At 58.4% G+C, this 115,343-nt stretch carries 102 protein-coding genes (1 of these 102 running past the window's edge); 50 read left to right on the top strand and 52 right to left on the bottom strand.

All coding sequences use genetic code 11. The features are described 5' to 3' along the window. The 3 genes from CL546_RS13275 to CL546_RS13285 all read right to left on the bottom strand — a co-directional run. Positions 1–895, bottom strand: an 895-nt coding sequence (locus tag CL546_RS13275; protein ID WP_290495769.1) for a metal-dependent hydrolase, incomplete at its 3' end; no start/stop codon positions are given. Positions 896–962: 67 nt separating this feature from the next. Beyond that, positions 963–1,535 carry a DUF2780 domain-containing protein gene (locus CL546_RS13280; protein ID WP_290495770.1) on the bottom strand — a complete coding sequence of 191 codons (573 nt, stop codon included), beginning with the start codon at positions 1,533–1,535 and terminating at the stop codon, positions 963–965. A 112-nt stretch (positions 1,536–1,647) separates the two neighbouring features. After that, positions 1,648–2,079: a MarR family winged helix-turn-helix transcriptional regulator gene (locus CL546_RS13285; protein ID WP_290495771.1), complete on the bottom strand. Its 432-nt coding sequence runs from the start codon at positions 2,077–2,079 to the stop codon at positions 1,648–1,650. A gap of 92 nt (positions 2,080–2,171) precedes the next feature. Here CL546_RS13285 and CL546_RS13290 point away from each other — a divergent pair, with 92 nt between their 5' ends. Continuing rightward, positions 2,172–2,447: a DUF2218 domain-containing protein gene (locus CL546_RS13290; RefSeq protein ID WP_290495772.1), complete on the top strand. Its 276-nt coding sequence runs from the start codon at positions 2,172–2,174 to the stop codon at positions 2,445–2,447. Positions 2,448–2,471: 24 nt separating this feature from the next. Here CL546_RS13290 and CL546_RS13295 read toward each other — a convergent pair whose 3' ends face one another. The 4 genes from CL546_RS13295 to CL546_RS13310 form a co-directional block, all read right to left on the bottom strand. Next, a complete protein-coding gene (locus CL546_RS13295; RefSeq protein ID WP_290495774.1) occupies positions 2,472–3,092 on the bottom strand; it encodes a trimeric intracellular cation channel family protein in 621 nt (206 codons plus the stop codon). Positions 3,093–3,136: 44 nt separating this feature from the next. Then, positions 3,137–3,976 (bottom strand): CvfB family protein, encoded by an 840-nt coding sequence (locus CL546_RS13300; RefSeq protein ID WP_290495776.1) that lies wholly within the window; start codon positions 3,974–3,976, stop codon positions 3,137–3,139. A gap of 157 nt (positions 3,977–4,133) precedes the next feature. After that, positions 4,134–4,673 (bottom strand): DUF2058 domain-containing protein, encoded by a 540-nt coding sequence (locus CL546_RS13305; protein ID WP_290495778.1) that lies wholly within the window; start codon positions 4,671–4,673, stop codon positions 4,134–4,136. Positions 4,674–4,736: 63 nt separating this feature from the next. Continuing rightward, complete coding sequence (locus tag CL546_RS13310; RefSeq protein WP_290495779.1) at positions 4,737–5,261, bottom strand: DUF4262 domain-containing protein; 525 nt, start codon at positions 5,259–5,261, stop codon at positions 4,737–4,739. Positions 5,262–5,409: 148 nt separating this feature from the next. On the opposite strand from CL546_RS13310, the gene CL546_RS13315 reads away from it, so the two are divergent. Further along, complete coding sequence (locus CL546_RS13315) at positions 5,410–6,150, top strand: TIGR04219 family outer membrane beta-barrel protein (RefSeq protein WP_290495781.1); 741 nt, start codon at positions 5,410–5,412, stop codon at positions 6,148–6,150. Positions 6,151–6,322: 172 nt separating this feature from the next. On the opposite strand, the gene CL546_RS13320 is transcribed toward CL546_RS13315, so the two are convergent. From CL546_RS13320 to thiC, 8 genes are all read right to left on the bottom strand, one after another. Then, positions 6,323–7,213: an acyltransferase gene (locus CL546_RS13320; RefSeq protein ID WP_290495782.1), complete on the bottom strand. Its 891-nt coding sequence runs from the start codon at positions 7,211–7,213 to the stop codon at positions 6,323–6,325. A gap of 168 nt (positions 7,214–7,381) precedes the next feature. After that, positions 7,382–9,619: a DNA topoisomerase IV subunit A gene (gene parC / locus CL546_RS13325; protein ID WP_290495783.1), complete on the bottom strand. Its 2,238-nt coding sequence runs from the start codon at positions 9,617–9,619 to the stop codon at positions 7,382–7,384. 168 nt (positions 9,620–9,787) lie between these two features. Then, positions 9,788–11,674 (bottom strand): DNA topoisomerase IV subunit B, encoded by a 1,887-nt coding sequence (gene parE, locus CL546_RS13330; RefSeq protein WP_290495784.1) that lies wholly within the window; start codon positions 11,672–11,674, stop codon positions 9,788–9,790. 81 nt (positions 11,675–11,755) lie between these two features. After that, positions 11,756–12,346 (bottom strand): YqiA/YcfP family alpha/beta fold hydrolase, encoded by a 591-nt coding sequence (locus CL546_RS13335; RefSeq protein ID WP_290495785.1) that lies wholly within the window; start codon positions 12,344–12,346, stop codon positions 11,756–11,758. Between the two features lie 98 nt (positions 12,347–12,444). Then, on the bottom strand, positions 12,445–13,251 hold the full coding sequence (cpdA, locus tag CL546_RS13340; RefSeq protein ID WP_039926751.1) for a 3',5'-cyclic-AMP phosphodiesterase: 807 nt from the start codon (positions 13,249–13,251) through the stop codon (positions 12,445–12,447). A gap of 229 nt (positions 13,252–13,480) precedes the next feature. Continuing rightward, positions 13,481–13,939 (bottom strand): DUF1249 domain-containing protein, encoded by a 459-nt coding sequence (locus CL546_RS13345; RefSeq protein ID WP_007148940.1) that lies wholly within the window; start codon positions 13,937–13,939, stop codon positions 13,481–13,483. Next, the gene (locus CL546_RS13350; RefSeq protein WP_290495786.1) at positions 13,936–14,571 is read right to left on the bottom strand and encodes an NUDIX domain-containing protein; all 636 of its coding nucleotides are present in this window, start codon (positions 14,569–14,571) and stop codon (positions 13,936–13,938) included. The genes CL546_RS13345 and CL546_RS13350 overlap by 4 nt, the downstream gene beginning before the upstream one ends. Next, positions 14,564–16,438 carry a phosphomethylpyrimidine synthase ThiC gene (thiC, locus tag CL546_RS13355; protein ID WP_290495788.1) on the bottom strand — a complete coding sequence of 625 codons (1,875 nt, stop codon included), beginning with the start codon at positions 16,436–16,438 and terminating at the stop codon, positions 14,564–14,566. The genes CL546_RS13350 and thiC overlap by 8 nt, the downstream gene beginning before the upstream one ends. Before the next feature lie 164 nt (positions 16,439–16,602). Here thiC and CL546_RS13360 point away from each other — a divergent pair, with 164 nt between their 5' ends. Next, on the top strand, positions 16,603–18,021 hold the full coding sequence (locus tag CL546_RS13360) for a TolC family outer membrane protein (protein ID WP_290495791.1): 1,419 nt from the start codon (positions 16,603–16,605) through the stop codon (positions 18,019–18,021). A 121-nt stretch (positions 18,022–18,142) separates the two neighbouring features. On the opposite strand, the gene waaA is transcribed toward CL546_RS13360, so the two are convergent. Then, positions 18,143–19,423, bottom strand: coding sequence for a lipid IV(A) 3-deoxy-D-manno-octulosonic acid transferase (gene waaA / locus CL546_RS13365; RefSeq protein ID WP_290495793.1), 1,281 nt, complete (start codon positions 19,421–19,423; stop codon positions 18,143–18,145). Between the two features lie 148 nt (positions 19,424–19,571). Between waaA and CL546_RS13370 the strand changes: the two genes are divergently transcribed. From CL546_RS13370 to CL546_RS13380, 3 genes are all read left to right on the top strand, one after another. After that, on the top strand, positions 19,572–20,780 hold the full coding sequence (locus CL546_RS13370) for an FAD-dependent oxidoreductase (protein ID WP_290495796.1): 1,209 nt from the start codon (positions 19,572–19,574) through the stop codon (positions 20,778–20,780). A gap of 163 nt (positions 20,781–20,943) precedes the next feature. Then, on the top strand, positions 20,944–21,738 hold the full coding sequence (locus CL546_RS13375; RefSeq protein WP_290495798.1) for an aldo/keto reductase: 795 nt from the start codon (positions 20,944–20,946) through the stop codon (positions 21,736–21,738). A gap of 17 nt (positions 21,739–21,755) precedes the next feature. Then, positions 21,756–22,088 carry a hypothetical protein gene (locus CL546_RS13380; protein WP_290495800.1) on the top strand — a complete coding sequence of 111 codons (333 nt, stop codon included), beginning with the start codon at positions 21,756–21,758 and terminating at the stop codon, positions 22,086–22,088. 129 nt (positions 22,089–22,217) lie between these two features. On the opposite strand, the gene CL546_RS13385 is transcribed toward CL546_RS13380, so the two are convergent. After that, the gene (locus tag CL546_RS13385; RefSeq protein WP_290495802.1) at positions 22,218–23,069 is read right to left on the bottom strand and encodes a patatin-like phospholipase family protein; all 852 of its coding nucleotides are present in this window, start codon (positions 23,067–23,069) and stop codon (positions 22,218–22,220) included. Between the two features lie 330 nt (positions 23,070–23,399). On the opposite strand from CL546_RS13385, the gene atzF reads away from it, so the two are divergent. From atzF to CL546_RS13430, 9 genes are all read left to right on the top strand, one after another. Further along, positions 23,400–25,199, top strand: coding sequence for an allophanate hydrolase (gene atzF / locus CL546_RS13390; RefSeq protein ID WP_290495804.1), 1,800 nt, complete (start codon positions 23,400–23,402; stop codon positions 25,197–25,199). Continuing rightward, complete coding sequence (gene uca, locus CL546_RS13395; RefSeq protein ID WP_290495806.1) at positions 25,199–28,822, top strand: urea carboxylase; 3,624 nt, start codon at positions 25,199–25,201, stop codon at positions 28,820–28,822. The genes atzF and uca overlap by 1 nt, the downstream gene beginning before the upstream one ends. 10 nt (positions 28,823–28,832) lie before the next feature. Further along, positions 28,833–29,564 (top strand): GntR family transcriptional regulator, encoded by a 732-nt coding sequence (locus tag CL546_RS13400; RefSeq protein WP_290495808.1) that lies wholly within the window; start codon positions 28,833–28,835, stop codon positions 29,562–29,564. Between the two features lie 118 nt (positions 29,565–29,682). Beyond that, a complete protein-coding gene (gene urtA / locus CL546_RS13405) occupies positions 29,683–30,981 on the top strand; it encodes an urea ABC transporter substrate-binding protein (RefSeq protein ID WP_290495810.1) in 1,299 nt (432 codons plus the stop codon). Positions 30,982–31,162: 181 nt separating this feature from the next. Beyond that, the gene (gene urtB, locus CL546_RS13410; RefSeq protein WP_290495812.1) at positions 31,163–32,839 is read left to right on the top strand and encodes an urea ABC transporter permease subunit UrtB; all 1,677 of its coding nucleotides are present in this window, start codon (positions 31,163–31,165) and stop codon (positions 32,837–32,839) included. Between the two features lies 1 nt (position 32,840). Next, a complete protein-coding gene (urtC, locus tag CL546_RS13415) occupies positions 32,841–34,001 on the top strand; it encodes an urea ABC transporter permease subunit UrtC (protein ID WP_290495814.1) in 1,161 nt (386 codons plus the stop codon). Continuing rightward, entirely contained in the window at positions 33,998–34,843 is an 846-nt protein-coding gene (gene urtD / locus CL546_RS13420; protein ID WP_290495817.1) for an urea ABC transporter ATP-binding protein UrtD, read from the top strand. Before urtC ends, urtD begins: the two co-directional genes overlap by 4 nt. Positions 34,844–35,041: 198 nt before the next feature. After that, positions 35,042–35,737, top strand: a complete 696-nt coding sequence (gene urtE, locus CL546_RS13425) for an urea ABC transporter ATP-binding subunit UrtE (RefSeq protein WP_290495819.1) — start codon at positions 35,042–35,044, stop codon at positions 35,735–35,737. Positions 35,738–35,893: 156 nt separating this feature from the next. Then, a complete protein-coding gene (locus CL546_RS13430) occupies positions 35,894–36,769 on the top strand; it encodes an AEC family transporter (RefSeq protein WP_290495820.1) in 876 nt (291 codons plus the stop codon). A gap of 1 nt (position 36,770) precedes the next feature. Here CL546_RS13430 and CL546_RS13435 read toward each other — a convergent pair whose 3' ends face one another. Next, the gene (locus CL546_RS13435; RefSeq protein WP_290495822.1) at positions 36,771–37,178 is read right to left on the bottom strand and encodes a hypothetical protein; all 408 of its coding nucleotides are present in this window, start codon (positions 37,176–37,178) and stop codon (positions 36,771–36,773) included. A gap of 68 nt (positions 37,179–37,246) precedes the next feature. Here CL546_RS13435 and CL546_RS13440 point away from each other — a divergent pair, with 68 nt between their 5' ends. Together CL546_RS13440 and CL546_RS13445 are read left to right on the top strand one after the other, a co-directional pair. Beyond that, positions 37,247–37,378 (top strand): hypothetical protein, encoded by a 132-nt coding sequence (locus CL546_RS13440; protein ID WP_290495823.1) that lies wholly within the window; start codon positions 37,247–37,249, stop codon positions 37,376–37,378. Positions 37,379–37,503: 125 nt separating this feature from the next. Further along, on the top strand, positions 37,504–38,391 hold the full coding sequence (locus CL546_RS13445) for a hypothetical protein (protein ID WP_290495824.1): 888 nt from the start codon (positions 37,504–37,506) through the stop codon (positions 38,389–38,391). A gap of 331 nt (positions 38,392–38,722) precedes the next feature. On the opposite strand, the gene pdxH is transcribed toward CL546_RS13445, so the two are convergent. Continuing rightward, entirely contained in the window at positions 38,723–39,352 is a 630-nt protein-coding gene (gene pdxH / locus CL546_RS13450) for a pyridoxamine 5'-phosphate oxidase (protein ID WP_290495826.1), read from the bottom strand. A gap of 92 nt (positions 39,353–39,444) precedes the next feature. Between pdxH and CL546_RS13455 the strand changes: the two genes are divergently transcribed. Beyond that, the gene (locus CL546_RS13455; RefSeq protein WP_290495828.1) at positions 39,445–40,008 is read left to right on the top strand and encodes a gamma-glutamylcyclotransferase; all 564 of its coding nucleotides are present in this window, start codon (positions 39,445–39,447) and stop codon (positions 40,006–40,008) included. Here CL546_RS13455 and CL546_RS13460 read toward each other — a convergent pair. Further along, entirely contained in the window at positions 40,005–40,424 is a 420-nt protein-coding gene (locus CL546_RS13460) for a VOC family protein (RefSeq protein WP_290495830.1), read from the bottom strand. The two genes, CL546_RS13455 and CL546_RS13460, sit on opposite strands and share 4 nt — an antisense overlap. Before the next feature lie 92 nt (positions 40,425–40,516). Between CL546_RS13460 and CL546_RS13465 the strand changes: the two genes are divergently transcribed. Beyond that, on the top strand, positions 40,517–41,089 hold the full coding sequence (locus tag CL546_RS13465; RefSeq protein ID WP_290495832.1) for a TetR/AcrR family transcriptional regulator: 573 nt from the start codon (positions 40,517–40,519) through the stop codon (positions 41,087–41,089). Positions 41,090–41,110: 21 nt separating this feature from the next. Then, positions 41,111–41,551 carry a YchJ family protein gene (locus CL546_RS13470; RefSeq protein ID WP_290495833.1) on the top strand — a complete coding sequence of 147 codons (441 nt, stop codon included), beginning with the start codon at positions 41,111–41,113 and terminating at the stop codon, positions 41,549–41,551. A gap of 74 nt (positions 41,552–41,625) precedes the next feature. On the opposite strand, the gene CL546_RS13475 is transcribed toward CL546_RS13470, so the two are convergent. Next, positions 41,626–43,119, bottom strand: coding sequence for a flavin-containing monooxygenase (locus tag CL546_RS13475; protein WP_290495835.1), 1,494 nt, complete (start codon positions 43,117–43,119; stop codon positions 41,626–41,628). Between the two features lie 267 nt (positions 43,120–43,386). Between CL546_RS13475 and CL546_RS13480 the strand changes: the two genes are divergently transcribed. The 3 genes from CL546_RS13480 to CL546_RS13495 all read left to right on the top strand — a co-directional run bounded on the left by CL546_RS13480 (position 43,387) and on the right by CL546_RS13495 (position 48,612). Continuing rightward, complete coding sequence (locus CL546_RS13480) at positions 43,387–44,808, top strand: fatty acid desaturase (protein WP_366604348.1); 1,422 nt, start codon at positions 43,387–43,389, stop codon at positions 44,806–44,808. Between the two features lie 332 nt (positions 44,809–45,140). Beyond that, positions 45,141–46,370 (top strand): saccharopine dehydrogenase family protein, encoded by a 1,230-nt coding sequence (locus CL546_RS13490; protein ID WP_290495837.1) that lies wholly within the window; start codon positions 45,141–45,143, stop codon positions 46,368–46,370. 115 nt (positions 46,371–46,485) lie between these two features. Next, positions 46,486–48,612: an IgaA/UmoB family intracellular growth attenuator gene (locus CL546_RS13495; RefSeq protein ID WP_290495839.1), complete on the top strand. Its 2,127-nt coding sequence runs from the start codon at positions 46,486–46,488 to the stop codon at positions 48,610–48,612. Between the two features lie 5 nt (positions 48,613–48,617). Here CL546_RS13495 and CL546_RS13500 read toward each other — a convergent pair whose 3' ends face one another. From CL546_RS13500 to CL546_RS13525, 6 genes are all read right to left on the bottom strand, one after another. Beyond that, a complete protein-coding gene (locus CL546_RS13500) occupies positions 48,618–48,974 on the bottom strand; it encodes a DUF4189 domain-containing protein (RefSeq protein ID WP_290495841.1) in 357 nt (118 codons plus the stop codon). Between the two features lie 185 nt (positions 48,975–49,159). Further along, positions 49,160–49,507, bottom strand: a complete 348-nt coding sequence (locus tag CL546_RS13505; RefSeq protein WP_290495843.1) for a hypothetical protein — start codon at positions 49,505–49,507, stop codon at positions 49,160–49,162. Positions 49,508–49,619: 112 nt separating this feature from the next. Then, positions 49,620–50,531: a bestrophin family protein gene (locus tag CL546_RS13510; protein WP_290495845.1), complete on the bottom strand. Its 912-nt coding sequence runs from the start codon at positions 50,529–50,531 to the stop codon at positions 49,620–49,622. Between the two features lie 119 nt (positions 50,532–50,650). Beyond that, on the bottom strand, positions 50,651–52,078 hold the full coding sequence (locus tag CL546_RS13515; RefSeq protein ID WP_290495847.1) for an efflux transporter outer membrane subunit: 1,428 nt from the start codon (positions 52,076–52,078) through the stop codon (positions 50,651–50,653). After that, positions 52,071–55,265 carry an efflux RND transporter permease subunit gene (locus tag CL546_RS13520; protein ID WP_290495849.1) on the bottom strand — a complete coding sequence of 1,065 codons (3,195 nt, stop codon included), beginning with the start codon at positions 55,263–55,265 and terminating at the stop codon, positions 52,071–52,073. The genes CL546_RS13515 and CL546_RS13520 overlap by 8 nt, the downstream gene beginning before the upstream one ends. A gap of 144 nt (positions 55,266–55,409) precedes the next feature. Next, on the bottom strand, positions 55,410–56,591 hold the full coding sequence (locus CL546_RS13525; RefSeq protein WP_290495851.1) for an efflux RND transporter periplasmic adaptor subunit: 1,182 nt from the start codon (positions 56,589–56,591) through the stop codon (positions 55,410–55,412). A gap of 699 nt (positions 56,592–57,290) precedes the next feature. On the opposite strand from CL546_RS13525, the gene CL546_RS13530 reads away from it, so the two are divergent. Then, positions 57,291–58,247 (top strand): AraC family transcriptional regulator, encoded by a 957-nt coding sequence (locus CL546_RS13530; protein ID WP_463671044.1) that lies wholly within the window; start codon positions 57,291–57,293, stop codon positions 58,245–58,247. 110 nt (positions 58,248–58,357) lie between these two features. On the opposite strand, the gene CL546_RS13535 is transcribed toward CL546_RS13530, so the two are convergent. The 3 genes from CL546_RS13535 to CL546_RS13545 form a co-directional block, all read right to left on the bottom strand. Then, positions 58,358–59,119 (bottom strand): ABC transporter permease, encoded by a 762-nt coding sequence (locus CL546_RS13535; RefSeq protein ID WP_007149452.1) that lies wholly within the window; start codon positions 59,117–59,119, stop codon positions 58,358–58,360. Further along, positions 59,119–60,108 carry an ABC transporter ATP-binding protein gene (locus tag CL546_RS13540; protein ID WP_290495854.1) on the bottom strand — a complete coding sequence of 330 codons (990 nt, stop codon included), beginning with the start codon at positions 60,106–60,108 and terminating at the stop codon, positions 59,119–59,121. The genes CL546_RS13535 and CL546_RS13540 overlap by 1 nt, the downstream gene beginning before the upstream one ends. Positions 60,109–60,241: 133 nt before the next feature. After that, positions 60,242–60,832 carry an NADPH-dependent FMN reductase gene (locus tag CL546_RS13545; protein WP_290495856.1) on the bottom strand — a complete coding sequence of 197 codons (591 nt, stop codon included), beginning with the start codon at positions 60,830–60,832 and terminating at the stop codon, positions 60,242–60,244. A gap of 90 nt (positions 60,833–60,922) precedes the next feature. Between CL546_RS13545 and soxR the strand changes: the two genes are divergently transcribed. Together soxR and CL546_RS13555 are read left to right on the top strand one after the other, a co-directional pair. Continuing rightward, positions 60,923–61,393 carry a redox-sensitive transcriptional activator SoxR gene (gene soxR / locus CL546_RS13550; protein ID WP_290495858.1) on the top strand — a complete coding sequence of 157 codons (471 nt, stop codon included), beginning with the start codon at positions 60,923–60,925 and terminating at the stop codon, positions 61,391–61,393. A gap of 196 nt (positions 61,394–61,589) precedes the next feature. Further along, positions 61,590–62,606 carry an isocitrate dehydrogenase gene (locus CL546_RS13555; RefSeq protein WP_290495860.1) on the top strand — a complete coding sequence of 339 codons (1,017 nt, stop codon included), beginning with the start codon at positions 61,590–61,592 and terminating at the stop codon, positions 62,604–62,606. 230 nt (positions 62,607–62,836) lie between these two features. Here CL546_RS13555 and CL546_RS13560 read toward each other — a convergent pair whose 3' ends face one another. The 6 genes from CL546_RS13560 to CL546_RS13585 all read right to left on the bottom strand — a co-directional run bounded on the left by CL546_RS13560 (position 62,837) and on the right by CL546_RS13585 (position 69,344). Continuing rightward, positions 62,837–63,235, bottom strand: coding sequence for a hypothetical protein (locus CL546_RS13560; RefSeq protein WP_290495862.1), 399 nt, complete (start codon positions 63,233–63,235; stop codon positions 62,837–62,839). Between the two features lie 256 nt (positions 63,236–63,491). Next, positions 63,492–65,099: a hypothetical protein gene (locus CL546_RS13565; RefSeq protein ID WP_290495864.1), complete on the bottom strand. Its 1,608-nt coding sequence runs from the start codon at positions 65,097–65,099 to the stop codon at positions 63,492–63,494. A gap of 257 nt (positions 65,100–65,356) precedes the next feature. Continuing rightward, the gene (locus tag CL546_RS13570) at positions 65,357–66,505 is read right to left on the bottom strand and encodes a lipocalin-like domain-containing protein (RefSeq protein WP_290495866.1); all 1,149 of its coding nucleotides are present in this window, start codon (positions 66,503–66,505) and stop codon (positions 65,357–65,359) included. Positions 66,506–66,795: 290 nt separating this feature from the next. Beyond that, positions 66,796–67,878 carry a ferrochelatase gene (gene hemH / locus CL546_RS13575; protein ID WP_290495868.1) on the bottom strand — a complete coding sequence of 361 codons (1,083 nt, stop codon included), beginning with the start codon at positions 67,876–67,878 and terminating at the stop codon, positions 66,796–66,798. A 176-nt stretch (positions 67,879–68,054) separates the two neighbouring features. Beyond that, entirely contained in the window at positions 68,055–68,456 is a 402-nt protein-coding gene (locus CL546_RS13580) for an acyl-CoA thioesterase (RefSeq protein WP_290495870.1), read from the bottom strand. A 102-nt stretch (positions 68,457–68,558) separates the two neighbouring features. After that, complete coding sequence (locus CL546_RS13585) at positions 68,559–69,344, bottom strand: hypothetical protein (RefSeq protein ID WP_290495872.1); 786 nt, start codon at positions 69,342–69,344, stop codon at positions 68,559–68,561. A gap of 199 nt (positions 69,345–69,543) precedes the next feature. Between CL546_RS13585 and CL546_RS13590 the strand changes: the two genes are divergently transcribed. Then, entirely contained in the window at positions 69,544–71,133 is a 1,590-nt protein-coding gene (locus CL546_RS13590) for an ABC-F family ATPase (RefSeq protein ID WP_290495874.1), read from the top strand. Between the two features lie 215 nt (positions 71,134–71,348). Then, the gene (locus CL546_RS13595; RefSeq protein ID WP_290495876.1) at positions 71,349–71,660 is read left to right on the top strand and encodes a DUF1244 domain-containing protein; all 312 of its coding nucleotides are present in this window, start codon (positions 71,349–71,351) and stop codon (positions 71,658–71,660) included. Between the two features lie 183 nt (positions 71,661–71,843). On the opposite strand, the gene CL546_RS13600 is transcribed toward CL546_RS13595, so the two are convergent. The 3 genes from CL546_RS13600 to CL546_RS13610 form a co-directional block, all read right to left on the bottom strand. Further along, a complete protein-coding gene (locus tag CL546_RS13600) occupies positions 71,844–73,748 on the bottom strand; it encodes a choice-of-anchor I family protein (protein ID WP_290495878.1) in 1,905 nt (634 codons plus the stop codon). A gap of 267 nt (positions 73,749–74,015) precedes the next feature. After that, complete coding sequence (locus tag CL546_RS13605; protein WP_290495880.1) at positions 74,016–75,569, bottom strand: flavin-containing monooxygenase; 1,554 nt, start codon at positions 75,567–75,569, stop codon at positions 74,016–74,018. A gap of 75 nt (positions 75,570–75,644) precedes the next feature. Further along, on the bottom strand, positions 75,645–76,571 hold the full coding sequence (locus CL546_RS13610) for a ferritin-like domain-containing protein (RefSeq protein WP_290495881.1): 927 nt from the start codon (positions 76,569–76,571) through the stop codon (positions 75,645–75,647). A 180-nt stretch (positions 76,572–76,751) separates the two neighbouring features. Between CL546_RS13610 and CL546_RS13615 the strand changes: the two genes are divergently transcribed. The 3 genes from CL546_RS13615 to CL546_RS13625 all read left to right on the top strand — a co-directional run bounded on the left by CL546_RS13615 (position 76,752) and on the right by CL546_RS13625 (position 79,008). Further along, on the top strand, positions 76,752–77,372 hold the full coding sequence (locus tag CL546_RS13615; RefSeq protein ID WP_290495883.1) for a TetR/AcrR family transcriptional regulator: 621 nt from the start codon (positions 76,752–76,754) through the stop codon (positions 77,370–77,372). 54 nt (positions 77,373–77,426) lie between these two features. Continuing rightward, on the top strand, positions 77,427–77,915 hold the full coding sequence (locus CL546_RS13620; RefSeq protein ID WP_290495885.1) for a DUF4282 domain-containing protein: 489 nt from the start codon (positions 77,427–77,429) through the stop codon (positions 77,913–77,915). Positions 77,916–78,042: 127 nt separating this feature from the next. Then, entirely contained in the window at positions 78,043–79,008 is a 966-nt protein-coding gene (locus CL546_RS13625) for an NAD(P)H-dependent flavin oxidoreductase (protein WP_290495887.1), read from the top strand. A gap of 145 nt (positions 79,009–79,153) precedes the next feature. On the opposite strand, the gene CL546_RS13630 is transcribed toward CL546_RS13625, so the two are convergent. Further along, the gene (locus CL546_RS13630) at positions 79,154–80,653 is read right to left on the bottom strand and encodes a flavin-containing monooxygenase (RefSeq protein WP_290495889.1); all 1,500 of its coding nucleotides are present in this window, start codon (positions 80,651–80,653) and stop codon (positions 79,154–79,156) included. A gap of 210 nt (positions 80,654–80,863) precedes the next feature. Continuing rightward, on the bottom strand, positions 80,864–81,196 hold the full coding sequence (locus CL546_RS13635; protein ID WP_290495891.1) for a hypothetical protein: 333 nt from the start codon (positions 81,194–81,196) through the stop codon (positions 80,864–80,866). Positions 81,197–81,439: 243 nt separating this feature from the next. Here CL546_RS13635 and CL546_RS13640 point away from each other — a divergent pair, with 243 nt between their 5' ends. After that, a complete protein-coding gene (locus tag CL546_RS13640) occupies positions 81,440–81,682 on the top strand; it encodes a hypothetical protein (protein ID WP_290495893.1) in 243 nt (80 codons plus the stop codon). Between the two features lie 29 nt (positions 81,683–81,711). Here the strand turns inward: CL546_RS13640 and CL546_RS13645 are convergent, their stop codons facing one another. From CL546_RS13645 to nudE, 3 genes are all read right to left on the bottom strand, one after another. Then, on the bottom strand, positions 81,712–82,593 hold the full coding sequence (locus CL546_RS13645; RefSeq protein WP_290495895.1) for an alpha/beta hydrolase: 882 nt from the start codon (positions 82,591–82,593) through the stop codon (positions 81,712–81,714). A gap of 207 nt (positions 82,594–82,800) precedes the next feature. Then, positions 82,801–83,616: a 3'(2'),5'-bisphosphate nucleotidase CysQ gene (cysQ, locus tag CL546_RS13650; protein ID WP_290495898.1), complete on the bottom strand. Its 816-nt coding sequence runs from the start codon at positions 83,614–83,616 to the stop codon at positions 82,801–82,803. Between the two features lie 60 nt (positions 83,617–83,676). Further along, positions 83,677–84,225 carry an ADP compounds hydrolase NudE gene (nudE, locus tag CL546_RS13655; RefSeq protein WP_290495901.1) on the bottom strand — a complete coding sequence of 183 codons (549 nt, stop codon included), beginning with the start codon at positions 84,223–84,225 and terminating at the stop codon, positions 83,677–83,679. Positions 84,226–84,275: 50 nt separating this feature from the next. On the opposite strand from nudE, the gene yrfG reads away from it, so the two are divergent. The 7 genes from yrfG (at position 84,276) to CL546_RS13690 (ending at position 91,139) form a co-directional block, all read left to right on the top strand. Beyond that, positions 84,276–84,929: a GMP/IMP nucleotidase gene (gene yrfG, locus CL546_RS13660; RefSeq protein WP_290495903.1), complete on the top strand. Its 654-nt coding sequence runs from the start codon at positions 84,276–84,278 to the stop codon at positions 84,927–84,929. A gap of 21 nt (positions 84,930–84,950) precedes the next feature. After that, on the top strand, positions 84,951–85,337 hold the full coding sequence (locus tag CL546_RS13665; RefSeq protein WP_290495905.1) for an RNA-binding S4 domain-containing protein: 387 nt from the start codon (positions 84,951–84,953) through the stop codon (positions 85,335–85,337). Between the two features lie 45 nt (positions 85,338–85,382). Next, the gene (gene hslO / locus CL546_RS13670; protein WP_290495907.1) at positions 85,383–86,237 is read left to right on the top strand and encodes an Hsp33 family molecular chaperone HslO; all 855 of its coding nucleotides are present in this window, start codon (positions 85,383–85,385) and stop codon (positions 86,235–86,237) included. A gap of 333 nt (positions 86,238–86,570) precedes the next feature. Next, positions 86,571–88,112 (top strand): phosphoenolpyruvate carboxykinase, encoded by a 1,542-nt coding sequence (locus CL546_RS13675; RefSeq protein WP_290495909.1) that lies wholly within the window; start codon positions 86,571–86,573, stop codon positions 88,110–88,112. 214 nt (positions 88,113–88,326) lie between these two features. Further along, positions 88,327–89,619: an NAD(P)/FAD-dependent oxidoreductase gene (locus CL546_RS13680; protein WP_290495911.1), complete on the top strand. Its 1,293-nt coding sequence runs from the start codon at positions 88,327–88,329 to the stop codon at positions 89,617–89,619. Positions 89,620–89,744: 125 nt separating this feature from the next. After that, a complete protein-coding gene (locus CL546_RS13685) occupies positions 89,745–90,158 on the top strand; it encodes a 3D domain-containing protein (protein ID WP_290495913.1) in 414 nt (137 codons plus the stop codon). Positions 90,159–90,227: 69 nt separating this feature from the next. Next, positions 90,228–91,139: a YihY/virulence factor BrkB family protein gene (locus CL546_RS13690; RefSeq protein ID WP_290495915.1), complete on the top strand. Its 912-nt coding sequence runs from the start codon at positions 90,228–90,230 to the stop codon at positions 91,137–91,139. 18 nt (positions 91,140–91,157) lie between these two features. Here the strand turns inward: CL546_RS13690 and CL546_RS13695 are convergent, their stop codons facing one another. Continuing rightward, positions 91,158–92,348: a TrkH family potassium uptake protein gene (locus CL546_RS13695; protein ID WP_290495917.1), complete on the bottom strand. Its 1,191-nt coding sequence runs from the start codon at positions 92,346–92,348 to the stop codon at positions 91,158–91,160. Between CL546_RS13695 and CL546_RS13700 the strand changes: the two genes are divergently transcribed. Next, positions 92,347–92,472 carry a hypothetical protein gene (locus CL546_RS13700; RefSeq protein ID WP_290495919.1) on the top strand — a complete coding sequence of 42 codons (126 nt, stop codon included), beginning with the start codon at positions 92,347–92,349 and terminating at the stop codon, positions 92,470–92,472. The two genes, CL546_RS13695 and CL546_RS13700, sit on opposite strands and share 2 nt — an antisense overlap. Positions 92,473–92,515: 43 nt before the next feature. On the opposite strand, the gene CL546_RS13705 is transcribed toward CL546_RS13700, so the two are convergent. Continuing rightward, positions 92,516–93,166: a potassium channel family protein gene (locus tag CL546_RS13705; RefSeq protein ID WP_290495921.1), complete on the bottom strand. Its 651-nt coding sequence runs from the start codon at positions 93,164–93,166 to the stop codon at positions 92,516–92,518. A gap of 187 nt (positions 93,167–93,353) precedes the next feature. Between CL546_RS13705 and CL546_RS13710 the strand changes: the two genes are divergently transcribed. Further along, complete coding sequence (locus CL546_RS13710) at positions 93,354–94,550, top strand: lytic murein transglycosylase (RefSeq protein WP_290495923.1); 1,197 nt, start codon at positions 93,354–93,356, stop codon at positions 94,548–94,550. A 149-nt stretch (positions 94,551–94,699) separates the two neighbouring features. On the opposite strand, the gene pdxR is transcribed toward CL546_RS13710, so the two are convergent. Further along, complete coding sequence (gene pdxR, locus CL546_RS13715) at positions 94,700–96,091, bottom strand: MocR-like pyridoxine biosynthesis transcription factor PdxR (protein ID WP_290495925.1); 1,392 nt, start codon at positions 96,089–96,091, stop codon at positions 94,700–94,702. A 171-nt stretch (positions 96,092–96,262) separates the two neighbouring features. Between pdxR and CL546_RS13720 the strand changes: the two genes are divergently transcribed. From CL546_RS13720 to CL546_RS13730, 3 genes are all read left to right on the top strand, one after another. Beyond that, positions 96,263–96,943 carry a DJ-1/PfpI family protein gene (locus CL546_RS13720; protein ID WP_290495927.1) on the top strand — a complete coding sequence of 227 codons (681 nt, stop codon included), beginning with the start codon at positions 96,263–96,265 and terminating at the stop codon, positions 96,941–96,943. 18 nt (positions 96,944–96,961) lie between these two features. Next, positions 96,962–97,399 carry a carboxymuconolactone decarboxylase family protein gene (locus tag CL546_RS13725; RefSeq protein ID WP_290495929.1) on the top strand — a complete coding sequence of 146 codons (438 nt, stop codon included), beginning with the start codon at positions 96,962–96,964 and terminating at the stop codon, positions 97,397–97,399. A 72-nt stretch (positions 97,400–97,471) separates the two neighbouring features. Next, positions 97,472–98,593, top strand: a complete 1,122-nt coding sequence (locus CL546_RS13730; RefSeq protein ID WP_290495931.1) for a PQQ-dependent sugar dehydrogenase — start codon at positions 97,472–97,474, stop codon at positions 98,591–98,593. A gap of 80 nt (positions 98,594–98,673) precedes the next feature. Here the strand turns inward: CL546_RS13730 and CL546_RS13735 are convergent, their stop codons facing one another. Then, positions 98,674–101,364, bottom strand: coding sequence for a hypothetical protein (locus CL546_RS13735; RefSeq protein WP_290495933.1), 2,691 nt, complete (start codon positions 101,362–101,364; stop codon positions 98,674–98,676). Between the two features lie 335 nt (positions 101,365–101,699). Between CL546_RS13735 and CL546_RS13740 the strand changes: the two genes are divergently transcribed. After that, the gene (locus CL546_RS13740) at positions 101,700–103,670 is read left to right on the top strand and encodes a CocE/NonD family hydrolase (protein ID WP_290495935.1); all 1,971 of its coding nucleotides are present in this window, start codon (positions 101,700–101,702) and stop codon (positions 103,668–103,670) included. Between the two features lie 41 nt (positions 103,671–103,711). Here the strand turns inward: CL546_RS13740 and CL546_RS13745 are convergent, their stop codons facing one another. Beyond that, positions 103,712–104,062, bottom strand: a complete 351-nt coding sequence (locus CL546_RS13745) for a VOC family protein (RefSeq protein WP_290495937.1) — start codon at positions 104,060–104,062, stop codon at positions 103,712–103,714. A 134-nt stretch (positions 104,063–104,196) separates the two neighbouring features. On the opposite strand from CL546_RS13745, the gene CL546_RS13750 reads away from it, so the two are divergent. Then, on the top strand, positions 104,197–105,411 hold the full coding sequence (locus CL546_RS13750; RefSeq protein WP_290495939.1) for an MFS transporter: 1,215 nt from the start codon (positions 104,197–104,199) through the stop codon (positions 105,409–105,411). On the opposite strand, the gene CL546_RS13755 is transcribed toward CL546_RS13750, so the two are convergent. The 3 genes from CL546_RS13755 to ompR all read right to left on the bottom strand — a co-directional run bounded on the left by CL546_RS13755 (position 105,383) and on the right by ompR (position 108,641). Beyond that, on the bottom strand, positions 105,383–105,988 hold the full coding sequence (locus tag CL546_RS13755) for an outer membrane beta-barrel protein (RefSeq protein ID WP_290495941.1): 606 nt from the start codon (positions 105,986–105,988) through the stop codon (positions 105,383–105,385). The genes CL546_RS13750 and CL546_RS13755 overlap by 29 nt on opposite strands. A gap of 549 nt (positions 105,989–106,537) precedes the next feature. Further along, on the bottom strand, positions 106,538–107,857 hold the full coding sequence (locus CL546_RS13760) for an ATP-binding protein (RefSeq protein WP_007150769.1): 1,320 nt from the start codon (positions 107,855–107,857) through the stop codon (positions 106,538–106,540). A 73-nt stretch (positions 107,858–107,930) separates the two neighbouring features. Beyond that, positions 107,931–108,641, bottom strand: coding sequence for an osmolarity response regulator transcription factor OmpR (gene ompR, locus CL546_RS13765; RefSeq protein WP_007150894.1), 711 nt, complete (start codon positions 108,639–108,641; stop codon positions 107,931–107,933). A 168-nt stretch (positions 108,642–108,809) separates the two neighbouring features. Here ompR and CL546_RS13770 point away from each other — a divergent pair, with 168 nt between their 5' ends. The 4 genes from CL546_RS13770 to CL546_RS13785 all read left to right on the top strand — a co-directional run. After that, on the top strand, positions 108,810–110,141 hold the full coding sequence (locus CL546_RS13770) for an HlyD family secretion protein (RefSeq protein ID WP_290495945.1): 1,332 nt from the start codon (positions 108,810–108,812) through the stop codon (positions 110,139–110,141). Next, positions 110,134–113,745 (top strand): efflux RND transporter permease subunit, encoded by a 3,612-nt coding sequence (locus tag CL546_RS13775; RefSeq protein WP_290495947.1) that lies wholly within the window; start codon positions 110,134–110,136, stop codon positions 113,743–113,745. The genes CL546_RS13770 and CL546_RS13775 overlap by 8 nt, the downstream gene beginning before the upstream one ends. A 137-nt stretch (positions 113,746–113,882) precedes the next feature. Beyond that, positions 113,883–114,245, top strand: a complete 363-nt coding sequence (locus CL546_RS13780) for a response regulator (protein ID WP_290495949.1) — start codon at positions 113,883–113,885, stop codon at positions 114,243–114,245. 182 nt (positions 114,246–114,427) lie between these two features. Beyond that, a protein-coding gene (locus CL546_RS13785) for a Tex family protein (RefSeq protein ID WP_290495951.1) crosses the window boundary here: on the top strand, positions 114,428–115,343 show its beginning. Its footprint extends 1,460 nt past the window's final position; the window shows 916 of its 2,376 coding nt (coding positions 1–916); the start codon lies at positions 114,428–114,430; the stop codon falls past the right edge of the window.

Below are 115,343 nucleotides of genomic sequence, written 5' to 3' on the forward strand. Positions count from 1 at the left end.
GCGGATGCCAGCCGTCCGGTTGACGTTCGGCCAGTACAAACTGGAACGGGTGCAGCCCGGGCAATCCCAGGCGGATATCCGTGGCCAGCAGCCTGCCTTTTTGCTCATCCACCGCCACAAACCCACGGGTAAAGCGCAACAGGGTACGCCCGGCGGGCAGCGACCGGATCGCCGCTAACCGTTGTGTGTCACGGGGAAAGGCTTCCACCTGCAACGGTGCATCGCCATCCAGAATCCCCGTCAGAATTTCCAGCCGTTGCTGCTCGCCCAGCACCGTGATTCGCCACAAGAGTGTGGAAAATGGCATCGGCTGCACCAACCGTGGCGCCTGAGACAAACCCCGTTCGGCCAGCACCGGCATTACCCGCTGGGTCATCGCATACTGGGCCGCCAGGCTCCATGCCAGGTACAGGGACGACACAGCAAGGCCGCCAATCAACACCCGCCCGGACGGTGGCTTCGCCACTGCCCACAGGACCGCGATCAGTAACGGCAAGGTATAAAGCGGATCAATGATGAAGACACTGCTGATGGCCACCGGATCACCCAGTGGCCAGAACAACTGGGTGCCATAAGTGGTAAACGCATCCAGCAACGGATGCGTAATCAGACACAACCCGGTGAACAGCCACCAGCGTCGCAACGGGATCTGTGTCTGCCAGCGGGACAGGCACAGGGCCAGCAGCAGCGATACCGGCAACAACACCAGCAGGGAATGGCTGAAACCGCGATGCTCGGTGAAATTGGCCACCGCATCGCCGTAATCAATCAGCACATCCAGATCGGGCAGGGTGCCCAGCAAGGCGCCACCGAGCAAAGCCCGGCGGCCCAGCGTGCGGGAGAGAACGGCGCCCCCGACGGAGGCGCCCAATACGGCCTGAGACAATGAATCCATGAATTACTCGACGGCAGGCGGAGCGACAGTATCGCATCCCGCCTGCCAACAGGCCGTCAATACGGCATTAACCCGCTACGCCCCACAGGCCCTTCAGGCTGTTCAGTGCGGTCGCGCCAACGCCTTCACCGCCCAGGAAGCCGAGAATCTTCGGCGCAAACTGGGAGATCATGTCCGGGCTCAGGCCCAGTGCGCTGAAGGCTTTGGATACACCCTGCAAAGAAGAAATATTACCCAGCATGGAGGAGGCCATGCCACCATCGCCACCCAGCAGGGAATCCAGCCCCGGCACCTTGTTCATGATGCCGCTGAACTGATCGCCCGACAGGTTGTTCTGGGCCATGGCCAACAAGGCACCGGCACCGCCTGCTGCCTGCTGCTGAGTCACACCCAAATCGGTGGACAGGGAATCCACCAATGCCTTGGCTTCACCGGTCACCGCCAGTTTGCTGTTGGCGCTGTCCATAGCTCCGGTAGCGGCTTCGTTAGCCTGGTTCACGCTGGCATTGGCCTTGTCGGACGCGTCATTCACGGCCTTGTTGGCCGAGTCGGTCATGGATTTCAGATCAAAGGCCTGGGCCGGCGCACTCAGGACCAGGCACAGCGAGGCGCCCATCAAGCCAAAACGAAAAGCGTTCATAGTTGCTCCTTGGTTATCGTCAATCATCCCTGTTCAGAGGGGAACAGTATGGCAAACCTTACCCATGGAAAAAGATGACGGCCATCACTTTGTGCACGCTTTGCGCAGGGGGTCATTCAAGCGGCTGCTGACATTTCTGCAATAACCCGAGCAACTGTTCCTGCTCACTGCGGTTCAAGCCTTGCAGAAGCTCGGCAAATGCCGCCCGGCGAATCTGCTCGGCGGCATCCGCCATGGCCTGCCCCTGCTCACTGAGGAAAAGGCGCACCTTGCGGCCATCATCCGGGTCGGCTTCCCGGCGTATCAGCCCCTGCGCTTCCAGTGCCTTGATCTTGCGGGTGAGCTGCGCCTTGTCACGGGCCTGGTGGCGCGCCAGGCACTGGGGTGTGGCGCCCGGCGTATTCAGCAGAAACTGCAGCAGGCCAATATCCGGCGGACCCAGCGACACCGGTAGCGTGGACAGCGGTTCACGCATGGCCCCACGCAGCCGGTTCAATGTGGCAGTGAAAGCCCGACCAAGGGGCACGGTAATGTCATCAGACATGGCGTTCTCGTAGCGGTCAAAGTAGTTGACATGGTCAACTTTTAGGCAGAATATAGTTGACATTATCAACTTAATGCACAGGATTTACTACCATGGAACATGCTCACGGATTCGCCGCCACCGGTCAGGCCTCCCTGTATCTGAAAAAACTCTGCCGCCATTTCAGCCACAAGCTGGAAACACAGTTCGACGACCACAACGGAGTCATCCGTTTTCCGTTCGGCACCTGCGAGCTAAGCGCGGACGAACAGGCCTTGCATCTGCACTGCCAAGCCGGCAGCAATGATCTGGGGCGCCTGCGCGAGATCATCGACAGCCACCTGGCCCGCTTTACCACCCGCGAACCGGTGACCTTGCGCTGGCACTGAAACCGCGACTCATACCGGCAGGCGCTACTGCTCCGGCACGTTGTACTTGAAACGGGGCAGATGCCACTCATAACGAATCGCCAGCATGCGCATCAGAAAGCCGCTGGCCAGCGTGATCAGCGTGATCGCCATTTCACCCAGCGGGGTGAATTGCAGCAGTAGATACAAGCAAGCCGCGCCCAGCGAGATCACCGCATACAGTTCTTTCTGAAATACCAGCGGCATGCGGTTACACAGCAGATCACGAATCACACCACCAAAAATACCGGTGATCAAGCCGGCCAACACCGCCACCGGCGCCCCCAGCTCCATGCCCTGAGCCACCTTCACACCAATCACCGTGAACACCATCAGCCCGAGCGCATCCAGCACCAGAAACAGCATGCGCAGGCGCTGCATCAGCGGTGCCACCCAGGTGGTTACCAGTGCCGCGACCGCCGTCAGGCCCAGATATTCCGGGTGCACGACCCAGACCAGCGGATAGTGCCCGAGCAGCACATCACGCATGGAGCCGCCGCCCATGGCCGTCACACAGGCCACCATGACGACTCCGAACAGGTCCATACGCAGCCGCCCTGCCGCCAGCGCGCCGGTCATGGCTTCCGCAGTAATACCAATGAGATAAAGTGCCAGCAACAGATCCATGTGAGCCGCCTCACTGTGCGTTACGTCCCGTAGAAAGAGCAGAATCAAACAAGGCGTATGCTGTGTTTGTCCAGCACAATCCGGCGCGCCTTGTAGAGCCCGCCAATGGCCTGCTTGAAGGCATTCTTGCTGCAACGGAAAGTCTGAAAAATGGCTTCCGGCGAACTCTTGTCCCCCAATGGCAGTTCGCCACCGGCCTTTTCCAGTGCCGCCAGAATCTGCTCCGTAAGCCCATCGCTTTTCGCCGCACCCGGCGCGTTCAATGACAAGCTGAGTTTCTGATCCTGACGCAAGCGCTGCACATAACCGGTCACCCTTTGTCCCGGGCGCAATGGCGCACGCAGTTCACTGGCCGCAATCATTCCCCAGGCATGATCATCCACCACTACCTTGTAGCCCAGGTCGGTGCTGTGCGCTGCCACCAGCGAGACCTCATCTCCCTGCTGATACGCCTGACAGGTATCGGACAGGAACCGATCCAGCTGGGCACTAACCATCAGCCGCCCTTCCCGGTCCGAAGTCAGTATCACCAGCACCCAGCTCTCTTCCCGCACCGGCCCTTTTTGTTCAGCGAACGGCAGCAGCAAATCCTTGGGCATGCCCCAGTCCACAAATGCCCCCACCTTGCTGGTGGAAACCACTTTCAGTAACGCCACCTGGCCAAGCTGTATTCGCGGGGTGCGCAGGCTGGCCATGGGCCGCCCTTCACCATCGCTGTACAGCGTGACCATGACACTGTCACCGGGGCCCAGCGTCTGGCCCTCCACTTCCCGGGACGGCAACAACACTTCGCCCAGCTCGCCACCATCCAGCAACAAGCCATTACGAATGACTTTGAGAACTTCCAGGGAATGGCGAGTGCCGAGTTTGGGGGATACAGTCATGGATCGGGCCTGTTTGGTTGAAGTGTGCACCACGCTTCACATGAGTTTTGCGCAAGCGGCTACGTTCTGGTTTCCCTGATCGCCCTGCGGGCGATGGCCTCGCTGTGCGAGGTTCGTTCCCTGGAAGGGAACTCCTACAGCCACTTGGTAGCGGCCTTTACCACATCAGGTCATCGGGGATCGGGAAGTCCTTGTAGGGGTCATCCTCGTCCACGGCATCATTGCCACGCTCATTGAGCAACAACACTGCGGCCTCGTCCCGTTGGCGGATTTTCTCTGCCACCACGGTTGGCACCAGCTCGAAGCTCTCACCCAAAGCCACGATGGCGATCTGGCCGCGCTCCAGCTGCTTCTGCTGTTTACCGGTCACGTAGGCTTTCTTGATCTTCTTGTCCTGCACGAACTGGAAAGCCACTTCGCCGTTGTTCCGGTCCAGCCGGCTTTGCTCGATCATCTGCTTGATCTGCGCGGCAATTTCTTTCTTTTCCCGCTCGGCCTTGCGCTCGGCTTCGCGCTGTCGGTCTGCCTCGGCCTTTTCTTCACGCAAGCGACGGGCACGATCCGCCGGATCTTCCAGTTCGATCTCGCCGCGCTTGGCCTTGTTTACATCCTCGCGTTTCTGCTGCTTGGCCTTGCGGGCTTTTTTCTCGTCCGCCAGACCCGCTTTCATCAATTGCTTCTGCAGTGAATTCGCCATGATGTTCTCTCTTTCTCCATGAACAGATTGCCCCCGGTCAGGGCAGGGGCCGTCAAAAAATCACTATCGCGGTCCCAGCGGTGACGCTGGCGCTTTGCCTAGCAACGGCTGGGCACGGTGAAAACGGGTGTCGTAACCGGGCTGCCAGGGAAACACGCCTTTCGGATCCGGCCACACCATTTGCAGCGCCGGGTACGGTGCCGGCAGGCTCTGGTAGAACCAGTTGGCAAAGCCCAGGTATTCCTTGTAATGCGGAAACGCCACCGGCAGGAACATCACCTCCAGACCGTCGGCAATATCGTTATACAGGCGGTACGGCTGGTAAGGCTTTTTCAGGCCACGAATCCGCACCGCCGCGCTGTCCAGCAGCTTGCTGGCCAGCGCATCTTTCAAACCAACGACAATCAGTTCCGGATGATTAAGGTTGAGAAAATGCCCCACGCTGAAGGTGTAGCCGGGCTGGCCATCGCCACCGGAAACGGCAAAGTGGTGCCAACCCTTGCGCTGGATATCCGCTAGCAGCGCTTTATCTTCTGCATCTTCCGGCTGCGGATAACGGAATTTGCCAGGCATTTCATCAAGAAACATAGAACTCATCATCAGGTTCAAGCAGCGCGCGGGGGCACTGCCAGGCGGTTTCGCGGTGTGATCGCAATCATAACAGACTCCGCCTTCACTTGGTGACACCCCCCGCACCTGCAATACTGGGGCAAATTCAGAACAACGAGGATTCCCCATGAAACGTGCAGGCTTGCTGGTAACCGCGCTACTGGCCACCCCTCTCGCCCACGCGGCCCCCGGCGTAGCGATCTATGGTGGCGGTTATACCTGGGATACGGAGCTGGAAGGCAATGTGGCTTCCGGTGGCGCCAACATCGATGTGCAGGATGATCTGGGCTTCAACGAGGCCGACCAGAGCGTGCTCTATCTGGGGGTGGAACACGCCGTGCCAGTGATCCCCAATGTGCGCCTGCGCTATATCGATCTGTCTGACAGCGCCAGCAATATCATCAGCCGCAGCTTCACATTCAATGGGCAAAACTTTGTTGCCAACACCCGCGTCGCCACGGACTTTGATCTGGAAATGCTGGACGGCACCTTTTACTACAGCCCCATCGACAATGCGCTGAAAGTGGATCTCGGTCTGACCGTGCGCCAAATGGATGGTGACTTGCGGCTGAACAGCCTGGTGGGAAAAACCTCCCTGAGCATTGATGAGACCTTGCCCATGCTGCACGCAGGTGCCCGGGCACAGCTTCCGATTCCCGGCGTGTATGTGGGCGCGGAAGTGAACGCCATTTCCTACGACGGCAGCAAGATGAACGACTATAACGCCCGTGTGGGTTGGCGTTCAGATTACCTGCTTGGCCTGGAGCTGGGGTACAGCCGCATGAACATCGAGCTGGATGATGTGAATAATCTGGATACCGACCTGGAAGTCGGCGGGCCCTATTTCGCCATTTCACTGGGCATTTAGGGCGCCTCTGAAAAGGTGGCGGGCAGGTCGAATTCACCCGAGGGCACAGAGAGTCTGAAAGGCGTAATCCGAATCCGGTGACAGCGCCACGAGAAAGACAGTCTGTCGGCTTACGGTTACGCCCTCTCTGTGCCCTCGGGTAAAGCCGACCTACCAATGTCACCGCCCGCCGTTACTGTAGGTGCACGAACTCGCGGCGAATCGAATCAATGCGCGCATCTTTTTCCTGCCAGAGTTCACTCACCCACTGCTGAATCTCTTCACGGAACACCGGATCGTCCTGATAGTCGCTGCGCCACAGCCGCGGCTCCAACGGGCAGGTGCGCACGTCCACGATCACTCTTTGCACCTTGCCACTGAGCAAATCCCAGAACCCTGGCGTCTCGTCCTCCGGGTACACCACCGTCACATCCAGCAGCGCATCCAGGTTATCTCCCAGCGCTGCCAATACAAACGCCACCCCACCCGCCTTGGGTTTAAGAAGGTTCCGGTAGGGAGACTGCTGCGCCGCCTGCTTGGCAGGGGTGAACCGGGTGCCTTCCAGAAAATTCACCACCGTCACCGGGATACCCTGAAATTTTTCGCAGGCTCGCCGGGTAATGTCCAGATCCTGGCCTTTCAGGTGCGGATTCTTTTTCAGGAATGCCTTGCTGTAACGCTTCATAAAAGGGTAATCCAGCGCCCAGAACGCCAGCCCGAGAAACGGCACCCAGATCAGTTCCTTTTTGAGAAAGAACTTGAAGTATGGCGTCTTGCGATTAAACGTCTGCACCAGTGCCGGGATATCCACCCAGGACTGATGATTACTGACAACCAGGTAGGAGGTGTCCTTGCGCAGGGATTCCACCCCACGGATCTCCCAGTAAGTGGGCGTGAGAAGCGCAAAGATCCCCTTGCAGATTTCCGCCCAGCTCTCCGCAATCCACATGACCGTGGCAGAGCAGGCACGCTTCGCCGTCACACCGGGCAGTACCAGCTTCAGAAGCGCCACCAGCAACATCGGGCCAATCAATACCAGGGTGTTTAGCAACAGCATTATAATGGCAAGGATACCCGTCAGCATTCCGTGCAAACCTCGTTAGTTACAATCCCTATCCACTCGCCGCGGGCCTGCCCGGCGAACCTTTTTACTGCTGGAGAATCTGTTACGGCAGCAGTATTCCTCTGTGCACAGAAAAAAGGCCGGCTGCGCGCTCGCATTACCGGCCTTTCCCGCTCTATGTCCGCACGATCAACCCTTGCGTTCCACAGACATGGCATCCACATTCTGGAAGCCGCGCGGCAGCTTCGCACCACGCCGGCCACGCTCGCCATAATAGTGCTCAAGATCACCGGCTTTCAGGGTCAGGTGACGCTTGCCCGCATAGAGTGTCAGCGCATCGTCCGGACCAACCACCTGAACGTCCTGCACGAATTCCACCCGCTCGGCCACACGCGCACCCGGAATCGACATCATCTTGTTGCCCTTGCCGCGTACCATTTCCGGCAACTCGCTGACCGGGAACACCAACAGCCGACCTTCATTGGAAACCAGCGCAATGCGGTCATCCGCCGTGGAGGCAATCGGTTGTGGCGACAACACACGCGCGCCCTTTGGAACATTAAGTACCGTCTTGCCCGCTTTCTTGTTCGCCAGCAAGTCTGCATAGCGCACCACGAAACCGTAACCGGCATCTGTGCTCATCAGGTAGGCATCCTTGTCCTTGCCCATCACCGCCGCCATAAAGCTGGCCCCGGAAGGCGGATTCACCCGGCCAGACAGGGGCTCACCCTGCCCCCGCGCACTGGGCAAGGTGTGCGCCGGCAACGAATAGGTCCGCCCGGTGCTATCGATGAAGCAGACCGGCTGGTTGGATTTGCCTTTGGCGCTGGCCTTGTACTTGTCACCCGCCTTGTAACTGAGCCCTTCCACGTCCACTTCGTGTCCCTTGGCGGCACGCACCCAGCCTTTTTCCGACAGCACCACGGTCACCGGGTCGGCGCTGAGCAGGTCGGTCTCATCCAGGGCCTTCGCGTCATCTCGCTCCACCAGAGGCGAGCGGCGGTCATCACCGTATGTCTCGGCGTCTTCCTTCAGCTCTTTGGCTACCAGCTTCTTCATTTTCGCCATGGAGCCCAAAGTGGTTTCCAGGTATTCGCGTTCTTCGTTGAGCTCATCCTGCTCACCGCGAATCTTCATTTCTTCCAGTTTCGCCAAATGGCGCAACTTCAATTCCAGAATTGCTTCCGCCTGACGGTCGCTGATACCAAACCGCTCCATCAATACCGGCTTGGGCGCGTCTTCGGTACGAATGATATGGATCACTTCATCAATATTCAGGAACGCGGCCAACAAGCCTTCCAAAATATGCAGGCGTTCCAGCACTTTATCGAGACGATACTGCAGACGGCGACGCACCGTCACCATACGGAACTGCAGCCACTCGTTCAGAATCATATCCAGGCTTTTCACCTGGGGCCGGCCATCAATGCCGATCATGTTCAGGTTAACCCGGTAGTTTTTCTCCAGGTCAGTGCTGGCAAACAGGTGACTCATCAACTGTTCCACGTCCACCCGATTAGAGCGCGGGGTAATCACCAGGCGGGTCGGGTTTTCATGATCGGATTCATCACGCAGATCGCTGACCATAGGCAGCTTTTTCTTGTTCATCTGATCGGCGATCTGTTCCAGCACCTTGGCGCCCGACACTTGGTACGGCAACGCCGTCACCACGATGTCGCCGTCTTCGCGCTCGTATACGGCACGCTGCTTCAGAGAGCCTTTGCCCTCGGCATACATACGAATAATGTCGTTGATCGGGGTGATCACTTCCGCTTCGGTAGGAAAGTCCGGGCCCTTGATGTACTGCATCAAATCGTCCAGCGAGGCACCGGGATCTTTCAGCAGGTGAATACAGGCATTGGCCACTTCGCGCAGATTGTGCGGGGGAATATCCGTGCTCATGCCCACGGCAATGCCGGTGGTGCCATTAAGCAACACATTGGGCAGCCGGGCCGGCAGCAGCTTGGGCTCCTCCATGGTGCCATCGAAATTGGGCAACCATTCCACCGTCCCCTGACCCAGCTCGGACAACAGCACTTCCGCATACGGCGCCAGTTTCGATTCCGTATAACGCATGGCGGCAAACGATTTCGGGTCATCCGCGCTACCCCAGTTCCCCTGCCCATCCACCAACGGATAGCGGTAACTGAACGGCTGCGCCATCAACACCATCGCCTCGTAGCAGGCAGAATCCCCATGAGGGTGATACTTACCCAGCACATCACCCACCGTACGCGCGGACTTCTTGTACTTGGACGAGGCCTTCAGGCCCAGCTCACTCATGGCGTACACGATACGCCGCTGCACCGGCTTGAGGCCGTCACCAATATTGGGCAGGGCCCGATCCAGAATCACGTACATGGAATAATCCAGGTACGCTTTTTCGGTGTATTCCTTTAACGGAAAACTTTCAAATTCGTCAGCCATGTTTGCTCGCTATACTCGCTGGCCTGCACGCTTACACGCATCACGCAACACGCTGTCGTTACGCTTTACGAGAAAACCAAACCAGCAATACGTTCCAATTTTTATGAACCTTTGCGCTCCAGAAAACACACTCAGCGTGCTGCGTGAAGCCTGTTGCGTGAAGCGTTTCTATATTTCCGCCAGATTGCCTTTTTCTTCCAGCCAGACCTTGCGGTCGGATGCGCGCTTTTTGCTCAGCAGCATATCCATCAGCTGGTGGGTGCCGTCATCGGCGGAGACACCCAGGCGCACCAAGCGGCGAGTGTCGCGGGCCATGGTGGTTTCGCGCAATTGCAGCGGGTTCATTTCACCCAAACCCTTGAAGCGGGTCACGTTCACCTTGCCGCGTTTTTTCTCGGCCTTGATACGGTCCAGCACGCCATCGCGCTCTTCCTTATCCAGGGCGTAATACACTTCCTTGCCCACGTCGATGCGATACAGCGGCGGCATAGCCACGAACACATGACCGCTTTTGACTAGTGCTGGGAAGTGGCGCAAAAACAAGGCACAGATCAGCGTGGCGATGTGCAGACCATCAGAGTCCGCATCGGCAAGAATGCAAACCTTGCCGTAACGCAGGCTGCCGAGATCATCACTGCCGGGCTCGATGCCCAGGGCCACAGCGATATCGTGAATTTCCTGGCTGCCCAGCACCTCGTTGGAATCCACTTCCCAGGTGTTCATGATCTTGCCGCGCAGGGGCATGATCGCCTGATACACCCGGTCACGGGCCTGTTTGGCGCTGCCGCCCGCCGAGTCCCCTTCCACCAGGAAGATTTCACTCTGGGACGGATCATCGCTGGTGCAGTCTGCCAGCTTGCCGGGCAAGGCCGGGCCACTGGTGACTTTTTTCCGGGTAACTTTCTTGGCCGCCCGCAAACGCTTCTGGGCGTTATTGATGCACAGGTCCGCCAGCTTTTCGGCTTCATCGGTGTGCTGGTTCAGCCACAGGGAAAACGCATCCTTCACCACGCCGGAGACAAAGGCTGCGGTCTGGCGGGAACTCAAGCGCTCCTTGGTCTGCCCGGCGAATTGTGGGTCCTGCATTTTCACGCTCAGCACGAAGGCAGCCCGATCCCAGATGTCTTCCGGGGTCAGTTTGACGCCACGGGGCAACAGGTTTCGGAATTCACAGAACTCGCGCATGGCCTCCAGCAAGCCGGAACGCAAACCGTTCACATGGGTGCCGCCCTGGGCCGTGGGGATCAGGTTTACATACGCTTCCTGAATCAGCTCACCGCCTTCCGGCAGCCAGGTCACAGCCCAATCCACCGCTTCGGTTTCTGCGCTCATTGCGCCGTTGAACGGCTCCTGCGGCACGCGCTCCCAGCCGCGACTGGACTCCAGCAGGTATTCGATCAGCCCATCATCGAATTGCCAGGCGTCGCTCTCGCCGGTGAGCTGGTTATCCAAGGTCACCAACAGGCCCGGACAGAGTACCGCCTTGGCCCGCAACAGGTGCTTGAGGCGAGTCACCGACATTTTCGGCGAATCGAAATACTTGGCATCGGGCCAGAAGCGCAAAATGGTGCCGGTGTTGCGCTTGCCAACCGTATCGATCACTTCCAGATCGCTGCGCTTTTCGCCATCACCGAATTCCATGCGGTGCAGCTGACCATCACGCTTGACCAGAATCTCCAGTTTAGTGGACAGAGCGTTCACCACGGACACGCCCACGCCGTGCAGGCCACCACTAAACTGGTAGTTGTTATTGGAGAACTTGCCCCCGGAGTGCAGGGTGGAGAGGATCACTTCCACACCCGGTTTTTTCTGTACCGGATGCATGTCCACGGGCATGCCGCGGCCATCGTCTTCCACTTCCACGCCGCCATCCTTGAGCAGGGTGACCTTGATCGACTTGGCATGGCCAGCCAGCGCTTCATCCACCGAGTTGTCGATGACTTCCTGGGCAAGGTGATTGGGGCGGGAGGTATCGGTGTACATGCCCGGGCGCTTACGCACCGGGTCCAGGCCCGACAACACTTCAATATTTTCGGACGTATAGTTATTGGCCATAGATTTTCCAGAAGCACCAGACGCAGGACGCCAGATGCCGGACGCATGATGTATCACACGTCCAGCATCTGGCCTCGGGCATCAGGCGTGTATTTCAATCCCACAAAACCGCAGCATCAGCGGTATGAAGGCGTCAAAGTTATCAAAGCCGTGGCTGCCACCCAAGCCACAATAGCGGTGACAGTCGCCGTAATAGTCCCAGCCGTCTTCCCAGTTAAGGGTTTCGTCACCGGTCTGGGTCAGCAACAGCAGGTTTTCCGGCTGGGTGATCTCTGTCACTTCGTAGCGCCGTAACTGCTCCAGCCAGACCGGATCGAACTGGTAGGCTTCGCCAGTATGGTAGTTATGCTGGATACCTGTGTATTTGTCCAGTAGTCGCCACGGTCTGACCGCAGGATTTACGATTGCAGCCTTCAAATCGTGGTGCTCCGCCAGCCAGGTGGCATAGAAACCGCCCAGCGACGAGCCCAACAGCGCCACCGGCCCGGCCCCGGCAATAGCCGCATCCAGTTCGGCCATGGCCAGCCGTGGCGATGGCGGCAACGTCGGCACGATCAATCGTTCCGGGCACCCGGCCTGCTCGAACACCGAGCGCAGCAGCCCCGCCTTGTGGGACGCAGGCGAGCTGTTAAAGCCATGAATATAGATGAGAGACGTTTCCGGGACAGCCATGGCAAAACCCGTTAATAGTGGAGAGTTGAACGTTGACAGCGAAACGGCATCAACAGCTCCGCAAACTGTCCACTATCAACTTTCAACTATCAACTGATTCAGTAACCTTTGACCGTGAAATCCACCTCGAAGGTGATGCCTTCCACCCGGCTCACCCCTGTGTCGATCTGACCATCCGGGTGCAAATCCAGCCAGCGGTAGCCTGGATTGGCATCATCCACGGCAAAGTCTTCGCTCTTGGGCTTGAACTGCACGCAGGTGCTGGGTACCGCCATCATCCGCACCCCGTTGCGGTGCGCATCATACTCCTGGTGCACATGCCCCCAGATAATGGCGCGCATCCGTTCATGGCGGTCGATGACCTGGAAAAACTGGTCGGCACTGCCCACCACCTGGGTATCCAGCCAGGTGCACTCCATCGGTACCGGGTGGTGATGCAGGCACACCATCAGGTGCTCACCGGTGGCGTCTCGCAGGGCGGTATCAAGAAATTTCAGATCTTCATCGAACAAATCGCCGGGCACCTCACCGGGAATGGTGGAGTCCAGCATGACAATGGTCCAGTTGCCCACATTCAGCACGCACGGACTCATTTTTTCGCGGTGGGCTTCCAGCGCCTGCAACATGGGCGCGGGCTTGTCGTGATTACCTTCCAGCCAGTAAACCGGCACATCGAAACCGGACAGGGCGCGATCCAGGCGCTCGTAGGATTCGTAGGAGGCATCCTGGGACAGGTCCCCGGTGGCCAGAATCAAATCCGGATTGGGTTGTTCCTTGCGAATCAGCTCCAGCACCTTGTCCAGACTGAACTGGGTATTCAAACCCAGCAGCTTGCCTTGTGGATCGGCAAACAAATGGCAGTCTGACAACTGCACGACTCGAAGGGGCTGCAACTGCTGCGTCAAGATCCCCGCTCCCGTAACCGTTTATAGGGTCCCATGTCTCATTGGCAGCCCCTCCTTGTACTCCCCAGTACCGCAGGGCTGCCCTTGGCCTCACTTATAACCAAGATGATGGCACTTTTCTAGGAAACAGGTCCAAGAGCAGGAATTGGTTACCATTTCTCCACGAAGAAGCCGCAGAGCGGGTTGATTCTGTGTCCTGAGAGTGGCAGACACTCACAGCGCCATCTGCTCAGCTACCGGTGACCTGCTGCCGCCAGGCCTGGCCACTGTCGCGGCCGTGGTCATGGAGATGACGCAGCCATTCCGCCAAAAACCGGTTCCACTGCACCTTCTCGTCACGCTGGTGCATGTTCCGGTTGGGGTAGGCATAGCGGGCATTCACCCGCCGGAAAGGACGCGCTTCGGTGACCTCCGCCAATCGCGCATCGTGATACATGCGCACGGTGAGCCGGGAGGCCGGCAAGGTTTCCAGCAACTCCTGGTCTTCCAGGCGCACGGTGGTGGTGTAGGGCGAGCGCTCCAGCACACGCATCTGCAGGGTATGGGGATGCAGGTCATGCCCCACGTCCACCGCCATGCTGTCACGTTCACCCAGCGCCTTCATCAACGGCAACAGGCGTGCATAGTTTTCCTCGCACTGGGTCATCAGCGCACGAAAATCCAGCCGGTAACGTTCGCGGCGGCTCATTGCCCGCCCCAGCTTGCATCCAGCCGGGCACGGTTCAACAGCAACCATTGCAGGGCAATCAGCGATGCGGCGTTATCCACCTGCCCGCTTTCCAGCAGCGCAGGGATCTCATCGGCGCTGATCGTCAGCGCACGAATGTCTTCGCCCTCGTCCGGACAGCCGAAGATCCCCCCCGCGCCAGCCAGGTCCGCATGACCAACAAACACCTGCAGGCGCTCGTTGGTGCCACCCGGGCTGGGCATGTATGCCGCGATGGACTCCATGGCCCCCAGGGTCAGCCCGGCCTCTTCCACCGCTTCACGGCGAATCAGGTCAGCGGCACTTTCTCCATCCTTGTCGGCAATGCCTGCAATCAATTCCAGGCACCAGGGGCTATGCCGCCACTCCAGCGCCCCGACACGGAACTGCTCCACCATCAGAATCTCGCCACGCACCGGATCGTAGGGCAGCACAGCCGACGCCGGTGGGCGCACAAACAATTCCCGGCGAACCGGCTCGCCCCAGCCACCGTTGTAATGCTTGTGGCGCAAGGTCAGCGTGTCCACCCGGAAGAAGCCCTGGAACGGCGTCTCCCGTTCCAGCACTTCCACGTCCTGCGGGCCGAATGGCGGTGTCAGCGAATGATTACTCATGGGCCTCATGATAAAGCGCGGAGCCCTGCTCGCGGAACTCCTTGGATTTTTCTTCCATGCCCGCTTCAGCCTGTGCCACCTGGGCGGTGCCATCCCCGTAGATCTCACGGACTTCCTGGCTGATCTTCATGGAGCAGAATTTCGGCCCGCACATGGAACAGAAATGCGCCACCTTATGGGCCTGCTTGGGCAGGGTCTCATCGTGGTATTCACGGGCCCGGTCCGGGTCCAGCCCCAGGTTGAACTGATCTTCCCAGCGGAATTCGAACCGCGCCTTGGACAGGGCATTGTCACGCAACTGCGCGCCGGGGTGCCCCTTCGCCAGATCCGCCGCGTGGGCAGCGATCTTGTAGGCGATGATGCCTTCCTTCACGTCTTCACGATTGGGCAGTCCCAGGTGCTCCTTGGGCGTCACGTAGCAAAGCATGGCGGTGCCATACCAGCCGATCATGGCCGCGCCGATGGCGCTGGAAATGTGATCGTAGCCGGGAGAAATATCGATGGTCAGCGGGCCAAGCGTGTAGAACGGCGCTTCACCACAGTGCTCCAGCTGCTCGTCCATATTGGCCTTGATCATGTGCATGGGTACATGGCCGGGGCCTTCGATCATCACCTGCACGTCGTGCTTCCAGGCTATCTTGGTCAGCTCACCCAGGGTGCGCAGCTCGCTGAACTGGGCTTCGTCATTGGCATCGGCCAGGGACCCGGGGCGCAGGCCATCGCCGAGACTAAAGGTCACGTCGTAGGCCTTCATGATCTCGCAGATGTCTTCGAAATGGGTGTAGAGGAAGCTTTCCTCATGGTGCGCCAGGCACCACTTGGCCATGATGGAGCCACCCCGCGAAACGATACCGGTAACCCGGTTGGCGGTCATCGGCACGTAGCGCAACAGCACGCCCGCGTGGATGGTGAAGTAGCTCACCCCCTGCTCGGCCTGCTCGACCAGGGTGTCGCGGAAGATTTCCCAGGTCAGGTCTTCGGCCACACCGTTGACCTTTTCCAGCGCCTGATAGATGGGCACCGTGCCGATGGGCACCGGCGAGTTACGCAGGATCCACTCGCGGGTTTCATGAATATTATCGCCGGTGGACAGGTCCATCACCGTGTCGCCGCCCCAGCGGGTAGCCCAGGTCATCTTGGACACTTCCTCTTCGATGGAGGAGGTCACCGCGGAGTTGCCGATATTGGCGTTGATCTTGGTCAGGAAGTTGCGGCCGATAATCATCGGCTCGATTTCCGGGTGGTTGATGTTCACCGGAATCACCGCCCGGCCGCGGGCCACTTCATCACGGACGAATTCCGGGGTGATCTCCGCCGGAATCGCTGCACCGAAGCTCTGCCCCGGATGCTGGTTCACCGGCAAGCCCGCCTCGCGATGCTCACGCAGGCGCTGATTCTCGCGAATGGCGATGTATTCCATCTCCGGGGTAATGATGCCCTGACGCGCGTAATGCATCTGGCTCACATTCTTGCCCGCACGGGCACGGCGCGGAATGCGGGTATGCTCAAAGCGCAGACCCGCCTTGGCTACATCATTGGCCCGCTTGCGACCGTACTCACTGGACAGGCCGTCCAGCTGTTCGGTGTCTTCACGCTCATCAATCCAGGCCTCCCGAATTGGGTTCAGCCCTTTACGGATGTCGATTTGAGTATCCGGATCGGTATAGGGACCAGAGGTATCATAAACCGACAGGGGTGGGTTATCCTCGAACTTTCCGTCCGCCAATGGGGTCGGATGCTGTTGGATTTCCCGCATGGGTACACGAATGTCCGGGCGTGAGCCGGTGACATAGATCTTTCGTGAACCCGCGATAGGCTGGCAGGATTCGTCAATGGCGTTGGCGATGGGGCGCTGATCGTCTGGCACGTCGGCCTCCAGAAGCAAATAAGGGAAATTCAGGAATGGCGGACACTATACGCCAGCGTCCAACAGCCAAACAACCGCGGAACTGGCCCAAACAGGCAGTGTTAATTTTCTGTACTTGCCAGTACCATAATGATTAATCAGACACACAAAAAGAGTGCACCAGAATGAAGCGCAGCCCGGCAACGCCCCTAGTTCTTCTCCTTACCTCACTGGCCAGTGCCGTTCAGGCCGCTGATCTTACTGACGTCGCCAACGCAGCCTGGAGCTACGACGGCACCTGGCGCGCCGCGCGGATGAACTGGAATGCAGACCAGGAGCTGATGGTACAAGGCCGCGCTGCCCTGTTCCCGAACGTGTCCGCCAGCTACGGACGCTATGACAACGACCGGGAAATCGAAGACCTGAACGTGGACCAGAGCTACGGCAGCGAGGTCAGCACCTTTACCCTGACCCAGCCGCTGTTCCGTGTTGATGCCTGGTATGGCTATAAAGAAGCACAATCGAGCACCGATATCGCGCAGGCCAATTTCGAGCAGGCCCGCCAGGATTTTGTGCTGCGTGTGGCTCAGGGTTATTTCGGCGTGCTGCGTGCCTGGGACACCTGGGTATCTGCCAAAGCGGAAGAAAAAGCCATCGGCCGCCAACTGGAACAGACCCAGGAGCGCTTTGATGTGGGCCTGGTGCCGGCCACCGACGTGGAAGAAGCGCAAGCCACCTACGACCTGACCCAGGTAAACCTGATTGTGGCTCGCCAGCAATACGACATTGCCCGTGACCAGCTGGAAACCCTCACCGGCCAGCAGTGGCAAACCCTGCTGGAACTGCGCGATGAATTGCCCATGGAAGGTCCCCAGCCCACGGACATGAACGACTGGATCGAAAAAGCCAAGGTGCAGAACCCGCAGGTGCAGGCTGCTCTCTATAACACAGAGCTCACAGAGAACACCGCCAAACGCCAGCTCGGCGCGCAACTGCCCCAGGTGCAACTGGTGGCTCAGTACCAGCATTCCCACCTATCACCGGACGAAGATCCCAACGCAACGGGCATTAACTCCAACAGTTCCCTGTTCGACACCCAGAATCGCCAGATCGGTGTGGAAGTGAGTATGCCCCTGTTCCAGGGTGGCGGCCTGAACAGCCGTCGCAAGGAAGCCTACCTGCGTGCCGATGCGGCGGATTTCCAGTACGACCAAGCGGTACGCGATATTGTGCAACAGGCGCGCAGCGCCTACCGCACCGTGGAAGCCGATGCCCTGCGCATCAAGGCACGCCAACAAGCCATTCGCTCCACCCGCTCGGCATTGGACGCCACCCAGTCCGGCTATGAAGTGGGCACCCGTAACGTGGTCGACGTACTCAACGCACAGCGCGCCTTGTTTGCCGCCGAGCGTGACTACGCCAACGCCCGCTACGACTACATCATCAACTCGCTGACCCTGAAATCCACCACCGGCGACCTGCAACAAGGTGATCTGGCCGCGGTGAATAACTGGCTGGCGCCGGATCAGACTCTGGATCTCTACAACCCGGATCTGGAAGGCCAAAGTGAAGAAATGATGCAAGACAACTCGCCGATCAACTGAGGCAGCTCAGCCTGACGCAAACACGCGGGCATCGCCCCGGATCATAAAAAAACCGCTACCCGGCAACGGCTAGCGGTTTTTTTATGCACAACCTGCGGCAAGCACCCCGTAGATCGTCGCATTAGCCCGAAGGGCGTAATCCGACATTCATCTCCATGGCGATCAACCCCAGCCCTTTTTCCAGCGCACCGCGATTCGCTTCCACCACCGCCGCGGCGGCCTGGCCCTGCCGGGCACATTGGTCCGGGTCACTCATCAATACCTGCAGCGCATCACCCAACGCTTCGCCACTGTCGACCACACTGAGTCCGCCAGCATCATCCAGCAGTTGCGCGATGGCGGTGAAATTATGCAGGTGCGGGCCGGTGAGCACCGGCTTTTCCCAGGCGGCCGGCTCCAGCAGATTGTGGCCGCCCACGGGCACCAATGAACCGCCCACAAAAGCCACATCACAGGCACCAAACAGCATCAGCAATTCGCCCATGGTATCGGCCAGGTACACCGCCGCATGGGCGGCCGGTTCCTGCTGGCTACGGCGGGCCACTGACAAGCCCGCTTCGCGCACCTGATCGGCAACCCCATCAAACCGTTCCGGGTGCCGGGGCACCAGAATCAGCAACGCATCCGGCTTCTGTTCACGCAACGTCTTGTGCGCCGCCAGCACCAGCGCGTCCTCCCCCGGATGAGTGCTGGCCGCAATCCATACTGGCCGGTCGCCAAACGTGGTACGCAAATCCAACGCGGCCTGTTGCACCGCCGCATCCAGGGTCATATCGAATTTCACACTGCCAATGGGATACACCCGCTCCGGCCAGGCACCCAGTGCCATATAACGCTCGGCTTCCACCCGGGTCTGCACGGCAAGTGCATCAAAGCGCGCCATCATCGGGCGAATCAGGCGCGGCAGTTTGCTGTAACCCCGATAACTTTTCTCCGACAACCGCCCGTTCATCAGCATCAGTTTTGCGCCATGGCGCTTCACCGCCGCGCACAGGTTGGGCCACAGCTCGGTCTCCAACACAATCACCAGTTGCGGATCAAAAGCGCGCATAAAGCGCGTCAGTGCTGTGGGCAATTCCCAGGGACAGTACACATGGGTCACCCGGTCGCCGAACAGCGCCTGTACCCGCTCGGAGCCCGTCGGCGTGGTGGTGGTAACCAGCAGAGGCACCTCCGGGTACTGCGCCAGCAACCGCTCGATCAACGGCGCCGCCGCCAGCGTTTCCCCCACCGATACCGCGTGCACCCAAAGGCTGTTTTTCAATGTGCCGGGGCGGTAGCCCCACGCCATCCGTTCTTTCCAGCGCAACCGATAGGCCGGCGCCTTTCTGCCGCGCAGCCACAGGCGCAAAAAAAGAAAAGGAAGCAGCACATACCACAGGGCGGAATAAACAGTTCGCATAAATATTCTTGTCTCGGTGTCAGGACGGCTTGTGGGCAGCGTAACAGGCAATAAACCGCGGAATTCATGTTGCCTGTTATGGCGCCTGTGTACGTGCCAGCGGCTTGGCCTATGCTAGCATAGCCGCACTGTTCAACGATGGTGAGCCATGAGTGACTCAACCCTGAAACCCGACACACTCCGCCCGGACATTGTAATCTTTGGTGGCGGCATCGCCGGCCTATGGCTGATCAACCGGCTCAACGCCGCCGGCTACCAATGCCTGCTGCTGGAATCCGCCACTCTCGGCGGCGACCAGACCCTGGCCAGCCAGGGCATTATCCATGGCGGCCTCAAGTACGCCCTGGGCGGCAACCTGTCCAACGAGTCCGAAGCCATTTCCGACATGCCTGATCGCTGGCGTGCCGCCATGGCCGGCGATGATCCGGTGGACCTGCGCAACCTGAACGTCCTGAGTGACACCCAGCACATGTGGTCCAGCGGCTCCGTGGCCTCACGGATGACCAATTTTTTCGCCAGCAAGATGCTGCGCGGCCGCATTGAAAAGCTCAAGCGCGGCCATTTCCCCAGCGCGCTGGCCAACAAGGCCTTCAAGGGCAACGTCTATAAACTGGACGATCTGGTCATCAACACTGAATCCCTGATCGAAACACTCAGCGCTCCGGTCCGCAACCGGCTACTGGCATTCAACAGCGAGCGCGATACGCTGGAATGGGATGGGAGCGGCCTGCGCGCCGCCACGGTTAACGGCCAACGCATTGAACCGCGGCTGACCCTGCTGGCCGCCGGCAACGGCAACCCGGCGTTGCTGGAAGGCGCCCATCAGGCCCACCTGCTGGAACAGGAACAGAGTCAGTTGCGACCTCTCAAAATGGTGCTGGTAAAACACGATCTGGGCCATCGCCTGTATGCCCATTGTGTCGGTACCAGCAACAAACCCGTGCTCACCGTCACCACCCACGATTGCCCGGACGGCAAGGTGGTGTGGTACCTGGGCGGTGACCTGGCAGAACGGGGAGTGGAGCGCACCGATCAGGAACAACTGGCCGCCGGCCGTGACGAGCTCCGGCAGCTGTTCCCCTGGCTGGATTTCAGCAACGCCGAATTCGCAACCCTGGATGTGACCCGCGCCGAACCCAGACAACAGGCGCTGGTAAAACCGGATAATGCCTACGCTCGCCGAGACCAGAACCTGATCATCGCCTGGCCCACCAAACTTACTCTGGCGCCGGATCTGGGCGACCGGGTCATGGCGCTGATGGAAGAAAGCGGCCTTCAACCCGGCGAACCGCTAACGATACCGACAGAGCTTGAGCTGGCTCCCATGGGTGTGCCGTACTGGCATCGCTGTTTTTGAAATTCCCCACTGCAGGAGCGCCCCAAAAACCGTATCGAGAAGCGAGTTACGAGTCGCGAAAATCCAAAATATTCAGCCTTTCAAAACTCGTAACACGTAACTCGCTTCTGGGTGTTCGCGCCTCTAGTGGCGCTCCTACAGCGAGAATAATTCAGGAGTTTTCATGTCTTTCATGCGCCCCTTGGGCAACACAGGGTTAACCGTCAGCGCACTCGGCCTGGGCACGGTAAAAATCGGCCGCGACAAGGGTGTGAAATACCCCAATGGTTTCACCATCCCGGATGACCACGCGGTAATCGAGCTGCTGGCCCAGGCGCAGGATCTTGGTATCAACCTGATCGACACCGCGCCGGCCTACGGCCACAGTGAAGCTCGTCTCGGCCAGCTGATAAGCCGGCGCCAGGATTGGGTGATCGTCACCAAGGTGGGCGAAGAGTTTGATAACGACAGCGGTGAAAGCCTTTTCGACTTCTCACCGGAACACGTCCGCCGCTCCGTGGAGCGCAGCCTGAAACGGCTTAATACTGATTACCTGGATTGCGTACTGATTCACTCCGATGGCAATGACACGGGGATCATCAAACAGGGCACCCTGGATGCCCTGAACGACCTGAAGAAAAAAGGGCTGGTGCGCACCACTGGCATGTCCACCAAGACCGTGGCGGGCGGTATTGCCTGCCTGAACCACGCCGACATGGCCATGGTCACCTACAACCTTCAGCACCACGATGAAGTACCGGTGATCGAACACGCCGCCGCTCACCACAAAGGCATCCTGATCAAGAAAGCCTTTGCCAGCGGCCACCTCAATGACACCCTTGCGGACCCGGTGCAGGAAAGTCTGAACCAGATCCTTGGCACCGCTGGCGTCAGCAGTATCATTGCCGGCACCATCAATCCCGTTCACTTGCGGGAAAACGTGGCCAAGGCCCGGCAGGCCTGCAAGACCGCCCCATAACAACAACAGGAAACACCATGCGTTTTTGTCTGATGATTCTGCTACTCGGCACGTCACTCGCAGCACAGGCGGATAAAATATTACTGCTTCGCGAAGCCCCTCAGGGCTGCGAAGAAAAGGGGGAAGTCTCGGTGTCGTCAGGGAGCAAGATGCAGGGCATGTTGTTCAGCGATGCGTTCATCAATAACAACGTGAACAAGAAGCTCGCCAAAGCCATCAAGAAAGCCGGCGGCAACCGCGGCATGCTCAGCGATCGCCGCGAGTTTATGATGGAGAGCCATTTTCGCGGTATTGAGCATATCGAGCTGGATGCCTGGGTCTGGCACTGCGAAGAAGAGGAAGAAGACTGACAGCCACAAGCGACAACACGATGTTGAGCTTGCTGGACCGGCAAACAAAGAGGCCGCGCCCAACTGTTTGGACGCGGCCTCTTGCGTTTAAATACGCCGGCAAGCGAGATCGCAATGCAACCCTATCAGCTAGCAACTCGACGCTTGCTTCACCTCCGCGCCCAACGATTGCAATCCAGCCCAATGGCCTTGCTGATACCCCTGCTCCAGTTTTTCCACATTGGTGGTCAACCGGTTCACAGGGAAGTGCACTGGCGGCGCGATCACATTGAGCTGACAACCTTCAGGCGGATTATCGATAAAATCCAACGCTTGATTATAAGCATCCGTGCGATTCGCCATGGCCTCATACAAGGCGGGCATATCACGAACCCAGGGCTTTAATAAGGGCGTCAAGGCACTGGGACGTTTACGAAACCCCTGCGGGCGGGACAACACCACGGTAATTTCCCGCGCCCCCTGCTCGTAAGCCCAACGCACTGGAATGGAATCCGCCAGCCCGCCATCGGTCATGGGGTGGCCGGCTACCGTGGGAAAATCGCGATAAGCAAAAGGGATGGAACAGGACGCCGTCATCACGTCGTCCAGGTTATCCGGGCGAGTTTCAAAATAGCGCGGCGCCCCGTCTTCCACCGAGGTCGTCACCACCCACAAGGGCACCTTACCTTGCCAGTGCTGCTCCAGACTTAACGGCACCTCCAGGCGGGACTGATGCCACAACCAGTGCACATCGCACAGGTGCCCGCCGGCCATAAAGCGCTGCCAGTTGATAAAGTCCGGGCGGCAAGCATGGTCGGTGATGATCCGCCGGCTTCTGCCATGATCCCCCGCCAGGTAACCAATCAGGTTGGTCGAGCCCGCCGATACGCCCACCGCAAAGTCGAAACGGTGATGGGAGTTTTCCAGAAACGCATCCAGCACACCGGCGGCGAAAATGCCGCGCATGGCACCGCCTTCCACAACCAACGCACGCTGAGTCATTACCTTTCCTCCACCTCGAATCCGCTCATCGGAGCCGCTTCAATCACGATGCCAGAGTAAACAAATCGGTGGAAATAGAGCCTTGCTGTTCCTGCCATCGGCTTACCTGATCAATAACACGATCTGCACTTGCGCGCGGGGCAACGCCTGCACCGATACAGCGCAAGCGCATCAGGTTAGCGCATCCAGTCTCCGCCCAGGGGCCGGGCCGACTCAATGGAATCACTATTAATTATTGTAAAAACAACACGTTAAATATTTTCTGCGTGGCTGGCACCGCATTTGCACAAGTTCGCATACCAACTTGTATTCAACCAGGTGTGCTAACGAATGATTGGCTGGACTCTTCAACAATGGCAGGCGGCCTACCGCAGTGGTGATCTCACCCCGGTACAGGCCATGAAAGAACTGGCACCACGACTTCACGACAGTGAACGTGCCCTGTGGATCCACCTGCTGGATGAGTCCTCATTGATTGAGCAGGCCAACGCTCTAACCGATTCATCCCTGCCACTGTATGGCATTCCCTTCGCAGTCAAAGACAATATCGATGTGGCAGACCTGCCCACCACCGCCGCCTGCCCGGACTTCACCTACATCCCGAAGCAGGACGCCACTGCCGTCCAGTTACTGCGCGCTGCCGGCGCCATTGTGGTGGGCAAAACCAACCTGGACCAGTTCGCCACCGGCCTGGTGGGCACCCGCTCCCCCTATGGGGAAGTGCCCAACCCGTTTAATCCGGATTATCTCAGCGGCGGTTCCAGCTCCGGTTCCGCCACGGCGGTGAGCCTGGGTCTCGTGCCCTTCTCTCTGGGTACGGATACTGCCGGCTCCGGCCGGGTGCCTGCAGCTTTCACCAATACCGTGGGCCTCAAACCCACACGCGGGGCCATCAGCACCAAAGGTGTTGTGCCCGCCTGCCGGACACTGGATTGCGTCAGCATCTTTGCCCTCAACGTAGACGATGCCCAACAGATCTACCGGGTGATCGGTCAATTCGACCCGGACGATGCCTACAGCCGCCCGGCGCCGGCCTTACAAACCACCGGCCTGCCCGCACGCCCGACGTTAGGCATTCCCAAAGACCTGCCCTGGTTCGGTGATACCCGGGCCAAACAGTTGTGGGAACAACAGCTGGAGCAGGTCAAACAGATCGCCGACCTGGTCACCGTGGATACCATGGTGCTGCAAGATGCCGCCGCCCTGCTCTATCAGGGACCCTGGGTGGCTGAACGCTTCACCGTGACTGAAAGCCTGTTGCAGGAAAAACCCGATGCGCTGCTGCCAGTAATCCGCGACATTCTGGAACCCGCCGCCGCCCTGACCGCCGCCGACGGTTTCCGCGCCCAATACCAGCTCGCCGAACTGAAACGTCAGTCAGACGCCCTGATGAAAACGGTGGACGCCCTGCTCCTCCCCACCACGCCTGGCATTTACACCCGCGCCGCGGTGCAGGCCGACCCGATTACCCTGAACAGCCAGCTCGGCACCTGGACCAACTTCGTCAATTTGCTGGACCTGTGCGCCCTGGCGCTGCCCGGCGGCTTTCGTGAAGACAGCCTGCCCGGCGGCTTCACCCTGATTGGCCCGGCCTGGCAAGACCATGCGCTGGCCGACTTCGGGCAACGCTGGCAGCAGGCGCAGCCCTGGCAGGCCGGCGCCACCGGTCAGCTCTTGCCGGAGCCGCAACCCCGCGCGACCAATGCTGATGACGACGATCTGATCACCGTCGCGGTAGTCGGCGCCCACCTTACCGGCATGCCCCTCAACACCCAGCTCACCGAACGCGGCGGGGTATTGCTCGAAGCCACTCACACCGCCCCCTGTTACCGCCTCTACGCCCTGGCCAACACAGTACCGCCCAAACCCGGGCTGATCCGCAACGAGAAAAGCGGCGGCGACAGCATCCCCATCGAACTGTGGCAAATGCCGGTGAAACACTTCGGCAGTTTTGTCGGCCTGATTCCCGCCCCACTGGGCATCGGCAGCCTGGAAACCGCCGACGGGCGCTGGGTGAAAGGCTTTATCTGTGAGCCCTGGGCCATTGATGACGCCACCGACATTACCGCTCTGGACGGCTGGAGAAACTACATCGCGCAACTGAAAAAAAACGCTGAGGAGACACACTGATGCTGAAAAAAGTCCTGATCGCCAACCGTGGGGAGATCGCGGTTCGCATTTGCCGCACCCTGTCGCAGATGGGCATCAGCTCGGTGGCGGTATACTCCGATGCAGACCGTAACAGCCAGCATGTCAGTGCCGCCGACGAAGCGGTGGCGCTGGGTGGGCAAACCGCCGCGGAAAGCTATCTGCGCACCGACCTGATCCTCAAGGCCGCCAAAGACACCGGCGCCCAGGCGATCATTCCGGGCTACGGGTTTCTTTCGGAAAATGCCGAGTTTGCGGAAACCTGTGAAGCCAACGGCATTGCCTTTATCGGCCCCACCCCGAAACAGCTCCGAGAGTTCGGCCTCAAACATGAGGCCCGCGCGCTGGCGGAAAAAGCCGGCGTTCCGCTCGCCCCCGGTACTGACCTGCTACAAAGCCTGGACGAAGCCAGGCAGGCAGCCAGCGACATCGGTTATCCGATCATGCTGAAAAGCACTGCCGGCGGTGGTGGCATCGGCTTGTCGCGCTGTAATGATGAAGCCGAACTGGTCGCCGCCTATGAATCCGTGAAACGACTGGGCGAAAATTTCTTCTCCGACAGCGGCGTATTCATCGAACGTTTTGTGGCTCGCGCCCGCCATGTGGAAGTGCAAATTTTCGGTGACGGTAACGGCACCGTACTGGCACTGGGTGAGCGGGAGTGCTCCCTGCAACGGCGCAATCAGAAAGTGGTGGAAGAAACTCCGGCCCCCAACCTGCCGCAAGCCACCCGCGAAAAACTCCACGCCAGCGCAGCGCGCCTGGGTCAATCCGTCAAATACCGTTCCGCCGGCACGGTGGAATATATCTACGACGACGAGCGCGACGAATTTTATTTCCTGGAAGTCAACACCCGCCTGCAAGTGGAACACGGTGTCACCGAATCCGTATTCGGTGTGGATCTGGTCGCCTGGATGCTAATGCTTGCCGGCGGTGAACGTCCCCCACTCGATGACACCTACACCAGCCAGGGCGCGGCCATGGAAGTCCGCATTTACGCCGAAGACGCCCTGAAAGATTTCCAGCCCAGCCCCGGCGAGCTCACCGAAGTGCTCTTCCCGGATAACGTTCGGCTGGACGGCTGGGTAGAGACCGGCACCGTGGTGAGCCCTCATTACGATCCCATGCTCGCCAAACTTATCGTCCACGGTGATGATCGCCAGGATGCACTGGAGAAGATGCAAAATGCACTGGCGCAAACTCGTCTGTCCGGTATCGCCACCAACCTGGATTACCTGCGCCAAATTTTACTCGATCAGAATGTCATCGCCGGTACCGTATCCACCCGCTACCTGGAAACCTTCAACTATACGCCCATGGCGTTCGAGATTGTGGACCCGGGCACCTACACCACGGTGCAGGATTACCCGGGCCGTGCCGGCTACTGGGATATCGGCGTTCCGCCCTCCGGCCCCATGGATGATTTCGCATTCCGGCTGGCCAACCGCATCGTCGGCAATCACCACAGTGCCGCCGGGCTGGAAGCCACCCTGGTCGGCCCCAGCCTGAAATTTCATTGCGATACTGTGGTCGCTCTCACTGGTGCATCCTGTGACGCGCAGGTGGACGGCAACCCAGTCAATTTCTGGGAGCCTCTCGCCATCAAGGCCGGCCAGACCCTGACTACCGGCAAAGTCGACAACGGTTGCCGGACCTATATTGCTGTACGCAACGGCATCGATGTGCCGGATTACCTGGGTAGCAAATCCACCTTTGTGCTGGGACAGTTCGGCGGCCACGGTGGCCGCACCTTGCGCAAAGGCGACGTACTTGCCGTCTGCCAGCCACAGCTGGCCGGCAGTCCCTCACCGGCACCGGTCGCCGACCCTCACCCGGCAGAGAAAAACCTGCTGCCTGACTACCCGCAGTACTGGGATATCAAGGTGCTGTACGGCCCCCACGGTGCACCGGATTTCTTCACCGAAAAGGCCATCGACGATTTCTTCCAGGCCGACTGGCAAGTGCACTACAACTCTAACCGCCTGGGCATTCGTCTGGTCGGCCCGAAGCCGAGCTGGACCCGCACCGACGGCGGCGAAGCCGGCCTGCACCCGTCCAATGTACACGACAATGAATACGCCATTGGCTCGATCAATTTCACCGGCGATTTCCCGGTTATCCTGACCAAGGATGGCCCCAGCCTGGGTGGGTTTGTGTGCCCAGTAACCATTGCCAAAGCCGAACTGTGGAAAGTGGGGCAACTGAAACCCGGCGACAGCATTCGTTTCTCAGCCATCAGTTTCGCTGAAGCCAAAGCTCTGGAGGAAGCCCAGGATGCCTCCATCGAGAACCTGGGTGTTATTCCGGTGGTACAGCCTGCCATTGCCGATCACAACACCGCCTGCACCTCGGCTACCATGCTCGCCGAGCACGACGCCGAAGGCGATGTACCGCGTATCGTCTACCGTCAGGCGGGCGACAAATACATCCTGATCGAGTACGGAGACAACGTGCTCGACCTGGCTTTGCGCATGCGTGTGCATGCGTTGATGGAGAATCTGAAAAGCGCACCTGTCAGCGGGATTCTGGAACTGTCACCCGGCGTTCGCAGTCTGCAGGTTCACTACGATTCCCGCCTGATTGATCAGGCAACGCTGGTCAACACCCTGCTGGAGCGGGAAAAAACCATCGGCAATGTGGACGACATGGTGGTTACCTCTCGCGTCCTGCATTTACCCATGGCATTTGAAGACAGCGCCACTCTGGATGCGGTACAGCGCTATCAGGAAACCATCCGCAGTGACGCGCCCTGGTTACCGAACAATGTGGAATTCATTCGCCGCATCAACGGCCTGGATTCCACCGAACAGGTACGCGACATCATCTTCAGTGCCAGCTATCTGGTACTCGGCCTGGGCGATGTGTATCTCGGTGCCCCCTGTGCCGTGCCCATTGATCCTCGCCACCGCCTGATGACATCCAAATACAATCCGGCACGGACGTTCACCGCCGAAGGCACCGTCGGGATTGGTGGCGTTTACATGTGTATTTACGGCATGGACTCCCCCGGCGGTTACCAGCTGGTAGGCCGCACCCTGCCCATCTGGAACAAGCACCTCAAGAACAAGCAATTTCACAACGGTGAACCCTGGTTACTGAAATTTTTCGACCAGGTGCGCTACTACCCGGTCAGCGAAGCCAGGCTCACCGAAATGCGTGACGCCTTCCGCCATGGCCACCTGGATGTGGAGATCACGGAAGAGCCGTTCAGCCTGAAAGCACACCGCGAATTCCTGGCGGAAATCGAACCGGAAATGGCCGCTTTCAATGCGCGCCGTGATGCCGCCTACCGCGAAGAAGTGGCCCTCTGGCAAAACGAGGATGCCGCAATCGAATCCGCGCTCATGGGAAACAGTGCCGACATTGGTGACGTGGATGGCCACCTGATCAGCGCAGAAATCAGCGGCAATGTCTGGAAACTGCTGGTGGAAGAAGGAGCCCAGGTCACGGAAGGGCAACCTCTGGTAATCGTGGAAGCCATGAAAATGGAGTTCGAAATTACCGCCAACGCCAACGGCAAAGTCACCGGCCTGCACTGCAAACCCGGCGCCATTATCAATGCTGGCGACCCGGTCGTTGTCATCGACACCGACGCGGTGGCCTGAGGGATCAAGCATGAATGTGCGAGCGGCAAAAAAAACCGAAAACCTGGCAGAGCGAATCTATCTGCAACTGAAGCAGGACATTTTCGATTTCCGGCTAATGCCCGGTGACCGCTTCAGTGAAAACGAGATCGCCGAACGGATGGGCGTGTCACGCACTCCGGTGCGCGAAGCCCTGTTCCGCTTACAACGTGAAACTTATGTGGATGTGCTTTACCGCAGCGGCTGGCAGGTCAAGCCCTTTGATTTTAAATACTTCGAGGAGCTGTACGACGTGCGCACCATTCTGGAATGCGCCGCCGTACGCAAGCTGTGCGAACAGGACGGAGATCTCAGCAATCTGGATGATCTGGTTAGCCAATGGTGCGTCCCCCGGGATCAACGACTCGACGATGGCCCTGTGGTCAGCGGCATGGACGAGCGCTTTCATGAAAAACTGGTGGAAGCCGCCGGCAACAGTGAAATGGCACGCATCCACCATGATTTGACCGAACGACTGCGCATCATTCGTCGCCTGGATTTCACCAAACCACCACGGGTAGACGCCACCTACAACGAACATCAAGCGGTACTGGAAGCCATCCTGCATCGCCGGGTCGAACAGGCACAGATTCTTTTGCGCGCTCACATTGAAGAATCCCGTAACGAAGTCCGAAAAATCACCGTGCACATGCTGCACGAAGCCAGTGCACGTAGTCAGTTGCACTCGGTTGAAGCCAGCTCGACCGAAAGAGTCGACGGCTAACCCGCTAGCGGGGGAACAACGGCCAGTGAATCGGCCGGATTGCTGGAGCCGGATCTGGTGCTCCGAGGACAGGGTTCACGGAAATGGAAACGCCAACTTAAACGCAAGGGGAAACACCATGAGTTTTTCACAATCCATGAAGAAACTGGCTGCCGGCGTTGTCGCATCCAGTGCTATTGCCTACAGCGGCGCCGTAATGGCCGCCGACACCATCAAGGTCGGGGTTCTGCACTCCCTCTCCGGCACCATGGCCATCAGTGAGTCCACTCTCAAAGATACCGTTCTGATGATGATTGAAGAGCAGAACAAGAAGGGCGGCATCATGGGCAAGAAACTGGAGCCCGTTGTGGTCGACCCGGCGTCCAACTGGCCGCTTTTCGCCGAAAAAACCCGGGAGCTGATTACCAAGGAAGACGTGGACGTTATCTTCGGTTGCTGGACGTCGGTATCGCGCAAATCCGTACTTCCGGTGGTGGAAGAATTGAACGGACTGCTTTTCTATCCCGTGCAGTATGAAGGCGAGGAATCGTCCAAGAATGTTTTCTACACCGGTGCCGCACCAAACCAGCAGGCCATTCCCGCGGTAGATTACCTGATCAACGATCTGGGTGTTGAACGTTTCGTTCTGGCTGGTACCGATTACGTGTACCCGCGCACCACCAACAAGATCCTGGAAGCTTACCTCAAGTCCAAAGGCGTGGCCGAAAAGGACATCATGATCAACTACACTCCATTCGGTCATTCCGATTGGCAGAGCATCGTCAGCGAGATCAAGGCGTTTGGCAGCCAGGGCATGAAAACCGCCGTAGTCTCCACCATCAATGGTGATGCCAACGTTCCTTTCTACAAGGAACTGGGTAACCAGGGCGTTAGCGCTGAAGACATTCCCGTGATTGCCTTCTCCGTCGGTGAAGAAGAGCTGTCCGGTATCGACACCGGCCCGCTGGTTGGCCACCTGGCTGCCTGGAACTACTTCCAGAGCGTCTACAACGACACCAACAATACCTTCATCGACCAGTGGCACGCCTACACCGGTGACGACAAGCGCGTAACCAATGATCCCATGGAAGCTACCTATATCGGTTTCAACATGTGGGTGAAGGCCGTTGAGAAAGCCAAGTCCACCGATACCGATAAAGTGGCTGACGCCATGATTGGCATCCAGACACCGAACCTGACCGGCGGAACCGCCGTGATGAACGAAAACCACCACCTTTCCAAGCCGGTGCTGATCGGTGAAATCCAGGACGACGGCCAGTTCGCTGTAGTCTGGGAAACCGAAGGTCTGGTGAAAGGCGATGCCTGGTCTGACTTCCTGCCAGGCTCCAAGGATCTGATCTCTGATTGGACGGCTCCGACCCAATGCGGCAACTACAACACCAAAACCAAAAGCTGCGGCGGTGCTTCAGCCGAATAACTCTCTCGGACCGCACGCCGGGCATTGCCCGGGGTGCGCGTCACAAAAAAACATTTCAACACCGTGAAAACCAGTGCGTGACCGGGGAATGGCGCCAGCCTTTAGGACGCCCTTTCCTGCGTCATTCATCAGCCATCAGGACTCTGGCTTTCACTATTTAACGCCCCGTAAGGAGCCCGTCATGGGTTACAAATTTGGCCAAATGCTGACAGCACTATTCCTTGTGCTGCTTGCCAGTGTGAGCTGGGCTGAAGAGCCGCTGCAGGACCCGACAGCACCGCCCCGGACCACAACAGAGAACAGCGTGGATGAAATCGATATTCTTCCCCTGTCGCTCCAGGAAATTCTCAACCGGTTGACCAACCGCAGCTTTGATGAAAAAGAAGCTGCCATTCGTCAACTGGCAAAGCAGGACAACCCTCGTGTTGTACCGCTACTCAACGCCTTAATGAACCGCGAGCTGGTACACAATCGCAAAGACGACACCATCGCGCTGGGCGTCAAGAAAGATGGCCAGTGGGAACTTCGCGATCCGGAAAGCAGCGAAGTCATCGGCCAGGCGGATAGCCGGGCTGTACGCCCGGTGATCATCAACAACCGCCTGCGTACCGTGATCAATAACCAGCTGGCACTGGTCGCTCTGAACGACCCCGACAGCGATATCCGCTACCAGGCCGCCGGGCAACTGATCGGCAATGATGACGCGGAAATGCTTGCGGCACTGACAACCCGCCACTACCAGGAATCCCACCCCCGCGTTGTTGCGCAAATTGATACCGCACTGAACATTGCCGCCCTGCGCAGTGATGACCTGACTACACGGCTGGACGCCATCGAGGCACTTGCCGGCAACCTGCATCCGGAAGTAAAAAACGCACTCAACACGCGTTTTCTGGCTGCCGACACCCCTCAGGAATCACAGGCCCTGGAAAAAGCCATTGCCCGCATTGAAGCTCGCATCGACACCTTCCAGACTGCCGACACCGTGTTCTTCGGCCTGAGCCTGGGGTCCGTTCTGCTGCTGGCAGCCATTGGTCTGGCCATTACCTTCGGCGTCATGGGCGTCATCAACATGGCCCATGGCGAGCTGATCATGCTCGGCGCCTATACCACCTATGTGGTGCAACAACTTCTGCCTGACAGCCATGAGTGGTCGTTATTGATTGCCGTTCCCGCTGCCTTTCTGGTATCCGCCTTTGTCGGCGTGCTGATTGAACGGTTTGTGATTCGCTTTCTTTACGGGCGTCCGCTGGAAACCCTGTTGGCCACCTTTGGTGTCAGCCTGATTCTGCAACAGGCGGTACGGGTGATCTTCTCCCCGCTCAACCGCACCGTCATCACCCCGGAGTGGATGAGTGGCGCACTGGAAATCAATCCCGTGTTCTCGCTGACCTACAACCGTCTGTACATCATCGTCTTTGCCCTGGCGGTCTTCCTGGCTTTGCTCGCCCTGCTCAAGAAAACCCGACTGGGCTTGCAGGTCCGTGCAGTGAGCCAGAACCGCGCTACCGCACGCGGCCTTGGTATCCGCAGTGAACGGGTCAACGCCCTGACCTTCGGGCTGGGATCGGGTATCGCAGGGGTTGCCGGCGTCGCCCTGGCTCAGCTGACCAACGTGGGCCCGAACCTGGGCCAGAGCTACATTATCGATTCCTTCATGGTGGTGGTATTCGGCGGGGTCGGCAATCTGTGGGGCACCCTCACTGCAGCGTTCAGCCTCGGCATTGCCAATAAATTACTGGAGCCCATGGCCGGCGCGGTCCTGGCCAAGATTGTCGTACTGGTCTTCATCATTCTGTTTATCCAGCGCAAACCGCGGGGCCTGTTCCCGCAACGTGGCCGGGCGGCGGAGGAATAACATGCGAGATTCAACTTTCAAAAGCGCCTTTAATGACCGCACAGCAAAAACCTTCATGGCAGTGCTGTTTGGTGCCACCCTGCTGGTAACGGTCCTTAACCAACTGTTCCCTGCTGACTCGGCCCTCCATGTGAGCGCCTATACCGTGACCCTGCTGGGCAAGTACCTGTGCTATGCCCTGCTGGCGCTGGCACTGGACCTGGTGTGGGGCTACTGCGGCATCCTCAGCCTCGGCCATGGTGCCTTTTTTGCACTGGGCGGCTACGCCATGGGCATGTACCTGATGCGTCAGATCGGTGACCGGGGCGTTTACGGCAACCCGGAACTGCCGGACTTCATGGTCTTTCTCAACTGGAGTGAACTGCCCTGGTACTGGCACGGCTTCGACCAATTCTGGTTCACCGCGCTGATGATTTTGCTGGTCCCCGGTCTGCTGGCATTTGTGTTCGGCTGGCTTGCCTTCCGTTCCCGGGTCACCGGGGTGTATCTGTCGATCATCACCCAGGCGCTAACTTATGCATTGATGCTGGCGTTTTTCCGCAACGAGCTGGGCTTTGGTGGCAACAACGGGCTCACCGACTTCAAGGATTTGCTGGGCTTTTCACTGCAATCCGACACCACCCGCGTGGGGTTGTTGATCGCCACCGCCGTGGCGCTGGCTGGCGCCTTCATTCTGTGTCGCTGGATTACCGGCAGCAAGCTTGGGCGCGTGGTCATGGCGGTGCGGGATGCAGAGTCCCGGGCACGGTTTGTGGGCTACCGAACCGAGCATTACAAGCTGTGGATATTCACCCTCAGCGCCATTCTTGCCGGCATTGCCGGGGCACTTTATGTCCCGCAGGTTGGCATCATCAACCCCGGCGAATTTTCGCCACTCAACTCCATTGAGCTGGTGGTATGGGTCGCCGTGGGCGGACGCGCCACACTGTACGGCGCGGTAATCGGTGCCATTCTGGTGAACTACGGCAAAACCGTATTCACTGGCATCATGCCGGAGGCCTGGTTGTTCGCCTTGGGTGGGTTGTTTGTGGCGGTCACCGTGTTCCTGCCCCATGGTCTGGTAGGGCTGGTGGCAGAAAACTGGGGCAAGGTAAAAACCCGCTTCGCCCAAAATGGAAACGCATCCAATACCACCAACCCGGCAGAAGGAGACACGCCATGAGCGCATTGGACAGTTTGCGCGAAACCTTTCGCCGTGATCAGGTATTCGATTTCATGCGCCAGGGCACACGCCCGGTGGCGCCTGGCCAGCTCGATTCCGGCGCCGGTAAAAACATTCTCTATCTGGAGGATATCACCGTCAGCTTTGATGGTTTCAAGGCCCTCAATGACCTGACGATGTATATCAAGACCGGTGAGTTGCGCTGCATCATCGGCCCCAACGGGGCCGGCAAATCCACCATGATGGATGTCATTACCGGCAAAACACGGCCCGATAGCGGCACCTGCTTTTTTGGCCAGACTCTGGACCTGACCCGCATGAGCGAAACCGATATCGCCACTGCCGGGATTGGCCGCAAATTCCAGAAGCCTACCGTGTTCCCCGAACACACCGCATTCGAAAATCTGGAGCTGGCCATGCACGGGGCCAAAGGCCCCTGGCATTCTCTCTTCACCCAGCTCAGCGGCGAGCAAAAAAACTGGATCGAGGAAACGCTGTACACCGTCGGGCTACTGGAGGATCGCAACAAGGTCGCAGGTCTGCTTTCCCATGGCCAGAAACAGTGGCTGGAAATCGGCATGGTCCTGATGCAGAAACCACAGCTACTGCTGGTGGACGAACCCATCGCCGGCATGACCCGCCAGGAAGTCGACCGCACAGGTGAACTGCTGCAAAGCCTGGCTGGCAAACATTCGGTAGTGGTGGTTGAACACGACATGGAATTCATTCGCTCCATCGCCAGCACCGTTACCGTGTTGCATCAGGGCAGCGTGCTTGCCGAAGGCACCATGGAGCAGGTGCAGAATGATCCGAAAGTGATCGAGGTTTACCTGGGTGAATAACAGCCCCTGTAGCAGCGCCGCGCTCTGTGCTCTACGAGTATGAGGCGAGAAAAAACGCCCTCAATTGAGAGTACCGAGAAGCGAGTAACGAAAATTCTTTTGCCTTTCGAAACTCGCTTCTCGTAACTCGAAACTCGATATTCGCGCCTCAAGCGGCGCTCCTACAACGGCTTCGAAATAATGTTACGGAGTAAAACCGTGCTGAAACTGAACAACGTCAACCAATACTACGGCGAATCCCACACCCTCTGGGATGTGGACCTGGACATGAAAAAAGGCGAATGCCTGTGTGTCATGGGCCGCAACGGCGTGGGCATGACCACCCTGCTGAAAACCATTATGGGCCTGCTGCCCGTAAAAGGCGGCAGCATTGAGTTCAACGGCCAGGACTTTGCGCGACAGGCCGCGGAAGAGCGCGCCCGCGCCGGGATTGGGTATGTTCCCCAGGGCCGGGAAATTTTCCCCCTGCTTACCGTGGAAGAAAACCTGGAAACCGGCCTGCAAGCACGCCCCGATCGCAGCAAAAAAATCCCGGACCGCATATACGACCTTTTCCCCGTGCTGCATGAGATGCGTAACCGTCGTGGGGGCGATCTGTCCGGCGGGCAGCAACAGCAACTGGCCATCGGCCGCGCCCTGGCACTGGACCCAACACTACTGATTCTCGACGAGCCCACTGAAGGCATCCAACCCAACATCGTCGACATGATCGGCCGGGTAATCAAAACCCTGAACCGGCAGGAAGGGTTGACCGTGCTATTGGTCGAACAGAAACTTCACTTCGCCCGCGCCACCGCCGACCGCTTTGCCATTCTGGATCGTGGCAGCAAAGTGGCAGAGGGCAATATGGGCGAATTGGATGACACCCTGATCAAGAGTTACCTCACTGTCTGAGAATCAATACCCCCTCTACTGTAGGAGCGACGCTCCTACAGAAAAACGGCACGGTTCACCCTTCGATGCCCCAACATAACCAGTAAGCCAGCATAGACAGATCACGGCGCACCTTTCACACTGCGTCTCCAATCACCAACCTGTGGATTACCGATCATGCTGGCCACTCTCTGGACCATCATTGCTCCCGTGCTGCTGTGCGCAGGCCTGGGCTATGGCTGGGCGCGAGCGGGCAAGCCTTTTGACACCCAGATGGTCACCTCGCTGGTCACCCTGGTCACTACCCCTTGTCTGATTGTGGCCACCATGGGCAAGACGGATCTGGACCTGCAGGCGCTCATGGAAGTGGCCGGTCTGGCAGTGGCGGTACTGGCCACCACTTTCGTGGTCAGCGCGGTGATACTGCGCCTCACCGGTCAGCCCTTTCGGGTGTTTCTACCTTCACTGGTCTTCCCCAACACCGGCAACATGGGCATTCCGCTGTGTATGCTCGCGTTTGGCGAAGCCGGATTGGCATTGTCGCTGGCGTGGATGATGCTCTACTCCGTGGCACATTTCTCCCTGGGGCTGGCCATCGTCAGTGGTCAGGGCTTTTCCCTGAAACTGTTTCGCCACCCGATTCTGATCTCCGTGTTTCTGGCCGTGGCCATGGTCGCTTTCCAGCTAAGCCTGCCTGAGTGGCTCTACAACACCGTCAGCCTGATCGGCGATCTGACCATTCCCTTGATGCTGATTACACTGGGGGTGTCCCTGTCGCAGCTGAAAGTCCGCCATCTGGGTAGCGGAGCCGGGTTTGCGGTCCTGCGGCTGGCCAGTGGCTTTGCGGTGGGATGGGGGCTGGTGACAGCACTGGACATCGACGGCCCGCTACGCGGTGTGGTGCTGATCGAATCCACCATGCCCGTGGCAGTATTCAATTATCTGCTCGCCAAAGCCTACAACCGGGGCGCGGAAGAAGTCGCTGCCATGGTGGTGATTTCCACCTTGCTGGCGTTTTTGCTGCTACCCCTGCTATTGAGCTACGCGCTTTGAATTAAGTCACGGGGATAAACCACCTGGGCTTCATGCGCCCAAAGTCTCGACGCAGGTTATGCTTGAGCGAACGCGTTGAATCCAGCACAAACGTCTCCTGACCGTCGCGGACAAATACCACCCAGTGCCAGAACGGCTTGCCGTTTTCCCGGTGCCACTTGATCGCCAGCAGTGCCCGTTCCGGCAGCCCCTGCCAACCGGAAAAGGGCTGCTCACCCGGCAGCGCCCGCAACCCATACGCCGCCAGCAACCGCCGCACATAAGCGGTATCCGACCACAGCGTGCGGTCTGCCGGGTCGATCCCCAACCGGGCTGCCCGCTGCCTCGCCCGGCGGTAGCTCACCCCCGCCAGGGTGGCCACTGCGGCAATGCCGCAACCCGTCACGTCATCCTGAATCACCGGCTTCATCCAAGCCTCCTGTGCGCCCTCTTTACCAAACGCTTACACTGACGGTTTTTCCGTCACGGGGCCATTCCATGATCCACCGCCTGACACAACTTTTTCCACTCTGGGCCCTGCTCTTTTCCCTGCTGGCCTACTGGCAGCCGCAGTGGCTGGTAGCCGGCAAACCCGCCATCGTGCCACTGCTTATGCTGATGAACCTATAAACAATTAGACCCCAAAGGACGTAAAATACATGAAGCTGGTAGCGGTTTGTGCTTGAGCCAACATTCAGGGAAACTTGCCTAATTATTTCTGTATTGCCAGAACCTAATTAATAAGAGGGATAAAAATGTCGGCAGGCGTGTTTTTGGCTGTAGGGGTTGGGATTTTTGTTGCGCTAATGCTCTATGTAGCATTAAGAGATGACTCCTTAGACCCAGCCCCAGATAGAGTGGAACCAGAAACCAAATCGCTCTCAAATGGTGCTCAATCTTTATTTAGTGGCTGGAAAATTACTGACTATATCGCTTCCGTTGATATGCAAACGAGAGTGGTGGATGGAAAGGAATATCCTGAGACTGCTCTGATGAGATTTGGTGAGCACGCAAAAAAATTATACATGAGCCAAGTATCCGTTCCCTCTATAGAATTAGGAAAACTTGGATCGGATGCAATCATTCATGTCTTTCCTACATTTATCGTCTACCATAGCGCTCCCGAAGATATTCGTCATTCCAGCTTTATCATTTTCTCACCGCCAGCCAAGAATTTAGAGAAAGCCATTATAGAAACGGGAAAGGCATCTTCATTATTAAAATCGGATCCCAGAAAATTTATAGAGGGTTTTTCTTGTCTTCTGGACCCAAACTCTCTTAGAGTTTTCGCAGAAAATAAATACGGACGACATTCTGATCAAGAAGAATCTTTAGAAAAAGATACTAATGATATCCTTCATGGAATGATGGAAAGAGCTTCAAAGTGGGAATCCAAAGGCAGCCAGATTGCTCAAGATTGCCTCTATAATGGGTTATTAAAAGGCGAGATAGTGCGCCTATCCGAAATTAACAATGTTATTCGACAGCGCTACTCATACAAAACCAACGTGGTTGAGTATGGATTTATCAATAAGATGATGTCGTATGTTGATCAAGGATCGGTGATAAACATTAATGCCGAAGGAGGAGACATAGTTTTTGTTCATAAAAACTATGCTAGAGAAATATTAGGGAAAGACTGAAATTACAAGGCTTTCTCTATGAGAAATTTGGTATTTTTTGACAAAATAATATACATTTTTATTGTATCTTTTTCTGAAAAACGTTGGTCAGATCCAAGACCATAAACCCCAAAATTTAAACGTCTCGCCTTGCTCGCGGGGGGAACTATTTCTGCCCTTGCGGGCAGAACCTTCTATAACTTCACCCAGTTTTCTGGTGAGCTACGGGTCACTTTGGAAAGACCTATGAAGTGATTGACGTTAGTATGCAGTGCTATCTGAATATACTCGCTCCAATGTACCTTCTGGGTTCCCACACCCAGATCTAAGCAAACTTATCCATTCGCAGCTCTCAAGGCGCAAGGCGCTCATGACTCCAGCTGCCGTCCGCCTGCCGGGTATAACGAAAACGGTCATGCAGGCGACTAGGGCGGCCATGCCAGAACTGAATTTCGGTGGGGATAATCCGGTAGCCGCCCCACTGCTCCGGACAAGGCACCGGCGCCGAAGGAAATTCCTGCTCCAGTCGCTTCACTTCCTCTTCCAGCCACTCCCGGCTGGCGGGCTGGCTCTGCGGTGAGATGGCCGCGCTCACCTGGCTGGCATAGGGGCGGGAGGCGAAATAGCTATCGGACTCTTCCCGGTCGACTTTGTGCGCTTCGCCGATAACGATCATCTGGCGGTCGAAAGGCTGCCAGAACATGGTGAACGACACCTTGGGGTTGGCCGCCATTTCTTCCCCTTTGCGGCTGTCGTAGTGGGTAAAGAAGGTGAAGCCGCCACCCTCGATACCTTTAAGCAACACCACCCGGGAAGAGGGCTGGCCGTCAGCGCTCACGGTGGCAAGCGTCATGGCATTGGGCAACGGCAATCCGGCTTCAATGGCTTCATCCACCCAGAGGCGCGCCTGCTCAAGCGGATCGTCATGGAGGGAGACCTGGGTCAGCCCTTCAGCGTGATATTCTTCGCGCACATCTTTCATTATTTCCCCGGCTGGCTGTCATACTGAGCCGGCAGTATAACGCCCACACGCCAACAACCACGAACCTGGATCAAGGAGCAGGACGATTAGCCATGCTCGACACCGCCGACGAAAATCGCCGCCGCCACGACCTGCACCCGGACCATCCGGTATGGCTGTTTGGATATGGCTCGCTGATCTACAAGGCCGACTTCCCCTATCTGGCGCGACGCCCCGCGTCGATTACCGGCTGGGCCCGGCGCTTTTGGCAAGGCTCCCACGATCATCGCGGCACCCCGGATAAACCGGGCCGGGTGGTCACCTTGATTGAAGCCCCCGGCACCGTATGTGCCGGCATGGCCTACCGCATCACGCCGGATGTGTTCGAGCATCTGGATCACCGCGAGAAAAACGGCTATCTGCGCGTCACCACCCCTCTGACCTTTGCCGATGGCCAGCATGAACAGGGCCTGGTTTATATCGCTACCGCAGATAATGCCGCCTTTCTCGGCGAGGCCAGTGAACAGCAAATTGCCGATCATATAGCGGCGAGCCATGGCCCCAGCGGCAGCAACGCCGAGTACCTGCTGCAACTGGCCGAGGCGCTACGACAACTGGACGTGGTCGACGAACATGTCTTCCGCATCGAGCTCTATCTGCTACGTGCCTGTGATTAATTCACTGTCTGCATGTATCGGTCCCAATAGCCGTCCTGTGGCGCAATCTGCTCGACCACATCCACCCACAAACCGGACGGGTCCCGAAACCCGAAGCGGTGTTGACCGAACGGCTCCCTGGTAAGCGGGTACACCACCGGCCCGCCGTCCCGGGTAAAGTCCTGATGGGCTTGCACGATATCGTCCACTTCAATCTCCAGGCACACACCTTGCCCGCCGAAACACTCCGGCCCAGGCGGCGCCGAGGGGTGATCCGGGCTCATGAAGGCCACCACGCTGCCCTGCTGCTCATTGCCCAGCAACACAAACCAGTCGCTGTCGAACAGCACATCCAGCCCGACATGCCGCTGCCAGAAATCCCGGCAGGCAACCTTGTGGTCGGTGACCACGATGGGATAGCGGTCGCTGATTTTCATTTGATACCTCCTTGTTAAAAACAGACAGGCAGTCTGCTTTGAGAAAATAAAAACAAACTGTTAGTCTGTTTGTCAACCAGAAGAGGGAAACCATGGCCACCAATGCACAGCGCCGCGCCCAGACCCGCGGCTGCCTGATCAATGCCGCCCGCCACCTGTTTGCCGAACAGGGCTATGCCGACACCAGCACCGAGGCCATCCTGTCCGGCGCCGGCGTCACCCGGGGCGCCATGTATCACCATTTCCGTAACAAGGCGGAGCTGTTCGAAGCGGTCTGTGACCTGCTCAGCCAGGAAGCCATGGCTGCCATTGAGAAAGCCGTGGATGGCCAGCGCGGCAGCCTGGCCATCCTCAAGGCCGGCAGCCTGGCCTGGGTGGATTTCATGGCCCGGGACAATGTGCGCCGCATCCTGGTGGTCGAAGCCCCCTCGGTACTGGGTCAGCAACGCTGGCGGGCCCTGGATGAACGCTACAGCTTCCCGCTGTTGCGCGAGGGCATTCGCGAAGCCATGGCGGAAGGCGCCCTGCACTTTGCTGGCAGCGCCGAAGGGCTGGCGGAGCTACTCAACGGCGCCATGAATGCACTGGTACTGAATGACCCGAGGGGGGAGAATTTGCCCCAACGACGCCAGGACCTGCTGGCCCTGTTTGACCGCTTTTGTTGATTGCTTTCGCGGAGACATCCCATGACCGCCTGCCCCTGCCAGTCCGGCCTTGATTACGCCCACTGTTGCCAACCCCTGCATCAGGGCAAGCCAGCCGCTTCACCGGAAGCGCTGATGCGCTCTCGCTTTTGCGCCTTTGCCTTAAAAAATACCGACTACATTGCACAGAGCTGGCACCTGAGCCAACGCCCTGCCGGGCTGGATCAGGATGACAGCCAGCAGTGGCTGGCGCTGGAAATCATCGCCAGCGACGAAGACGGAGATACCGGCTGGGTGCACTTTCGCGCCACCAGCAAGGACCGCCAGGGCCTGGCCGTACTGGAAGAACGCTCGCGGTTTGTGAAGGAAAATGGCCACTGGTATTACCTGGACGGCACACCCTCGGTGACAGCCTTAAAGCCTGGCAGGAATGATCCCTGCCCCTGTGGCAGCGGCAAGAAATTCAAGAAATGTTGCGGGTAAAACATACCAATCTTTGGCACCCGGCAGCCTGACAGGATTGAACGGTCAGGCCGTCGCTGAAACCGGATAAACGGTTACTGTGAAAACGCCAGAAAACCATCTTCCACCGGTTCCTCCAGCAACATGTGAGCGTCATAGGCATAGTGGTTGGTGACTCTCCAGGGATGCCCCTGACCCTGGCGGGGAAGCAGATGACTGGCCCGTTGCACATAACCGGAACCCAGCGCATCCATAATGGAATGGTCCTGTTGCGGCTGAGCACATTCGGCCCGAGGTATGGCAACAGAAAGCCGGTTTTCTTTCAGGTAATTCAGTAATCGGCAGACATACGCGGCAGCGATATCGGCTTTCAGTGTCCAGGAAGCATTGGTATACCCGAACACCCACGCCATATTGGGCACCCCTTCCATCAGCACGCCCTTGTAGGTCATGTGCTCACTCACATCCAGCGGCTCGCCGTTCAGCGACAATTGCATGCCGCCAAGCACCTGCAGGTTCAAGCCCGTGGCGGTAATAATGATATCCGCTTCCAGCTCCCGGCCGGATTTCAGCAAGATGCCGTTTTCCGTAAACGTTTCAATGTGGTCGGTCACCACGGACGCCTTGCCATCGCGCAGGTCCTTGAACAGATCCGCATCCGGCACCGCACACAAACGCTCATCCCAGGGCATGTATGAAGGGCTGAAATGAGCCATATCCACGCCATCGCCTACATGCCGTTTGACATTGGACAGCAGCAGTTTGCGCATGAAATTCGGGTACTTTTTTGACGCTTTATAAATCAGCCTTTGCAGCTTGATATTGCGCCACCGGGCCATGCCAAACACCCAGTCTGAAGGCAGCACCGCATCCAGCACTTCGGATAATTTGTCATGGCCGGGAATGGAAAAAATATAGGAAGGGGAGCGCTGCAGCATGGTGATATGAGCCGTCTCATCCGCCATGGAGGGGACCAGTGTAACCGCCGTGGCACCACTGCCTATCACCACTACTTTCTTGTTCTTGTAATCCAGATCCTCTGGCCATTGCTGGGGGTGAACACAGCGCCCCTTGAAGCGATCCATACCCGGAAAATCAGGCAGATAGCCCTTGTCGTAATTGTAATAGCCAGTGCAGCCGACCAGAAAACGGGCGGTGAACGTCTCGGTTTCTCCACTGTCTTCATGGGTTACCGTCACCGTCCAGCGCTGATCCTTCTCCGACCAGTCCGCCGAGGTAGTTTTCAGGCCATAGCGGATATGCTCTGTGACCCCAAAGGCGTCCGCCGTTTCATGAATATAATTACGAATGGAGGGACCGTCGGCCAATACTTTCAATTCATTCCAGGGACGAAAACCATAACCAAAGCTGAACATATCGGAATCGGAACGAATTCCCGGATAACGGAACAGATCCCAGGTTCCTCCCATGGCCTTGCGCCTCTCCAGAATTACAAAACGCTGGTCCGGGCAATCCTTGCTCAGATGACAAGCCATGCCGATACCCGACAACCCTGCACCGATTATCAGGACATCCACATCATTACCGGTGTATTCATTTTTTTCGGCATGCTTGTGCTGGCTAACCATGAGAACGCTCCCTTAAACAGCCGGTAAATTCATCACGTAAAGAGTTCCTCTACCGTTCACCATCCCATTGCCAACAACAGCAAGCAACCGACTTTTTCTGCCCGCCCCGTGCCTGCCAGGTCACGCAGCATGCATTCACCGGATGGCCCTTGCCTTGTTTACGTCCGAAGAAATCATCAGGCCGTTTCCAAGTCTATACAAAGCAGCACTTGGCCCCACCGTGCAAGGGGTATAGCGTTAAACGAAAAGCAAAACAAAGGTGGCATCATGGCATCAACAGACTCAACCACCACACTCCCTGACTGGCACGACGGGAAACGTTACCTTTGGTTACTCAGCCCGGCGATCCCCGTGCTGGCTGTTTCGTTTCTTCTCATTTATCTCTTTATCTGGCCCTGGCCCGGGTTGCTCTGGGGCGGCCCTTTCCTCGTGTACGGCCTGATTCCCTTTGCTGACTGGGTGGTAGGGGCCGACACCAGTAATCCACCGGAATCTGCCGTCCCACAGCTGGAAAGCGACACCTATTACCGGCTGATCGTTTATGCCTACATCCCGACCCAGTATCTGGCCACTATCCTGGGCGCCTGGCTGGTTGCCAGCGGAGGAGTGCCACTGTGGGGCCTGGTCGGTCTGGTGTTCAGTGTGGGGGCGGTGAACGGCATTGCCATCAATACTGCCCACGAACTGGGCCACAAGAAAACCCGAGTCGAGCGCTGGCTGGCCAAGGTGACATTGGCGCCGGTGGCCTACGGGCATTTTTTTGTGGAGCACAACAAAGGGCACCACAAAAACGTGGCCACCCCCGAGGACCCGGCCAGCTCACGGATGGGCGAATCATTCTGGGCGTTTCTGCCGCGCACCATGATCGGTAGCGTGAAATCCGCCTGGCAAATTGAAGCGCAACGTTTGCAACGTTGCAATCAACCACTGTGGTCCCTGAAAAATGAAAACCTGCAAAGCTGGCTGATGACTGTTGCCCTGTTCGGGCTATTAACGCTGTGGCTCGGTTGGGCAGTGTTACCGTTTCTGCTTCTGCAGGCGTTTTATGGTGCATCCCTGCTGGAAGTGATTAATTACATGGAACACTACGGCCTACTTCGGCAGAAAAAACCTGACGGTCGATACGAGCGCTGTGAGCCCCGGCATTCCTGGAACAGCAATCATATCGTCACCAACCTTTTTCTGTATCAGCTGCAGCGTCATTCCGATCACCACGCCAATCCAACCCGGCGCTTTCAGGCCCTGCGCCATTTCGATGACAGCCCACAACTCCCCTCGGGCTATGCCTCAATGTTGATTCCCGCTTATCTGCCTTTTGTCTGGTACCAGAAGATGGATCCATTGGTGGTTGAGCATTACAAGGGTGACCTGACACAGGCCAACTTGCAGCCATCAAAGCGCGAGGCGCTACTGGAAAAATGGCAACGCCCGGTGGTGAGTTATCGTAGCGCGGATTCTGAACCGGACGTCCGACAGAGCGACATTGAAGCGGCACGGCAAGCGGAACAAGAAATAGAAACCACCCACCAGTTTCAATGCCCCAACTGTGGCTACACCTATGACGAACGCCATGGCGATGAAAAAGAAGGGTTCCCGGCTGGCACCCGCTGGTTACAGATCCCTGATGACTGGCCCTGCCCGGACTGTGCCGTGCGGGAAAAAATCGATTTCGTCCTCAAGCAACACTGACGGACTCCCTCCGGCAACTCCCCCCCCTGTAGCCGGAGGGCTTTTTCTGGCTTATCGCGAATACGCTCCGCGCTTTGCCAAACGCTCGGCTCCGGATGCCTGAGGTAGAACACATAGCCTGAGTGGCAGTGGCTATTGCCGTGCCTATTTCAAGGATATGCCTCGCCCATGGTGATCAGGGCTGGAATCGCCCCATCACTCAATGTCGCGATTAAACCCTGCACACGACCACTCTCACCGGTTACGTATTCGCCCCCCGATAGCTTAGGATACGGACACAGTCAGACTTTCCATTGCGCTGATCCATTTCGCTGATTCTTCAAGGAGTCTCCATGAGCGATTCACAATTTGATGTGGTGGTCTTCGGTGCCACCAGTTTCGTTGGCCAGATTCTCTGCCAATACCTCTTTGACACCTACGGGACCGACGGTGAATTGAAGTGGGCCGCCGCCGGGCGCTCCCAGGATAAACTGGAGCAGGTAAAGGCCTCACTGGGCGACGCCGCCAGCACCCTGCCCCTGATCACTGCCAATGCCAACGACGCCGACAGCCTGGACGCCCTGTGCGCCCAGACCCGCGTGGTGGTTTCAACGGTGGGGCCTTACGCACTGTACGGCGAACCGATGATCAAGGCCTGCGTTAACAGCGGCACGGATTACTGTGATCTCACCGGTGAAGCCCAGTGGATTGCCGACATGCTTGAGCAATACGAAGCCACCGCCAAGAAGAACGGCGCCCGCATCGTGCATTGCTGCGGCTTTGACTCCATTCCCTCCGACATGGGCGTCTACTTTCTCCAGCAGCAAGCCCAGGCACGCTTCAACGCACCCGCCAGCACCGTGCGCATGCGCGTCAAAGTGGCCAAGGGTGGCGTTTCCGGTGGCACTGTCGCCAGCATGATGAATATTGCGGAAGAAGCCGGCAAAGACCCGGCATTGCGCAAGAAACTCGCCAACCCTTACCTGCTTTGCCCACCGGATCACGGCTTCAAGAGCCGCCAGACCAGCATTGGCCTTGCCAGTTACGATGACGACTTCAACGCCTGGGTCGGCCCCTTCGTGATGGATGCCATCAACAGTCGCGTAGTCCATCGCTCCAACGCCTTAACCGGCCAGGCCTACACCGACCACTTTACCTATAACGAAGCCATGCTCACCGGTGATGGTATGGGCGGGCGCATGAAAGCACTGGGGATCGGTGCCGGCACCGGGCTGTTCTTTGCCGCTGCGGCGGTCAAGCCCACCCGTTGGGCGCTAAACAAATTCGTGGTGCCACAGCCCGGTGAAGGCCCCAGCCCGGAAGCGCAGAAAGCCGGCTTCTACGACATCCGCTTGGTCGGCCACACCGACAATCAGGAGACCCTGAAAGTGAAAGTCACCGGTGATGCCGATCCCGGTTACGGCTCCACCGCCAAGCTGCTGGGCCAGGCTGCGGCCTGTCTGGCACAGGATGTGGTGGAAGATGCCCCCGGCGGCTTCTGGACCACCGCCTCGCTGCTCGGAGAGCCGTTACTGAAACGGTTGCAGGAAAACGCCGGCATGACCTTCACCGTGATCGATTAAGCCCTTTCCTGGCCTGTGACCTTGTTCACAGGCCAGGCCAATTTTCAGCGGCAACGGGTGCCAGCCCCTACGGCAATCCGTACTCTCCCCGTTTTTCACACAGGACGGGGTTGCCATGGAAGCGCTTGCCATACTAAAAATTCTGCTCATTCTCTTTCTGCTCGGTTCCACGCTCTACAGCGTAATTGTCTATCAGGGCCGCAAGAAATCCTCACTGAAAAGTCTCACGACCTTCCGCCAGGAAGGCACGCCCCAACGCAACCTGGACCCGACCGAGCTGCGCCTTGTGGATACGATCATCGCCGAGGCCGAGAAAAAGACCCTGGGCACACTCACCGGCAATGCGGTTTTTGCCCTCAGTGGCCCCTACCTGCGCCACGGGCTGACCACCAATGGCAATACCGTCTGGCATGACACCATCGGCGGCGTTGAAGTCTTGCTGCCTTATGACGCCGAGTATTTTCTCCGCGAGCACAACGATGCCCTGGTCGTGCTTGCCGAGAAAAAAGCCATCGTCGTTGCACTCAATGATGATTTCACCCTGGCCGGTGGCGAAGAACGTAACCAGCGCCGCGAGCAGAAACAGCAACAATGGGAAAGCGGCGACCACGGTGAGCTGGCCCGCGTGGTTGAAGAAGACGAGCAAACCCGCGAAAACGACTCTGCAGGCACCCTGCGCATTCGCGAACAACGCGATGAAACCGACGCGGAAATCGAATCCCGACACGGGCGCGGCCTTGCCATGCTGCCCGCCTTTCTGTGGATACTGGCTTTTGTCTGCCTGGGCATTACCACCGCGGTCGACAGCTCACTCATTGGATCAATCTCTCTGGCCACCGGCCTGCTGTTCGTTGCCATCGCCCTGTTCCGGTTTTTCCGTAAACCATCGCCAGACAAGCCGCAAAAAGTGAATCAGGTCTCCGGGCAGATTTGCCTGACGCCGGTGGCCGTGGATGAACAGAACAACGTACAGATCTCCGTCACGCTCAACGAAAGCATCGGCTTTGTGTTGCCCGAGCACTGGCGCCCCTTCATCGAGTATGAGGACGGCCAGAACCAGGAAATGGCCGTACGCGTCGATGATTACAGTGTCGTCAGTTACGGCAACCGAATGTCACTGGACGAAGAAGTTCGCCGTTTCCCTCCTGTGTACTGGGGGCGCCACCTGACCCTGGCTCTGGTGGGTGCCATCGCCTTGCTGTTCCCGCTTGCCAGCCTCACCGAACTGTCCCGCGATCTTCTCTTTACCGGCCAGCTGCTCAGCGGCGAACAGGAAAGCACCCTGCAAAGCCCCAACGCCGTGCGCCAGCAGCCCCCCGCCATCGGCGCACCGGTGAGTATCGAAGGGCGCGGTCAATGCGCGTTGACCACAGACGGCTACCGCCCGACCTTCGACTGCAGACGCATCCACTGGGGCAGCAGCGTACCCCAGTCACAGCACCTGGAAGAGCCAGAGATCATCCACCAGCTGCGTGACCGGACACTGCTGCAAACCCGCACGGATAGTTACCTAAGCTTGATGGCAACGATGCAAGGCTGGGACACCTACCGCAATGGCAAACCGGTCATGCTCAGGCACCTACCTGAGCTTATCGACACGCTGGATTCGGCCTGCAGCCAAAGCGGCGCCAGCAGCAGTGCCGAGAACCAGTGCGAGCGCATTCACCTGCACATGCTGTCCCGACTGATCTTCACACTCGACCCCCAGCCGGAAACATGGACCTCACTGAGAAACGCCGTACAAACGCAGGCAGGCAGTGATGACCCGGTAACCGCCATCACCAGCGAAGCCCACGTCAAAGCCCTGCGTCAGCGGTTGAATCAGCTGGCCAACGAGCTGGATATGGAACGCGGCGTCAACATTGCCCGGGACATTACCAACAGCCAGCAAGGCGGCGTGCAGATCCGGTTGGTGCAAGGCCCTGTGCCCGACACCCTGACGCCCGACGACACCACCTCGCCCTATCAGGCAAGCATTGACGCGATGACAGCCATGATCGACAACGCCGCCGGGCAACCCTTCAAGCTCCGGGGCATGGTGACCGATTATCGGGTTGATGGGGAGACAGCCGTGCTGAGCCTGGACCTGACCCGTCACCGCGACAACCCGGGCAACGCGCTCCTCAATGTGCTCTGGCTATTGCTGGCAGCAGGATTATTGGCTGGTCATGGCCTTATGGCTATCATCCGCTTCAAGCAAAGCCGACAAAGAAACAGGGCCGTTGCGGCCCTGTACACCTGAAAGCACTAGTTTCCGTTACAGCCCCAGGCCCGAACCATGCAGCGCTGGCCACCCTGACGCACGCAATATTGCAGCGCTGTGTTCTGGGCCTGGCCACCGCTGGAGGCCGTGCCCCAGCCATACGCAGAGCTACCCGATGCCTGATCCGCCGCATAGGCAGCACAGCCTCGGGAAAACGTCTGCACCACCCGGCACCCGTAACCACATTCGCTCAGCGCCCGGGACTGGGCCTGCTGCATGCTTCCATGGTTATAGCTGAAGCCATACTGGTCACCCTGATTGCTATCGATGGCCAATGCGCCGTTGGCACTGGCCACGCTGGCGAACAACATGGCGATAAAAATACCGACTAATTTACCCATCACGATTCCCTTCCCTGTTGTCTTTGTTACGGGATCAACAATCCTCGCCCTTATGCATTGCACTGCTTTTCTCGGTTAGCCGCCATGCAGAAACCGCAACAGTGTGGAGGCTTTTTGTTGCGCTTTGATACCAGCCGATGTCCTGATCGAACGCAACCAGAACATCATGCTGGCGGATAAAGGCACTATTGAGAATAGGAGCCAGACCCGGTTTTACGACCGGACGAACACAGGCATTCATAGTCGATGGAATCCAGCGTTTTACGGACCTTGCCATTCCCCAGCGGCTCGCTCTTCATATAGCCCATCAAGTAATTCGGGTATGCCGCGGAGCCCGCCCGAATGGGCGTGGTACCCTGCGGACAACGCAGCTTGGGCGCATTATCAGATTCAAACACTCCCAGCACCTCACTGTAGGCCGGGCGGGTAAACGGGCCTGCACAGACCTCATTGGCCAGCGCCACCATCGGCGAGGTTTGCAACGCCACAAACAATACCGAAAACCCCATCCACTTTTTCATATTACTTTTCATGTTGCTTCCCCTATTCACGCCGGCCCATCCGGCTTATGGAAACAACATAGCGAGGCACGGTAAGGCCGGCATCCCCCAGATAGGGGATGCGGGCGCGGCGAGTCCACCGGGCTTACTGAAGCTGAAAGTTCTTTACCGGCAAGGGCGCAGGCGCAACCTCGCCGAGGGCATCCGCCACGGAAATTTCATGAATACGACACAGCGCATCCAGGGGCAGGTCATTGGGGGCGCGACCGAACGGTGTTTCCAGGTGTTCGGACAGGCGATCGATACCGAAGAAGGTATAGGCCACCGCCGCCGTCAGTATCGGGGTTGCCCAGCCCATGCCACCAATCAACGCGAAGGGCAGCAGGTAGCAATAGACATAGGCGGTGCGATGCACGAGCAAGGTATAGGCGAACGGCAAGGGTGTGGAAGCAATACGTTCACTGGCCGCCTGGATGCCACTCAGCGCCGCCAGACGTTCATCAAGGATCTTCAGCCCCATGCTGTCCAGCGCCCCCTGCCGATACTGTTCTCCCAGTACGCCGCCAGCCTGTGCCAGCAACGCATCTGCCGGGTTGGCTTTCGCCAGCGCCGCATCCCGCTGCTCCGGGGAGACCCAGGCCAGCAGCTCCTCGTTGACCGTTTCTCCACGCAGCTGGCCCTTCAACGCCACCGCATGGGCCAGCACCGGCATCAATAATGCTCGCCGGGCAGGAGCCTTTTCGCCCAGCAAGGCACCGCTGGCTCGGGCCAGGCTGCGGATTTCATTGACCATCTGCCCCCATTGTTTGCGCGCTTCCCACCAGCGGTCATAGGCCGCGTTATTGCGAAAACCGAGCAGAATCGACAACACGATGCCGAGCAGGGTCACCGGCATAATTGTCAGGCTGGTCAGGTCAATCAGTTGATAGTGATTGAGTGCGGCCACCGCCACAGAAAATAACGCGACAAAGAAGATATGCGGCAGAATTTCCGGCACCACCGAACCCCGCAGGGCAAATAACAGGGCAATGGCATTGGGGCGCTCTCGAACGATCATGGTCTTTATCCGCAAACAATCAGCCCTGATGGTAAGCAATCGTGGTGCCGATTGGCAGAAGGGGGTGAAACAAAAAAGGCCCCTCAGGACCTTTTTGTTTTCGCATTGACTGACGCCGCCTACGGCGTCGACTCCACTGCCGGCGCCGGGGCACCGGCCAGGGCCCGGTACACATCAACCATCGCCTGAGTGACGGCCGCCTGACTGCGCACCTGGGCATCCCGGGTGGTGGTCAACTCCTGTTCCGCTGCCAGCACTTCAAAGTAACCGATAAAACCCTGCTCATAGCGGGTTCTGGCCAGCGCCGCCGCCCGCTGGGCATCGTTTGAGGCCCTCACCAGCCGTTCGGCTCGTTGTCGGGCGCGCTGATAGCGCACCAGCCGGGTTTCCGTTTCTTCCAGTGCCACCAGCACCGCCTGCTGGTAGTTGGCCAGGGCCTCACGACTGCTGGCATCTTCCGCTTCGATACGGGCCTTTACCTTGCCATAGTCGAGAAAGGTCCAGTCCACGCCCAACGCCACGCGCCGGCTTTCCGCCGGGCCACTGAACAGGTCACCGCTGTCCGTGGCCACCGATCCCAGCAACCCGCTGAGGGTAAAACGGGGGAACAAGTCCGCCGTTGCTACACCAATGCGGGCGGTGGCGGCGGCCAACCGGCGTTCCGCGGCGGCCACATCCGGCCGGCGTCGCAATACGTCACCGGGGCTGTCTACCGGGATCACCGGCAAACTGCCCGGCAACCCGGTATTCACCGCAAGTGTGTCAACCAGGGCGACCGGCGGCTGGCCAGTGAGCACGGCAATACGGTGCATGGCTGCACGAATGTCTGCCTCCAGTGAAGGCAAGGCAGCGCGGGTCCGTTCCAGCTGCGCCCGGGCGCGCACCGAGTCGAACTCCGTGCCGCGACCGGCATTGACCCGGGCGGAGACAATATCCAGGGTCTCGGTCTGAATCGCCACATTCTGCTCGGCCACCTGCAGCCGTTGCTGCAAGCCACGCAGCTCGAAATAGCTGCTGGCCACCTGCCCGGCCAATGCCACCTGCAAGGCACCAAGATCAGCGCCCACTGCCTGCAGCTGCGCCGCCTGGGACTCGGTGGCCCGACGCAAGCGCCCAAACATATCCAGCTCCCACTGGGCGGCAATACCCGCCTGATAGAGCTCGACCCGCTCCTGGCCGCCCCCAACCGGCGTGCGCTCCACGTCAGCCAGATGCTGCTCGGCACCGCTGGCACTGGCCGTGACGCTGGGCCACTGTTCACGCTTGGCCCCGTACAGCAAGGCCGCCGCCCGATCGTAACGGGCCAACGCCGCTTGCAACGTCTGGTTCGCTGTCAGGGTTTGTTCGATCAATTGCGCCAACAAGGGATCATCAAAGCCCTGCCAGAAGTCCTGCTCAGCCTGGGCAAAATCACCCGGGGAGGTCGAGGAGGAATATTGTGCCGCGAAAGTCTCCGGCTGCGGCGTGTCCGGCCTCTGGTAATCCGGCCCGACGGCGCAGCCCGCCAACAGTGCCACCCCACCGATAAGGCCCAGTGCATTACGCATGGTTATCTCCTTGAATCTGCCCATGGGCGCCCCCGTCCAGAGTGCTTTCATGGTGGCTGACCGGCGGTTTGCTGCCCGCCAGTTTGCGCAACGCCACATAGAACACCGGCGTCAGGAACAGCCCGAACAGCGTGACGCCAAGCATGCCAAAGAACAGCGCCACACCCAGCGCCTGGCGCACTTCCGCACCGGCACCACTGCCCAGCACCAGCGGCAGCACCGCGGCGGTGAAGGTAATGGACGTCATGATGATCGGGCGCAAACGCAACCGGCAGGCTTCCAGTGCCGCCTGGACTACACCCTTGCCCTGCATTTCCAGTTCGCGGGCGAACTCCACAATCAGGATGGCGTTCTTGCAGGCCAGCGCGATCAACACCACCAGCCCCACCTGAACAAAGATGTTGTTATCGCCACCGAAGAACCACACGCCCATCAGCGCCGACAGCATGCACATGGGCACGATGAGAATCACCGCCAATGGCAACGTCCAGCTTTCGTACAGAGCAGCCAGCACCAGGAACACCAGCAGTATCGACAGCGGGAAGACCAACAAGGCCGCGTTGCCCTGGGTCGCCTGCTGGTAACTCAGGTCGGTCCACTCGAACGTCATGCCGTTGGGCAATACCTCATCGGCAATCTGGTTGAGCACGGCCATGGCCTGTGCTGAAGACAGTACCTGTGGGTCCGCCTCCCCTGCCAGGTCTGCCGCCGGGTAGCCGTTGTAACGCAATACCGGATCCGGACCGAAATCTTCGGTAATAGTGACCATGGAACTGATGGGCACCATATCGCCGTGGATATTGCGGGTGCGCAACCGGCCAATGTCATCAATGTCTTCCCGGAAAGGCGCATCCGCCTGGGCAATCACCTGCCAGGTGCGACCGAAACGGTTGAAGTCATTCACATAGGCCGAGCCCAGATAAGTCTGCAAGGTATCGAACAGCTCGGTCAGCGGCACACCCTGGGCTTTCGCCTTGAGACGGTCCACCTCCGCATTCAACTGTGGCACATTGGCCTGATAACTGCTGATGGGAAAACCCATCCCTGGTGTCTGTGCAATAGCGCCCTGGAATGCATTCACAGCGTTCTGCAATTCGCCATAGCCCAGGTTGCCCCTGTCCTCGATAAACAACTGGTACCCCGAACCGTTACCCAGACCGAGAATCGGCGGCGGCATAAAGGAGAACGTAATCCCTTCCTTCAGGCCGGCGATTTTCTGGTTAATCTCGGCATTGATCTCGGCCGCCGAACGGCTGCGCTGATCAAACGGCTCCAGCGGGAAAAATGCCACACCGGTATTGGAGGTGTTGGTGAACTGCAAGGCATTCAAACCCGGGAACGCTACCGAGTGCGCCACGCCTTCGGTGCTCATGGCGATGTCTGTCACCTTCTGCAGCAAGGCATCGGTGCGCTCCAGCGACGCCCCTTCCGGCAGCTTCACCCCGGCAATCAGGTACATTTTGTCCTGTACCGGAATGAATCCCGGCGGCACCACCTTGAACATCAAGCCGGTGCCGGCCAGTAACAACGCATAGATCACGAACACCACACCACGATGATGCAGCGAGCGGGACACGCCGCCATGGTACTTGTCCGAACTGGCATTGAAGAAACGGTTGAACGGACGGAAGAGCCAGCCAAACAGCGTATCAATCAGGCGTGTCAGCCGATCCTTCGGTGCGTCGTGGGGCTTGAGCAACATGGCTGCCAACGCTGGCGACAGCGTCAACGAGTTGATGGTGGAGATCACCGTGGAGATGGCAATGGTGACCGCGAACTGTCGATAGAACTGGCCGGTAACACCGGACAGAAACGCCATGGGGATAAACACCGCACACAGCACCAGACCAATTGCCACAATCGGGCCAGACACTTCCCGCATGGCCTGATGCGCTGCCGCCAATGGCGTCAGCCCTTCTTCAATATTTCGTTCCACGTTCTCCACCACCACAATGGCGTCGTCGACGACAATGCCGATGGCCAGAACCAGCCCGAAGAGAGTCAGTGTGTTGATGGAATAGCCAAGCAGATAGAGCGCCGCAAAGGTCCCGACTACGGAAATCGGCACGGCCAGCAACGGAATAATCGAGGCGCGCCAGGTTTGCAGGAACAGAGTCACCACCAGCACCACCAGCAGCACGGCTTCGATCAAGGTCTTGATCACCGACTTGATGGAATCACTGACGAATACCGTGGTGTCGTACACCGCTTCATACTTCACGCCTTGCGGAAAACGGGTGGCCATCTCATCCATGGCTGTGATCACCTGGTCGCGAATGTCCAGCGCATTGGCGCCCGGCGCCTGGAAAATACCAATCGCTACCGCATCCTTGCTGTCCAGCTGGGAACGCAAGGTGTAATCCCCCGCGCCGAGCTCCAGCCGCGCCACATCGGACAGACGAACAATCTCGCCCTGCGCACCGCTCTTGAGGACCACATCACCGAATTCTTCCACCGTGCGCAGGCGCCCCTGGGCATTAATCAGGGTCAGAAAATCACTGCCCGGCATAGGCTCGGCGCCCAGCTGTCCGGCGGATACCTGCACATTCTGCTCGCGCATGGCACCCACCACATCGCTGGCGGTGAGCCCCCGCGCGGCAATTTTTTCCGGGTCCAGCCAGGCACGCATGGCGTAGTCACCGCCGCCAAAGATTTGCGCATCGCCTACGCCCCGGATCCGCGCCAGCACATCGCGCACATGCAGGCGGGCATAGTTGCGCAGGTACAGGGTGTCGTAACGGCCATCCGGGGATGTCAGGTGAACCACCATCAAGAATGTCGGTGATTGTTTCTGCGTGGTCACCCCCTGGCGACGCACATCTTCCGGCAATCGGGCCAGGGCCTGACTGACCCGGTTCTGCACCCGTACGGTGGCATCATCGGCGTCGATGTCCGGCCGGAAGGTCACCGTCATCTGCAGCACCCCATCGGAGCCCGCCACGGATTTCAGGTACATCATCCCTTCAACGCCGTTAATCGCCTCCTCCAGTGGCGTCGCCACGGTTTCCGCAATCACCTTCGGATTGGCCCCCGGGTACACGGTGCGCACCACCACTGACGGCGGCACCACTTCCGGGTATTCACTCACCGGCAGGTTGGGGATGGAAATCAGCCCCACCGCAAAAATAATGATCGACAACACCGCCGCAAAAATCGGCCTGTCGACAAAGAAACGTGAAAAATTCATGGCAATACTCCTGCGCGGCGGATCAGCGACCCACCGTGACATGTCGTTCCCTTTGAAGTTGCCGGATCTTTTTTCGCTAGCGCCGTATTATCTCGATGCGGAAAAAATCACCCGGCCTGGGGAGCCGCTGAGAAACTCCCTGGATCATGGTTGGGCGACAACTACCGTCGCGCTGTCCGGTCGATCCCCCATGGCAACCTGATTAGGCGCCACCGGCATACCGTCAAAGAACACTTTCTGGACACCATTGATGATGACCCTGTCACCTCTCTGGAGGCCGTCGAGAATAACCAGCTGGTCATCCACTGCCCGCCCCGGTGTTACCTGGCGGCGAGCGGCCATGTTGTCGTCACCAACCACATACACGAAGCGACGATCCTGATCGGTAAGCACCGCTTTACGGTTCACCAGCATGGCGTTATCCATACGCGCCATAGGCAATTGCACGCGGGCAAATTGTCCCGGTTTAAAAGTGCCATTCGGGTTGGCCAGTTCCGCCCGGTACTGCAAGGTACCGGTGTTGGCGTTCAAGCGGTTGTCGATAAAGTTCAGCGTGCCCTGATGCGGAAACCCCGACTCCCCGGCCAGGCCAATGCGCACCGTGGTCGGCTTTCCCGCCACACGAGCCTGTTCGCTTTCCAGCGCGGCTTGCTCGTCCGCATCGAAATACACGTACATCGGATCCACCGACACCAACGTGGTCAGCAATGTCTGATCGGCACTGGCCAGGTTTCCCCGCGTCACCAGGGCGCGGCCCGCCCGTCCACTTACCGGCGCCGTTACCCGGGTGTACTGTAAATCCAGCTCGGCGGTTTCCAGCGCGGCCTTTGCCGCGTTGACCAGCGCTCGCGCACTCATCTTTGCCGCGTTGCGCTGGTCATACTCTTCACGGGAAATCGCACGGCTTTCCATTAACGAACGGGCTCGCTCCGCCTGGCTGTTCGCCAGTGCCAACTCGCTCCTTGCCTGGGCCAACTGCGCTTGCGCAGCCTGCTTTCTGGCCTGATACGGGCGTGGATCAATCTGGAAAAGGAGATCGCCAGCGTTCACCAGGGCCCCTTCTTCAAAGGTCACCTTATCGATGTAACCGCTGACCCGGGGCCGTAGCTCCACCGTTTCCGGTGCCACCACACGACCAGTAAAAGACTCCCACAAGGTCACCGGCTCCGGTTGAACCAGGGCCACATCCACATCCGGCGCGGGCATCTGCTGCGAGGCTTCACTACGCGCGTCGCAACCGGACAAAAAAACAATCGCCATCAAAATAAACGCCAGGCCCAGGTACACACCCACACCACCGGCCGTTTCACTACTCACACTTTCCATGAATCTGACTCCCGCTATCACCCTTGATGCATTACCGCAGTAATGCGTACCCGATAATCGAATAACCCTGAAACGATTCGACAGAATGGCAAAATCAATTCACCACCCGATCAGACATTCACCCTGAATAGCCACCACCGAACCGTCATGGCAGAGGACTCTAATTCCTCAAGTTGAGTTGAGGTCAACAAAAAAATCCGCGCTCCTGACGAACCTCCAACTGCCAGCACAATTGCCTGGCAAGAAAACACAGGGCTTTCCTGAATGGAGAGAAACTGTAATGAAAAGGGGCCAAACCACGATATCGGGTTACTGCCTCAACATTGCCCGATCCTGTTTAAATTCATCTGCACCAGTGGAAAGCAGGTTTTCCCGCGGCCATGTTTCACTCGGATGTCATTACTGTTTCAGGCAATCAAATCACGACAAGAACAGACAAATAGGAGAGCAAGAAAAAGAAGAAAGCCACTAAACCTTTAATTTAAAAGGAATAAAAATTTGAAGGAGGGTGCCACTGACTGCCCGCATGGTTGTACCCCTACAGGTTCGCAACAGTAGGGAATGTTGCCTGATCCCACAGGGAGGCGGGTGCAGATTGCCGGTTTCTGCGCAGTCATTGCCCGATTCTGCAGAAAATGGCCCGATACCCCACCGCCCTACCCGGCGCATGCGTATACTGCGGCAAAAGGGAGAAAGGTCATGACCGCCACTTTATCCAATGTTGCCGCCCCTGCTGGCAGCGCACTCGAGCAACAGCTGGCGCAGCTTGTCTGCGAACAGATTGCAGAGCCGGGCATGCTCGACTCCGGCATCCCGGGCGTATCGTTGTATCGTGCCGATGACACCAGCAGTTGCGCCTCTACGGTCTACGAGCCTTCACTGATTTTTATTCTGCAAGGCACCAAGACCATTGAGCTTGGCGACCGTGAAATTGTGTACGGCCCATCCAGCTACCTGGCCAGCTCCGTCCACCTTCCGGTGCTTGGGCAAATTGTGGATGCCTCCCCAAACCATCCTTACCTGGCGGTAAAAATCGACGTGGATCCGCAGGAGGTCACTGACCTTGTGCTCGAACTGGGTGACAAGGTTGGCCGTTATGAACCGGGCAATGAATGTCCAGAAGTGGGCTGCGGCCTGTGCATGTCACACATGGATGAATCCATGCAGGGCGCGCTCTATCGACTGCTTAACCTGATGACCACGCCGGACGATATTGCCGTGCTTGCCCCACTGACCCGCCGCGAGATTATCTACCGTTCATTGATTGGCGAGATGGGGCCACGCATGCGCAAGTTCGCCTCTATTGATTCCCAGGCCAACCGGATATCCAGGGTCATTTCCACCCTCAAGGACCGCTATTCCGAACCATTGCGGGTGAAGGATCTGGCAGACTCGGCCAACATGAGTGAGTCCACCCTGTTTCATAGCTTCAAACAGGTCACCCGCATGTCACCGCTACAATTCCAGAAGAAGTTGCGTCTGCATGAAGCACGCCGGCTGATGCTCACCGAAGGGCTGGAAGCAGCCACGGCCAGCTACCGGGTGGGCTATGAAAGCCCCTCCCATTTCAGCCGGGAATACAGCCGCTTGTTCGGTGCACCGCCGCGCGCAGACGTAAGCAAGTTGCGCGGAGCACAGGCTGGCGTTAGCGCCTGATTAGGCAGCCCTGAAAACCTGGGACGTCAGACATCTGGTATCGAACATTTGGCAAAGCGCCGGGGGATTCGCGATAAACCAAAAAAAAGGGCGCTTTATGCGCCCTTTTTTTAGCTTTTCAATTTATATCCGGTTTTGAATATCCACCACACCAGCCCCATGCACAGCGTCAGAAACAATAACGTCATGCCCAGACTGATCCCGATGTGCACATCCGCTACACCAAAGAAGCTGTAGCGAAACCCGCTGATAAGATAAACCACTGGGTTGAACAGGGTCACCGTCTGCCAAACCGGCGGCAGCATGTCGATGGAGTAGAAACTGCCTCCCAGAAAGGTCAGCGGCGTAATGATCATCAAGGGAATGATCTGTAGCTTCTCGAAGGTATCTGCCCATACCCCGATGATAAAGCCAAACAGGCTGAAGGTGATTGCGGTCAGCAGCAGAAAGCCAATCATCAGGAAAGGATGCTGCACCTCATAATCCACAAACAATCGTGCCGTCAGCAAAATCAGGATGCCCAGAATCGTGGACTTGGTTGCCGCCGCCCCCACATAACCAATTACGATCTCCACATAGGACACCGGTGCCGACAGCACCTCGTAGATGGTGCCGGAGAAAGTGGGCATGTATATCCCGAAAGACGCGTTGGAAATGCTTTGCGTCATCAATGACAGCATGATCAAGCCGGGAATAATGAACGCCCCGTAACTGACGCCGTCAATCTCGACCATCCGTGAACCGATCGCAGAACCGAACACCACAAAATACAGCGAGGTGGAAATCACCGGGGAAGCCACGCTTTGCATCAGGGTGCGCCAGGTGCGCGCCATCTCGAACTTGTAGATAGCGCGAATGGAATGAATATTCATCAAGCGTCTCCCTGTGCGTTAGGTGCATCTTCACTGGTTACCCGCCCGGCCGTACTATCGTTCGGGTTACCGTTATGCACCAGGTCCACGAAAATATCTTCCAGCGAACTTTGCCGTGAATGCAGGTCCTTGAATTCAATACCCTGCTCACTCAGGTGACGCAGCAATTCGGCAATGCCCGTGTTTTCCTGGTTGGCATCGTAGGTATAAACCATCGAGTAGCCCTCATCGGTCAGCGCCAGTGCCTCGTCCGCCATGGCGGCGGGAATCGCATCAAGCGGTTCTGCCAAGTGTACAGTCAACTGCTTGCGCCCCAACTTTTCCATCAGCCGGGACTTTTCATCCACCAGGATAATTTCGCCCTGACGGATAATACCCACCCGGTCAGCCATTTCCTCGGCCTCTTCAATATAGTGGGTCGTCAGAATAATGGTGACGCCCTGTTCGCGCAGCTGGCGGACCATTTCCCACATTTCCCGGCGCAGCTCTACATCCACACCCGCCGTAGGCTCGTCCAGAAACAGGATCTTTGGCTCATGGGAAAGCGCCTTGGCAATCATCACCCGTCGCTTCATGCCACCGGACAACATCATGATCTTGCTGTCTTTCTTGTCCCACAGCGACAGCGCCTTGAGCACTTTTTCAATATGGGCATCATTACGCGGCTTGCCGAACAGACCCCGGCTGAAACTCACTGTTGCCCAGACAGTTTCAAACGCGTCGGTGGAAATCTCCTGGGGCACCAGTCCGATGGCGCTTCGTGCGGCACGAAAATCGGTAATGATGTCATGGCCATCGGCGAGGACCTTGCCGGACGAGGGATTGACGATCCCGCAAATAATACTGATCAGGGTCGTTTTGCCGGCGCCGTTGGGGCCCAGCAGGGCAAAGATCTCCCCGGGCCGAATCTCCAGATTGACCTCTTTAAGCGCCTGAAACCCGGATTCATAAACCTTGTTGAGATTGTTGACTGAAATTACTGCATCCACACTGTCTCTCCTTCAAAGGACGCCTTCCCACTCTCACTGCATCGCGCCGATGGCAAGCATACCCTATACAGGCTGACCATTATGCACACCCGGCGCCGCCCATGGGCGCGGATACGCAGAACGACCAACACGCTCACGAAACCGCCGCAAATTCCGGTCGCTGGCGCGCCGCGTTCAGGCTCTGCGCCCACCACCGAAGTACCACCAATTGCTGCGCCAGCCGCTTCTCTGCACGGGTCTTCTGCTCCACTGACTGCCAGTGCCCACGGGCATCAAATTTGTCACCGGCATTGATGATGCTCACCACATTGCGCACTGTCACCGCATGCAACTCGGCATAGACCAGCCGTAACTGTTCTACCGCTCGCAACCCACCGGACACCCCGCCATAACTGATAAACGCCACCGGCTTTGCTTTCCAGGCCGCACCGGAGATATCAATGACCTGTTTAAGGATGGCAGGGAAACTGTGGTTGTACTCCGGCGTAACCACTAAAAAGGCATCGGCCTTTGTCAGCCTGTTTTGCAGCTGCTGCACACTGGCGGATGCGGCATTCGGAAAATCCGCCGGCACATCAAAATCGCGGGGATCAACTACCTGCGGCGTAAAACCGGGCACACCCCGAATCTGCTCTGCAGCCCAATTGACCAAATGGTCACACAAACGCCCTTCACGGGTACTGCCGTACACCAGAGCCAGTGTCAGCGGGTCGCGCGTAGCCATATTACCTCCTGAACAGTTGACGACAATGAAGGCTCAGCGTAAAACCTCAACTAACATTGAGGTCAATAAAGAAAGAAAAAGGAAGCAGCTATGACCCTCATCAACGCAAACGATATCGGCAAAGCCCTGACCGTGGGGGAAGTGGCAGACCGGAGCGGGGTTGCGGTATCCGCCCTGCACTTTTATGAAACCAAGGGATTGATCCAGAGCTGGCGCAGCAGTGGCAACCAGCGCCGCTACCACCGTGATGTACTGCGTCGTGTCGCCGTGATCAAGGTCGCCCAGCGTATTGGCATTCCCCTGGCCGAAATCGCCGACGCCATGGCCAGCCTGCCCGACGGCCGCACGCCTACCGCCCGTGACTGGAAACGGCTATCCGCTCGCTGGCAGGAGCAACTGGATGCCCGCATTCACGCCCTGACCCAGTTACGTGATCAACTGAGCGACTGTATCGGTTGTGGGTGTTTGTCGATCAAGGCCTGTCGACTGCGAAATCCCTATGACTCACTCTCCGAACAAGGCACCGGGGCTCAGCTTCTTGAGGATGAACAAACGCCCTGACTCTGCGAATTTTCATGCCATTTCAGTGAACGATCTGCCGTAACAACACTCTGTCACCCTAGCCTGCGACTTTTGTCGGCATTCATTTTGCAGGCCGTGACGTGGCAGAATAGGGGCCCCATTTCTCTACTGGACACGGCATCTGAGCCCCGGATACATCACGCTCAACCCTTATCAACCGCAATCAGGAGGCAGTATGAACGAGAACACCGTAACCGTTATCCCCGGTGACGGAATCGGACCGGATATCGTCGATTCCACGGTACGGGTACTGGACGCACTGGATTGCGGTCTCAAGTTTGAGTATGCCATCGCAGGGCAGACCGCTCTGGATCAGGGCCTGGAGCTGGTGCCGGAAGAGACCCTCGCCGTGCTCAAGCGCAACCGGTTGGCCCTGAAAGGCCCTATCACCACCCCGGTGGGCGGCGGCTTCACATCCGTGAACGTCACCCTGCGCAAAACCTTCGACCTGTTCGCCAACGTGCGCCCGGCCCTGTCCATTCCCGGAGTGAAGTCCCGCTACGACAATGTGGACATCATGACCATTCGGGAAAATATCGAGGGCATCTATTCCGGGCTGGGGCAAACCGTCAGCGACGACGGCGAAACCGCCGAACTACGCAGCCGCATCACTCGCACCGAGTCCGAGCGCCTGCTGCGCTTCGCCTACGACACCGCCACCAAACAGGGGCGCCAGAAAGTCACCGTGGTGCACAAGGCCAACATCATGAAGTCCACGTCCGGGCTGTTTCTGGATGTGGCTCGAAAGGTGCGCGAGGACTACCCGAATCTGGAGCATGAGGAAATGATCGTGGACGCCTGCGCCATGCAGCTGGCCATGAACCCCCACCGCTTCGATGTACTGGTTACCACCAACCTGTTCGGCGACATCCTTTCTGACCTGTGTGCCGGCCTCATCGGCGGGCTGGGCGTGGCCCCCGGGGCCAACATTGGTGAACACGGCGGGCTGTTCGAAGCCGTCCACGGCAGCGCACCGGACATCGCCGGCAAGGGCGTGGCCAACCCCACCGCCATCATGCTCGCTGGCGCCATGATGCTCGATTACATGGAACAACACGACAAGGCTAAAAGACTGCGCCGCACCGTGCGCCACGTGGTAGGCCAAGGAGAAATCGTCACCCCGGATCTGGGCGGACGCGCCAGCACCACAGAGTTTACTGATGAGCTGATTCGCCACCTCACTAACCAATAGCGGTTATCAAACAGAGTACTCGCTCGGTTGCCGGGATCGGCGGCAACCGGGTTATCGCTCAAACGTCACCAGCACGCTTTCGAGCGCGCTCAGCCCTGAAAGTCTTCCAGCTATGCTATCAATGCGCCTATTTGGCCAAATCATACCTATACGCCTGACAGGCCTGCCCAGCGTATCGCACCCTCCCGCATTTTGATCTGCCAAGGCTTAACCCCCTTTAAGCTCAATGATCAGAATGTTCTGTCCTCCGGACGGAACCCACGCATCTGCCCGACTGAAAAATCCTTCCTCACGAAATCACGCTTGAAGTCCTGATGTTTGCGTAAAACACCTGAGACAGGATCATCATGACATTCGCAATCCGAATTCACGCCAATGGTGTACTTAAAGTAATCAGACTCTTCGCTACTAAAATAAGATTGCCATTCATTTTTAATATGAGAGCGCCCACCATCAAGCACACAATCTCTTGTCGCCTTATAATTGAAGCTTACTTTTCTCGACTCAAAAAATTTTTTATTTTCATAGCTATATGCGTAGCCGACGGCCTCGCAATGCAGATTGTACGTTTCGGCATTTGCCAAAACTGACACACCAAGCAAACCGGAAATTAGAAAATATTTCTTCATTTTTTTACCTTAAAGGGCGGATTTCAATCCCATAAGTGGATGCTTATACCGCCTTCCATCATGATTAAAACCTGAATTCTAAATGCTCGCCCTTTCTGCCACATCCCCCAAATAAGGGATGCAGCCATCAAAACACCGGAATACAAAACGGGCTCAACCTAGAAGCCTCACAACAACAGAGAGAACAAAAGAAACCCAGGAAACAGGGACTACATCAGCGCCTCTACACACATATAATTTTCTTGCCTAACCCCAGTTACTCAACCATTTTGAACTGGCCACCCGTGGACAAACAGGCCTGCTTCACCTGCTCTGGCTCGGAGCCATAAAGGTAATCACGTGTCTCCGTGTCCCCTGCCGGGCTCTGGTGACTGCAAATTGCCTGACGGGTCGCGCTGTCGCAGCTAGAAACCAATTTATTTCGACCTTGGGAGCACTGGGCCTTGAACTGCTCGCTCTTGGCGCGGCTGAAAAGGGTGTAGTCAACGCAGATAAAGTTACCCGGGTCGTAGCAACTGAATTCAAATACCCCTTTATCATCATCACCAATCGACGAGCCAGCCGCCCCGCCCCCCTGGGCAACCTGTCGATTCATTGCATCCATGTTCTTGCCATCGCCACCGGCCATCACATCGGCAGCAAAGGCACTTCCAATATCCATTTTGGCGGTATCTGAAATACCCGATGAACCAATCACTGCTGCGCCCCCAGCGAGTGCAACAAACTTTCCGAATCCATCACCGCTGTTTTCTTTTTTCTCGATGCCGTCGTCGATCAACTTTCCGTTGTCGTATATTTCCGTGAACTCCCCTGTTCTACCACCCAACTGGGCCCGTCTGCGCACCGTAAATGGGCCCTGACGTTTGCCGGCCAAGTATGTTCCAGCGTAGCTTTCACTGTTCTCGGCAACGTTCGCGTAATCACCGTATCCCTTACCGTTTAATTTTCCCTCTTCCCAGTAGCCCACGCTCAAGCTTGTCACGCCATTCGTCCACGCTCCTGCTCCATTCAACTCATCCTCAACATGCTGGCCAATCCGCACATACCAGACCGCTCCTGCCTCTGTAGTACCGGATACCTGTTTGGCTGCAAACCCGTTCAGCTTCGAGTATTTGAATTCACCCATGGACTTGACGATCATGGCGTTAGTGTAGCCCCAAATAACAACACCAAACCCGTGCATTTCCGCCCGGCCATTAAAATCACCGTATCGATGCCACTGAAAACCATCTTCACGGGTTTCTGTGCTTAACAGGCGGGCAATACCTGCCTTGCCGGGAACATCTCCAAGCTGGATAACCTGACTGCCATTTTCCAAAGGCATGCCAAACACGCCCTCGACCATTACACCTTGATCAAATCGACCCACAAACTGCGCGTTATTTTTTTCATCAACCGCTTTCCCAACCCCATGTGCAAGCCCGCCAACACACTCCCCTTTAATAAAATTCCAATCGAACTGATCCGCTGCCACCTCTGTATTCACAACATAAGCGCCGGCATCCACCAAGGCACATTCCGTCTCATAACCGATATGGGGGTAACGAGCTGTCACAACCGCATCATAGCCTTCACGAACAAGGCTGATCGCCTCCATCATTGCTGGCTTGCTGAAACGATCCTGAAAATTACTGATGATGGCGTCGTTACGCGAATCGAAGGCATAAGGGTCGCCCCAAGACCTTTCTGCCATGGCAATAACCCGGATTTTTCCATAAAGGTCTTTTAGTTCCGGCTCATTAATATAGGGATTGGGGCCCTGAGCTTGCAGTTTAGAAACAAGATTCCCGTGATATGACAACGCACAACCCCCCAATAGCAGCGGCACGATTAGCATCAGGATTACGGCAATGGATTTGGACATCATTTCCCCCGGCAGCAGACAAGAGCTGCCCCGCACCAAAGGTACGAAGCCTCTACCAAAAACATAGCAAAACGCGAAGGTCTATTGCATACCCCAACTTAGGTATTCACCCCACACACGGACATTGCGCAGGGCAAAGGCGCCATTGCGGCACCCGACTGAGGCGCCAACCGATTTTTTGATGGCGCTCGCGACAATCCGGATGGCTCTAAAAGAAAACGTTGCCACACCCAAACCATAAATTGCATATCAGGAAACTAATCGTCGAATGTAACGTTCACTCCTTTCGACCGAGCGCAGGCACGCAAGTCACTCAGATTTGGATCCCGAATCCTCTTTGTCGGTCGCACGCGGCCATACGCCTGATAAAGCAAGTGCCAATTTTTTGACTCAGCCGGGGTGGATGAATACCTGGTTTTGACGTGGCCGTTACTGCCTGTCGTATCAAACCGCTCATCCAGGCACGTGGCCACATGATGAATCGCCATTCCACTATCGGCCTTGTATTTATACTTCCCTGAATACCAGACGATACGCTGGGTGTCTGAATAATAATTCTTTTTCAGATCAGCATTACATTTTGTACACACATAGTAATACTGAACCACTCCATCATATTGACCTTTAAATACCAGCGCCTCTGCCTCTTCGCTGGTAAGGGTCATAGATTTACGCAGCAATTTCGACTTTCGATTATTCTTCAATTCAACTTTTAACGTGGAATCAACGTCCAACCGGGAAAAATCAAACCAGTTATTGACCTTCCAGACATATGCCCCATTTCTATTCCCGCCCTTAAAACCAGTCAGGCGCCGGCGATCAACCGACCTGCCATCGGCAAAGAGCTGAAAATAGAGAGCGCCCTGCGAGTCGGTATAATTCCTTTTTACCAATTCCACGGTCTTGGTCCCTGCAAGCTCAGCCGGTAAATCCTTTTCCTCTCTCTCCCATTCATAAACCTTGTAACAGGTTTTTTTGAAGTCCTTTTTCAATCCATCATCAAAGGTTGCGAAAAGGGCCGGAAAAACAGTCAACGTTCCAAAAAGGCATCTTGCAGGGCTATAGCGATACGGACCATACCTTTTGTAAGACACCTGCTTTCGAACAACAAACTGTTCTTTCTCCTGGGCATACACTTCAACAGGGTCAACATAGATATCCAGATCCCCTTCGGAAACGACGTAATTCCCACGTAGCTCATAGCGTAAAAATTTCGGATCAGAAACCGCATCACCAAGATACCGCTCTTTCTCATAAACGGAATCCTTCATGTAGCTTTCACGGTTTTCATTAATTGTTCCGCAGCCTGACAAAGCGAAAGCCCACAGACCCAGAAAAAACGAACACACTCTCATGTTGCCCACCATTACCCCCTGTAACGCCAACGAATGATATTTACGCGCCAACCATCTTCCCCACGCATCTCAGCGACAGCATCAAGGAGAGCACCTTCAGCTTGCTGCCGATCAGATGATCGATAACACGCCACACCCCCATCTACCCCCCAATACGCATACACATATTTTCCGAAAGCTCGCCTTACTTCCGGATTCCCGCAGCTCATGCCGGCTTTGGCAAGACGCCAGTTAAATAGTCAGATATTCAGCCACCTCAGCGCATCCCCCAAATGAGGGATGCAGGAGCGCTAATTCTGAGATGCGAACAAAGGGAGGGGGGAGAGGCAGGTTACCGCTTGCTATTTCAGTGCTTCTGCGCGCGCGGCACGATCGGTCAGGGTTGCTGGCTGATTGCCCTCTGGCTGCCAGCCCTGCAGATTATCTTCAATCAGTTGTGTCAGGGCATCCAGATGGACAGGCTCTGCATTCATGGCAGAGATATAGGCAAAAGATTCACCACCGGCCTGCTCAAAGTAGCCCCGGTTCTCCTCATCGATTTCCTCTACCGTCTCCAGGCAGTCTGCGGAGAAGCCGGGACAGAAGACCTGTACCGATTTCACTCCCTGCCCGGGCAGGGCTTTCAAGGTGGCATCCGTGTAGGGCTGCAGCCATTCTTCCCGCCCGAAGCGAGACTGGAACGTCGTCATCCATTGATCATCCGCAAGCCCCAGTGCTTCAGCCAGTAACCGGGAGGTCTTGTGGCACTCGCAAAAGTACGGATCGCCCTTGAGCAGAAAGCGCTTGGGCACACCGTGGTAGCTAAAGATAAGCTTGTCTGCGCTGCCATGTGCTTCCCGGTAGGCACGAATATGTTCTGCCATGGCCTGAATGTACGGCGCAAAGTCCGGGTAGTGGCTGACGAACCGCAAGTCAGGCAGCCAACGTCGCTGCATGAAATCCCGTGCCAGCGCATCGAAGGTGGACGCGTTGGTGGAGGCCGAGTACTGCGGATACAGAGGCAGCACCAGCAGCTGACGTACGCCATCATCTTCCATTGCCTGCAACTGACTGGCGATGGACGGGTTGCCATAGCGCATGGCAAGGCGTACCACTACGCCGTCTCCGTATTTCTGCTGCAGCCGATCCCGAATACCATCCGCCTGGTCCTGACTGTGCACCAGAAGCGGTGAGCCTCTTTCTGTCCACACCCCTTTATAGGCCTCGGCAGAACGGCGCGGGCGAATCACCAGAATGACCAGGTTGAGGATGAAGAACCAGACGAAGCGGGGAATTTCCACCACTCGAGTATCGGACAGGAATTCGCGAAGGTAGCGGCGCAAGGCCCCGGTTTCCGGCGCATCCGGGGTGCCCAGATTGGTGATCAATACACCGATTTTGCGGGGCTGGCGATGATCAAAGTTTTCTTGTCCCTGATAGGCCATCAAAAGTCTCGCGCGGTTGCCGTTCTGGTAAAAGGAGCGTCGCCCCGGGAAGCACCATGCCTGCCAGGGAACCTCTGAAAAGCCGAGCAGGTAAGGCGCTTTTCAGAGATTCCTAGTGTAGCGGCATTGCGTCAGGACGCCATGCCCTCGGCGCTATAACTGTTATAGGAAAAGGTTTACTCCGGCAACGCCCCTTCATGGCGAGCCAGCTCCTCACGGAAGTCATCAGGGATCGGTGCCGACGCCTGTTTTTCATGATTGAAGTAAACCTGCACCGCCCGGCCCCGGGCGACCAGGGCACCGTTCTGCCAGGCCTGCTGGGTAACCACAAAAGAGCTGTTGCCAATGCGCTCAATGCCGGTGCGCAGGGTCACGTCGCTGCCGTAGTATATCTGGGCAACAAAATCGACCTCGACTCGGGCGAGGATCAACGGCAGGGATGCGGGATTGCCCCCTCTGCCAAAAAGCACGAACAACGGTGCGCGGCCCGTTTCGAACCAGCCGGTAACAACCGTATTGTTCACATGGCCAAACGCATCGGTTTCATAAAAGCGGGGGGTAACGGTTTGTTCAAACATGACAAGGGTCCGGTGGGTAAAACGGGCCTGCCATGATACCCATGGCGCCGCACAAGTCGAATCCTGCCGGCATGCCCCCCTGTGCTCACACCGCTACGGTGATCACTTACCCTGCAGGTGGTCCAGATCCGCTCGCAGCTTTTTAACGGTATCCTCTCGGGTGTACTTCTCCACCTGAAGCTGCTCCACCTGGGACATCAAGGCCTGCACGTCACCACTGAGCCGCTCCATGGGCTCTCCCATACCGCTGGACTGGCCAGCACTGTCCTCTTCCAGCGCTTTCAGCTCCTCATCCTTGGCCTCCAGCTGCATCCGCCCGCGTCGCAACCGGTCGGCGGTCTCGGTGAGGGCTCTCTGCTCGTCAAGCAGCTGGCGGCGCAGACGCTCCAGCATGGCCTGATAGGCCTCACTGCCCACGCCAATCTGCTGCCAGTCTGCAAAACGGTCGCGCAGCAGCGATACCGGCAGGCCCGGCGGCAGATCCGTGAGCGGCAGACTCACATGCGCCCGGGAGGACGCCTCCCCCAGCGGCCCCTCTACCCGCGCCACCGCAGGCAACGTCACTTGCTCTCCCGCCCGAGGGCCCGGCGTCACCACCAGTTCACGGGCGTCCGCGTCGGCATAGCGGACCAGCTGCAAATCTTCCTGCAGCACGAGGGCAACGTTGAATTGATAGGTCGTGGTCGGGCTGTCTTTGTCCGTGCGCTTTTGTTGCTCCTCCTCCAGAACCAGCGATTCAACCTGCCAAACCCCCAGATTGTTATCCTGCAAGGTCCGCTGAACCTGCTGCTCGAGGTAATCATGGCTGGCATTGTTGCTACAGCCTGCACTGAAAAGCGCCGCCATCACGATGGCCGCCCCCCCCGCCAGGGTCGTTTTTGTTTTCATAATCCCCTCTCTGTCTTGCCTCTCCTTTCTAATACGCGCCTTTTTGCCCAATTTTTCAACCCCGGATGGACCGCCGGGCGGGACTGCCTTTTGCCCGGCAAGCCGGTACAATGCCGCCTCTTTCTTCCCGCCGCCTGCTGATAACCCCCGCAGCCGGCGATGGCGCGCCCCGGCCGCCCTCTCGTTACAGGACAGTCTTTTGATCTCTACCGCGAACATCACCATGCAGTTCGGCGCCAAGCCGCTGTTTGAAAACGTCTCCGTCAAATTCGGCAACGGCAACCGTTACGGCCTGATCGGCGCCAACGGCTGCGGCAAATCCACCTTCATGAAAATTCTCGGCGGCGAGCTGCAGCCCAGCAATGGCCAGGTGATGCTGGATCCCAATGATCGCCTTGGCAAGCTGCGCCAGGATCAGTTCGCCTTCGAGGAGCACACGGTGTTGGACACCGTGATCATGGGGCATAGCGAACTGGCCACGGTGAAGGCCGAACGCGACCGCATCTACAGCCTGCCGGAAATGAGCGAAGAAGACGGCATGCGCGTGGCGGAGCTGGAAATGCAATTCGCGGAGATGGACGGCTACACCGCCGAGGCCCGCGCCGGCGACCTGCTTCTGGGGCTGGGCATTCCTGAAGAGCAGCACGCCGGCCCGATGACCGCCGTGGCTCCCGGCTGGAAACTGCGCGTCCTGCTTGCCCAGGCTCTGTTCTCCGACCCGGACGTGCTGCTGCTGGATGAGCCCACCAACCATCTGGATATCCACACCATTCGCTGGCTGGAAGATATCCTGGTGGCCCGCTCCAGCACCATGATCATCATTTCCCACGACCGTCACTTCCTGAACAGCGTATGCACTCACATGGCGGATCTGGATTACGGAGAACTACGCCTGTTCCCGGGTAACTACGACGAGTACATGACTGCCGCCACCGCGGCCCGTGACCGTCTGTATGCGGACAACGCCAAGAAGAAAAAGGAAATCGCTGATCTGCAGAGCTTTGTCAGCCGCTTCTCGGCCAACGCGTCCAAGGCCAAGCAGGCCACCAGCCGCGCTAAGCAGATAGACAAAATCCAGCTGGAAGAGGTCAAACCCTCCAGCCGGATCAGCCCGTACATCCGCTTCGAACAGACCAAGAAACTGCATCGCCAGGCGGTTACCCTGGAAGGGCTGGGCAAACATTATGACGACCTGACCCTGTTCCAGGACCTGAGCCTGCAAGTGGAAGCCGGCGAACGGGTCGCCATCATTGGCCCCAACGGCATCGGCAAGACTACCTTGTTGCGCTGTCTGGCTGGCGATCTCACCCCGGATAACGGCACGGTAAAATGGGCGGAAGCGGCGGAGCTGGGTTACTTTGCCCAGGATCACAGCCACGACTTTGAGCAGGACATGATCCTGTTCGACTGGATGGCGCAATGGACCAGCGATGGTGAACAGGCAGTCCGTGCAGCGCTGGGCCGCATGCTGTTTTCCAATGACGAAGTGCTGAAATCCGTGAAGGTGATTTCCGGTGGTGAGCAGGGCCGCATGCTGTTCGGCAAGCTGACTCTGACGCAACCCAATGTGCTGTTACTGGATGAGCCCACCAATCACCTGGACATGGAATCCATTGAAGCGCTGAACCTGGCACTGGAAAATTACCCGGGCACATTGTTCTTTGTCAGCCACGACCGGGAGTTCGTCAGCTCGCTGGCTACTCGCATCCTGGAAATCACCCCCGAAGGCGTTCGTGACTTCAGTGGGAATTACGACGACTATCTGCGGAGCATTGAGGCTGACGCCTGAAACTAATGCGTAGACGGGGTCTGTAGGAGTTCCCTTCCAGGGGACGAATCGCGCGCAGCGCGACCATCGCCGACAAGTGATTTAAAAGGCCCTTTGCTATTCAGCACACAGGCTAGCGTTAAGCGCTTTCGAATATGAACAAGCGCCGGATTCGTCCCCTGGAAGGGAACTCCTACAGCGGCTTCGAATCTGGTGACGAGCACAAGGATAACTCCATGACTGACCTCGACCAGACCACCCGCACAGAAATGGAAGCCGCCGCGTTTCGCCGTCTGCTCCAGCATCTGGATGAACACAAGGACGTGCAGAATATCGACCTGATGATCCTGGCGGATTTTTGCCGTAATTGTCTGGCCAAGTGGCTGATGGAAGCGGCCACCGAACAAGACGTGGAATTGGACTATGATGCCGCCCGGGAGTATGTCTACGGCATGCCATTCCCTGAGTGGAAAGCGCTCTACCAGAAGCCTGCCAGCGAAGCACAGCTGGCGGCCTTTGAGGCCAGGCAGGCGGCAAAAAAAGGCTGAGCGCCGACAGAATACCGCCCAACACCCTCGATTCTTGTGGGAAGTGTGATGCCTGAATCACGAACAACGGCGGCGTGACAAGCCTCTTCGCGATGCACGCATCTCCACCCACCGTGGAACCGAAATGATGCAAAAAGGCGGCCCGCAGGCCGCCTTCATTCTTTGCGCTTTTAGTGCCGCGCTTTATTCGTTGAAAACACTCTGCACTTCATAGATTGCCGTGGTGCCACTCACTTCATTCCCCACTACCAGCAACGCCTTGCCATTGGCTGAATCCGCCGCCGGAATGAACACCAATCCTTCCGGCCCCAGGTCGCCATACCCTTCCAGGTTGCCCGCATCCGGGTCCACACCCCAGGTTTCGCGGCTGTTCAGGTAATCCTGGTAGACCGGCGCCATCGGGTCGGTAATGTCATACACCAGCACTCCGCCCATGCGCTCCAGCCCCAGGAACAGGAAATGCTTGTCGCCGATTTGACCGATGGTCAGCCCTTCCGGTTCCGGCCCCTTGGCATCACTGCGGCTATCCATGGCATCGCCTTCATCGTGACCGCTGTTGAAGTAGTCGGCACAATCGATTGAGCGATCGGAGCCCAGCTTGCAATCGTCGCTGGCCAGGAACTGCTCAATGGCGTCACCACTATCAAACACCAGATCACCCGCCTCATCACGAATGGAGAAGGAACGGCCACCATAGCTGTACAAGGTGTCATACATGATGCGATCACCGGCAACCGCATCTTCTGCGCCGGCGTCGTCGTACATTTTCGGGGAGCCATCTGCGTTGGTTTTATACCCCAACGTCCAGGTGATGTTCAGCCGGCCGAGAACGTCATCTTCCCGGCAATCACCGGAATCGCCCGCTTCAGCACCGCAGTAACCGAAAACCGCAGGGTCCAGCAAAGCCCCATCGGCCAGCTCGCTCAACTGAGGCGGCAGGTCATCACCACAGCGGCGCGCGAAACCGCTATTGTGCACTAGGTGTTTCACCCGAAACTCTTCAACAAAACCCTGGCTGGCATCCGGTGTACAGGCTACCGGCGGCACCGCATCTTCATCCGCCTCTTCGCCCCAGTAGGCATCATTGTCCTCGCCCCAGGCACGGGCATCACCTTCGTTGGCGGTCACCAGGTAGGTCTTGCCGTTAACGGTATAGCCATGGATGGAATCTGGCAGATACAGCCCCACCACCCCGGCAAAGGTCTTGATGTTGATCACGCCATCCTCATCGCTGGCGTCGATTCCATTACCAGCGACGCTACGATCCGTCTCGCCCAGGGTAACGATGTCAGTCACTGATGCGGTCGCAATATCGATGATTGCCAGTGCATTGTTCTCTTGCAGGGTGACCCAGGCGGTCGTGCCATCAGCGGAGACCGCAATATATTCCGGCTCCAGATCCTGGGATGCAGAAGCGCCTGGCCCATAAATTCGCACCCCCTGACTACGCAGGGCATCTTCTTCACCGTTATAGTCAGTGAAATCTGCCGTGCTCACCACCGGGTTAGCCGGATCACTGAAATCCACGATGCTGATGGAACCGTCCGGGTCCGTCTGGTAATCATCGCTGGGCTCGCCCTCATTGGCGGTGAGCACGCGGGTTCCGTCCGGGGTAAACGCCACCATGTCTGGCTGGGCACCCACTTCCTCACTCCCCAACAGGGTCAGGTCACTGGCCTGATACAGCGCCACAAAACCGTTATCGGTTTTCGGGTCGGCCTCAATGGCCACCGCCACCAGACCATGGCTGGCCGCAACGCTGTTCACTTCCGCGCCTGCCGCAATGCCTGCGGCACTGATCGCATCGATCTTGACCGGGTTCTCCGGGTCACTCAGATCCAGTACATCCAGCTCCCCCTGCTCCGCATTCACCACAAACAGGCGCTTGCTCGCCGCATCATAGGCCGGGATCTCGGCGGCGGAAGCATCAAAACTGCCCGTGGAATAACGGCTGACATAGGACAACCGGATGCTGTCCGGTGTGCGCACCGCTTCATCGACCACGCCATCAGACTCATTGCTGTCGCCACCACAGGCACTCAGCGTCGCGGCCAGAATCACACCGGCCCCCAGATACAAATGCTTCATCGGTTTCCCCTGTTATGTGGATATTCCCCAAACGGATTGCTCACAGGGTTTTACAGGGCGAGGATGAAGCCAGTACGACAACGAAATGACGGCCTGATGACAGGCCCATAGATCACCACAGACAGCATAAGTCCCACAGGTCGAATCCCCCCCCAAGGGCACAAAGAGCCTGAAAGGCGTAATCCGGCATTGAGCGATGAGCCATAAAAAAACGCGGCACCTGCCACGCAGGGCCGCGTTCACCGGATGAAACCAGACTGATTCACATCAGGCGGTTTCGTAATCGTTCTCCTCGAAGTCGGCCATCTGCGCCGCGTACTGGGTGGCGAACCCGGGGTACATGGTGGCGTTGAAACCGTCTTCGGTGAGATACCAGCTCTTGCAGCCGGAATTCCAGTTGGTTTTCGCCAACCGTTTCTGCATGGCCTTGTTGTGCTTGCGTTGAACCGCTTCTTTCACGTCCAGCATCTTGAGGTCGCCCTGAAGAATTTTCTGCACGCCTTTCACGGCGTAATCCAGCTGGGACTCCATATACACCAGCGCAGAGTTATGGCCGGGCCCGGAGTTCGGCCCAAAGGTCATGTACAGGTTCGGATAGCCCGACACATTGATGCTCTTGTAGGCCTGCGCCCCGCCTTCCCATTCTTCTCCCAGCACCCGACCCTTGCGTCCTTTCACCGGGAATGGCGTACCGGAATGGCTAACATCGAAACCGGTGGCAAAAACAATGCAATCCACCTGATGCTCGATGCCTTCCACTGTGCGAATGCCTTTTTCACTGAGACGCGCGATGGGCCAGGTGATCAGTTTCGCATTGTCTTTCTGCAGCGCCGGGTAGTAATCGTTGGACACCAGCACACGCTTGCAGCCGATGGTAAAGTCCGGCGTCAGCTGACGGCGCAGCCAACGATCTTTCACTTGCCGGCGCAAATGCAAACGCGCCACTCGTTCGGCAATACGCGTCAGTGGTGAATTCCAGATAACCGCCAACGCCATACTCTCATGCGTCCAGTAGAGCAGGTTGCGCATGGCCTGCTGGCTGGCCGGCAGTTTTTCGAACAGCTTCTTGTTCCACTGCGGCGTGGCAAAATCCGGGCGCGGCATGACCCAGCCCGGGGTGCGCTGGAACACTTTTACATGCTTTGCCTGTTTCACCAGCTCGGGGATGATCTGAATACCGCTGGCGCCGGTACCAATAACCGCCACTTTCTTGCCGCTGAAATCATAATCGTGGTCCCAACGGGCGCTGTGAATCTTGTGGCCCTTGAAATCCTCCAGGCCGGTAATCGCCGGGAAGCTGCAGTTGGACAACGGCCCCTGAGCCATGACGGCGGCGCGGCCAGCAAACTGCTCGCCCTTGCCGGTGGTCGCGGTCCACATACCCTTCTTTTCATCAAAGGTCAGGTCTTCCACGTTTTTCTCGAAACGAATGTGGGATTCCAGTGCGAACTCGGCCACCAGGTGATGGATATAGTCGAGAATTTCCTGGCTGCCTGAAAAGCTGCGCGACCAGCTCGGGTTAGGCGCAAAAGAATACGAATAAAGATTGGAAGGAATATCACAGGCTGCGCCCGGATACTGATTGTCGCGCCAGGTGCCACCCACCGCGTTGGCGCGCTCCAGAATCACAAAATCCTCAATGCCTGCCTGTTTGAGACGAATGGCCATCCCCAGGCCGGCAAACCCTGCGCCCACAATCAATACGGATGCCGGTTTGAGCGCGGACTTTTTCGTTGCTGCCGGACGTTTAGCCGTGGCAGCGCGCTTACGGGTAGCCACCTTGCGCGGGGCCTTTTTCGGGGAGGCTGAGGATGTAGTCATAACGGTATCTCTTCAACAATCAGGGTAGCCTCGCCATGGACACCAGCCACATGGCGAGCGGTCGTTGGTGGGCTATCAAGCAGTGGGCTGGTAAGTCAGCTCTTTTACCCAGGAAGGCACCGCCGGCAATGCCCGGCGTGGAATCAGGCCGGTCAGTTTGACCATGCCATCCACCGGCACGTGGTAGGCACGGTTGTTGCGATTCACCACAAACTTGGCGTGCTGGCGAATTACCTGGTACCAGGGATTACGTCGACCATCTTCGGTACGGCCGCCAATTTTTTCGAACTTGGCCATGGCGGCATACAGCCGCTCTTCCGGCAATCCCATGGTAATAATGTTGTCGCGCATTTTGTTAAGCAGCGGCACATAGGACGCGATGCCCAGCATCAAGCGCGGATCCAGTAGTGGTGCCAGCATTTTGGTGGCGCCGATAAAGGTTTTCCCCCGGCCTTGCATCTCCATGACGCTGAAGCCCACACCCAAATGGCGTGATTCATCGTCATTGATTTTCTCAAAGGCCTGATGGCACACCGGATCCTTCACCGTCTCAAGAAGGAAGGTGCACAAGGCGCCGTCCAGCGCGATCTCCAGCATCGGCACCACCGTACCCAACACATAAACCGGCATTTCGTCGCTGTAACGGTCCAGCCATTCGATCACCAGACGCAGGTTGATGTTTGGCTCGGGGATTTCATCGCCCTCAAGCATGCCCCAGCGTTTCATCAATGCCATTTCGGCATTGGCATGACGCTGCTCTTCCGCATGGAAGTAGGTATAAATTTCACGCAGGGTGTCGGTGGGGGCTTTCTTGGCCATGGCCGCAAAAGCTCTTGCGCCCACATGCTCAATCCACATCAGGTCGGCCATGAAATCTTTCAGCTTTGGCCACTGCTCTTCGGTAATCAGTTCCGCGCCAGGTGCATCCCAGTCGATATCTGACAGGGCCCACTGGGTGGATTTTATTTTTGCCAGCATTTTGTCCAGGTCGATAGAAGCCATGATGCTCTCCTGTTATCGCGATACGATATTTCCAGCCGGTTTAAGGTCAATTCGGTGCGGCAGCACAGCCGACCGCAATCCAGCGCCTTGGGGTGCTGCTGCATGCTCAAGGCTTTACTGTTACATTGCTCGGTGTAACAATAAATCGAATGCTTGTTCGGATTCAATTCGGAAACAGATATGGCACGTAAACCCAAACAACAGCGCTCCAAAGCCACCGTCGACGCCATCATCGAGGCTGCTCTTATCTCCATTGCCCGGCAGGGCCCTGGCGCCACCACGGCACGCCAGGTTGCCGATATTGCCGGCATTGGCGTGGGTTCCCTGTATGAGTACTTCGAGGATAAGGACGCCATCTTTACTGCCGCTGGCGCCCGCTTCGTGGACGATACGGTGGCCATGATCAAACCGCTGATTCCGGAACTGGTACGAATGAATATCCGCGACGCGGTGAGCAAACTACTGTTTACCTTTCGGGATTTTCTCGAAGAGAACAATCAGCTGTATCTGAAGTGTGCCCGCCACGCCTTCAGTCAGGACATGGTGATGCACCAGGCGCCTATTAATCGCGCCCTGATGGATCTGTTTACCCAGTACCTGATGCACCACCCGGAATTGTTGCGCATGCCCAATATTCCGGCGGTGGCTTATTTCTATATCAATGGCGGGATTTTCACCGTGGTTCGTCATCTCTCGGAAGAGAAACCGACCCAGAGTTTTGAGGAGCTCACCATGGTATTCGGCGATTTTCTGGCCAGTTACGCGGAACACAAAGTGGGGGCGAGCAACGCCACGCAATAGCACCACGGGACCCGAAATCGAACGCCACAACCAACAATAAAACCAGGAGGCACCATGCGGACGCCCAATCCGGAAACACCCCCCTCTGGAACATCGCGCATTCCCAATTTGGCGGATTGGCGCTTCAACCGTTACCTGACCATGCAGCTGATGCCGCTGTTCTATCTGCTGCTGATTGTCGGGGCGCTGGTCGTGGTGGCCAGTGTGGTCGGCCTGTGCTTCTGGTTCTCCACGCTGGCGGGCATCATCGCCACCGCCATCGCCCCGCTGGCGCTGCTGGTCAGCGTGGCGGTGATCCGCGCAGCACTGGAATACATGATCATGGCGCACCGCATCATGCGCATCATCGAACGCATGGATGCCCTGCCCGGGCAGGTCGCTGATTTATCCGTCCGGGTGGACGGCATTACCGATCATGTGGACGGATTGACCGGCCATGTGAATGATATCCACGAAACCCTCATGCACGTTCGCCCTTTTCTGCGCTCCGCCGGACTGCCCAGCCGTTTGCTCAATGCGTTTCGGGGGCACCCGGAAAAATAAGTCCGGATCAGCGCCAAGATTGTCGTTTCCCGGTGCTGACATACCCCGATGCATACCGCACTATTGTGGGCCTGAAAGCGCCCCGCCTTTTCCCGGTGGCGCTCACCGTGAGAGTTGAGGAGTTCCCATGGCCCTACCCGCCTCCCTGCAAAACAGTCTGCAGCTGCCCGTTGTGGCATCGCCCATGTTCATTGTGTCCAACCCGGACCTGGTCATTGCCCAGTGCAAAGCCGGCATTGTTGGCTCTTTTCCTGCCCTGAATGCCCGCCCTGCGGAAGAACTGGAAGTGTGGCTCAAACGCATTACCGAAGAACTGGATGCCTGGAACCAGGCCAACCCTGACAAGCCTGCCGCCCCGTTCGCGGTCAACCAGATTGTGCACAAGTCCAATAACCGGCTGGAGCACGACCTGGAAATGTGCGTGAAGTACAAGGTGCCCATCGTGATCACCTCCCTGGGTGCCCGGGTAGATGTGAACGAGGCCATCCACAGCTATGGCGGCCTGGTGTTCCACGACATCATCAATAACTTCTTCGCCAAGAAAGCCATCGAGAAAGGCGCCGATGGCCTGATCGCCGTGGCCTCAGGCGCAGGCGGCCATGCCGGCACCCTGTCGCCACTGGCGCTGGTTCAGGAAATCCGTGAATGGTTCGACGGCCCGCTACTGCTGTCCGGCGCCATTGCCACTGGCGACTCCGTGCTGGCCGCCCAGGCCATGGGCGCCGACCTGGGCTACATCGGCTCCGCCTTTATCGCCACCGATGAAGCCAACGCAGATGAGCGCTACAAACAGTCCATCGTGGACGGCAGCGCCAACGACATTATCTATTCCAACCTGTTCACCGGCGTCCACGGCAATTACCTGCGCAATTCCATTGAAGCGGCAGGCCTGGACCCGGAAAATCTGCCGGAAAGCGATCCGTCCAAAATGGATTTCGGTGATGGTAGCTCCAAAGCCTGGAAAGATATCTGGGGCAGCGGCCAGGGCATCGGAGCGGTGAAGAAAGTCGGCCCGGCTGCCGATCTGATTGCACGCCTGAAACGGGAATACTCCGCCGCTCGCCAGCGCATGGAAGCACTGCCCTGGAAGTGAGCGCGACGCAGAAAGAGAAAATAAAAAGGCCGCACCCTTTACCGGGTGCGGCCTTTTTATTGATAAGTGCGGGGTAGCTGCCCGGTCGGGCAGCCCCTGCACTTAATCTCGCTCTTCTTTTTAACTTTTAACTTTTAACTTTTATTCAGGATCCCAGCAACGACGCCACCAGCCCTTTCTTTTTCACCGGCTGATAGTTATCGAACTCCAGAATGCCATCATCAATGGCACCAAAACGCAGCTTGGGCAGATCGACCATGTAGTTCTGTACCACCATCCACGGCTGCTTGGAGCCCTGACGCGGCAAGCGGTCATTGGCGCGCTGAATATAACCGGACTGCATGCCGAGGAAATTCTCGTCGGTGATGCAGTTATCTTTGTCACGGGGGGTCACCGTCTGCGCACCGGTCTTTTCCATATGGTTGAGCAAGCGGCACACATACTCACAAACCAGATCCGCTTTCAGGGTCCAGGATGAGTTGGTGTAACCGAACACCAGCGCCATATTGGGCACATCGCGCAGCATCATACCCTTGTAGACCAGAGCTTCACGTGGCTCCACCGGTTTGCCATCAATGGTGCCTTCTACACCGCCGAGCATCTGAATATTCAGGCCCGTGGCGGTAATGATGATATCCGCTTCCAGCTCTTGCCCGGACTTGAGCAGGATGCCGGTTTTGGTGAACCGCTCGATATGATCGGTCACAACCTCAGCCTCACCGCGGCGCAGAGTCTTGAACAAATCACCGTTAGGCACGGCACACAGACGCTCATCCCAGGGGTTATAACTGGGACGGAAATGCGTCATATCCACATCATCGCCCAGCTGACGCTTGGCCGCCGCCAGCAAGGCACGGCGAACCAGTTTCGGGCGCTGCTTGGACAGCTTGAACACCAGACGCTGAATACCAATATTGCGGGCGCGAGCCAACCGATAGACCATCATCTCCGGCATGAAACGGCGCATGCCCACAGAGATCGGATCCACTTCCGGCACCGTGGCAATGTATGTCGGCGACCGTTGCAGCATGGTGACCTTCGCGCCTTCTTTGGCCAAGGCCGGCACCAGCGTTACGGCCGTCGCACCAGAGCCGATCACCACGACTTTCTTGCCTTTATAGTCCAGGTTTTCCGGCCAGTGTTGCGGGTGAATAACCTGACCCTTGAAGTCCTTCTCACCGGGGAAGTCCGGTTTGTAGCCTTCGTCGTAGTTATAGTAACCACTGCAAGAGAACAGGAAGTTGGCGGTGAAGATTTCCTGTTCGCCGGTTTTCTCGTTGGTGGTTTCCACCACCCACTGGTTGTCCGCACTGGACCAGTTCGCCGTGATCACCTTGCGACCAAAACGGATATGTTTTTTGACGCCGTACTCTTCTGCGGTGTCTTCCACGTATTGGCGAATCGAATTGCCATCCGCCAGAACCTTTGGTTCCGTCCAGGGGCGAAAGCTGTAGCCCAGGGTAAACATGTCGGAATCAGAGCGAATACCTGGGTACTTGAACAAATCCCATGTCCCGCCAATGCGCTCACGGCGCTCAAGAATCGCGTAGGTGCGATTCGGCGCCTTGCGGGTCAAATGACAAGCGGCACCAATGCCGGAAAGGCCGGCACCAACAATCAGTACATCAACGTGTTTATTGGACATATTCTCTACCTCCAGCCTCTCAGGCTGCCTGATCCTCGCAGTGCAAACATTGACATCGCTCAATGGCACAATTGAATAAGTGACAGAATAGCCGTACTGCAGGGTATGAGAAAAGGCCAAAATAGGCCGTTAATTGGCTCTGGAGCCCGGAAAAAGTGCCGCTACGGACGAGAAAAGGACACAACCGGCAGAAACACTGCGCCCCGGCGATCAGTAACGTCCGGCGTTCTGCTCCAGGCAATCCTGCTTGAAGGCCTGGATCATATAGCTCTGGGTGCGGCGCTGGGCGGCATATTCCGGGTAAGCCCACAGCCGCCGATCATTCTCTACCCGGCGCGGTTGATAGCTGATGCCCTTACCCCGCAACAATTTGTCGGTCAGCGCGTCGCGCTGATCACTGCCCAGATTCGAAGCCAGCTGGCGAACACAGGATTCATAACCGGCGATCAAGGCAAACTGTTCCGCAGAGTAGTTGAAATCACCGGCACGCACCGTTGCCACCACACTCAGCAACAAGGCTCCCCGCCCCAGCCACCACGCCACGCGACTCCCCCTTTGTCGCCAGCCCGCCTCACTCCGATCATTTATATGCATATCAGCATTACTCATTGATTTTCATAGAAATCTGGCACGTCAGAACCAATGTCAAAGTGCCATTATTTTTTGTGATCTTTAACACACTGGTTACATAAGTGGATGGGCATACTCCCAACCTGACCTCGGGGGAGGCCACGCGGACGCTGGTGAATCCGGCCCGCCAATGACAATAACGAAATGGGTACTGGCATGTTCAATTTGGAAAACCTGTGGCATACCGCCGGATCACACCCCTGGCTCTGGATTCCCTTTTCCTGCGCAGTGCTGATCAGTCTGGTGCTATGGAGCGGTCGCATCCGGCAACCCAGCGCCATTAACCTGCTGGCCATCGGCCTTGTGCTGCCTGCCATCAACCTGAGCCTGGTGGCGACCAGCGCGGTAATGATGTCCAACCAGCTGTCTCAGGACTGGGTAGCCCTGCTGCCTTTTTAGGGCCGTCGAATTACGCTTCGTTTTAGCCTTCAAAGGCCCCGCAAGAACGCCAGCTGATCTGCCAGGCTGATTTCCCGGGCTTCGCCCTGATAGATATCAAAATGGCCCACCGGGTAGCGCTTCACACTGGGCCTTGCCATGGCTGCGGCCGCTTTTTCTGCGGCACTGGCCGGCGCCACGGTATCGGTTTCACAAATCAGAATCAGCGCCGGGCAGGTTACCTTGCTGGCCTGGGTCACAGGCCGGAATAGCGGCAACGCCAGGGCAATGCGCCCCGCGACTTCATTGGGCACATGCGCCGGCATCAGCGCGGTATAACCGTCATAGGCGTCGTGGCTGGACATGGCGGCCAGCTCTCCGGGGCGCCCCGCCGAAGGCAGCATTTTGGGCCCCAGCCCCAACGCACTGCTGCCCACATCCCACAGGCCGATGCCGGTCATTTTCAGCGCCTGTCCGATGCCCGCATAACGGATCACCTCCAGCACCGACGCCATGCCGTCCATCATCGGGCACTGGGCAATAATGCCGGCCACCGGCTCCCGGGCAGCCACGGCAGTAACCAGCCCCCCGCCAAAAGAGGTACCCCACAGGACGATGCGTTGGTTATCCACTTCTTCAAGCTTGCGCACACAGGCCAGGGCCGCTTGCCAGTCCGCCACTTCCCGGTGGGGCAACAACACCTGACGCGGCATCCCTTCACTTTCGCCGAAGTGACGGTAGTCGAACAGGAACACCGCGTAACCGGCCTCGACAAAAGCGTCGCGAAACGGCGCCAAACCGCATTCTTTGGTGAGGCCAAACCCGTGCCCCATGACCACCGTCAGGAAAGGCCCTTCCCCCTCGGGCAGATACAGATCGCCCCGGCAGGATTGCCCCTCACTGACGAAACGTAATTCACGCATTGCGTTCATGGAAACTCCTTCATTGTCTAGCTGATGCCTGATGCCAACAATAAACCTGCAGGGTTGAAATACCGGCAAGGCATCGCCGCCGTTTTTACGGCATTGCGCCACGCCCTGCTACGCCTACGCGGCTGTTAGGCCAACGACATCAACCCGATCTTTAGATTCTCGTCTTTAGCGTCATGCGTCCGGCACCTGGCATCCAGCCCCCAGTCATCAAGCGCTTATCACCGGGGCGATAAAGCGCCATTCTTCAATGCTCTGTCCCAGCACCAGAAAGTGTGGATTGAGAATGTCTTCCTTGTTGTACTGCAGCGGCTCAAAGGCGGTGTTCACCACCACCCCGCCCGCAGCCGTCACCACCGCGTGGGCCGCAGCGGTATCCCACTCGCTGGTGGGCGCCAGGCGCGGGTAAATGTCCGCGCTACCTTCCGCCACCAGGCACAGCTTCAGCGACGACCCCATGGAGGCGCGCTCCACCTCGCCCACTTCTTCACGGATAAAGGCTTCCAGCTTTTCCACCGCCACGCCACCATGGCTACGGCTCGCCACCATCACCACCGGCGTGGTGCGCTCACGGCATTGAATCGCCCCACGCTCACCGTTGTGCTCTTTGAAGGCACCCACGTCTTTGCCGCCCAGGTAGGTCACCGCCGTTACCGGCACATGCACCACACCCAGCACCGGGGTATCACCCTCCACCAGCGCAATATTGACGGTGAACTCACCGTTTCGCTTGATGAATTCCTTGGTTCCATCCAAAGGGTCTACCAGCCAGAAACGGGGCCAGTCCTTGCGATCGGCATAGGCGATACCGCCGGACTCCTCAGAGAAAACGGGAATCTCCGGGGTCAGCGCCTGCAAACGGGCTTCAATAATCTTGTGCGCCGCCAGGTCCGCCTCGGTAATCGGTGACTTGTCATCCTTGGTTTCCACACCCAGGTCATCGCGCTCGTAGACATCAAGGATCGCTCGTCCCGCTTCACGGGCAATCTCGGCAAGCGGGTCCAACAGGGCATTAAAGTCGGTCATTTACACATTTCCTGTGATTCAGATTTTGGCACCTGTAGGAGCGCCGCTCCTACAGCTCAATTATCGACGTTGTTCCAGCAGCCGCTTGGTCATCAACAGCGCGGCGATCACCCGAGCTTCGCTCACATCCTCGCGCTCGATCAGGCGATCAATCTCGGACAACTTCCAGGTCACCACTTCCAGTTCTTCCGGCTCATCTCCCGGCAAGGATTCTTCGTACAGGTCTTCTGCCAGCACCACTTTGATGCGATGCCCCATATACCCCGGTGACAAGGTGAGCTCTTTCATCAGGCTCAGACGCTTGGCGCCGTATCCGGCTTCTTCCTTCAATTCCCGGTTGGCCGCATCGCGCCAGTCTTCGCCGTGTTCGCAGGCCCCCTTGGGCAGGGTCAACTCGTAGCTTTCCGTGCCAGCGCCATACTCCCGAATCATCACCACGGTGTCGTCATCCAGCAGCGGCACCATCATCACCGCCGCAATGGGCGGGGTCCGCAGCCGCTCATAGGTGCGCTCAACGCCATTGGTGAAGCGCAGGTGCAGCTCCTCAATCCCGAACAACCGGCTCTTTGCAATCAGCCGGGTGTCGAGAATCTCCGGTTTCTCATCCATAATCACCTCTGATAACCGTGGCAAGACTAACCCGAACACGCAGGAAATTCATGATTGACTGGCATTCCGTCGACACCGTGCTGCTGGATATGGACGGCACGCTACTGGACCTGCAATTTGACAACTGGTTCTGGCAACAACACGTGCCCGACTGCTACGCCCGGCAACGGGGGCTGGAGCAGACCGAGGCCAACCGCATTATCCACGACTGGATCACCAGCCACCAAGGCACCCTGAACTGGTACTGTCTGGATTTCTGGACCGCCGAGCTCGGCCTGGAAATTGCCGGCTTGAAAAGAGCCGCTGGCGACCGCATCTCCGTGCGGCCGGGAGCAGAAGCCTTTCTGCAAAAGCTTCAGGGCTCGGGCAAGCAAGTGATCATGGTCACCAATGCCCACCGCGATGCACTGCACTTAAAGCTCGAACGCACCGGCATTGACCAGTATTTCGACGAATTGGTGTCCAGCCATGACTATGGCCACCCCAAGGAGGCCCAGGCGTTCTGGCAGCATCTACAGCGGCACCTGCCTTTCGACCGGGCCCGCGCGCTGCTGGTGGACGACTCCCTGCCGGTATTGCACAGCGCCCGGCAATACGGCATTGGCCAGCCGGTGAGCATTCTGCACCCGGATTCCAGCCTGCCCAAACGGCTTGATACGGACCCGTTTCCGGCCATTGATGACTTCCTGGCCGTGCTGCCCTGACGGCCAGCTCCGGAGAAACCGATGGAAAGCGTACGCATAGACTCCTGGCTCTGGGCCGCCCGGTTCTTCAAGACCCGCACTTTGGCCAAAACCGCCGTCGAAGGCGGCAAGATCCATATCGATGGCAGCCGCACCAAGCCCAGCAAGGCGGTGCAACCCGGCCAGACGGTGACCATCACCAAGGGCACGGAACATTTCGAGGTCATCGTCCGCGACCTGAGCAGCAAGCGCGGCCCGGCGAAGGTGGCCCAGACGCTCTATGAAGAAACCCCGCAAAGCGTGGCCAAACGGGAAATGAACAGCGAGCAGCGAAAACTCGCCCGGGCCGCTACCGCCGCCCCGGACCACAAACCCAGTAAAAAGGAACGCCGGGATATCCAGCGCTTCAAACGAGACAATCTGGAATAACGATTTTCACGGTGGCGTCACCGCGATCAACCTCAGGACATCATCATGCAAGACCACAAGCAGCGCTTCCTTTTCCCCGACTCCGACATTCGTGGCGAACTGGTACAGGTAGAAAGCAGCGTCAGCCGTATCCTTGAAGGCCACAGCTACCCGCTGGCCGTACAGGGGCTGATTGGCGAGGCCGTCGCGGCGGTGGCTCTGCTGGCCAGCACTCTCAAATTCAAGGGGCGGCTGGCCCTGCAGGCCCAGGGCAAGGGCCCGGTATCTCTGCTGCTGGCCGAGTGCACCCATGATGGCGAGCTGCGTGCCCTGGCCCGCCACAGCGACGGACAGGACTGGAACCACGGCGACATTCAGACACTGATCGGCGAAGGCACCATGGTCATCACCATCACCCCGGAACAAGGCCGCCAGTACCAGGGCATCGTCCCGCTCAGCGGCGATACTCTGGCCGAATGCCTGCAGGGCTATTTCCAGCAATCGGAACAGCTGCCCACCCGCCTGTGGCTGGCCAGTGGCAACAACCGCGCCGCCGGCCTGCTACTGCAACGTCTCCCCAATCAACTTGCTACCACCGACGGCAACACCCAGATGTGGCAGCACCTGGAGGCCCTGGCCAGCACCCTGCAGATGGAAGAGCTACTGAACCTGGATGACCAGACTATCCTGCACCGGCTGTTCCACGACACCCCACCCCAGCTCCCCGAGGCCCAGCCCCTGCAATTCGGCTGCACCTGCTCCCGGGACCGTAACCGCAATGCGCTGATCTCGCTGGGCAACCAGGAGCTACAGCAATTGCTGGACGAGGACGGCGAGGTAACGCTGACCTGCGATTTCTGCCGCAACCAGGAGCATTTTGATGCCGTGGATCTGGCGGAGATGATCCGGGAAGGCAATTAATAGTTAATAATGAATAACTAACAACTCGCGGTTTTGTTCTGTCTGACCTGAAACACAAGAGGCAAGGCCTAGCCGCCCCGCGCAACTATTCACTATCCATTATTAACTGCCTCTGGCGCCGTGACCGCATGGTCCGATGGGGAATCGCCACTGATTCTCTTTTCTGGCATAATCGCGCGCCTGTGCTGATCAGTGGCGCCACTACTGGTCCCTTATTGGTCTTGTCCGGTCTCTGTCCGGGCACGAGACCGGCACTGTGTATCCGCAATGCGAACTTGAAGGTTGCACGGCCATACCCGCTGTAACCGCACGGCCACAAGCCCAGGAATAACCATGACCGATCCGATTGTTTATAACGACCTCAGCCCGGCCCAGCTGGTAGAGCTGGCTGTTCAGCGTAACGAAGGCCGCCTGGCCGATAACGGCGCCCTGGTAGTGGAAACCGGTCATCGCACCGGCCGCTCGCCGATGGACCGTTACATTGTTGACGAGCCGAGCACCAGCGAGCACATCCATTGGGGCGCCATTAACCGCCCCATCGACAGCGATAAATTTGACGCCCTGTGGGACCGCGTTACCGCGGCCGTTGCCGAAAGCGACGCCTTTATTTCCCACCTGCACGTCGGCGCCGACACTGATCACTACCTGGCCGTGAAAGTGACCGCGCAAACCGCGTGGCACAACCTGTTTGCCAACACCATGTTCATCCGCCCGGAGAAGTACAACCCGCGCAGCAAGGAAGAATGGCAGATCCTCCACGCCCCGCACTTCCAGTGTGACCCGGAGCGTGACGGCACCAACTCTGACGGCTGCGTGATTCTCAACTTCGCCCAGCGCAAGATTCTGATTGCCGGCATGCGTTACGCCGGTGAAATGAAGAAAGCCATGTTCTCCGTGCAGAACTTCCTGCTGCCGGAAAAAGACGTGCTGCCCATGCACTGTTCCGCCAACGTGGGCGAAGACGGCGATGTAGCCCTGTTCTTCGGCCTGTCCGGCACCGGTAAAACCACCCTGTCCGCCGACCCGAACCGTTACCTGATCGGTGATGACGAGCACGGCTGGGGCAAGGACGTGGTCTTCAATATCGAAGGCGGCTGCTACGCCAAGTGCATCGACCTGAGCCAGAAAAACGAGCCGGTGATCTGGGACGCCATCAAATTCGGCGCGGTCTTGGAAAACGTCATCATCGACGACAACCGTACCGCCGACTACGCCGATGTGTCTCTCACCCAGAACACCCGTGCCGCCTACCCGCTGGAAAACATCGACAAGAAAGTCGACGAAAACCGTGCCGGCGAGCCCAAGCACATCATCTTCCTGACCTGCGACCTGACCGGCGTTCTGCCGCCCGTGTCCAAGCTGTCCAAGGAAGCGGCGGCGTACCACTTCCTGAGCGGCTACACCGCCCTGGTCGGCTCCACCGAAATGGGTTCCGGCGGCGGTATCAAGAGCACCTTCTCCACCTGCTTTGGCGCTCCGTTCTTCCCCCGTCGTGCCGGCGAGTACGCCGAGCTGCTGATCAAGCGCATGGAAGAGTTCGGCTCCACCGTTTACCTGGTGAATACCGGCTGGACCGGTGGCCCCTTCGGTGAAGGCGAGCGTTTCAGCATTCCCACTACCCGTGGCGTGGTCAACGCGATCCTGTCCGGCGAACTGGACAATGCGGAAACCGAGCACCTAGACATCATCAACCTGGACGTGCCCAAAGCCGTTTCCGGTGTAGACAGCAACCTGCTGCAACCCAAGAAGACCTGGGCCAACCCGGAAAACTACGAAGCACGCGCCCGCGACCTGGCAGAGCAGTTCCAAAAGAACTTCGCTGACAAGTACGCGGATGTGTCCGACGAGATCCGCGCAGCCGGCCCCAAGGCGTAACGGACGCCGCAGGCTTTACGCTGCAGGCAATACATGGAAGGCGCCTTATGGGCGCCTTCTTTGTTAGTAAAGGCGGTGACTCACCACTCACGCAAAACGCGTCGCGAGGCAGGCCGAAAGTGCGGCCCTGCCCCCAACAAGTCGTAATACCATGCGACAATTGGACATGACATGTCCAAAGGCTAGACTTGCCGCCTCAGATAAAGGACTTCCCATGAGCAAACCCAGAATTGTTGTTGTCGGCGGTGGTGCCGGTGGCCTGCCGCTGGTAACCAAACTCGGTGCCAAGCTCGGCAAATACGGCAATGCCGATATCACTCTGGTGGATTCATCCAACATCCACGTCTGGAAACCCCGCTTTCATGAAGTCGCCACCGGCGCCATTGATGCAGATCTGGATGCGGTGGATTACCGCGCCCATGCCCAGCTCAACCACTATCGATTCGAACCCGGCACCCTGACCCAGGTCGACACCACCGGGCAGACGCTGACCCTGGCCCCTCTACACGATGCCCATGGCAGCGAAGTGCTCCCGGAGCGCAAACTGGCTTACGATTATCTGGTGCTGGCCACCGGCAGCCAGAGCAACGATTTCGGTACCCCCGGCGTCCGTGACAATTGCCTGTTCATGGACAGCCGCGCCCAGGCGGAACGCTTTCGTGAGCGCTTCCTCAATGCCTGCCTGCACGCCAACCATGAAAGTAAACCGGTCTCCGTGGCCATCGTCGGCGGTGGCGCCACCGGGGTGGAGCTGGCCGCTGAGTTGCACCATGCGGTGAGCATGCTCAACTTTTATGGCCACGAACATCTGGACCGCAAACACCTGCAGGTGGATATCATTGAAGCGGCACCGCGTATCCTGCCGGTACTCAGCGAGCGGGTCTCCGCCACTGCCACCAAACGGCTGGAGGGTCTGGGCGTAACGGTACGCACCGGCGTGATGGTGGCCGAAGCCACCCCCGAGGCACTGGTGCCCAAAGATGGCGACCCGATCAAGGCCGACCTGCTGGTGTGGGCCGCCGGGGTAAAATGTCCGGAATGGCTGAGCCAGATCGACGGCCTGACCACCAACCGCATCAACCAGGTGGAAGTGGAGCCGTCGCTTCAAGCCAAGGGTCAAAAGAACATCTTCATCATCGGTGATGCGGCCTTCCTGATCCCGGAAGGGGCAGAACGCCCCATCCCGCCGCGGGCCCAGTCCGCCCAGCAGATGGCCCAGCACACCGCCCGCAGCCTGCAACGGCTACTGATGAACCGCGATCCGAAACCCTTCGAATACAAGGACCACGGTTCACTGGTGTCGCTGTCCAACTACAGCTCGGTGGGCATGCTGATGGGTAACCTGAAAGGCGGCAACTTCTTTGTGGAAGGCTGGCTTGCCCGGATGATGTATATCAGTCTGTATCGCATGCACCAGGCCGCGCTATACGGCTGGCCGCGCACCATCATGTTGCTCATCGCCGGGCGCTTCAACAAACTGGTGCGCCCGCGACTGAAGCTGCACTAAGGCGAGCAAACCCTCACCACATCCAGCTTGCCCAGGGCGCCATTCGGCGCCCTGTTCGCTGTTTTGATGGTATCTTCACAACCCTCCTGCCAGTGTGATCCCGACGACACCACACAGGGGGAACCATGCTCAACGCATTACCAAGCTCGCTACACCTCAGCCAATGGGCCACCACGCTGGCACTGGCAATCACACTTGCCGGCTGCGACAACACCACCGAAGTCAGCCGTGAAGTCAGCGCCTCTGCGTACACCCTCTCCGAAGCAGAAACCAAGAAAGGCAACGTGGGCCTGGCCGCCTGGGGCGACCAGCTGGAACCTGGCATGAAGGCCATTGCCGTATCCCGCGACCTGATCAAGGCAGGGCTTACCCACCAGACCGAAGTCCGCATTGAAGGCCTGCCCGGCACCTATCAGGTGCTCGACAAGATGAACAAACGCTGGACCGATCACATCGACATCCTGATGGAAGACCGGCAGACAGCACGGGAATGGGGCAGGCAGCCAGTCACCATTCGCTGGGATGTGCCGGCGGAATAAGCCATCAGTATTCGCCACTCCCGGCGGCAGTCGCTACACTGCCAGCAGGACACTAACGCCGGGATGACAATGAAAGAGATCGCGCTCTACTGGTTCGGCATTTTCAAAAACACGGTGCGCCTGTGGCTGGAAGGTAACGCCGTTAGCTATGCCGGCTCGCTGGCTTTCTTCACCCTGTTCTCTCTCGCCCCGGTGATTATTCTGGCGGTCAAAGTCATTTCCCTGGTGATGACCAGCGACGCCGCCATGGCGGAAATTCTCGGCCAGCTGGAAGCCACCATCGGCCCGGAAGCGGCCAACGAGGTGCGTAACGCCATCGCCAATACCCAGGCACCGCGTCAGGGCCTGCTCGCCGGCATGCTCAGCCTGCTGGTCATGATCATTGGCGCCACCACCGTATTTGCCCAGATGCAGCGCTCCATGAACGCCATCTGGGAAGTGATGCCGCGCCCCTCACGTAACACCATCGCGGCCCTGATCAAAAGCCGGTTACTCTCGCTGACCGTGGTCATTTCGCTGGGGTTTGTGCTGCTGGTATCACTGCTACTGAACGTGGTGGTTCAGGCCGTTATCGTCTATGCGGAAAGCTGGCTGCCCATTCACGGTGCCGTGGTGGTGGCTGTTGAGATGGGCGTCTCCCTGCTGGTGATCGGCCTGCTGTTTGGCACCATGTTCCGGGTGCTGCCTGATGTGGTGCTGAACTGGAAAGCCGTTATGCCCGCAGCACTGGTCACCGCGATCCTGTTTTCTGTCGGCCGCGCTCTGATCGGCCTGTACCTGGCCCATACAGCCACGGCATCCACCTACGGCGCCGCCGGCTCCCTGGTGGTCTTGCTGATGTGGGTGTACTACTCGTCCATGATCCTGCTGTTCGGCGCCGCCTTTACCCGCGCTCACTGCGAAGCACGGGGCCTGAAAATTCTGGCCCGCAGCACCGCTATTCGCGTCAAGCACCAACAGATCGATCTGCCCGCGCAGTAAGCCATTCTTGGTTATCCATTAGCCAATGTAGACCTCGCCTTCCGGATAACGCACCACCGGTTGGCGCGGACGGGTCAGCAGGAATGACAGCGTCAACGGGCCGATCCGGCCCACGAACATGACCAGCATGATCACCCACTGCCCCGCTGACGACAGCTCACCGGTAATGCCCCGCGATAACCCCACGGTGCCAAACGCGGAGACCACCTCAAAGGTGAGATCTTCAAAGCCCAGCCGGGCATCGGTGACCGACAACGCCATCAGCGCCACAAACACCACCCCGCAGGCAATAAAGGTAATCGCCAGGGATTTGTACACCAGGGTTGAGGAAATCTGCCGGCCAAAGATCACCGGCAACGGCCGACCACGCAGAAAGGCACGAGTGGCCAGCAGCAACACCATAAAGGTGGTTACCTTGATGCCGCTACCGGTGGAATTGGTACCCGCACCGATAAACATCAGCAGCAGATAAAACAGGCTGGTCGACAATGACAAGGCGCTCATATCCACCACATTGAACCCGGCCGTACGCGGCGTCACCGCATGAAACCAGGACGCCGCCAATTTATCGCTGACGCTCATGTCGCCCAAGGTGCCGGGGTTATTCCACTCCGCCAGCATGAAGAACAATAGCGTTGCCGCCAACAACACCCCGGTGCCCACCAGCATCAACTTGCTGTGCAGCGACAACCCGCGCCAGCGCCAACCTTTTTCGAAATCCGCCAGCACCGTAAAGCCCAGCCCGCCCACGATGATCATGGTGGTAATGATGAGCACAATGCCCCAGTGCCCACCCCAGCCGGACAGGCTGTCGGTACTGAGCGCAAAGCCCGCGTTATTGAATGCCGACACCGCATAGAACAGGCTGTGGAACGTGCCCTGCCCCCAACCCAGCGCGGGCACCCAGACACACATCAACAGCGCCATGCCCACCGCCTGCACCACCACAACCACCACCAGGATCCGGCGAATCAGCCATGCGATATCACTGACCCGGCTGTAGTTCATGCAATCACGGATCAGCTGCTGCTCACCGATACCCAGCCGATGGCCAATGGCCAGCAAGGTGGCCGCCGCAAAGGTCATGATGCCAATGCCGCCGGCCTCGATCAGTAGCAGCAGCACCCACTGGCCGAACAAGGTGAACTGGCTGCCCACATCCACCACCGACAGGCCCGTCACCGTCACCGCAGAGGTCGCCGTGAACATGGCCTGTAACCAACTGATTGGCGAGTGGGTGGCGATGGGCAACTTGAGCAACAACGCGCCCAATACGATTAAAAAGAAAAAACTGCCAGCCAGCGCCACTGGCGGAGACACCAGCGGCTTGTGAATATGCGGCCGGGGAACGCCAACGCGGCGTGCAAACCAGGGCCTCATTGTGCTTTGGAAAACCGCAACAAGTCGTGCAGCGTGCCCATCAGCACCATCTGGTCTTTCTCTTGCAGCTCCAGACCGTCGAAGGGCGCTTGCCACACCTGGGTACCGCGCTTGACCAGCGCCAGGCGCAGCTCTTCATCCTTCAACGGCAACTCGGATGCGGTCATCCCGGCAAACCGTTTATCCACCTTCACCTCTACCACCAGCCAATCATTGCCCAGGGAAATATAGTCGAGCATTTCCGGGTGCACGATGGTCTGGGCAACGCGGATGCCCATTTCGTGCTCCGGGTGAATAATCCGGTTGGCCCCCAATCGCGACAGAATCCGGTGATGCGGTTCACTGATCGCCTTGACCCACACCTGTTCCACCTCCGCACTTTTCAGCGCCAGGGTGGTCAGAATACTGGCTTCCAGATTTTCACCAATGGCCACTACCACCGCATCAAAGGCAGGCAAATCCAGCTCGGCCACCACCTTGTCACTGGTGCCATCGGCAATCAGGGTTTGCGACAGTTTGTCAGCGTAATACTCCACCCGCTCACCATCGATATCCACGCCCATGACATCGTGCCCCAGGCGCGTCAATTCCTGCGCAATGGTGGAACCAAAACTGCCCAAACCGATCACAGCATACTGGTGCTTCACAGGCCCTCCTTGCTTGAAGCAATGGCGATAGCAAAAGTCTGCGCCTTTTATTTGCCGCTGTCATCGCGGCACTCCGGGCAAACGTAAAGACAGTTTTTTTCCTGTTTTTTTGTCGTTATGTGCCGCACCCCGACAACAACAGCGTTATGCTCTGTGTCGCCTTATTCCGTTTGATGGTGGAGACCCCATGCCCTCGATTCGCGCCGCCCTGTTTGCCAGTGCCACCCTGCTCGCCAGCCATGCCAGTTATGCGCTGGACAACGCCGAGTTTGAACAATGCATGGCCCAGTTACGGGCCCAGGCCGATGAGGCCGGCATCCCGGCCCAGGTGATCAGCCACAGCCTGAATACCGTCAAACTGAACGAGCGGGTGATCGAACTGGATCGCACCCAGCCGGAATTCACCAGCAGCTTTTCTGATTACTACACCCGCCGGGTCAGCGAAACGCGCATCGAAACCGGCCGCAAAAAGTACCGCGAACAACAACCCCTGCTGCAGGCGCTCACCCGCGAATACGGCATCCCCGGCCATTACCTGGTTGCTTTCTGGGGACTGGAAACCAATTACGGCGGCTTCCTGGGCAGCATCCCGGTACTGGATGCCCTTAGCACCCTGGCGTGCGAAGGCCGTCGGGGCGATTACTTTTCCGGCGAATTGATGAACGCTTTGCGCATCATTCAGTCCGGCGATGTAGAAGCCAGCCAGATGGAAGGTTCCTGGGCCGGCGCCATGGGCCAGACCCAGTTCATGCCCGCCATCTTTCTCAAATACGCGATCGATCACGATGGTGACGGCCGCCGCAATCTGTGGAAAAGCGAAGACGACGCTCTCGCCTCCGCAGCCAATTTCCTGCAAGGACTGGGCTGGCAGCGCGAACAGCGCTGGGGAAGGGAAGTAACGCTGCCTGACAATTTCGATTTCCAGCTAACCGGTTTCGCCCATCAGCGCAGCCTCAGCGACTGGGCCAAGCTGGGTGTGCGCATGCCCAATGGTCAGCCCCTGCCCCAGGCAGACATGGAAGCGGCACTGGTGGTCCCGTCCGGCCATAACGGCCCGGCCTTTCTCGCCTACCAGAATTTCCGCGTGATCATGGGCTGGAACCGATCCGAGTCCTACGCCATTGCGGTGGGCAGACTGGCCGACCGCATCGCCGGCGGCGGAGCGCTTCACCAGGCACCCGTTCCTGCACCCAGACTGAATCGCGAACAGGTCACCCGGCTTCAGCAAACGCTGAATGAACAGGGCCATGATGCGGGCGCGGAAGACGGCCTGCTCGGTCCCGGCACCCGTCAGGCCCTGGCCCGCTACCAACAGGCCAACGGCATGGTGGCGGACGGTTTCCCGGATCAGGAAGTGCTCACCCACATCGGTGTTCTGCCTTAACCGGTCAGCTCTGCCACATAAACGGCACAGCGAAGACGTCGCCAGCAGCGAAGCAACAGCCGTCGCGAGAAGCGAGTTTCGGAAGGCAAAACCTGAAAGAGCGGAGATGTCAGGTTTTCGTAACGCGAAACTCGGACCTCGAAACGGTTTTATCGGGCCAGTGCCCCGGCCAGGGCACTGACCCCATCCTCGATGGTGTCGTCCGGCAGGACCCCAAATCCCAACAGCACGCCCGGCATCGCCGGTTCTGCCATATATAAACTCTCCAGCGACATGGCGGTAACGTCCTCTTTGATCAAGGCATCAGCCAAGTCCCTCACTGGCGGCGTGCGCACCGCAATATGCAACCCGGCCATCTGCGGCAGAACCGTCAGCGCCGATTGCCCCCGCAATGCAGCAAGCAGTTTTTCACGGCGTGATGCGTAGCGGCGCTGCATCCGCTTCAAATGACGGGCGAAGTCGCCCTGCTCGATCAGATACCCCAGCGCCCGCTGGGTCAGGTCGTTACTGCCCGAATCGGTCAGCGATTTGGCCTGCAACAACGCGGCCTGCAAACCGCCCGGCATCACGATGTACCCGGTACGAAAACTGGCATGGAGGACTTTCGAGAAACTGCCCAGATACGCCACCTGCTGATGATGATCCAACCGCTTGAGTGCCTCCAGTGGTCGCCCTTCAAAACGAAACTCGCCGTCGTAGTCATCTTCCACGATCAGCATCTGCGTAGCACGGGCACGCTCCAGTAAAGCCAAACGCCGGGAAAGGCTCATGGGCATGCCCAGCGGAAACTGGTGCGACGGGGTCACATAGACCAGGCGCGCCTGATCTGGAATGCGATCAACACACAATCCCTCATCATCCACCGGCACAGGCATCACTTTTGCCCCAACCGCCTCAAACACTGCCCGGGCCGGCGGGTAGCCCGGCTCTTCCATTGCCACGCAATCACCGGGAGCCAGGCGTACCCGCGCCAACAGATCCAGCCCCTGCTGCGCCCCTTGCGTAATCAGCAATTGATCCGCACTGCATGGCAGCCCACGGCTGTAGCCCAGATAATCCACCAGCCCCAGGCGCAGCCGCAGGTCCCCCTGCACCTCGCCATAAAGCAACGTCTCTACCTGCTGGTCCCGTACCGCCCGGTGCAGACAGCGCCGCCACGCCTGCCACGGCAGCTGTTCCCGCTCGGTCACCCCGCCGGCAAAATTGAAACGCCGGGCGGGCCCGTTTCCCCACACCGGCTGCGTCACCCAGTGAGGCCCGGGGCTCACGCCTGCCGGCAATAACGTCACCGGTTCACTGGCAGGCAAACGGGCAACAAAGGTACCACTACCCGGCCGGGCACAAAGAAAACCTTCCGCAATCAGCCGCTCATACGTCATCACCACCAACTGCCGCGACAACCCCATCTCACGGCACAACACCCGGCTTGGTGGCATCCGCTCCCCCTCCTGCAAGCGGCCATCCTGCATGGCCTGGCGTAGCTCACGGTAAAGCTGGGCCTGCAACGAGCCTTCGCCATTCAGCACCAGATGCAACTGCAAATTGGTCTCCTTAATAATAGAAAACTGGTCCTTTTTACCAAACCGGACAGCGGTAGATTAGCACTCGGATGAAGACGACTCATCGACTTTGCGGTACCGCCCCGCTGGTTAGGCACAGGGCGAAACTGCACCCGGCAAAAGGCAACCTCAATGAACCGCAAAAAGCGAATAGTGAACATTACGATACTGATGGTCATGGCGTTGTATTCACTGCCCGCCATGGCCGCAGACAAGCGCATTGGCATCCTGGTTTACGACAAGGTGCTCACCAGTGATGTCACGGCACCCGCGGAAGTGTTTGGGGTCGCGACAAGAGAGTCGTGGTTTTCAGACTATGAAGTGCTGTTGATCGGCGTGGAGAAAGACGCCGCCGTTGTCACCACCGAAGAAGGCATACGCTTGACGGTCGACACCACCATTTACGACAGCCCCAAACTGGATGCACTGATCGTCACCAGTTCCTATGTCATGGATTCGCTGTTTGACAATGCGGATCTGACAACATTCCTTACCGAACAGGCAACAACGGCTTCATGGCTGGCAAGCAATTGCTCCGGGGCGTTTTTGTACGCCCACGCCGGCTTGCTGGATGGCTACACCGCTACCACCTGGGCAGGGGGCGAACCCCAGTTACAGCGAGAATTCCCCAACATCAATGTGATCGAAGATCGCAATGTTGTCGTTGATCGCAACCGGATATCCAGCAATGGAGGCATCCCATCCTACCAGGGCGCACTGGTCTTGCTGGCGCAGATGAGCAGCAAGAGAAAGGCCAGGGAAGTGTTTGAAACCATCCAGTTAAACCGCCTGATCCCCTGGACCGAGATCACCCGGTATTTACCTGAAAAGTGACAAAAGGACGGCAGCATCATGAAAGCCCGATTCAATTACTACACCGCCTCACCGGACACCATGAACGCCATGTTCAACACCCAGACGGTCATCGACGCCACCGGTCTGGACAAGCGACTGATCGCCCTGGTGGAACTGCGGGCTTCGCAGATCAACGGCTGTGCCTTCTGCATGCACATGCACGCCGGCCAGGCCCGCAAACTGGGGGAAGACAACGCGCGCATTGATACTGTCGCCGGCTGGCGGGATACCGACTGGTTCAGTGAGCGGGAGCGGGCAGCGCTGGGCTGGACCGAATACCTGACCCGTCTCAGCCAGGGCGGCGATGGCGACGCCGCCTACGAAGCTCTGGCGGAACACTTCAGCGAGAAAGAACGCAGTGACCTGACCTACGTGATCGGCGTTATCAACATGTGGAACCGTTTCAGCGTCGGCTTCCAAACGCACCCGGAGTAACAACAGTAACAACGGTTTTATCTGCCACAGCCCCATGGCATGCTTCGAATCATATTCGATTCGGAGCCTGCCATGCGCCCTGCCATTACCGCCATTCTGTCCAGCCTTGTCCTCAGCGCCTGCGCGGACACCACCGCCACCTTGGAGCCACAAACCAACGACAGCATCACCGCTACCGAAATCACCAATGGCCTGCATCATCCCTGGTCACTGGCGTTTGTCTCAAACAACGAATGGCTGATTACGGAACGGCGTGGCACCCTGCGGCGGGTTGTGGATGGTGAGCTGCAAGACGCCGCTGTGGGCGGCGTACCGGACGTCATGGCCTCTGGCCAGGGCGGCCTGTTTGATGTGCTCCCCCATCCAGACTTCGCTAATAACCAGCGTTTATACCTGAGTTATGCCAAGCCTTGCAGTGACAAAGAGGCCACCACGGCTGTGGGATACGGCACCTATGAAGCCGGCACCCTGAGCAACTTCCAGACCATTTATACGGCGGAGAAATCCTGCACCAATACCGGCAAGCATTTTGGCGGCCGTATCCTGTTCGATAATGACGGCTACCTGTTTCTGACCATTGGTGATCGCGGCCAACGTGAGCGCGCCCAGAATACGCAAGATCCCGCCGGCAGCGTTCTGCGTCTGCACGACGATGGCCGCATCCCGGAAGACAATCCGCTGGTGGGCCAGGCCGACCAGGCCACCGAGATCTGGAGCTGGGGCCACCGCAATCCCCAGGGCCTGGCCCTGCACCCGCAGACCGGCAAACCCTGGTTGAACGAACACGGCCCCCGCGGGGGCGACGAGATCAATGCGGTAAAACCCGGCGTCAATTATGGCTGGCCGGTGATTACCTATGGCCGGGAGTATTACGGCCCCAGCATTGGCGACACCGAGAAAAAAGGCTATGCCCAGCCCCTGCTGCACTGGACTCCGTCCATCGCGCCCGCCGGCATGGCCTTCATTACCAGCGACCGTTACCCCGGCTGGCAAGGCCACACTGCAAACGGTGCACTCAAATTGCAGCATCTGAACATGGTGGCGTTTGACGGGCCGCAACCCGTCAGCGAAACCCGGCTACTGGGGAACCGCGAACAGCGCATCCGCGATGTACGCCAGGGACCGGACGGTTATCTATACCTGCTCACCGACAGCAACAACGGTCAGCTACTGAAGCTAAACCCGGCAAAATAACGGTCCCTCGCTGGTCAGGCTACACTTTGGCTGCCCGAAGCTGGCTTGGGGCTGCCAGCGTCCGGCTGTTCTGCACCCCGCTAAAACGCCAGCGACGTCACCGCCTGAAAGCTGTGCTCGCTGGTGATGCGATCATCATCCGTGTAGGCATATTCAAACGCGAAGCGCAGCGGCGAACGGTGGAACAACAGCAACTCCAGATCCATGCCGACAATAGCCTGATTCAGCTCCAGCTGGGCAGCACCGAAATCGATATCATAGCGGCGATAGCGCAGGTGCAGCGCCTCACGGCGCAGAGACAACGGCACCTTGAAGGAATACCACGGCAGGTTAATCACCTTTGACACGCTGGCCTCACCCGAAATCACCTGCTCGGCATAGTAGCTATTATCCAGGGCAGGAATCACGATCCGCGACGGATCGTTGGCGATAAAATCCTGCGTTTCTTCCAACGCCACCCCTCGACGCATTCCCTGATTCACCACAGCATCACTGCGCGAAAACTGGCCACGGGCCCCCAGGTACAGTTCGGCGGGCAGATCGGTCATCAGGCTCAGGGTGCCACCATAGCTGGTGTCATCACGGTCACTCACCTGATAACCCGTAACCCCGGCATGCTTGTTGGGCAGAAAACTGTTACCAAAACGCGTGGTGCGGCTCAGGCTCCACTGCCCGGCCAGGGGCTCACGCTCATCCAGTTGATAGTCCTGATACCAGGTGCCGGCCAATTCACTGTACCAATAACCGGACTGCAGCAAAGGCAAACGTAACTCGGCACTCAAGCCATGGTTACGTGTCTCCTGCGGGGGCGACTCCCGATCCAGCCGATCGTCCAGCACCCAATATTGTTTCACCCCACCGATGAGGAAAAACTGATTGTTGCTATACCCCAGCCCCGCCAGTTCGCTCAGGTCTTGATCGCGGTAACTGAACAGGGACACTTCGTTTTGCTCCAGCGGATCGCTGAATCGCACTTGCACGTTGTACAGCGTGTGCAAATCCGTTTCGTCTTCCGCCGAGTCATCCTCTTCCTCGGAAAGCAACGACAGTGACAGATCCGTACCGCTATAGCGCATGGCGCTCCAGGCATGATAAGGGCGATCCAGCGACAACGGCTGTGGCTCACTGTCCGTGGCCAGATTATCGGCCTGCCCGACGGGCACATCCCACCGCAGCTCGCGCACATGGGGCTCGCCGGAACGGGGCTGTAACGGCTTCAGATAATAGCCGTAATGATCGGCCTGAATGGCTGTCGCCAGCACCCGTTCATCATCCAGCAACCGCGCGGCCACGATGTCATCTTCCGCCAGCACCCGGCTAACACCACCCCCGTTTTGCGTGCGGTAAAGGGAAGAGCCGTGCTCGCTGTTGGCCACGAACAACACACGCCCCTGGCTATCCACATCGGCCACCACGCCGTAGTACCCTGCATAACGGTACAGCGCCGTACGATTGCGATAGAGGATGCGTTCCGACCCTTCCTGCACGAAGTAATAGAGGTCGTCGCCATGAACATTCACGGAGGAATTCACCTGACCGTAAAAGTCATCACCGACATACAGTTGCGGCTGGTCATAGGAACTGGCCACATCAAAATACACCGGCTCCCGGGATGGCATGAACCCCTGAATGATCCGGCCGCGGGTATCCTCTTTCAGGTGAGCACTTTCACTGTATAGCCCCTGATAGATTCGCCACGGCGTGCTGTAGGCACTCGCCATGGACCAGGTCTTGTCGTCGTGGCGAAACAGTTCGCCGCCGCGAAAAGTCGAACGCTGCTTGCCCAGTTCGCCAGTCTCTCGATCCAGCACCACATGGTACGGCGCCCGCACATCCTGTGGGCTCGCCAGAAAAAAGATCTCATTGTCATCACTGTTCAGTGCGGTGAAAAATTTCGAGGTCACCAGCGGCTCACCCGCAGACATGACCGCCCTGTCTGCCTGCTGCACTTCGTGCTTTGCCCAGTCGGCAAAGGTGGTGTCGAAATTGTTGCCGATGGCCGCTTGCAGCGGTGCATTGGTGACGAAGGGAAAATACCAGTACCGCGAACGCGCCTTGAAGTACCGGTTGGTCGCATCCAGCCCGTACCGATCGGCGAGGAAATACTGGTAATGGCTGCCCAGCACATAGCTGCTTTCACCATAGGGAAAATACAGCGTCTGGTTATAGGCCCGCTCCGGGGTCAGGTAGCCTGCTTTTGCCTGGGCATGAACCAGCGCATCGAAGCGGCCACTGTAGAGGCGCCCGCCATTACCATGGCGGGACTCATTAAGCACCGCATTGCCCTCCAGCATGAACGATGACTCGAACACATTGGGAACAATCGCCGGAAAAAAGGGCGTCATCAGGGCGCCGTTACCCAGCACCGAATGCAGCGCACTGGACACCCGGTTGTCTTTGGCGTTCAGCTGGTAGTTATGGGCTGTCTCGTGGAACAGCAAGGTGTCGAGCCAGGAGGTAGTAGAAAAGTAATCCACCGCAGACGCGCCACCCACGTAATTGATCTGGCGATTGAGGGGATACTGGGTAGAGAAACCGTTGGCAATCTGGTTGTTATCGGAAATAAGTCCAACAAACAGCGGTGAATCCATCTGATAGCCAAAGCTGGCTTCATACTGCGGTTGCAGTTGTTGCTCCACGCCAGCGGCGTGCTCAGCAAACCCCTGGTTTTTCTCGGTGAAAATCAGCTCGGTATTACGCACCGTCGCCTTGTAGTAAGGCTGATCATGGGGCACCACCGTGGGGTTACGCTGTACCAGTGGTTCCGCCACAGTCTCTGCTGACAGGACCGCCCCGACAACCACCCCAACCAACCTCCACTCGCCCCGTTTGTTCATCGACGCTCTTCCCTGTTGTTATCGCCAGCCTGGTTGTTATTCGCCTTGCCATTGTGCCCGGCCTGTCGTCCTCTTCACCAGTACCCCAGTCACGCCCCGCCCTGCTGGGCAGCCCGATTACAGTCCGTCACAGAAGCCCCAGTTTCTTTCACGCTTGGGCACCAAGGTACCCACAGATTTGCACTGCCATCCCGCCTACGCTGATACACCTATAAAAAAATGTCTCGCTCCGTGACGAGCCGCCACCATAACAACACAGGGACCGCACCATGCCCGCTTCGTCTTCAGCGCGCCTGAATGGCCGCACTCTGATCGTCATTCTCCTTGGCCTGGTACTGCAACTGACCGCCTGCGGCGGAGGTAGCGGCAGCGCCCCCACCGTTGCCAATACACCCAACAGCCCCAACGCCAACACGGGCGGCGACAGCGGTGACGATACCGATAACGATACTGGCGAGGAGGAAAGCACACCGGTGAACCTGGCCTGGAGCGAGCCCTACCAGCGCGACGAGGAATACCCCAACACGGTCGACTTGCCCCAGCAATTAATCACCATGCGCGACGGCATTCGCCTGGCAGCGACCATCACCCTGCCAGCGGACGAGAACGGCAATGCCATTGACGGCCCGTTCCCGGTGATCGCCACCTTTACCGGTTATAACCAGGCGCTTGGCGCCATCGGTGCTGCCGACCCGGCGCTGGTGAAAAGGGGTTACGCTTACATCATTGTGGATCTGCGCGGCACCGGGGCAGCGGAAGGCAGCTGGCAGGCGTTCAGCCAGATTGATCAGGATGATATCGGCGAGCTGCTGGAGTACATCAAGGTGCAGCCCTGGAGCAATGGCAGCATCGGCATGAACGGCGCGTCGTACATGGGCATCACCGGTCTGCTGGCCGGTGCACAGGAAGACCCGGCGGTGAAAGCCATTTTTGCCATCGTGCCCATGGGTGATGCCTACCGGGATATCGTCTTCACTGGCGGGCAGATCAACGCCGGGTTTATTCCCCTGTGGGTCACCCTGGTCACCGGGCTGGGCATCATCCCCACCCCGGCCGGGCTGGATAATGGCGAACCGGGTTATTACCTGACCACCCTGCTGCAGCATCTGCAGGGCGCCCTCACCGAATTTCAGGTGCCCGTGGTGGCCGGGGCGTTGATTGGTGATGAAAACAAATACGACACCGAATTCTGGCGCATCCGCTCACCACTGGAGCAGATCGACAAGATCACTGCACCGACCTTTGTGGTGGGCGGGCTCAAGGATATTTTCCAGCGTGGCGAGCCACTGATTTATGAAGGCCTGAAAGACCATACCACCGCCAAGCTGCTGATCGGCCCCTGGGAACATCTGGATGGCTCCTCCGGGGCCGGCCTGCCCGCGGATGGGGTGCCCGCCCTGGGCCCCATCCGCCTGGCCTGGTTTGACCAGTACCTGAAAGGCATGGACACCGGCGCCGGGGATTTCCCGCCGGTGACCCAGTACTACACTGGCGAAGAACGTTTCGTCACCGCCGCCGACTGGCCACACCCGTACGCGCAAGCGGAAACCTTTTACCTTCATGGCCAACCCGGCGCGCCCTTGTTCGGCAGTATTTCGCACAGCGCACCGACCAGCAGCAAACAAACCAGTCTGCTGCAGACGCCAGTCAACGGTCTGTGCTCCGCCAGCGCCAGCCAGTGGACTGCCGGCGTGCTCGGTCTGATCTTGCCCCCCTGCTCGGCACAGGACAACGTGGTTAACCTGCTGGAAGCGGTGTACACCAGCGAACCGCTGGAAGAAGACATGGCCATCAACGGGCCGATCACCGGGCAGATCTGGGCGTCCACCACCGCCCTGGATACCAATGTCACCGTGCGCGTCAGCGTGGTCGGCGACAACGGCATTGCCCGGCCATTGACCCACGGCATTCAGATGGCGTCCATGAGTGCCTTTGATGCCAGCAAATCGCGCTTCATGAACGGCAAACTGATCCAGCCCTGGCACCCATTCACTGCGGAATCCAAGCGCAGCATCAGCCCGCTGACCGCCTTCCGAGCCGACGTGGAAGTGTTCCCCACCAGCGCCCTGATCAAGGCTGGGGAAAAGTTGCGCATCAGCGTGGGCACCAGCGATCTGCCCCATGGCCTGAGCCCGATCCCGGATCTGCTCACCAGCCTGCTGGGCGCCATGACCATCTACAGCGCCCCGGCCATGCCATCGCGGGTGAACATTCCGCTGGTGCCAACCAGCGCCCTGTGACGCCATACCGCCTCTCCACCCTGCTCGGGCAAGAGGGGCGGCTATTCATGCTGCAGAATATTCAACAGACGATCGAACGGATCACGCACATAGAAGCGTCGCACGCCCCAGGGCTCACTCACCGGCCCGTATTCCAGCGGCACCCCCGCTTGCTGCATTCTTCTCAGGGCCTCATCCAGATCATCCACCTCGATGGACAGGTCCGGCACCGCTGCGCCTGAACCGCCCTCGGACCCGAAACCAAGCTGTACGCGCATGGTTTCCGCCGAGCCATAGGCCTGGAACCAACCATGATCCATAAGCCGCTCGAGGCCGAGAATATCGCCATAAAAGGCGTCCGCCTTATGCCGTTCCGTCGTGGTCACATTGGCCACGATTCGATTCACTTTCATGCTGTCTCCCTGTGTTTTTATTCCCGCACCCGTCCCGAAGCCGCCTCCTTCCATGCTAGAATGAACTCTGTTCAAATTCGGCAGCCTTAGCCCACCTTTACACCCAGCCACGCTTTCATTTCCGGGAACCCTGTATGCCCTCCGACTCCAGTCGCCTGCTTCGTTTGTCTCTTGCTCTCGCCCTGGGGGGGTTTGGCATTGGCAGTGGCGAGTTCGTCATTATGGGGTTAATGCAGCGCGTGGCCACCGATCTGCAAGTACCGGTTCCCGATGTGGGCTATGCCATCAGCAGTTATGCGCTGGGGGTCGTGGTCGGTGCGCCGCTGATTTCCGCTCTGGCGGCCCGGGTGCCCCGGCGAGGATTGTTGATCGCCTTGATGCTGGTGTTTGCCGTGGGCAACATGGCCAGCGCCCTGGCCACAGATTTCTGGACCTTCGTAGGCCTGCGCTTTCTCGCCGGGCTGCCCCATGGCGCCTACTTTGGTGTCGCGGCGCTGGTGGCGGCCTCCGCCGTGCCGTATCACATGCGCGCCCGCGCCGTGGCCCGGGTAATGAGCGGGCTGACCATTGCCATCGTGGTCGGCGCGCCCCTGGCCACCTGGGCCGGCAATTTATTTGGCTGGGAAGTGGCTTTTATCGGCGTTGGCGTGATTGCCCTGTGCACCGCCCTGTTGATTCGCCTGTGGGTGCCCGCCCAGGCGCCGGACCCGAACGCCAGCCCGCGTCGCGAATTATCCGCGCTGGTCAAACAGCGGGTGCTGTTCACCCTGGGGGTCGCCAGCATCGGTTTCGGCGGCATGTTTTCGGTATTCAGCTATGTGATGCCCACCCTCACCGAGCAAGCCGGCATGGCGGAAAGCTGGGGCCCCATGGTGCTGATGATCTTCGGCATCGGCACCATTATCGGTAACTTTGCCGGTGCCCGCGCCGCGGACGGCAACTTGCTGCGTGCCATACCGCGCATTCTGGTCTGGTGTGCGCTGATTCAGGCCGGCTTTTACTTTGCCGCCGACTGGCCCTTGCCCGCCATCCTCTTCGTGGGCCTGGTAGGCACCAGCATGGCGCTGGGCCCGGCATTGCAGACCCGACTGATGGATGTGGCCGAGGACGCCCAGACCATGGCCGCCTCCATGAATCACGCGGCCTTCAACCTGGCCAACGCGCTGGGCGCCTGGCTGGCCGGCGTCACCATCAAGATGGGCGCACAATGGTCCGCCACCGGCCTGGTAGGGGCGGCCCTGGCCATCGGCGGATTGCTGATTTTCCTGGCCGGTCGCGGCCTGGAAAAACGTCACGCAGAAACCGCCGGCCTGGCCCCGCTTAATAACGGAACAGATAGCCCACGTTAACGGTGGTCAGATCATTGTCGTCGTCATCCAGCTGCAGCCATTCCACCGTCAGGGCATTGCGTTCGTTCAATTTGATCGACGCCCCCATGCCGTAGGAGGGATCGCTGGCCACATCGTCTTCGGTATCGCCGCCGGCCACGGTGACCTCACGCTTCACCGAGGAGTGCCCAAGCAGCACATAGGGAGACAGCGGCAAACGGTAGCTCAGCCCCATTTTCAGATAGCCCCCCACCAGCCATTGCGGGTCCACGCTGACCCGGGCCGTATCCAGCCCGCCCTCATCATCGCTGACGCCATAACCCAGCCGGGCCTCCAGCGCGAGCAGGGTATTGTACTGCCAGCCCCACACCGCCTGAACGCTGCGCGGTTGTGCATCATCGCCGGCAGCGATTTGCTGGTCGAGCAGGTTGTACTGCACGCCCACATAGCCGGGCAATAACGGATCATCATTGGCAGACACCGACCCACTGATCACACATGCCAAGACCGCTATTCCCGCCGCCAGCGAATAAGAATGCTTCCCCTGTTGTTTCATCATCGCTCCCTCAATGCCGTCAATGGCCCGCCAGCAAATCATATTCCTTTCCGAGAATAACCGGCGACACTGTTTCCTCAACAAGAAAGTAACACCGGCAGGAAAAGAAACGAAAAAAGGGCCGCACAGGCGTGCGACCCAAAACCTCTTATGGCACACGGGCCACAACAGGCTATCGGCATTCACAACACAAACATCAACCGGCTACAGTCAATTTGTGCGCGAATCAGCGAGTCAGGTCTGACAGGAAATAACATTCATCGTGGCGGCTGCCACGCTGCGAGGGTATTCATAAGGCTCTCTCCCAAGTCCATTTGGTGCTGGCCCTGCTGCATGATTGTTGTGTCGGCTTGCGGGTGCTATTCCCCTGTTCAACAGCAGCGCCTTGTTGAACAGGCTGACAACGACATCAATTCATTTTTTCGCAACAGAACCGGTCTTTTGATCGTTATAATTATCTGTCTGTGCTTGCTCGTTTTACCGTTACCCATGCCAGTAACTGCGTACTAGAATGCACCGACCCTTGCGCCGCAAACTTTGCGCCAGCGCACATTCCGGGCCACAGAATGTGGTTTTTTGTTACCGCTGGATTTACCTAACACCGGCGGACAAGGGCTCGGGTTGCACAAACTTACCGGTTACCGGAAAACGTACCTCCACCAGCAGTCCACCGTGGGGATGATTGGCCAGCTGAATATCACCGTGGTGCATGTCCACAATCCGCTTCACGATGGCCAGCCCCAAACCACTGCCACTGAGAGTGCGCGCCTTTTCCCCCCGGGAAAACGGCTGCAGCAGCAACGGAATATCCTCTTCACGCACACCGCGACCGTGATCACGCACCGTCAACACGACCTTGTTTTCCGCAACTGCGGTGCGCACCTCCACCGGTGAGGCACCGTACTTCAGGGCATTGCCCACCAGGTTGGCCAGCATCCGTTTTACCGTCAGCCGCTTGAGCATAAGCCGGGGCAGGTCTTCCAGCTCGAACCGTAATTGCTCCGCCGGGTACTTGCCGGCCACCTCCTGAATCAGGTCATTGAGGTTTTCAAAGTCCGGCTGCTCATCCGCACCATCACGGATAAAGGAAATAAACTGATCGAGGATCGCATCCATATCCTCAATGTCTTCGATAATGCCTTTTGCCAGCTCCTCGTCCTGCATGAATTCCGCCGACAGGCGCAGACGTGTCAGCGGGGTTCGCAAATCATGGGACACCCCGGCCAGCAGCAACGCCCGATCCCGCTGGGCATGCTGCAAGTCACTGGTCATCCGGTTAAAGGCGGCATTCACTGCCTGAATTTCCTCCGGGCCGATGGTGGTATCCAGCACCGGCACCGCCTCTCCACGCCCCACTTTCAAGGCCACTTTGGCCAGCCGTCGCAACGGCAAGTTCAGCCCCCGGGCAATCAGCAAGCCACCGATGATAGCCAGCAAAGGCACTGTCACCCCCCAGCCCAACAACAGGTAGCGATCGTAATCCCGGAAGAACGCCATGGGCACCCGCACCCATTGCTCACCAAACGACGGCGCGTTCACCCACAGAACCGGTTGGCGGTTATCTTCCAGACGCACGGTCACAGGCTCTTCCAGCATGCCTTCCAGTTCTTCCTGAAAACGGCCCACCACCGGACGTGACAGCAGCATGGTGCCATCGTGAAGCTTTTCCGGAATCGCCACCGTAATGCCGGTGGCATTACCCAGCCGGTCGGCCAGATCCGCATCCGCTGCCGCCCGCGAATCATCAAACGCCAGCTCCGCTTGCAGCACCGTCAAGCGGGCGTATTCACGGATACCGGGCAGGTAGGCATTACGGGCAAAGAACCACAGGGTCAGCGCCTGGCTGATCCCAATCACCAGCCCCACCACAATGGCGGAGCGGACAAAGGCAGTGCGGGGATAGAGTGTCATCAAGGCAGCTTACACGCTGCATGCCTCACGCAACACGCGCGTGATGCGTGAAGCGTGGTGCATGCTGCGTCTCTTAATCAGGCACAAACACATACCCCACACCCCAGACCGTCTGGATGTAGCGGGGTTTGGAGGGGTCGTCTTCGAGCAGGCGGCGCAGGCGTGATACCTGCACATCGATGGAACGCTCCATGGCCGACCACTCGCGACCCCGGGCCAGGCTCATCAGCTTGTCACGGGTAAGCGGCTCGCGGGGGTTCTGCAGCAGTGCCTTGAGTACAGCAAATTCCCCGGTAGTCAGGCTTTGCGGATCACCATCACGGGTCAGGGTGCGGTTGGCCAGATCCAGAATCCAGGGGCCAAACGTCACCGACCCTTCTTCCTTACTGGGCGCCCCGGGCAGCTCGCGCACATGGCGGCGCAGCACCGCGCGGATACGGGCATCCAGTTCCTTGGGGTTGAACGGCTTGGGCAGGTAGTCATCGGCGCCGGCATCCAGGCCTTCAATGCGCTCGGCATCATCGCCCTTGGCGGTGAGCATGATGATCGGCATAACGTTCTCGGCCTCACGCAGGCGACGGCAGATCGACAGGCCATCTTCCCCCGGCAGCATCAGGTCCAGCACCATCAGGGAATACAGTTCGCGGGACAGGGCACGGTCCATCTGCTCGGCATCGCCCACCGCCTTTACGGTATAACCGGCTTCTTCCAGAAACCGTTGCAGCAGGCTACGCAGTCGCGCATCGTCATCCACGACCAGAATCTTGTCTTGTTGTTCGCTCACAGCACCTCCGAAGGTTTACTGGTCCCTGATTTACGCGTTGTGGTCCGAACGTGCAAGAAAATGGCACGAAGAGATTGTATAAAAACATTGCCAACGTGGAAGATAGGCACTGCTATAAGAACACGTTACAGTATCCGGCTGAGAATCATTATCAATAAAGGACTTCCCTTGCGAGACCGCCTGAAACAACTTCCCCCGGTTGCCCGCGTTATTCTGGGCACGGTGCTGGCGATCATCCTGCTTGCCACATTCAAACCGTCCGCGCCCACCCGAGATATCGTGGACAACCATGCCCGGGTGCGGTTCGTGCTGGCCGACCCACAAGCGCGCTCGCCGCAGATTCAACTGTTTGGCCGGGTACAATCCCCCCGGGCCGCGGGCCTGACCGCCGTGGTCACCGCCAACGTGGACAGCATCCCGGTGCGCGCTGGCAACCGGGTCACCGAAGGCCAATTACTGATCCAGCTGGACGACACCGAAGCCGCCCTGGCCCGCGACCGTGCCAAAGCCACCCGCGACGAAGCCGCCGCCCAGCTGGAGACCACCCGACTGCGCTACCAGAGCGACAAGAAAAACCTGGCACTGGAAAAGAAGCTGGCCCAACTATCCACCGATAATCTGGAGCGCATCCAGTCCCTGCGTGAACGCAAGCTGGTGGCCCAGACCCAGCTGGACGAGGCCGAGCAAGCCCAGGCCCGGGCCGATCTGTCTCTCAGCCAGCGCCAGCTCAGTGTCAGCGACTTTGCGAACGAACTGGCCCGTATGGAAGCCCGTCTGGCCAGCGCCGAGGCGCAGCTGGAACAGGCAAAAATCGACCTGGCCCGCACTACCGTCAACGCGCCGTTCGACGGTACCGTGACCCAGGTGAGCGTAGCCCCCGGCGAGCGGGTCCGCCCCGGCGAGCCGCTGATCGACCTGTTTGCCGACAGCGAACTGGAAGTGCGCGCCCAGATCCCCGACCGTTATCTGCCTGCCGTACGGCAAGGCTTGATCGCCGGCGACCTGGCCGCCAGCACCCAGCTGGAAGGCCATACCCTGCCGCTGAAACTGAAGCGACTGGCCGGCGATGCCGCCGATGCCCGTGGCGGCATCGATGGCCTGTTCGCCTTTAGCGGTGACAGCGCCAAAGGGGCGCCCACGGCCGCACTGGGCCGCCCGCTGACCATCACCCTGACGCTGCCCGCCCAACCGCAATTGCTGGCGCTGCCAGCCACAGCCCTGCATGGTCTCAACCGGCTCTACCGCATCGACGCCGATGACCATTTGCAACGGGTGGATGCCCATATCGTCGGCGAAGCCATCGACGGTGACGAGTCCCTGCTACTGTTACGCGCCGACAGCCTGACCGGTGGCGAACGCATCATGACAACCCAACTGCCCCAGGCCATCGTCGGGCTGCCGGTGGATCCACAGCCCGTACCCGGCAGTAACGCCGACACCGAAAGCAACACCCCCATAACGGACGCAGACGCGGATAGCCAGGGCGGTGACAGTGAGTGAGTCGCGGGGCCTGATCGCCAGCTTTACCGAGCACAAGGTTGCCTCCAACCTGCTGATGATCCTGATGATCATGCTCGGGGTACTGGGCCTGACTCGCTTGAACACCCAGCTGTTCCCGGATTTTGACTTCGAATACGTCACCGTCACCATCCCCTGGCGCGGCGCCAGCCCGGAAGATGTGCAACGCTCCATCACCATTCCCGTGGAGCAGGCACTGAAAACCCTGCCCAACACCCGCAAGCTGATTGCCCGCTCCCAGCAGGGCGCCAGCGCCATTTTTATTGAGCTGGAAGACGGCAGCGATCTGGGCCTGGCCCTGGATGAAGTGCGCCAGCGCATCGACTCGATTCGCAACCTGCCCCAGGACGCCGAGCGGCCGGTGATTCAGAAAATCACCCGCTATTCGCTGGTCACCTCGATTCTGGTATCCACAGAAAACGGCAGCCGGGAAGAGCTGCGCCCGCTGGTGCGGGAAATGGAGGATGAACTGCTGGCACTGGGGGTCGGCAAAGTGGAGTTCATAGGCCTGCCGGAAGAGGAAATGGCCATTCAGGTGCCCAGCAGCACCCTGCATGATCTGGGCATGACCCTGGGGCAGATCGGCGACAAGGTACGCAGCTTCAGCCAGGACACCCCCGCCGGCACCGTGGGCCGCGACGACGCCGCCAAGCAACTGCGGGCGCTGGGCCAACGCCGTGACGAAAAGGCCTTTGCCGAGCTCCCCCTGATTACCACCGCCGACGGCCAGCAGCTGAGTCTGGGCGATGTGGCCATCATCGAACGACGGGCACGGGATGACCAGGCCACCCTCACCTTCGAAGGCAAACCCGCCATCGAACTACAGGTGATGCGCGGCGAAGACGACGACATGCTCGACTTGGCCGACAAGGTTCGTACCTGGGGAGGCGAATACGCGCATTCGCTGCCCGATGGCGTCAAGATGACGTTCTATTTCGAGGCCTGGAAACACGTGCAGGAGCGCATTTCCACCCTGCTCTGGAATGGCATTTCCGGCCTGGTGCTGGTGATCCTCACCCTCTATTTTTTCCTCAATGCGCGGGTCGCCTGGTGGGTCACCGTGGGGATTCCGGTGTCCTTCATGGCCACCCTCGGCATCCTCTGGGCGTTTGGCGGCACCATCAACATGATCAGCCTGTTCGGCCTGATTCTGGCCCTGGGGCTGATCGTCGATGACGCCATCGTGGTGGGCGAAGACACCCTCACCCACCTGCAACAGGGCGAATCTGCCCAGCGTGCAGCCCTGGGCGGGGCCCGGCGCATGTTCTGGCCCGTGGTGGCGTCGTCCACCACCACCATCGCCGCCTTCCTGCCACTGGGAATGATGGGCGGCGCAATGGGCAAGATATCGTTCGATATTCCCTTCGTGATGATCTGCGTGATTCTCGCCTCACTATTGGAATGCTTCCTGGTGATGCCCGGGCATTTGCACCACAGCTTCCGCGGCATCGAGGTCAAGGCCAGCGGCCTGCGCGAGCGCATCGACATCGGCTTCAACCGCTTCCGGGATGAGCGCTTCCGGCCCCTGGTGGAATGGTCCGTTACCCACCGCAAGCTGGTCAGTGTGTCCGCCGTCTGCGCCTTCGTTCTTGCCCTGTCGCTGGTATCCACCGGCTGGCTCAAGTTCACCTTCTTCCCGCCGGTAGATGGCGATCAACTGCGCGCCGTGGCGGAATTCTCCTCCGGCACCGACAAGCAACAGGTGGACGACTTCCTCGCCGAGCTGGAACGCACGCTGGAAGAGACCAACGAGGAACTGGGCGGGCATCTGGTCCATACCATTATCAGCCACCACGGCGCCGCCGCCGGTTTCCCTAACATCGGCGGCCGCCAGGACAAGTTCGGTGACGAATACGGCACCCTGGTAGTCGAGGTCTACACCGGTTCGGACCGGGACATCTCCAACGACCAGTTGATTGATGCCTGGCGCGAAAGACTGGCCATGCCCGCGGGGCTGGATCAACTCACCATTTCCCAGGCCGAAGCCGGCCCCCCGGGCAAACCCATTGAGGTAAAACTCACTGGCAGCGACGCCGCTACCCTGAAAGCCGCCTCACTGGCGTTGCAGGAACGCCTTGAGCAGTTCACCGGCGTCAGCAACGTGGACGATGATCTTCCTTACGGCAAGGAACAGCTCACCTTCCAGCTCACCGCTCAGGGTCGTGCCCTGGGGCTAACCCTCAGCGACGTGGCCAGCCAGCTACGGGGCGCCTTCGACGGCAGCCTCGCGCAGCTCTACAACGAAGAAGACGAGGAAGTGGAAGTGCGGGTGATGCTGCCTGACAGTGAGCGCCGGCGCTTCAGCGCCCTTGAGCGCCTGCCCATCATCACCAACCAGGGCGAAGCCATTCCGCTTCGCGACGTGGTCACCTTTGACGCTCGCAAGGGCGTGGACCTGCTGCGCCGGGTCGACGGCGAATTGGCCGCCACCGTGTACGCCGACCTGGATCCCGAACAGGGCAACGCCAACGAGATCATCGCCACCCTTAACGAAGGCATCCTTCCGGAACTGAAAAGCCGCTACGGCATCGGCGTGGGCTACGAAGGCAAGTTGCAGGAGCAGGCTGAAAACCTGCGGGACCTGGCCACCGGCGCCCTGCTCGGGCTGGCAATTATCTACATCGTGCTGGCCTGGGTATTCAGCTCCTACTCCTGGCCCATAGCGATCATGACCGCCATTTTCTTCGGCCTCACCGGCGCGGTGATCGGGCATATTTTCACGGCACCGTTTGGCATCAAGTTCTCCATGTTCTCGGCCATGGGCCTGTTCGGCCTATCCGGCATTATCGTCAACGACTCCATCGTGTTGGTGAGTTTCTATCAACAGTTGGTCGCCGAAGGCATGGAGCGCTTCCAGGCCATCACTGAAGCCTGTGTACGGCGCCTGCGCGCGGTACTGTTGACCTCGATCACCACAGTCGCCGGCCTCACTCCAATCCTGTTCGAAAGCTCACTGCAGGCCCAGTTCCTCAAACCCATGGCCGTGAGCCTGGTGTTCGGCCTGCTGTTCGGCACCGGGCTGATCCTGCTGGTCGTGCCCGCCATGCTGATGCTGATCGAGGAACAGCGCGACCGCGTTCAGGGACTCGGCCGCCACCTGGCGCCGCACAACTGGGGCACCCTGCTGCAACGAGCCTGGCGCTTTGACCCCAGCCACCACCGCCAACAACCCGGCCCCCAGGGGCTGGGCGGCAACCTTTGGTGGGCCATGCTGCTGGGCCCCTTCCTGCTGCTGAACGTGTTCGGCAACCTGCCCCTGCTCAAGGCAGCCGCCAGCGAAAACGCCAGCCTGCTGCTGCTCGCCCCCACCGGGATACTCTGGCTGCTGATGTTGGGGTTGGGGCTGGCCTTTCTGTGGTGCCTGTTCCGTCGCCGGCAGCTGGCGCTGACATTGGCACCGCGCTGGCTGCTGCTAACCGGGATCGGCAGCCTTGCCATTGCTGCCCTGGCACCGCTGGCGGGCCATCACGGCGACCTGCTGGCCAACAGTTTCTGGGCACTGGCCCGGTGGACGCTGGTCACCACCCTGATTGTGTTGCCCATTCTGCTCTGGGGGCGGCGCAGCGCCCACACGCTCACCCGGTAAGCTGCCCCATTACGGCACCCATGTGCCACAATTCGACAGCTTACCTTTTAAGCCGTCGCTGGTATGATTCGCGATTGGATCGAGACACATATAAAAATACAGCCGTATGGGATCAATAGCGGCTTGAGGAGAGCAACATGGCCAAAATTCTTGTGGTGGACGATTCCCCGACCCAGCTGACCAATCTGGTAAAGATTGTCCAGGGTCAGGGCCATGATGTCGTCACTGCCACCAATGGTATGGAAGGGATAGAAAAAGCCAAACAGGAACAGCCCGACCTGATCCTGATGGATGTGGTCATGCCGGAACTGAACGGCTTCCAGGCCACCCGCAAGATCACCCGCGACCCTGCCACAGAAAGCATTCCGGTGATTCTGGTCACCACCAAGGACCAGGAAACCGACAAGGTCTGGGGCGAACGCCAGGGCGCCTTCGGCTATGTGGTAAAACCGCCGGTGGAATCGGAACTGGTGGCCAAGATCAATGAAGCGCTGGGCTGAGTCGTCGTCCGCGGCCTGTCGCGCGCGGTAACCGAACGTCCATGACCTGCGCCACAGCCACAGCCGCTTTTACAAGTCAATCTATCAACGACCGGATTCATTCCCTATGATTCCGGTCGTTTTGTATTTGAAGAACGCTTGCACGCAACAGGCTTGCAGGCCGCACGCCGTCAGGACATATCATGCGTAGTATCGAACAGATTATTGCCGAAGAAATCGGTTGCCAGGAACGCCAGGTCAACGCCGCCGTCGCCCTGCTCGACGAAGGCTCCACCGTCCCCTTTATCGCCCGTTACCGTAAAGAAGTCACCGGCGGGCTGGACGACACCCAGTTGCGTAACCTGGAAGAACGGCTGCGTTATCTGCGCGAGATGGAAGAGCGCCGCGAGGCCATCCTGAAAAGCATCACCGAACAGGAAAAGCTCACCCCGGAACTGGAAAAGGCGATCAAGGCCGCCGACACCAAGACACGGCTGGAAGACCTCTACCTGCCCTACAAGCCCAAGCGCCGCACCCGCGCCCAGATTGCCCGCGAAGCCGGCCTGGAGCCGCTGGCGGACAGCCTGATGAATGATCCCACCCAGGAGCCGGAAGCGCTGGCCGCCGGCTACCTGAACGAGGAACACAAGATTGCCACCGCCAAGGACGCCCTGGACGGTGCCAAACAGATCCTCATGGAGCGCTTCGCCGAAGACGCCGAGCTGCTCACTCGCCTGCGCACCTTCCTGTGGGACAAGGGCCACATCCAGGCCAAAGTCGTCGACGGCAAGGAAAAAGACGGCGCCAAGTTCAGCGACTATTTCGATCACAGCGAAACGCTGAAAGGCATCCCCAGCCACCGCGCCCTGGCCCTGTTCCGGGGCCGCAATGAAGGCATCCTGCATGTCTCCATGGTGCTGCCGGAAGAGCTGGAAAATGCCCAGCCGCATCCCTGCGAAGCCATGGTCACCGCCGTAGCGGACTGGCAGCACGCCGGCCGCGCCGCCGATGACTGGCTCAAGGAAGTGATGCGCTGGACCTGGAAGATCAAACTCAACACCCACCTGGAAACCGAACTGCTGGGCCGGGTGCGGGAAATGGGCGAAGAAGAAGCCATTC

Source organism: Alcanivorax sp., from assembly GCF_002726155.1.
Lineage (GTDB): Bacteria > Pseudomonadota > Gammaproteobacteria > Pseudomonadales > Alcanivoracaceae > Alcanivorax.

Coding starts and splice junctions, on each gene's coding strand:
- CL546_RS13500 (WP_290495841.1), bottom strand. CDS start 48,974: ATGGGTAAATTAGTCGGTATTTTTATCGCCATGTTGTTCGCCAGCGTG.
- CL546_RS13585 (WP_290495872.1), bottom strand. CDS start 69,344: ATGAAAACAAAAACGACCCTGGCGGGGGGGGCGGCCATCGTGATGGCG.
- CL546_RS13430 (WP_290495820.1), top strand. CDS start 35,894: ATGCTGGCCACTCTCTGGACCATCATTGCTCCCGTGCTGCTGTGCGCA.
- atzF (WP_290495804.1), top strand. CDS start 23,400: ATGATTGGCTGGACTCTTCAACAATGGCAGGCGGCCTACCGCAGTGGT.
- pdxH (WP_290495826.1), bottom strand. CDS start 39,352: ATGAAAGATGTGCGCGAAGAATATCACGCTGAAGGGCTGACCCAGGTC.
- waaA (WP_290495793.1), bottom strand. CDS start 19,423: ATGCGAACTGTTTATTCCGCCCTGTGGTATGTGCTGCTTCCTTTTCTT.
- CL546_RS13385 (WP_290495802.1), bottom strand. CDS start 23,069: ATGACTCAGCGTGCGTTGGTTGTGGAAGGCGGTGCCATGCGCGGCATT.
- CL546_RS13310 (WP_290495779.1), bottom strand. CDS start 5,261: ATGTTTCTTGATGAAATGCCTGGCAAATTCCGTTATCCGCAGCCGGAA.
- CL546_RS13380 (WP_290495800.1), top strand. CDS start 21,756: ATGCGTTTTTGTCTGATGATTCTGCTACTCGGCACGTCACTCGCAGCA.
- CL546_RS13780 (WP_290495949.1), top strand. CDS start 113,883: ATGGCCAAAATTCTTGTGGTGGACGATTCCCCGACCCAGCTGACCAAT.
- CL546_RS13535 (WP_007149452.1), bottom strand. CDS start 59,119: ATGAATATTCATTCCATTCGCGCTATCTACAAGTTCGAGATGGCGCGC.
- CL546_RS13300 (WP_290495776.1), bottom strand. CDS start 3,976: ATGACTGTATCCCCCAAACTCGGCACTCGCCATTCCCTGGAAGTTCTC.
- CL546_RS13505 (WP_290495843.1), bottom strand. CDS start 49,507: ATGAAAAGTAATATGAAAAAGTGGATGGGGTTTTCGGTATTGTTTGTG.
- CL546_RS13695 (WP_290495917.1), bottom strand. CDS start 92,348: ATGTTCACGGCGACCTCTGCGGTGACGGTGACGGGCCTGTCGGTGGTG.
- CL546_RS13435 (WP_290495822.1), bottom strand. CDS start 37,178: ATGAAGCCGGTGATTCAGGATGACGTGACGGGTTGCGGCATTGCCGCA.
- soxR (WP_290495858.1), top strand. CDS start 60,923: ATGACCCTCATCAACGCAAACGATATCGGCAAAGCCCTGACCGTGGGG.
- CL546_RS13580 (WP_290495870.1), bottom strand. CDS start 68,456: ATGTTTGAACAAACCGTTACCCCCCGCTTTTATGAAACCGATGCGTTT.
- CL546_RS13605 (WP_290495880.1), bottom strand. CDS start 75,569: ATGACTACATCCTCAGCCTCCCCGAAAAAGGCCCCGCGCAAGGTGGCT.
- CL546_RS13640 (WP_290495893.1), top strand. CDS start 81,440: ATGTTCAATTTGGAAAACCTGTGGCATACCGCCGGATCACACCCCTGG.
- CL546_RS13400 (WP_290495808.1), top strand. CDS start 28,833: ATGAATGTGCGAGCGGCAAAAAAAACCGAAAACCTGGCAGAGCGAATC.
- CL546_RS13445 (WP_290495824.1), top strand. CDS start 37,504: ATGTCGGCAGGCGTGTTTTTGGCTGTAGGGGTTGGGATTTTTGTTGCG.
- urtC (WP_290495814.1), top strand. CDS start 32,841: ATGCGAGATTCAACTTTCAAAAGCGCCTTTAATGACCGCACAGCAAAA.
- CL546_RS13440 (WP_290495823.1), top strand. CDS start 37,247: ATGATCCACCGCCTGACACAACTTTTTCCACTCTGGGCCCTGCTCTTT.
- CL546_RS13495 (WP_290495839.1), top strand. CDS start 46,486: ATGGAAGCGCTTGCCATACTAAAAATTCTGCTCATTCTCTTTCTGCTC.
- CL546_RS13360 (WP_290495791.1), top strand. CDS start 16,603: ATGAAGCGCAGCCCGGCAACGCCCCTAGTTCTTCTCCTTACCTCACTG.
- CL546_RS13595 (WP_290495876.1), top strand. CDS start 71,349: ATGACTGACCTCGACCAGACCACCCGCACAGAAATGGAAGCCGCCGCG.
- CL546_RS13600 (WP_290495878.1), bottom strand. CDS start 73,748: ATGAAGCATTTGTATCTGGGGGCCGGTGTGATTCTGGCCGCGACGCTG.
- CL546_RS13750 (WP_290495939.1), top strand. CDS start 104,197: ATGCCCTCCGACTCCAGTCGCCTGCTTCGTTTGTCTCTTGCTCTCGCC.
- urtB (WP_290495812.1), top strand. CDS start 31,163: ATGGGTTACAAATTTGGCCAAATGCTGACAGCACTATTCCTTGTGCTG.
- CL546_RS13530 (WP_463671044.1), top strand. CDS start 57,291: ATGACCGCCACTTTATCCAATGTTGCCGCCCCTGCTGGCAGCGCACTC.
- CL546_RS13280 (WP_290495770.1), bottom strand. CDS start 1,535: ATGAACGCTTTTCGTTTTGGCTTGATGGGCGCCTCGCTGTGCCTGGTC.
- CL546_RS13515 (WP_290495847.1), bottom strand. CDS start 52,078: ATGCGTAATGCACTGGGCCTTATCGGTGGGGTGGCACTGTTGGCGGGC.
- CL546_RS13345 (WP_007148940.1), bottom strand. CDS start 13,939: ATGAGCCGCCGCGAACGTTACCGGCTGGATTTTCGTGCGCTGATGACC.
- CL546_RS13645 (WP_290495895.1), bottom strand. CDS start 82,593: ATGAACGCAATGCGTGAATTACGTTTCGTCAGTGAGGGGCAATCCTGC.
- CL546_RS13320 (WP_290495782.1), bottom strand. CDS start 7,213: ATGCTGACGGGTATCCTTGCCATTATAATGCTGTTGCTAAACACCCTG.
- CL546_RS13745 (WP_290495937.1), bottom strand. CDS start 104,062: ATGAAAGTGAATCGAATCGTGGCCAATGTGACCACGACGGAACGGCAT.
- yrfG (WP_290495903.1), top strand. CDS start 84,276: ATGATTGACTGGCATTCCGTCGACACCGTGCTGCTGGATATGGACGGC.
- CL546_RS13675 (WP_290495909.1), top strand. CDS start 86,571: ATGACCGATCCGATTGTTTATAACGACCTCAGCCCGGCCCAGCTGGTA.
- CL546_RS13700 (WP_290495919.1), top strand. CDS start 92,347: ATGGCCTGTAACCAACTGATTGGCGAGTGGGTGGCGATGGGCAACTTG.
- CL546_RS13315 (WP_290495781.1), top strand. CDS start 5,410: ATGAAACGTGCAGGCTTGCTGGTAACCGCGCTACTGGCCACCCCTCTC.
- CL546_RS13755 (WP_290495941.1), bottom strand. CDS start 105,988: ATGATTTGCTGGCGGGCCATTGACGGCATTGAGGGAGCGATGATGAAA.
- parE (WP_290495784.1), bottom strand. CDS start 11,674: ATGGCCAATAACTATACGTCCGAAAATATTGAAGTGTTGTCGGGCCTG.
- CL546_RS13350 (WP_290495786.1), bottom strand. CDS start 14,571: ATGAGTAATCATTCGCTGACACCGCCATTCGGCCCGCAGGACGTGGAA.
- CL546_RS13305 (WP_290495778.1), bottom strand. CDS start 4,673: ATGGCGAATTCACTGCAGAAGCAATTGATGAAAGCGGGTCTGGCGGAC.
- CL546_RS13555 (WP_290495860.1), top strand. CDS start 61,590: ATGAACGAGAACACCGTAACCGTTATCCCCGGTGACGGAATCGGACCG.
- CL546_RS13690 (WP_290495915.1), top strand. CDS start 90,228: ATGAAAGAGATCGCGCTCTACTGGTTCGGCATTTTCAAAAACACGGTG.
- CL546_RS13665 (WP_290495905.1), top strand. CDS start 84,951: ATGGAAAGCGTACGCATAGACTCCTGGCTCTGGGCCGCCCGGTTCTTC.
- parC (WP_290495783.1), bottom strand. CDS start 9,619: ATGGCTGACGAATTTGAAAGTTTTCCGTTAAAGGAATACACCGAAAAA.
- CL546_RS13725 (WP_290495929.1), top strand. CDS start 96,962: ATGAAAGCCCGATTCAATTACTACACCGCCTCACCGGACACCATGAAC.
- CL546_RS13525 (WP_290495851.1), bottom strand. CDS start 56,591: ATGGAAAGTGTGAGTAGTGAAACGGCCGGTGGTGTGGGTGTGTACCTG.
- urtD (WP_290495817.1), top strand. CDS start 33,998: ATGAGCGCATTGGACAGTTTGCGCGAAACCTTTCGCCGTGATCAGGTA.
- CL546_RS13290 (WP_290495772.1), top strand. CDS start 2,172: ATGGAACATGCTCACGGATTCGCCGCCACCGGTCAGGCCTCCCTGTAT.
- CL546_RS13510 (WP_290495845.1), bottom strand. CDS start 50,531: ATGATCGTTCGAGAGCGCCCCAATGCCATTGCCCTGTTATTTGCCCTG.
- CL546_RS13680 (WP_290495911.1), top strand. CDS start 88,327: ATGAGCAAACCCAGAATTGTTGTTGTCGGCGGTGGTGCCGGTGGCCTG.
- CL546_RS13285 (WP_290495771.1), bottom strand. CDS start 2,079: ATGTCTGATGACATTACCGTGCCCCTTGGTCGGGCTTTCACTGCCACA.
- CL546_RS13475 (WP_290495835.1), bottom strand. CDS start 43,119: ATGGTTAGCCAGCACAAGCATGCCGAAAAAAATGAATACACCGGTAAT.
- CL546_RS13610 (WP_290495881.1), bottom strand. CDS start 76,571: ATGGCTTCTATCGACCTGGACAAAATGCTGGCAAAAATAAAATCCACC.
- CL546_RS13630 (WP_290495889.1), bottom strand. CDS start 80,653: ATGTCCAATAAACACGTTGATGTACTGATTGTTGGTGCCGGCCTTTCC.
- CL546_RS13685 (WP_290495913.1), top strand. CDS start 89,745: ATGCTCAACGCATTACCAAGCTCGCTACACCTCAGCCAATGGGCCACC.
- CL546_RS13560 (WP_290495862.1), bottom strand. CDS start 63,235: ATGAAGAAATATTTTCTAATTTCCGGTTTGCTTGGTGTGTCAGTTTTG.
- CL546_RS13480 (WP_366604348.1), top strand. CDS start 43,387: ATGGCATCAACAGACTCAACCACCACACTCCCTGACTGGCACGACGGG.
- nudE (WP_290495901.1), bottom strand. CDS start 84,225: ATGGATGAGAAACCGGAGATTCTCGACACCCGGCTGATTGCAAAGAGC.
- hslO (WP_290495907.1), top strand. CDS start 85,383: ATGCAAGACCACAAGCAGCGCTTCCTTTTCCCCGACTCCGACATTCGT.
- CL546_RS13455 (WP_290495828.1), top strand. CDS start 39,445: ATGCTCGACACCGCCGACGAAAATCGCCGCCGCCACGACCTGCACCCG.
- CL546_RS13335 (WP_290495785.1), bottom strand. CDS start 12,346: ATGGCTGTCCCGGAAACGTCTCTCATCTATATTCATGGCTTTAACAGC.
- CL546_RS13625 (WP_290495887.1), top strand. CDS start 78,043: ATGGCCCTACCCGCCTCCCTGCAAAACAGTCTGCAGCTGCCCGTTGTG.
- CL546_RS13620 (WP_290495885.1), top strand. CDS start 77,427: ATGCGGACGCCCAATCCGGAAACACCCCCCTCTGGAACATCGCGCATT.
- CL546_RS13465 (WP_290495832.1), top strand. CDS start 40,517: ATGGCCACCAATGCACAGCGCCGCGCCCAGACCCGCGGCTGCCTGATC.
- cysQ (WP_290495898.1), bottom strand. CDS start 83,616: ATGACCGACTTTAATGCCCTGTTGGACCCGCTTGCCGAGATTGCCCGT.
- hemH (WP_290495868.1), bottom strand. CDS start 67,878: ATGGCCTATCAGGGACAAGAAAACTTTGATCATCGCCAGCCCCGCAAA.
- CL546_RS13490 (WP_290495837.1), top strand. CDS start 45,141: ATGAGCGATTCACAATTTGATGTGGTGGTCTTCGGTGCCACCAGTTTC.
- CL546_RS13370 (WP_290495796.1), top strand. CDS start 19,572: ATGAGTGACTCAACCCTGAAACCCGACACACTCCGCCCGGACATTGTA.
- CL546_RS13615 (WP_290495883.1), top strand. CDS start 76,752: ATGGCACGTAAACCCAAACAACAGCGCTCCAAAGCCACCGTCGACGCC.
- CL546_RS13740 (WP_290495935.1), top strand. CDS start 101,700: ATGCCCGCTTCGTCTTCAGCGCGCCTGAATGGCCGCACTCTGATCGTC.
- CL546_RS13545 (WP_290495856.1), bottom strand. CDS start 60,832: ATGGCTACGCGCGACCCGCTGACACTGGCTCTGGTGTACGGCAGTACC.
- CL546_RS13565 (WP_290495864.1), bottom strand. CDS start 65,099: ATGTCCAAATCCATTGCCGTAATCCTGATGCTAATCGTGCCGCTGCTA.
- CL546_RS13295 (WP_290495774.1), bottom strand. CDS start 3,092: ATGGATCTGTTGCTGGCACTTTATCTCATTGGTATTACTGCGGAAGCC.
- CL546_RS13520 (WP_290495849.1), bottom strand. CDS start 55,265: ATGAATTTTTCACGTTTCTTTGTCGACAGGCCGATTTTTGCGGCGGTG.
- CL546_RS13470 (WP_290495833.1), top strand. CDS start 41,111: ATGACCGCCTGCCCCTGCCAGTCCGGCCTTGATTACGCCCACTGTTGC.
- CL546_RS13375 (WP_290495798.1), top strand. CDS start 20,944: ATGTCTTTCATGCGCCCCTTGGGCAACACAGGGTTAACCGTCAGCGCA.
- CL546_RS13460 (WP_290495830.1), bottom strand. CDS start 40,424: ATGAAAATCAGCGACCGCTATCCCATCGTGGTCACCGACCACAAGGTT.
- CL546_RS13710 (WP_290495923.1), top strand. CDS start 93,354: ATGCCCTCGATTCGCGCCGCCCTGTTTGCCAGTGCCACCCTGCTCGCC.
- CL546_RS13730 (WP_290495931.1), top strand. CDS start 97,472: ATGCGCCCTGCCATTACCGCCATTCTGTCCAGCCTTGTCCTCAGCGCC.
- urtA (WP_290495810.1), top strand. CDS start 29,683: ATGAGTTTTTCACAATCCATGAAGAAACTGGCTGCCGGCGTTGTCGCA.
- CL546_RS13760 (WP_007150769.1), bottom strand. CDS start 107,857: ATGACACTCTATCCCCGCACTGCCTTTGTCCGCTCCGCCATTGTGGTG.
- uca (WP_290495806.1), top strand. CDS start 25,199: ATGCTGAAAAAAGTCCTGATCGCCAACCGTGGGGAGATCGCGGTTCGC.